A 115,343-nucleotide genomic window follows, 5' to 3' on the forward strand; every position below is an offset into this window, starting at 1 on the left:
CGAGCACGGTGTCGAAACCGGCACCGCCGTCGAGATAGTCGTTGCCGAGGCCACCGTCGAGAATGTCGTTGCCCGCGCCGCCGAGCAGCGTGTCATTGCCCTCGCCGCCGAACAGCACGTCGTTGCCGTCGCCGCCGTCGAGCGAATCGTTGCCGTCGTCGCCGTACAGCGTGTCGTTGCCGAGGCCGCCGAGGATCGTGTCGTTGCCGTCGCCGCCGAACACGGTGTCGTTGCCCGCGCCCGCATCGACATAGTCATTACCGGCCCCGGCATTGATGACGTCGTTGCCCGACCCGCCGGTGATCTTGTCGTTGCCGTTGCCACCCAGCAGCAGGTCGGACGCGTTCGTGCCGACGATCGTCTGGTTGCCGTTGCTGCTGCTGTTGCCGATAGTCATCTGCGCGTCTCCCGAGTGGCAGGCATCCGGCGAATGGAGAAGACGAGCGGCATCGGCCCCGCGCAACCGCAAGACGAACGCCATCGATCGCCGCCGCACCCGTCAAGGCGCGCCGCCGTTCGCAGAACCTGTGATGCCCTGGATCATCCCCCCGGATGAGCCCCAGCCCCGTTCCCCTCGACGCACCCGCTGGCGCGCCATTCTTCATTCACCGGGCAGTCCGGCCGACGACCGGCCGGACCCTTGCCGATAACGCCTTTTAAAGGTCCGATACGGCGCGGTATTTAGCCCCACGTCCAATTTAATTGACTGGCCGTTGACGTTAACGACAATGCAGCAATCTTTCGACGCACGCCATTAACCACCGGAACGGCGGGTTTCGCTCGCGGTCTTGCCGAAGGCGGTGCGATAGGCGCGGGCAAAATGCGCCTCGCTGGAAAACCCGAAATGGAAGGCGATTTCGCTGATCCGGCGCGAGTCGGCGGGATTGATCAGCGCCTCGCGCGCCGCCTCCAGCCGCCGCTTCCAGATATAGCGGACGACGCCGCCGGCATCCTCGAACAGCGTGTACAGGTCGGACCGCGAGATGTTGAGCCGCGCGAACAGCCATTCGGGGGTGAGGTCGCTCGACCCCAGCCGCGCATCGATCAGCCGGCGGGCATGCTGGAGCAGCGAGGTGCGCCGGTCGAGCGCCAGCGGCGCCTCCTCCGGCGCGTCGCCGACCGCGAGCAGCACCAGCTGCAGCAGGATATCGCCGAGCACCGGCGCGGCGGCGGCCGGCAGGCGCTCGAGCCGCGGCGCGACCGCGGTCAGATGCGCGGCGAGCAGCGCGCCCGCCTCCGCATCGAGCACGCGGCCGTGCAGCGCGCGCAGGTCGGTGACGCGCGGCGCCAGCATCGCGCGCGGGATCGACACGTTGATGACCTCGCGCTCGCCCTCGTCGACCATGTGGAAGGGCTGGGCGAAGTCGAGCAGCATCACCGTGCCGGGAACGCTCGCGACCTTGCGCCCGCCCGCCTCGCCGCGTGCCGTCCCGCGCAGCGCGAGCTGGATGCTGATCCCGTCATGCCGGTCGCGGGCGATCTGCGCGCCGGTCCGTTCCGAACGGCGCGGCGAGGCGACGAGTTCGATGACGTGGAGCGCGCCGAGGTAGCATGAGCGCATGTCGGCCATCACCGGTTCGGTGAGGAAGGTCGTCATCAACGTATTGCTGATTTCCGCCTGATACGCCTCGGGCCGCAATGCCGGCGGAATCGCGTCCGTGCGCATCACGCTCTTCGACACCGTCTCCGTCATCCCCACGCTCTTCGTCCCACTTGCCGCAACGGCGGACATTCACGGTGTGGGACTGGCGTAGCGATGCCCGGACGACACGACGGGCCGGCGAGCGGCGCACCGGCGCCCCTCCCCGCCCGCCCTGCGGCGGCGCGTTACGATGTCGTCCCCCAACGACATACCGAAAGCCTGAAACGCTATCCGGCAAGTGCATGAGGTAAACGCGGATTTTCGAAAGCGCCAGCGGGTGGCGGCATCATTTTGATACAGAACGGCACAATTGTGCACGCTCGGGTGGTCCGGGCGCGCCACCGGCCGTCCCCGCCGCACAGGTCGCGCGGCGGGGGCGAGTGCGCGGCGTCAGAACCCCGTCTTCAGTCCGACGAGGCCGGCCAGCCCCATGGCGGCGGTGGCGTCGTGCCCGGGCTGGCGCATCGCCATGCCGGCGAGGCGCAGCGTCGTGGCACCGCCGAGGCGGCGGCTGAACTCGACCGTATAGTCGAGCTCGCGACCTTCCGGCGTCAGGCGCAGGTTATTGCCGCCGTACAGATAGGTGTAGTCGCCCGGCCCGTTGAGCTGGACCCCCTGCGGCAGCGCCAGCGCACCGCGGCCGCTCGCCACGCGCAGCGGCTGCGCCACGCCGAGCGTCAGCAGCGTCGACTTGCCGAGCAGGCCGTCGCCGACCAGCGCCAGCGAGGCGGCGTCCGACCGCAACGTCGAGAAGCCGCTGAGCAGCCCCTGCGCCTGTGGCGACACGCGGGTCAGTGCGGTCACGTAATTGCCCTGCAGGCCGATCTTGCCAGCAAGCCGCGTGGTGAAGGCGACGCGCGCGAAGCGGCTGGTCGCGCCCGCGGCGAACAGGCCGTTGCTTGCCTGCGACCCCAGGAACCCGTCCTTCTCGCGCGTCTGCCCGGCCGAGACGTTGAGGCCGAAGCGTCCGCCCGGCGCCCCGATCACCGCATCGACGACGACGCCCTCGGTACGGCCGCGGTTGGCGAGCGGCGAGCGCAGGCGCGCCTGCTGCTGCGAGATGCCGCCGGTGAACGTCGCGACCGAGCCGCGGACGATACCGCCGGCAAAGCCCATCGACGCCCATTGCCGCCCCCACGGATTGCCGAAGCCGAGGAACGGGATGCCCATCGCCCGGTCGCTGATCGACGCGCTGCGCAGCCCGGCGTGACGCGGGGTGAAGCCCAGCGTCGTATCGGGGCTGAAGCCATAGCCGAAGGCGATGCTGGTGCGCTCGCCGACGCGCTGGCTGAGCGCGAACTGAGTGCCCAGCCGGCCGCGGTCGCCGGTCTGGTCGGTGACGGGTGCCATGCCGAAGCGCACCGACAGCCCGCCCGCGGTTTCCGCGGCGCGCGATGCGAGGTCGATCTGGCTGTTGGCCAGCGTGTCGATCAGCCGCGTGTCGGCGCTCCCCGCAATGCGCGAGCCGACCTGGCTGGCGAACACGCCGTTGAGCACGTCGTTGTACAGGTACGTCGCGCCGGCGAGGCCGCGGCCGGTGCCGAACGCACCGCCGACCTGCAACGTGCCCGACAACGCCTGCACCGGCACCACCGCGCCGCTGCGCGTGCGCACCGTCACCGCGCCGACGGGATTGAGCGCCGCCTCCATGTCCGGGAAGCCATGGCCCCAGATGTCGCTGACCTTGCCGGTGATCGTGCCGTTGGCGTTGGTGTAGCTGGCGGTGGTGACCGTCGAGACGGTCGATCCGTTGGCGAAGAAGCGGTTGTCGGCGGTGAACATCAGCCGCGCGGCGAGGTCGGCGCTGCTCGCGGTCGGGAACGCCTGGCGCAGCAGCGCGATCATGCCGGCGACCATCGGCGTCGCCTGCGACGTGCCGGTCTGGGCTTCGTAGCTGCCGACGCCCTTGCTCGATGCCGACCACATCGCGGCGCCGTCCATCGACAGACAGAAGGCCGCCGCGAGGCCGCAGGGCGCCGAGTTGAGAACGATGTTGTTCTCCTTCTTCGTCGCCGCATCCACCCAGCCTTCGCCGTTGAGCTTGGCGAGCAGCCCGGCCGAGCTGGCGTTGACCACGGTGATCCACGCGCCGCGCAATTCGGTGTAGGCGAGCGGCAGCGCGGCGACGAGGTCGGGACCGTCCAGCCCCTTGTCGCCATTCGCGATCGCGTTCGGGCCATAGTTGGAATTGGCCCAGACGATCACGCCGCCGGCATCCTGATAGGCCTTCATCGCGCCGATCGCGGTCGTCCATTCGCCCGGCGTGCTGGCCGCCGAATGGATGTTGGCCATCATCTGCGCATTCGAAAGCCCGTTGGCGTCGCGATAGGCGATCGCGTTCGCTGCGGTCACCTCATAGCCCGACGTGCTCGTCTTCACGGGCCTCCAGGGTGACGTGTCGTCGCCCTTGATCGGGATGCCGTACGAATTGCTCGACACCGACACGCCGCTGGTCCGGTATTCGTCGAACAGCTTGGCGAAGCCGTTCGCGTCGTCGGGGGTCATGCCCAGGTAGAGCGTCGCGCCATAAGCGACGCCCATCATCGTCGTGCCGTTGCGGTCGGCGCTGATCAGGCCCGACACGTGCGCACCGTGCGCGCCATTGTCGGGCTTGGCGGTCGTCGATCCTTCCAGCGCCGCGCTGGAGCTCAGCACGACGATCTTGCCCGCCGTGGTGAATTCGTTGTGGACCGGCTTGCCGTCGACCAGGTTGAAGCCGTCGTCGACCACGCCGACCTTCACGCCCGCGCCGCTCAGGCCATAGCCATAAGCGACGTAGATCTTGGTCCGGTCGAACGGATTGGTCGCACCGGTGGCGTCGCTGGTGTTGCCGGCCAGCGCCTTGCGCTCGTTGCTCTGCGCGACGCCGTTATACTCCGCCGACGTCCGGATCGCCTGCGCCGCCGCCGCATCATAGGTGCGCGACGTCGGGCTGAACACCGGGGTGGGTGTCGGCGTCGGGGTGGGCGTTGGTGTCGGTGTTGGAGTGGGCGTCGGCGTCGGCGTCGGAGTGGGCGTCGGTGTCGGTGTCGGAGTGGGCGTCGGCGTTGGCGTCGGCGTCGGCGTCGGTGTCGGTGTCGGTGTCGGTGTCGGTGTCGGTGTCGGTGTCGGCGTCGGAGCCGGCGTCGGAGTTGGCGTCGGAGTCGGAGTTGGCGTCGGCGTCACCGTGCCGGTCGGCGTTGGCGTCGAAGCGGGCGCGGGGGTGGCGTCGTCGTCGGACAGCGCATTGACCAGCAGGCCGGCCGCCGCGCCGCCGGCGAGCGCGCCGACGATCGCCAGCGGCGACAGGCCGCTCTTCACCGCCGCCGGTGCGGCCGCGGTCGCTGCCGCCTGCGCCACGGGTGCGGCGCCGCTCAGCAGCACGATCAGGCGCGCATGGTCGCCCGCGAACGCGGCGCGGCGCGAGGCTGTCGCCAGCGTCTCGAACGCAGGCCCGGTCACCGCCGCCTCGCCCGGCAGGATCGCGCGCGCTTCGATCAGCAGCGTGCGCACATGCTTGGGCCGTTCGATCATGCGATCGGCGAGCGTGCGGATCGCGTCGGTACGGGCGAGCGACGTCGCCTCGATCGTCGCGTCATCGGCGCGCGCGGCGGCACCGGCGGGCATCGTGGCGATCGCCATGGCGATCGTCGCGCAACCGCACAGGACGTGCGGCCGCGAACGGCGGCGAGTAACAGTCATGATATTCCCCAATGCGATATGCACGGCAATCCCGCATGATGATCTGCGGTGTGAAAGCCGAAGTCCCTGAAACGGAGCTATTGCACCGACGGCCGTCCTGTTTCACGCGCGCCGCTACCCAATGTGGGTCAGTGACAAGGAGTTGGAGTGACGAGCGGCAATCAACCGACGCGACTGCTGGCCCGGGCAATGGGCGACCTGCTGATGTCGTCCGCACGGGTCTGGGCGCGGGTGCATGATGGCGACGTGACCACGGTCTTCGTTTTTTGCACGATCCTCAGCGCCAATCTGGCCTACCTCGGCTATGATAGCCCGCTTGCCGCGGCGGCCGCCGCTGGCGATGATGGCGGCGCCGCGTTACGCCGGCCGATCAGCGCGCATGCGATCGCGGAATCGATGTCGCTACCTTACGAAACCGTTCGCCGTCGGGTCGTCGCGATGACCGCAACGGGCATGCTGGTGCGCGAACGCAGCGGGTTGGTCGTGCCGGCCGAGGCGCTGCGGCAACCCGCGGCGGTTGCCGCGATGCATGAGGGCCGCTGCCTGCTGGAAGCGTTGCGCGCCGTGCTGGTGTCGATCGGCTTCGACCTCGTTGCGCTCGCCGGCGGCGTTTCCCCAATGCGCACACGCCCGTTCGACGCGCTCGTGTCACGCATCGTGCTCGATGCGCAGATACGCAGCATGGAGATGGTGGCGCCGATCTTCGGTGACGTAATGCGCGCCTATATTTTCTACGGTGTCATGCGCTCCAACGTTGCCGAGACGCTGAGCGACGGCGATCTCGCGTGGCGCTATGCGCATGAGGATACGCCGCCGCCCGACGCCGCGCGCAAGCCGATCACGATCCGCGAGCTCGCCCGTGCGATCGAGATGCCATTCGAAACCGTGCGTCGGCAGGTGAAGCGACTGCTCGACGCCGGGGTACTGACGACGATCGGCAGTGCCGGCGTGATCGCGCCGCTGTCGGTCGTCGTCGGCGAACAGGCGGCACAGCAGAATGCCAAGCTGGGCGCCGAATTCTTCCGGATGCTAACCACGCTCGCCCGCGTCGGTGCGTTCCTGCCCGCCGACGCGACATCATAACGCGCGGAAGCGGAAATCGCGGAACCGCGCCTCCCCTTCACCCGCGGCGTACAGGCCGGGGCGCAGCATCAGGAAGCCGCCGCGGACATTGTGGTGATAGCCCGACACCTCCATGCCGCGGTCGAAGCGCCGCCACGTCCGGCCGCCGTCGCCCGAGGTGTGGATCGCGACGATATGCCGCGTATTGGTGATGCGGATGCGCATGCGGCGACCGTGCGGGTTGGCTGGACGGCCCCGCTCGATGCCATATTGGTGCGTGACGAAGCGATGCTCGTCGAAGCCGAGGCCGCAATAGAGTTTGTCGTCGTAGAACAGGACGAGGCCCGCGGTGCCGCCCGGCGCGATTGCGACATCGCATTCGAAGGCATAGGCCTGATCTCCCGCGATCAGCAGCAGGGGCGAGGAATCGACCGGCGCGGTGCCGCTGCCGCGCAGCACCAGAGCGCCGCGTTCGACGCGCACCCGGTCGCGCTCGGCGGGGCCGGGGCGGAAGAAATTCCACTTCGCACCCAGCGCCAGCGGTCCCGAGAAATCGTCCGACAGCGGCTGGCCGTGGACGCCGCCCTGCCCGCCCTTCGGCTTGGGCAGGGGCTTTGCCAGATCGCCGCCGGTCATGCGGAACCAGCCGTCGGCGGTCCAGCGGACGGGATCGAGCAGCACCTGCCGCCCCAGCGTCCAGAAACCGTTCTCAAAGCCATGATAGACCGACCACCAGCTGCCGTCGGGCGCGGTCACCAGGCTGGCGTGGCCGCGCGACCACCAGCGTTCGTCGGTCGAGACGGTGCGCACCACCGGGTTGCCCGGATCGTTCGCCCACGGCCCGTGCAGCGACCGCGAGCGCGCGACGATCACCATATGCCCGGTCGGCGGCCCCGCGGTGCCGCCGACCGCGGTAATCATGTAATACCAGCCGTCGCGGTGGACGATCTTGGGTCCTTCCGGACTGAACCCCTCGACGTCCCAATCGTCGGGATAGCGCCACGGGTCGTAGACGTGCTCGACCGCGCCGACGGTCGACAGACCGTCGTCGGACAGGCGGATGCGGTCGCCGCCCGACAGGAACAGCCAGCGCGACCCGTCCTCCGCCACCGCGTGGCAGGGATCGATATGCGCATGCAGCCCCAGGCTGACCGGATCGGACCAGGGGCCGTCGATGTGATCCGCCCAGATGACGTAAATGTCGTTCGGCGTCGCCTTCACGGGGATGTAGAGGAAATAGCGCCCGGCGTGCTTTTCGAGGCTCACCGCCCAGACCGCGCCGATGTTGCGGGTCAGCGCCGGCTGGCGGGGCCGCCAGTTGACGAGGTCGCGGCTGTGCCAGATTGTCAGCCCCGGATAGCTGTCGAAGCTGGAAAAGGTCATGTAATAGTCCGCGCCGTCCTGCAGGATGGCGGGATCGGGGCGGTCGCCGCCGATCAGCGGGTTGAGGAAGCGGCCGTCGCCGAGGTCGGCGATCCGCTGCCCGTCGAACCCGCGGCGCCAGCCCTTGTCGAAGGCCGCGCAGCCGCTGGACGCGGTTGCCGCGGCCGGAGCGCCCGCAGGCAGAGCCGCCATGCTCCCTCCGCCGAGCGCTGCGATTGCATCGCGCCGGCTCAATTCCGCCATATCGCCTCTCCTTTGCCGCGACTATGATACCGGTGTCAGCTCGGGACAAGCACTTTGCCCTACGGCACGCGATAGCGCAGCTCAACGCTGCCGCCGGCGGGTACGACGGGCGACCAGGTGGCGCGGCCATCGACCTGCACGAGCGCCGCCCCGATGGCCTCGATCCGCTGCGCCGGCCGTCCGATCGGCACGTCGAGCGTCACCGCCGCCGCGGTCGCATTGGTAACCCGCACCGACGCCTCGGTGGCGTTCAGCTTGCGCTGCTCGACCAGCACCTGATTGCTCGTCCCCGCCGCGATGCGGAACGTCTCGCCCTCCGCGCGGTCGTCGAACCGGCCCAATCCGAGCAGCAGCCGCTCGCCATTGCCGCGCACCGCATAGGTCGCGGTGCCGCCGGCCGGCAGCGGCAGGCCGAGCCCCGCCTCCTTGCGGTTACGCAGCACCAGGACGATCGCGGTCGGCGCCGGCGCCATCGTCTCGAGCGCGTCGACCGGGCGGCGATAGCGGCGCTCGAACGGCACCGCGGCGCGGGCGAGCAGCGCGACCTGCTTCTGCGCGCGCGGCGTCACCGTGACGCGCTCGGGCACGCGGTACAGCTTCAGGTCGCCCAGATCCTCGGGCGGGGGTGGTGGTGGCGGCGCGGCGACGGGTGCCGGGGCGGGCGGCGGCGGCACCGCGAACATCGCGCGCGATCCGGTCACGACGATGTCTTCCGCCATCTCGAACGTTTCGGACTGCAGGTCCGACGTCGTCGTGCCGAGCGGATAGCAGGATAGCGACAGCGCCCCCACCGCCCGCTCGAGCGCCGGGGTCGCGACGCGGTTGAGCCGGCCCGCCACCGCCGCCACTCCGGCCTGCGTGAACGGTTCGGGATTGCCGTTGGCCAGCGTCAGCCACGCGAACAGGTCGAGCGATCGGCCATCCGCCGCCAGCGTCGCGACATAGCTCGCCCGCCAGTCGAATCCGGAGGCGAGGTAGCTCAGCCTGACGGTGACGGTGCGCGCCACCGGGCTGACCGTCGCGACGCTGAGCACCGGTCTGTCCGAAAGCCCCGCCGGCATACGGCGAAAGGTCAGCGTTTCGGGCAGGCCGGCACAGCGCAGCGCCTCGATCCCCGCCGCGGTGCGCAGCACGACGCCCTGCGCCGGGCCGGCGACGATCGTCGCGGTCTCGACGCGCTGGCGCCCCGTCGCCCGATCGGTGCGGGTCAGCGTCACCTCGCGCCCCAGCGTGCCGTCGACCAGCGATGCCGGCGACAGCAGCCGCGCGTCGCGGTTCTTCTCGATCACGCCGCCGGGCAGGCCGTCGATCACCGCGCTGACCGGCACGATCCCCTCCGCGACGCCCTCGAAGCGCAGCACCGCAGGGCCCTTGGGCAAAGCGACGCGCCGCGTCTCGGTCACCAGCGCGAAGCCGCCCAAGGTGCGCAGGTCGATCCCGCCGCGCCCCTCCGGCGCGCGATAGACGGTGAGCGCGACCTGCGCCGGCGCGCGCGACGTCACCACCGCGTCCTGCGCCACCGCCGGGGTCGCGAGGCCGAGCAGGACCGCGAGGCGCAGCGGCGCCCGCATCAATAGCGCGTGTCGAAGGTCGCGGTGACCACCGCCTCCCCATTGGCGGGCACCGGCACCTGCCACTGCGCGGTGCCGGCGTCGGGGCGCTCGCTCTTGCGGCTTTCCTCGGTGATCCGCGTGTCGGTCCAGTCGAGCCCGGCCTGCACCAGCTCGACCGTCACCGGCCGGCCGCGCGCGTTGGTCAGGCGATAGCGCATCTGCGTGCGCCAGCGCGTATCGCCGATCCGGGTGCGCGACACGGTCGTCGGCTGCACCTTGACGTCGAAGGCGTCGCCGGTCGGCAGCGCGATCGTCGACCCTTGGGGCGTATGATCGATGCGGTTCTCGCCGGTGAATTGCGGCTGGCCGCGCGCGTCGCGGATATAGACGCGCACCGTCCCCGCGGGTAGCGCATCGCCCAGCCCCGCCGCGCCCGAATTGGCGAAGCGCAGCACGCTCTTCGCGCTACGCGGCTGGTCGGCATTGCCCAGCCATTCGTTCTCGAACCGATAGCCCGATGACGCCGTGGCGCCCTTCACGTCGAGGAAGCTCACCTGCTTGGTCTGCTTGTCGGCGATCGTCGTGCGTTCGGCGAGGGGATAGAGGTAATAATCGCCCAGCTGTTCCCGCCCGGCGGTCTCCGTACCCGCGCGCGTCCGCACGCTGCTGCCGCGGCGGCGCATCGGACGCGCATCATCGTCGTCCTCGCCGTTCGGATCGCCCGCGACCAGCAGCGTCTTTGCGTTGGTGAAGGTCGTGCCGCTGGTGTTGCGCAGCGTCACCCAGCCCTGCACGTCGATCGTCCCGCTCCTGTCGTCGAACAACGTCACATAATCGGCGCTCCAGCCGAGCCCGCGGCTGAGGTAGGACAATCGCGCCGGCCGCGTCCCCGCGCGGCTGCTCGCCAGCGTCACCGACAGCGTCGGGCGGGCGCGCAGCGATTCGGGCACGCGGTCGAACACCGCGCGCACCGGCAGCCCGTCGTCGCGCAGCACCTCGATCCTCCCGCCAATGTCGAGCACGACGCCGCCGTTGACCGCCAGCACGCGGGCGCGCTCGCGCGTCTCGGCACCGGTGGCGGGGTTGGTGCGGACCAGCGTGATGTCCTCGCCCACCGCCTTTTCCATCAGGCTCGACGGGCTGAGCAGGTCGTAGTCGAAATTCTGTTCGACGATCGCCGCATCGGGCACCGCGAGCGACACCGTTTCCGGCCGGATCTGCGCGCTGACGTCCGGGAAGCTCTGCCGCACGCGCCCGGCGGCAAGCGACAGGCTGCGCACGTCCTGCACCAGCGCGACGTCGTTGTTGTAGATGGTGACCGACACGTCGCCCTGCGCGCTGCCCGCGCCCGGCGCAGCGGCAGGCGGCGGCGTCTGCTGCGCCGCCACGGCTGCGGGCAGCGCCGCCATCGTCGCGATGATCCAGTGTAGCCGCATGCCGCCCTCTCCCGCTGTCGTAGCGGCAGCATGGGCCGGCAGCATGACGGAGGCAAGACACCGCCGGCGCAACCCCGGTGCAACCCCGGCGCAACCATTGTCGCGATCGGGACTTTAGGAAGGCGATGCGCGCCGCCACGGCACGCCGGAGACCCGCATGCCCGTTCGTCCTCTCGCCGCGCAAGGCGGCGTGCACCCGGTGCACGCGTTGCTGCTCGGCTTTCCCGTCAGCCTGTTCACCGCGGGGCTGATCGCCGACATCGCCTATCTCAACACCGCCGAGATGCAATGGTCGAACTTCGCGGCCTGGGCGATCGCCGGCGCGCTGGTCGTCGGCGGCGTGGTGCTGGCGTGGGCGGCGATCGCGGCCCTGCGTGGGCGGAACGGCTGGCTCTATCCGCTGCTGCTCGCGGTGATGTGGGTGCTGGGGCTGGTCAACGCCTTCCAGCACAGCCGCGACGCGTGGAGTTCGGTCGGGGCGCCCGGCCTGATCCTCTCGATCCTGTCGACGCTCGCCGCGCTGACGGCAGGCTGGCTCGCCTTCGCGCCGCGCACGACCGGAAGGATCATCCGATGAACCGCCTCACGCTTCCCGGCCTCGCGTTCGCCGCCACGCTCGCTAGTTGCGGCAGCCAGCCGGCCGACGTGCGCCAGACCGGCGCCGGGCCGCAACTGCCCGCGCAGAACGAGACGCTGATCCCGCCGATGAAGATCGCCAAGCCCGTCGCCTGGGGCGATGCGCGACCGACGGTGCCGGCGGGCTATACGATCACCGCCTTCGCCACCGATCTGAAGGTGCCGCGGCAGATGCTGGTGCTGCCCAACGGCGACCTGCTCGTCGCCGAGGGCAAGGGCGGGCATGCGCCGCTGCTGCGCCCCAAGGACGTCATCGCCGGCTATATCAAGGGGCTGGGCACCACCAGCGTCAAGGGCGGCGACCGGCTGACGCTGCTGCGCGACGCCGACGGCGATGGCCGGCCCGAACTGCGCAGCGTGCTGATCGACAAGCTCGACGCGCCCTACGGCCTCGCGCTGGTCGGCGGCGACCTGTACGTCGCCGAACAGGGCGCGCTCAAGCGCTTCGCCTACCAGACCGGCGCGACGCGGATCACCACGCCCGGACAGCTGGTGACGACGCTGCCCGCGCGGATCAACCATCACTGGACCAAATCGCTCGCCGCCAGCGCCGACGGCAGCAAGCTGTACGTCGGCATCGGATCGAACAGCAACGTCGGCGAACGCGGGCTGGAGGTCGAGGAGGACCGGGCCGTCGTGTGGGAGATCGATCGCGCGACCGGCGCGCACCGGACGATCGCCACCGGCATCCGCAACCCGACCGCGCTCGCGATCGAGCCGACGACTCGGGCATTGTGGAGCGTCGTCAACGAACGCGACGAGCTCGGCGCGCGGCTGGTCCCCGATTATCTGACCGCGGTGAAGGACGGCGCCTTCTACGGCTGGCCGTACAGCTATTGGGGCCGCAACGTCGATCCGCGCGTCCGCCCGCAGCGCCCCGATCTCGTCGCGCGCGCGACGGTGCCCGATTATGCTTTGGGATCACACGTCGCCGCGCTCGGCCTGTCGTTCGCGACGCAGGGCGGCATGGGCGCGTATCGCGAGGGCGCGTTCGTCGGCGAACATGGCAGTTGGAACCGGCAGGATCTCGCTGGGTACAAGGTCGCCTGGATCCCCTTCGCCAACGGCCGCCCCGCCGGCCAGCCGCAGGACGTCGTCACCGGCTTCATCGGCCCCGACGGCAAGGCACGCGGCCGCCCGGTCGGTGTGCTGTTCGATCCGCGGACGAAGGCATTGTTCGTCGCCGACGACCTGTCGAACACGGTCTGGCGCGTCAGTCCCGCCCCCGCCCCGCGTGGTTGATCGCGTTGGCGTAACGCTCGCCGCCGTACTGGTATCGGGGTTGCTACTGATGCCGGCGGCCGGCGCGCAGAGCGTGCCGACGATCGATACCGAGGATGCCAGCCTCGGCTCGGCCAAGGTCGGCACGGGGCGGTTCCACCCGACGTTCGGTATCGACATACGCAACGGCGACTTCGCGCGCGGCGGCTATGACGACGATGCGGCGAACCTCGACCGCCTGCCCGTCCATGTCCAGGTCGGCTTCGCCTGGGACCTGCGTCCGGGATCGTTATGGCTGGTCGGCACGTCGTCGAACGGCGTGCACGCGCCGGTCGCCGCCGAACGCGATTCGCCGCGCGGCTGGTACGAGAGCAACAACCTGATCGGCCTCGTCGGCAAGGTCGGCGGCGGCGCGACGATCGGCGCCGCTTATGCGATCAAGACCAGCCCCAACGGCATCTCCGCGACGACGCACGAAGCGAGCCTGACCGCAACGCTCGACGGCGACCACGGCCTCGCCGCGCTCCACCCGAGCGCGGCGGCGACGATCCGCGCCAAGGGCGACGGCGGCCTCTACACGCAGATCGGCATCGCGCCGGAGATCGCGCTGTACGACGGCGACGATGGCCCGACCCTCAGCTTCCCCGCGATCGCCGGCGTCGGCTGGGGCGGCTTCTACGATCCGGGATCGGGCAGCGCCGCTTATGGCAGCGCGGGCCTCGCCTATTCGCATCCCTTCACCGCCGGCGGCGCGCACTGGCGATTGCGCGTGGAGGGGCTTGCGGTGGTGCGCGACCGCACCTTGCGCCGGCTCGGCAGCCTCGACGCCGAAACCGGCGTGGTCGTGCCGCTGGTGACGATCGGCCTGTCGCTCGCCTATTGAAGCCTTTACCCCGTTCGTGCTGAACCTGTCGAAGCACCGTGAGACTCAAGGCCCTTCGACAGGCTCAGGGCGAACGGTAGAAAGCGGGCCCAACTCCCGAGGATTGCGATGACCCGACCCACCCGCCGCCGCTTCCTGCGCGACGCCACGCTGGGCGGCGGCGCGCTGGCATTGCCGTGGCTGCCCGCCTGGGCGCAGCCGGTGTCCGCCGGGCTCGCTACGCCGCTGCAGACGGTGTCGGGCACCGATATCGCGCTGACCGTCGCACACCGGATGATGACGATCGACGGCAAGCCCTCGCACGCGATCGGCATCAACGGCACCGTGCCGGGGCCGCTGATCCGGCTGAAACAGGGGCAGAATGTCCGCCTCGCCGTAACCAACACGCTCGACGAGGACACCTCGATCCACTGGCATGGGCTGCTGCTGCCGTTCCAGATGGACGGTGTGCCGGGGATCAGCTTTCCGGGCATCCCGGCGCGCACCACCTTCACCTACGACTTTCCGGTGATCCAGGCGGGGACCTACTGGTATCACAGTCATTCGGGGCTGCAGGAACAGATGGGGCATTACGGCCCGATCGTGATCGATCCCGAGGGCGCCGATCCGGTACAGGCCGATCGCGAGCATGTGATCGTCCTGTCCGACCACAGCCCGCTGCACCCGCACGCGATCTTCCGCCGGCTGAAGCTGCAGGGCGGCTACTTCAATTATCAAAAGCAGACGTTCGCCGGCCTGCTCGCCGGTCGCGACCAGCCGCTCAAGGAGCGGCTGATGTGGGGCGGCATGCGGATGGACCCGACCGACGTGTCCGATGTCACCGGCGCGACCTATAGCTATCTGGTCAACGGCCATGGCCCGGCGGACAATTGGACCGCGCTGTTCGCGCCCGGCGAGCGAGTGCGGCTGCGCATCGTCAACGCCTCGGCGATGACCAACTTCAACGTCCGTATCCCCGGACTGACGCTGACCGTCGTGCAGGCGGACGGGCAGAACGTGAAGCCCGTCGCGGTCGACGAGCTGCAGATCGCGGTCGCCGAAACCTATGACGTGCTGGTCGGACCCGCCACGCCGCAGGCCTATACGCTGGTCGCGGAGGCGTGGGACCGGTCGGGCATGGCGCGCGCGACGCTGGCGCCGCGGCCGGGGATGGTCGCGCCCGTCCCCGCCCTGCGCACGCGTCCGCTCGCGACGATGAAGGACATGGGGATGGGCGCGATGGCGGGGATGAGCGGGGTGGACCACGCCGCCCCCGCCGCCTGCCCGCCGGAGCATGCCGCGATGGGCCATTGCACCCCCGCCGGCGATACCGGCATGGCGGGCATGAAGCACGGCATGCGCGACTTCGCCAACGCGCCGGAGTTGCCGAAGACGCCGGTGGTGCAGACGGTCGCGCCGATGCCGGTCGATCGCACCGGCGAACCGCCGCAGGGGCTGGCCGACGCCGGCCATCGCGTGCTGGTCTATCGCGATCTCGTCGCGCTCGACCGCAACCCCGACCTGCGCGCGCCCTCGCGCCAGCTGCGCATCCACCTGACCGGCAATATGGAACGCTATATGTGGGCGTTCGACGGGGTGAAGCTGAACGCGGTCGTCGCGCCGATCCCGTTCCGTCAGGGCGAACGCGTCCGCGTGACGTTGGTCAACGACACGATGATGGCGCACCCCATCCACCTGCACGGCCATTTCTTCGAACTGGTGACGGGGCATGGCGACCATGCCCCGCGCAAGCACACGATCAACGTCGCCCCCGGCGGCACCGCGACGTTCGACCTGACCGCCGACGCGCCGGGCGACTGGGCGTTCCATTGTCACCTGCTCTACCATATGCACGCCGGCATGATGCAGGTGGTCACGGTGCGCCCCGATGGCGAAGCGGGCGCGGGCGCATGAGGCCGCTGGTCCTGATCGCGACGATCGCGACCGCCGCGCCCGCCGCGGCGCAAATGCACGACATGCGCGGCATGCACATGCCGGGCATGACGATGCCGCCACCCAAGAAGGCGCCCGCCCGACCGAAACCGGCGAAAACGGCCCCCGCGCGCAAGACGCCGCGCGCCGCGAACCCGAAACCCGCCGCGATGCCCGGCATGGACATGACGGCGCCCACCCCCGCGTCCTGCCAGCCCGAGCATGCGGCGATGGGGCATTGTTCGCCTACCCCCGCCGCCACGACAGCGGATGCACCGCCAAACATGCCGGCCGGCACCGACCAACCAGCCGGCAACGCACCGCCGCCCGCCCCGCCGACGACGCTCGCCGCCGCGCGCTTCTACGACCCCGCCACGATGGCGCGTGCGAACCGGACGATGCGCGACGAACACGGCGGCATGCGCTTCGCCCAGATCCTCTTCAACCTCGCCGAGGTACAGGTCCGCCGCGGGCGCGACGGCTATCGCTGGGACGGCGCGGGGTGGTTCGGCGGCGACATCGACCGGCTCGTCGTGAAGAGCGAGGGCGAAGGCGGCTTCGGCGACCGTATCGACGATGCCGAGGTGCAGGCGCTCTATTCGCGCGCTATCGATCCCTACTGGAACCTGCAGGCCGGCGTGCGTCAGGACCTCGGCATGGGCGCACACCGGACCTATGCCACGGTCGGCATCGAGGGGCTCGCCCCCTATTGGTTCGACGTCGAGGGCGCGCTGTTCCTGTCCGACAAGGGCGACCTGCTCGCGCGGGCGGAGGCGTGGTACGACCAGCGCATCACCCAGCGCCTGATCCTGCAACCGCGGATCGAGCTCAATCTTGCCGCGCAGGACATGCCCGCGAGCCGCGTCGGCGCCGGCCTGTCGACCGCCGAACTCGGCCTGCGCCTGCGCTACGAGATCAAACGCGAACTCGCGCCCTATGTCGGCGTGTCATGGGACGGCCGCTACGGCGCGACCGCGCGTTACGCCCGCAGCGACGGACAGGACCACGGCGGCGTCGCGCTCGCGCTCGGCTTGCGGACCTGGTTCTGATCCCTCGCGCCGCCGGCCAAGCGCCGCGCCGGCTTATTGCTCCAGCGGGTCCTTGACGAACCCCTCGAGATCCTCCGCCTCCAGATCCTCCTGCGCCTTCCCGTTATCGTTCGCACCCTCGCCATCCGGCGTTCCGGCGGCGTCGTCCGTGGGCTCGCGCGCGTCCTGCTGATCGTCGGTCATGTGGTGTCCTTCCGTTGTTCCGGCTCAACCCCTATCCACGCAGATCGGGCCCGACGTTCATTCGGCCAAAAGTCGTATGATATATCTGACGCGATGCCGCCGTTGATCGGGAGGGGAGTCTGAACCGACCCGATCGTCCTCACCCCGCCGCGTCGCGCTCCCCGACCCGCGCGGCGCAGGTGGCGAGGAAGCCCGCCGCCATGAAGCGCGCCATGCGTTCCTTGATCGCGGCGAAATCCTCCGACCGGCACAGGCCGCCCGACAGTTTGTCGATGCGCCCCGTCCGCCCCAGCGACAGCATCAGCCCGCCGGTGACGAAGTGATAGCCCCAGAACAGGTCCTCGTCGGGGCAGTCGGGCAGCGCCTGTTTGAGGATCCGGATCAGCCGCAGCACGACCGCGTCGAAATGTGTGTCCATCAGTTCGGCGCCCCATTCGGCGGTGTTGCTCATCTGTGCGCCGAGCATGCCGAAGTTGCGCCAGCCGATGTCGCCGTTGCCATAGAGGTCGAGGTCGGCATCGAGATAGGCGTGCAGCGCGCCCTCGACCGTCGGCTTGCCCGCCGCCTCACGCTCATAGGCGTCGAGCGTCGCCAACCGCCGCTCGATCGTCACCGGCGCGCGACGCGCGATGACCGCGTCGAACAGCTCCTTCTTGTCCTTGAAATAATAATGCAGCAGCGACTGGTGGACGCCGACCGCCTGCGCGACCTCCTTCAGCGTCACACCGTACAGGCCGTGGCGGGCGAACAGCGCCTCGGCAGCATCGAAGATCTGCTCCATCGTCGCCGCGCGCTGGTCGGCCTTTTTCGTGGGGCGGCGGCTGGGGCGGATCGGCGCGTCGGTCATGATGCCGCCATCCATGGCCCTAGCCATGCTCCGCCCGCAAGCGCATCTTGTCGATCTTGCCGGTCAGTGCCAGCGGCATCGCCGGCACGCGCACGATCGCGTCGGGCAGCCACCAGCTGGCGATCCGGCCGCGCAACGCGTCGAGCAATGTCTCGTCGGTGAGGCCGGCGCCCTGCCGCTCCTCGACGACGAGCACCGGGCGTTCGCCCCAGCGCGGGTGCGCGCGGCCGACGACCGCGACCAGCGCCACCTCGGGCAAGGCACCCACGATCGCCTCGATCTCGCCGGGGTTGATCCATTCGCCGCCCGATTTGATGAGGTCCTTGGCGCGGCCGGTGATGCTGAGGTTGCCGTCGGCATCGATCCGCGCGAGGTCGCCGGTGTCGAACCAGCCCTCGGCATCGGTTGCCGCCGCGTCCTGCCCGAAATAGCGTTCGACCGCGCTCGCGCCGCGGACCCACAGCCGCCCCTCGGCCCCGCGCTGGTCGGGCAGCGGCACGCCCGCCTCGTCGGTCAGGCGCAGGTCGACGCCCATAGGCGGCGTGCCCGATTTCGACGACTGGCGATCGGTAGCGTTGGCGGGGGTGACGGTGCCGACCGGCGACAATTCGGTCATGCCCCAACTGGTCTGGACGGTGACGCCGAGCCGTTGTTCGAAGCGGTCCATCAGCGCCTGCGGCACCGACGATCCGCCGAGCAGGATACGTTGCAGCGACGGCACCGCGCCGCCGGTCTTCTCGAGATGATCGACGAGGCCCAGCCACACCGTCGCGACGCCGGCGGCAACGGTGACGCCCTCGTCGTTGATGAGCCGCGCGAGGCTGGCGCCGTCCTGGTTGCGGCCGGGCAGCACCAGCTTGGCGCCCGCCGCCGGCCCGGCGAAGGCGAAGCCCCAGCCGTTGGCGTGGAACATCGGCACCGCGACCAGCACCGCATCGCGCGCGGTGATGCCGATGACGTCGGCGGGCAGCAGGTGCATCGTGTGCAGGTAGTTCGAGCGGTGCGTGTAGGTGACGCCCTTCGGCGCGCCGGTCGTGCCCGAGGTGAAGCACAGGCCCGCGGGCGCATTCTCGTCGAACCCGCCCCACGCCATGGGGGTGCCATGCTCGGCGAGCAACTCCTCCAGCCGCCACACGCGCACCCGGTCGGACACCGGCGCCGGCATCGCCGCACCGGGTTCGTCGAACAGGATGACGTGCTCGATGCTCGGGCAACGGGCGAGGAGGTCCTCGACCAGCGGCCCGAGACCGGGACTGACCGCGAGCACGCGATTGCCGGCCTGATGGATCATCGCCGCGAGATGCGCCGGCGCGAGGCGCGGGTTGAGCGTGTGGCAGACGATCCCCGTCCCCATCGCGCCATACCAGCATTCCATATGCGCCTGGCTGTTCCACGCCAGCGTCGCGAGATTGTCGCCTGCCTTCAGGCCGAGCGTGGCGAACGCACCCGACAGGCGGTTGGCGCGCTCGCGCAAGGCGGCATAGCCGATCCGTTCGCTGCCGCCGTCGCCACCGGTCACGACCTCGGTCGCGCCATGCCATTTGGCCGCATGGTCGATGAACTTGTCGAGCGTCAGCGCATAGGGCTGCATCGATCCGGGATTCATGACGGGTCTTTCGAGGATGAGCCGGGGGCCGCGCGGCCGGACGGGCGCGACCGGTGAAGGTCGCGCCCCTGGCGCATCAGAACTTGGTGCTGACGCGGATGCCGTACTGGCGCGGCGCCGCGGCGAGGCGCCGGATGCCGTTGAGCGAACCGATATAATGCTGGTCGGTCAGGTTGGTGCTAAACCCGGCGACCGACCACGTCCCGTTGTCGATCGTCAGTTGCGCGTTCACGATGTTGCGCGCCTTCAGGTAATCGCCCAGCTCCGGCGCCTGGAACAGCGTGCCCCACACCGCCGAGATGTGCGCATAGTCGAGCCGCGGCGTCAGCGTGATGCCCTCCGCCACCGGAATGGCATATTGCGCACCGGCGCTCAGCGTGAACTGCGGCGCATAGGGCTGGCGACGCCCGCCGAGGTTGATGCAGCCCGTGGCCGAGGCGGGGCCATTGACCGCATCGCACGCGCCGGTCGTGCCCTTGCGCGGATCGCGCGCGAAGAACTGGCCGAGCTCGGAATGCGAGATCGAGGTCGAGAAATCGAACAGGAAGTTGCCGAACGAACCCTGCGCCGAGGCTTCCAGACCGTACAGCTTGGTCGGCCGGGTGACGTTGAAGATCGAGGTGAAGTTGGGCGTCGCCGGATCGACGATCAGCACCTGGAACTTGCGGTAGACGTTGTAATAGCCGCCCAGCTGCGTGCGCAGATGGCCGTTCAGCAGCGTCCCCTTCCAGCCCAGCTCGTAATCGGTCACCTTCTCGGGCACGAAGCCGCGCGGCGTCACGCCGAACAGATTGGCGCCGTTGAGGCCGCCCGCCTTGGTCCCCGTCGCGACGAACGCGTACACGAAGTGATCGGGGTTGACCGTCCAGTTGAGCGCCAGCTTGCCGTCGACGTTGTTGCTCGCGTCGAAATCGTGCTGGACCAGCGTCGTCTTGAACGTCGGCAGCGCGCCGAGGAACAGCTCGATCGGATAGTTGACGTCGTTGCGCGACGTGGTGCGCGACCAGCGCCCGCCCAGCGTCACCTGCAACGCGTCGGTCAGCTTGTAGCCGATCTGGCCGAACGCCGCGGTCGCGGTGTGCGGGTTGGTGCCCTCGATGCGCAGCGAACGGACGACGCCGGTCGGTGCCAGCGAAACGTAGCCGTTGCCGACCGGGAACTCATATTTGTCGAACTGGTAGAATCCGCCGAGCAGCCAGGTGAACCGGCCCGTATCGGGGGAGATGATGTTCACCTCCTGCGACCAGATATGCTCGTTGGCGAAATCCTGGAACGTGTTGTTGGCGGTGGCGGTGCCGTCGGCGTCGATCGTCTCCTGCAGCGTGCCCTTCTGGAAGGCGCTGATCGAACGGATCATCAGCCCGCTGTCGAACGTGTAGCTGAGGTTCGCCGAGATGCGGCCGAACTCGTCCTGGCCCGACAGGAAGGTGTTGCTGCCGACGGTGAACGGATCGCTGGTGTTGAGCGTCGGCGCCGCGGCGCTGCCGAAATAGGCCGGGCTGTTGGGATAACCGCCGACGATGATCTTGTTGTAATCGCCCTTCACCAGCAGGCGCAGGTGGCTGTCCGGCTGCCACAACAGGCTGGCGCGGCCGCTGATCGAATTGAGGTTGCCGGGATTGCCGCTCCACGGCCCCGTTACGGTGAAGAAGGTGTCGCGCTTCTCGAGGTTGGTGGCGAGGCGGATCGCCAGCGTGTCGCTCAACGGCAGGTTGATCGCGCCCTGCGCCTTCACCTGATTGTAGTTGCCGTATTGCGCGGTGGCGAAGCCCTTCACGCTGTCGAACGTCGGGTTGGTTTCGGTGATGAACACCGCGCCGCCGGTCGCATTGCCGCCGGCGAACGTGCCCTGCGGGCCGCGCAGCACCTCGACCGACTGGATGTCGTAGTACGGCTCGGACTGGAAATAGCCGGGGAAGACCGGCACGCCGTCGCGATAGGTGACGACGCCGACGCCGACCGAGCTGCTGATTTCCGACTTGCCGATGCCGCGGATGTTGAAGCTGTTCGCCTGACCCGAGGTGTTGACGGTCAGCGACGGCGTCGAGAACTGCAGCTGCTCGACGGTGTTGACGCTCTTGCGGATCAGGTCCTCGCCGGTCAGCACGCTGGCCGCGACGCCGGTGCGCTGCAGGCTGGTCGAGCGGCGCTCGGCGGTGATGACGATGTCGCCGGGGGCATCGGTATCGCCGGGGATCGCATTGGGATCGGTCGCGTCGACCGGGTTCTGCGACGATTGCGGCGTCTTCTGCGCGGCGGTCGCCGGGGCTTCGGCGGGACCGACCTGGGCATAGGCCGTGGCCGAACTCATCATGGCGATCATCGACGCCGACAGCAGAAACGTGCGCATCCCTCATCCTCTTCCTGAACGTCGCGCTCTTTGGCGCGTCGGCATGCTGATTGGCATCGAACCCGGACCTCTGTCAACTTTCATTAAATCGCTAGTGAGGATTTCTTTTCGTGTTATTGTCTGATCCTGCAGCCGGGGCGAACCCGGCGCGGACGAGAGGATGCAGGCCGATACCGTGCGTCGGATCGCGTTTGGCCCGTGACAGGCCGGCGCCGACGCGATGGTCCGGCCACGGATGACGAAAGGGATGGCCATGCCGAACACCAAGCGATGGATGACACGATTCGCCGGCCTTGCCGCGGCGCTGCTCGCCACCACGGCGCAGGCGCAGGCGCAGCAGACGCGGGTGACGATCGACACCGGCGCGCTGCAGGGCGCGCGCGCCGGCGACACATTGGTGTTCAAGGGCATCCCTTATGCCGCGCCACCGGTCGGTCCGATGCGCTGGCGGCCCCCCGCCCGGCCCGCCGCCTGGACCGGCACGCGCGATGCGACACGCTACGGCACCGCCTGTCCGCAGGGCCCCGAGCACAAGGAGCCGTGGGCGCAGGTCGGCACGATGAGCGAGGATTGCCTGTTCCTCAACGTCTGGCGCCCCGCGCGCGCCGGACGCTATCCGGTGATGGTGTTCATCCACGGCGGCGGCTTCACTTATGGCGCCGCGGGCGTGCCGCTGTACGACGGCTCGAGCCTGGCGGCGCGCGGCGCGGTGATCGTCACGATCAACTATCGGCTCGGGCGACTGGGCTTCTTCGCGCATCCGGCGCTGACCCGGGAAAGCCCCGACGGGCGGCTCGGCAATTATGCGATCATGGATCAGGTCGCGGCGCTCGAATGGGTGCGGCGCAACGCCGCGGCGTTCGGCGGCGATGCGGGCAACGTCACCGTGTTCGGCGAATCGGCGGGCGCGGGCAGCGTCCAGATCCTGATGGATTCGCCGGTCGCCAAGGGCCTGTTCCACAAGGCGATCTCCGGATCGGGATCGGGCAGCAGCGCGCTGTTCCCGATCCGCGGCGGCGCGCTGAACGCAGAGGCGGTCGGCCAGCTGTGGGCAGCGAGCCTCGGCCTCAAGGACGCGACCGCCGAGCAACTCCGCGCAGTACCGCTCGCCGACGTGGTGAAGAACGGCCGCGCCTTTCCGTTCATCGACGGCAAGGTCGTCGTGCACAGCCCGGGCGAACCCTTCTACGCCCGCACGCAGATGCCGGTGCCGCTCATCATCGGCGGCAATTCGAACGAATCGAGCCTGGGCGGAATGACCGAAGCGGCGGCGAAGGCGTTGTTCGGCGCCGATTTCCAGCCGCTGCTCGACGGCTATGTCGCGATGACCGGCAAGCCCGCGCCCGCCGCGGCGGTCGATCTCGCCGAGGACGGCGGTTTCGTCCTCCCGTCGTTCGCGCTCGCCGACCAGCATGCGGCGGCGGGGCACAAGGCGTTCGTCTATTATTTCGATCAGGTGCCGGTCGATCAGCGCGCCACCGCCGCCGGGACCGACCATGGCGGCGAGATCGAATATGTCTTCGGTACCAGACCGGCCGAGCATCGCTGGGACGCACGCGACATCGCGGTGTCGAAGCTGATGGGCGATTACTGGGTACGCTTCGCGAAGACCGGTGATCCCAATGGCGGCGGCGCGCCGCGTTGGCCGCAGGTGACGACGGTGCCGACCAGCTATCTCGCGGTCGGTGCGACGACCACGGTCAAGCGGCTCGAGCCGGTCCAAGAGCGCGCCAAGGCGGCGGCGATGGCGGACGCGCGCCGGAAATGGGCGGGGACGCCGCGGCCATGACCGTCGCCCCGACCCGGCGTCAGCTGATCGCGGGTGCCGCGGGGACGCTGGCGGCCGCGCGTACGCCGGCCGCCGCTTGGCGCCGGCCCAACGGGTTCCTGTGGGGCACGGCGATCTCCGCGCACCAGAGCGAGGGCGGCAACACCAATTCGGACAGCTGGCTGCTCGAAACGAACACGCCGACCGCGTTCCGCGACCCCTCGGGCGACGCCTGCGACAGCTATCACCGCTATACCGAGGACCTCGACATCGCCGCGAGCCTAGGCCTCAACTGCTATCGCTTCGGGATCGAATGGGCGCGGATCGAGCCCGCGCCGGGCATGTTCTCGGTCGCGGCGCTCGACCATTATGTCCGCGTGCTCGAGGCGTGCCATGCGCGCGGGCTGCTGCCGATCGTCACCTTCAATCATTTCACCGTGCCCTTGTGGTTCGCGATGCGCGGCGGGTTCGAGGTCGCGGACGGCGCCGATCTGTTCGCGCGCTTCTGCGCGAAGGCGACCGAGCGGCTGGGGCCACTGATCGGCATGGCCTCGACCTTCAACGAGGCGAACATCGTGCTGCTGCGCAAGGTGCTGCCGCGCTTCGCCAGCGACGCCGCCGCGGCGAACGCGCGGGCGATGATCGCCGCGGCGGCGCGGCGTACCGATTCGCCGCGTTTCTCGTCGATGCTGTTCGGCGATCCCGACCGGATCAGCGACGTGATGCTCGACGCGCATGCCAAGGGACAAGCGGCGATCAAGGCCGGGCCGGGCGACTTCCCCGTCGGCGTAACGCTGTCGATGCAGGAAATCCAGGGCGTCGGCCCCGACAATCAGGCGGCGCAGGCGGAACGGACGATCTACGGCGGCTGGATCGAGGCGGCACGGCGCGCCGATTTCGTCGGCGTCCAGACCTATTCGCGACTGCGCATCGACGCACACGGAATGATGAAGCCGGAAGCGGGCGTCCCCCTCACCGACATGGGTTACGAAAACTATCCGCACGCGATCGGCGCGACGATCCGTTATGCCGCGAAGCATATCGGCCGCCCGATCTATCTGACCGAGACCGGCATCGGCACGAGCGACGATTCGATCCGCGCGCGCTTCATCGACGCCACCGTCACCGAGGTCGCGCGGTGCATCGCCGAGGGGATCGACGTGACGGGCTACCTCTACTGGTCGCTGCTCGACAATTTCGAATGGACGTCGGGCTATGCCAAACAGTTCGGGCTGGTCGCGGTCGACCGCACCACGTTGAAGCGCACGATCAAGCCCAGCGCGCAGGTGCTCGCCGCGCATGCCCGGGCCGGTCGGCCGTGACCGGCCCGTGTCCCAGGCGCTGCTGGCTGCGCCGCGGACTGATCGGTCTCGGCGTGGTCGTCGTACTGTCGCTCGCCGCCTTCACGGCGATCGGCGGCTGGGGCCTCGTCGCCAGCCTGCGCGGCCCCAAGGCGCCGTTCGACGCCCGCGCGCTGCCGCCGGCGCCCGATTATGCCAGAGCACGCGCCTGGCTGGCGCTGCCCGGCCGGAACGGGTTTGAGCGCTCCACCCCGCCAGGGATGGCGGCAGTCGACGAGGCGCGCGCGCCGGCGGACGTGTTCTTCGTCCACCCCACTACCTTCCAGGGCAGCCCGGTCTGGGTCGCGCCGTTCGACGCCGGCGACGCCGCCGCGCCGCTCAATCCGCCGGTGCTGCTCGATCAGGTGAGCGTCTTCAACGGCTGCTGCCGGCTGTATGCGCCACGCTACCGTCAGGCGACGCTCGCCGCGCTCAAGGAACCGCGGGCGATGGATGTCGCCTATGGGGACGTCGCCGCGGCGTTCCGTTACTATCTGGCGCACCTTAACCATGGCCGGCCGTTCATCGTTGCCTCGCACAGCCAGGGCACCGCGCACGCGATCCGGCTGCTGCAGGAGGAGATCCTTGGCCGCCCGGTGCAGCACCGGCTGGTCGCGGCCTATCTGATCGGCGGCTACGTGCCCGACACGTTCGGCGAGATCGGCCTGCCGATCTGCGCCACCGCGCGCGCGACCGGATGCGTCGTGTCGTACAACACCAGCCAAGCGGGGCGCACCGGCGCGCGGATGATTACCGAAAACCGCACCTATTGGTGGCGCGGCGCACGCACGACGCAGGGACGGTCCAACGCATTGTGCGTCAATCCGCTCGACTGGAGCCAGCGCAACGCCGCCCCGGCGCGCGCCAATCGCGGCAGCCTGCCCTTCCCCCACGCCCCGTTCGGCAGCGCCGCCGGGCCGTTGCCCGCGCTGGTGCCGCAGCTGACCGGCGCGGTCTGCCGCAACGGGCTGCTCGAGGTCGATATCCCATGGTCCGCGCCGTCGGGGTTCACGGACAAGGTCAGCCTGATCTTCGGCAGCTATCACCTCAACGATTACGGCATCTTCTACGCCGCGCTGCGTCGCAACGCGATCGATCGCACGACAGCGTGGCGCAGCGCCGGCGCGCGACACGGCGACCTGCGATGATCGCACGGACGCCACGTTTGCCATCGACCCCGAGGGATGCCTATCCTCCCCGCATGTTTCGCCTGCTCGCCGCCGCCGTGTCCGTCCTGCTTCCGGCGCATGCCGGCGCGGACGAGTTGCAGAACCGCCTCGTCGCCGGTGCCCGCGCCACCGATACGTCGGGGCATGCGTTTCGCCAGACGATCACCGCGACGGGGATCGGAGTCGGCAACAAGAGCTATGTCACCGCCTACGACCCGCGCCGCGCGGCGGCCGATCGCTGGCAGCTGGTCAGCATCGACGGCCGCACGCCGACGGCCAGGGAGCTGGAAAAGTCGCGCAAGGCGAAGCGGGATGCGGTGCCCGCCTATGCCGAACTCGCCAAATGGCTCGCCGCCCCCGCGACCCGCGCCGACGGGGCGAACGGCACCGTGACCTATCATTACGCGTCGCTGCCCGCGGGCACGGTGAAGCTCGGCTCGCACGATGCGTCGGCCGACACCGCGGCGGATGTCGTCGTCAACACGCGTGGCGGCGCGCCGTATGTCGAACGCGTCCGCTTCACCTCGACCAGGGGCTTTCGCATGATGCTCGTCGCCTCGGTCAAGAGCATGGCCTTCGTCAGCCGCTATCGCCGCCTGCCCGACGGACAGATGGCGCCCGCCGACATGGCCAGCGCGATAACGGGATCGATGATGGGCAAATCGGGCGAGCTGCGCTCGACCGTCACCTTCAGCGACTGGCAAAAGGTGCGCTGACCGGGACGCGCCTCCGCGCGAAACATTCTTCTTTCTTTGATACGCTACCATCCGGCCTATACGAGGGTGCCACCCCGATAGCGTGCCTCGTCGAGCGCCCCCTCGGCACGCGCGACGACCGTCGCCACCGCCAGATTGGCCGAGGCGCTGGGGACGGTGCGCGTCATGTCGAGCAGGCGGTCGAACGGCAGTACCAGCCCGACGACCAGCGCGGTCTGTTCGGGGCCGACGCCGACGCCCGACAGCATCGCCGCCAGCATGAACAGCGATGCCGAGGGCACCGGCGCGGTGCCGAACGCCGCCAGCGCGCCGGTGACCAGCATCAGCGCCAGCATGACCGGGGTCGGCGCGATGCCCAGCGCCTGCAGCGCGAACTGGCCGAGCAGGCCGACGTACATCGCGGTGCCGTCCTTGCCGATGCTGGCGCCGAGCGGCAGGACGGTGCCCGCCACCGGCCGCGCGACGCCCAGGTTGTCCTGCGCGACCTGCATCGCGACCGGCAACGTTGCCGACGACGAGGCGGTCGAAAAGGCGATGGCCAGCGCATCGACGATGCCCCGGAAGAACCGGCCGACCGGCAATCGCGCGACGACGCCGATCAGCGTCGCGTGGACGATGGCCATCTGCGCGATGCTGCCGATCAGCACGGCGAGCGCCAGCCAGCCGATGTGGACGAAGACCGCGACGCCGTTGGCGGCGACGGCATTGGCGATCAGCGCCAGCACCCCGAACGGCGTCGCCTCCATCACCAGCCCGACGATGCGGAACAGCACCGCCGACAGCGACTGGAGCAGCGCCGCGACGGGCCGCCCGGCCTCCCCCGACAAAATGGTGCCGATGCCGAGCAGCACCGCGACGACGATGATCGCCAGCATGTCGCCGTGCGCCAGCGCCTCGACGATATTCGCCGGGACGATGCTGAGAATTTGGTCATAGCCCGATACCGCCGGGCCCAGTGGCCTGGCGGTGGCGCCGGCCAGCCCCGCGCCCTCACCGGGGCGCAGCACCAGCCCGACGGTCATGCCGATCGCGACCGCCAGCAGCGTCGTCGTCGCGAACAGCGCGATCGTCCGCCCGCCGATCGAACCCAACCGTCGCGGATCGCCCAGCGCGGTGATGCCAGCGGCGATGGTGACGAGCACGATCGGCACGACCAGCATCTTGATCAGCCGGATGAACAGGTCGCCGACGATCGCGATCCACGGCGCCGCGCCGGGCAGCAACACCCCGATGGCGACACCGAGCGCCAACGCCACGAGCACACGTCGCCACAGCGGAATGGCGAACCAGCGGCGCAGCATCGTCATGCCGGGCGCACGCTGGTCGGGGCGAGGAAGGGCAAGGTCATCATCGCGCCATCATGACAGCCGCGAAGGCGCTGCATAGGCCCCGACCGGCCGCGCATGCATAACCGCGGCTCATGCCCCTCCCCAAAAACCCGCGGCGGGCGGCAGCAGGATGCCCGCGTCGTCACGCACGCCACCGACGCGATCCTCCGCCAGCCACAACGGCCCGTCGAGATCGACGAAATCCGCCTCACCGGCAAGGTACAGCGCCGGCGCGATGCCGAGCGACGAGGCGACCATGCAACCGACCATCAGCCCGAACCCCCGCGCGCGCGCCGCCTCGACCAGCGCCAGCGCCTCGGTCAGGCCGCCCGCCTTGTCGAGCTTGACGTTGACGTGCGTGTAGCGGCCGACCAGCCGGTCGAGATCGCCCGCGACATGGACCGATTCGTCGGCGCAGATCGGGATCGTGTAGTCCGCGGCGCGCAGACCGGCATCGGCGTCCGCGGGTATCGGCTGTTCGAGCAGATCGACGCGCAGTGCCGCCAGTTCCGCGTCCCACGCATGCAGGTCCGGCAACGTCCAGCTTTCGTTGGGATCGACGATCACCCGCGGGGTGGGTGCCGCCGCGCGCACCGCGGCGATCTGGCGCAACGGATCGTTGCGGTCCACCTTCACCTTAAGCAGCGGCACGCCGGCGACGCGTGCCGCGGCGGCGGCCATCGCCTCCGGCGTGTCGAGCCCGATGGTGATCGCGGAGGGGACCGGGCCGGGCGCCGGTCGACCGATCAGCGCCGCGACGCTCGTGCCCGCCCGCCGCGCCTCCAGATCCCACAGCGCGCAATCGAGCGCGTTGCGCGCCGCGCCGGGCGGCAGCGCCGTCGCCAGCGCCGGCCGGTCGCCGCCCTGCTCGATCAGCCCACGCACGCCATCGATCGCCGCCAGCGCAGCATCGATGGTCTCGCCATAGCGGGCGTAAGGCACCGCCTCGCCCCACCCGACCGCATCGCCTTGGCGGATCGTCACCGCCACGACATCTGCCACGGCCTTCACGCCGCGCGAGATGCGGAACGGCGTCGTCAGCGCGAAGCTGTGGTGGCCGGCGTCGAGGGTGCGAAGCATTGCAGGATCCAGTCCACGATCGGGTCGCCGCCGAAGCGGTATGGGTCGGTGCAGGGCAGGCCCAGCCGCTCGCCCGTCGCGGCGCACAGCGCGCGCGCCGCCGCGTCGTCGAGCTTGACGGTGTTGAGCGCGATACCCACCGCGCGTACCGCCGGGTTGGTCAGCCGCGCGACGCGCAGGTTCGCGTCCAGACATTCGGCGAGGTCGGGCAGCGGACAATGCGGCAGGCCGCGCATGCCGACGCGGGCGGGATCGTGGCACAGCACCAGCGCATCGGGCTGCGCGCCGTGCAACAGGCCGGTCGAGACGCCGGCGAAGGACGGGTGGAACAGCGACCCCTGCCCCTCGATCAGGTCCCAGCCGCCGTCATGCCGCGCCGGCGACAGCGTCTCGATCGCGCCCGACAGGAAATCGGCGATCACCGCATCGAGCGGCAGGCCTTCACCCGCGATCAGGATGCCGGTCTGGCCGGTAGCGCGAAAATCCGCGCTGAGGCCGCGGGCGCGCATCGCGTCGCGCAGCGCCAGCGTCGCGTACATCTTGCCGACCGAACAATCGGTGCCGACGGTCAGCAGCCGCAGCCCGGCACGGCGAAGGCCGTTGCCGACCGGCAGATCGGCGGGCGGATCGCGCACGTCGAACAGCGTCACGCCCGCCTCGGCCGCCGCGCGCGCCAGCCGCGGTTCGTCGCGCAGGCGGCTGTGCAGGCCCGACGCCACATGCAGGCCCGCGGCGATCGCGGCGAGCGCATCGCGGATCAGCGCCTCGCCCAGCACCCCGCCGGCATTGGCGATGCCGAGCACCAGCGTCCGCGCGCCCGACGCCACCGCCTGTTCGATCGTCAGCCGCGGCAGGCCGAGCGATAGCGGGCAGTCGTCGTGGCGCAATTCGCCGACGCAATCCCCGGCGCGAAAGGTGGCCAGCCCGCGCGACGTCTTGATGCCGATCTCGTCGTCCGAATGGCCGAGGTAGAGGAGATAGGGCGCAGGGATCATCGTCGCATCACCGGGTAGCATCGCATGCGCTGCCGGTAGCGCCCGACCGGCCACCGCCGCCAATAGTAGCTCGACCGCCTACCATAACCCACGCTCATGGTTGTTCGATCAGCGCCGCCAGCGTGGCGAGGAAATCGTTCATCAGTGCCGACGGCGGCCGCGCCTCGAGCGTGATCGCGACGATGTCGAACGCCAGCGAGGGGCGCAGCGGCCTGAATCGCAAGGCAGGACCGGTCATCGCCGCCGCGGTGAAGCTGTCGACGACCGCCATGCCCACCCCCGCCCGCACCAGCGCCGCCGCGACGTAGAAGGTTCGTGCGGAGGCGATCTCGGCAAGGTCGAGGTCGAGCCGCTGCGTCTCCGCCGCGAACAGATCGCCAAGCGGCCCGCTGCGCTCCAGGCTGACGAACGACCGGTCGGCGATCGTCGCCAGGTCGATCCGGCCGGGCCCCTCGTCGAGATCGCCCGCGCGGTACAGCACGCCCAGCTCGCCCTCGCCCAGCCAGCGCCGCGACAACGGCATGTCGCGCGGCACGTCGATCGCGACGACGGCGTCGGTTTCGCGTTCGTACAGCCGGCGCACGATCTCGTCGTGATGCGTGATCTGCAGGTCGAAGAAGGTGCCGGGCCGATCCGCCAGGAACCGCGCCGCCGCCTGCGGCACGAGATCCAGCCCGAGGCTGGGCAGCGTCGAGATGCGCAAGGCGCCGCCATGGCCGCGACGCAGGTTGCGTGCCGCCTGCCGCAACGACCCGATCCGCGCCTGAACGTCGGCGACCTCGCCGAACAGCGCGTGGGCATCCTCGGTCGGTACCAGCCGGTTGCGATGGCGCAGGAACAGCGCGAAGCCCAGTTGCTGTTCGGCGTGGCGCAGCGTCTTGGTGACTGCGGGTTGCGAGATGGCGAGCGCCCGCGCCGCCGCGCTCACCGTGCCGTTGACGTAGACGGCGTGGAAAATCTCGATGTGGCGCAGGTTCATCCGGGCAAGATTAGCGCGCGATCCACGATCGTGCCACGCCCGCCGTCTCAGCCCGCCGGACAGCCAGCCGGCGTCGGCCGCAGCAGCACGCGTCCAGCGGTTATACCGGTGGGACGGTCGCGCTCGAACGCCAGCCGCCCGTTGACGTACAGCGCATCGACGCCGACGCTGAGCACCGCCGGATGGACATAATCGGCGCGCGGCGCGAACCGCGCCGGGTCGATCACCGCGACATCGGCATGATAGCCGCGCCGCAGATAGCCGCGCCGGTCGAGCCGGTAGATGTCGGCGGTCAGCCCGGTCGATCGTCGGATGAACGTCGCGGTATCGATGACGCGGCGGCCGACGACATATTTGCGGTATGTCTCCGGCATCGTCGCGAACTGCCGCGGATGGCCGTCGGACCCGTCCGACCCGGTGACGACCCACGGCTGTCGCATGATCGCCTCGACATCCGGCTCTGCCATGTTGAACGAGGCGATGCTGGCACCGGCGCGATCCGCCCCCTCGGGAGCGTCGCGGGTGCCGCGCAGGATGCGGATCGCCGCCTCGACCGGATCGAGGTTCCACGCGGTCGCCATCGCGGCGAGCGTCTTGCCCGACCACGGAAAATCCGGGGAATTGAGCAGGATCGCCCCGGCACCGCCGCGCCGCTTCAGATTGTCGCGCATCGCGCCCCGGATCCTGGTCGCGAGCGCGGGATCGTCGAGGCGCGCGATCAGCGCGGCGAAGCCGCCATCGACCGCCCAGCGCGGCACCAGCGCGGCGTCCAGGCTCGTCCCCGATGCCAGCCAGGGATATTGATCCGCGGTCACGTCCTGCCCCGCGCGGCGCGCGGCGTCGATCAGCGCGATGATCTGCGGCGCCTGCCCCTGCACGTCGACGCCGAGCGCTTTGAGATGCGCGATATGGACCGGCATCCCCGCCTCGCGCCCGATGCGCAGCACTTCGCGCAGCGAGGCGAACAGGCCGATCGAATAGCTCGATTCGTCGCGCTGGTGCGTGTCGTACAGACCGCCGCGGCGTGCCGCCTCGCGCGCGACGGCGATCACCTCGTCGGTGGTGGCGAAGCTCTGCGGCGCATAGAACAGCCCGGTCGACAGGCCGGCGGCGCCCTCGCACATGCCCTTGGCGACCAGCGCCTGCATCCGCGCCAGTTCGGCGGGACTTGGCGCACGTGCGTCCTGGCCCAGCACCCGCGTCCGCACCGCGCCGAAGCCGATGAAGGGCACGACGTTGATACCGATGCCGCCCCGGGTCAGCACCGCGGCATCGGCGGCGATATCGGGCGTGCCGTAGCCGTCGACGCCGATGACGATCGTCGCGACGCCCTGCGCCAGCCACGGCGCGTTGACGCGCGCCGCGGGGTCGGGGGAGCGCAGGAAGGTTTCGGGATGGGTATGCGCGTCGATCAGCCCGGGCGTCACCATCTTGCCGCGCGCATCGACGACGCGGCCGCCGGGCACCCTCCGCGTCGGCCCGACATAGACGATCCGGTCGCCGCGCATCTCGACCTCGCCGACGAACGGCTTGTCCTCGCCGCCGGTGTAGACGGTGCCGCCGCGGATGATGACGCGGTCGCCCTGTGCCCCCGCCTCGCTGCCGAACGCAACGAGCACGCACGCCGCCGCCAGCCACCAACCGCGATATCGCCCCATGCGATGCTCCCCGCGGTTCGTCAGGGCAGCGCCTGATAGATCAGCGCACGCAGCTTGCCGTGGTCGTCGATATCGCCGGCGGGGATCAGCTGCGTCAGATAGACGATGGTGAGCCGCTCGCGCGGATCGACCCAATAGGTGCTGTGATAGGCGCCGCCCCAGCCGAATTCGCCCTCCGACCCCGGCTCGCCTGCCTTGCCGACGTCGGTGCGGATGCTGAAGCCGAGCCCGAACCCCTTGCCGGGCAGATAGGGCGCGTCGGTCAGCTGGTTGCTGACCATCAGTTCCACCGACTTGCGGCCGAGGTAGCGCCGCCCATCCAGTGTGCCGCCCTGCCGCAGCATCTCGAGGAACCGGCCGTAATCGGCCGCGGTCGACAGCAGGCCCGCGCCGCCCGAGAACGCCGCGCGCGGCCCCTCGACATATTGGCCCTGCCCCAGGAAACTGCCGTCCCGCCACGTCCCCGGATCGTCGGCGCGCACGATCGCATTCGCCTTCGCCGAATAGACGACGGCGAGGCGATCGGCCTTGTCGCGGGGCAGGTAGAAGGCCGTGTCCTTCATCCCCAGCGGCTCGATCAGCCGTTCGCGCAGGACCGCGTCCAGCGTCTTGCCGCTCACCTTCTCGACGATCGCGCCGAGGATATCGGTGCTGTAGCCATAGACGAACTGCTCGCCCGGCTGCGCCGCCATCGGCAGCGAGGCCATCCGCGCGAGCGCGAATCCGACGGGGGCATCGCGGTCGGCCCAGTACCAGCCCATGAAGCCGGCATCCCGCCATGCCTTTTCGGCCGGGCCACCGCCGTACGAGACGCCGCTGGTATGGGTCAGCAGGTCGCGGATGGTGATGCGCCGCTTGGCCGGCACCACGTCGTAGCCGCCATTGGGGCGCGGCACCGCGACGGTGGTGGACGACCATTCGGGCAGGTATTTGCCGACGGGATCGCTCAGCAACAGCTTGCCCTCCTCCATCAGCATCATCGCCGCGACGCTGGTCAGCGCCTTGGTCTGCGACGCGATGCGGAAGACGCTGTCCTGCCGCATCGGATCGTGCGCTTCCTTGTCGCGCCAGCCGACCGCGGTGGAGAACACGGTGCGGCCATCCTGCTGGACCTGCACCACCGCGCCGGCGATCCGCCCCTGATCGACATAACCCTGCAACAGCTGCCGCACCGGCGCGAGCCGCTCGGCCGAAATCCGGCCGGTCTCGCGCGCATGGCGGGCATCGGCGGCGCGTTGCGCCGGGGCGGCACCCGGCGATGCCGCCAGCAGCACGGTCGCGATCAGCCACATCGTCGTCTTCATGCCGTTTCCCCCGCCGCCGGACGCGGCGCGGCGTCACTATGCGAGCGGCCGGACGGCGACGCCAGCCCCACGATCGTTTCGATCGGGAGGCAGACGGTGGGTCTCCCTCCATCGCAGCAAACACCCCGTCACCCCGGACGTGTTCCGGGGTCCACTCCGCGGCGAGGCAAACGGCTTGAGGCGTGAGCGTACGCTTGCGGCCCGGTGGACCCCGGAACAAGTCCGGGGTGACGAAGGGATGTTGGAAGCGTTGACCGACCCAACCATCATGCCCTCCCCCGCAGCGCTTGTGTTCCAGCCAGCGGTGATCCAACCTCCCGGTCGGTCGTCGCACGACGGCGCGAACCGGGAAGGGACGATATGACTGCGCGCGGACGGCGCTGGATGGCGGGCGGGTCGGTGCTGGCGCTGACCGCGACGGGAATCGCCGCCTGGGTCGCACCGCTCGCCGCCGATCCGGTGGGGCCGAAGGACTGCACCGGCATCCTGCCGCCGCTCCCCGCGATCGATTCCCGGGCAACGCCGGCCATCACCGTCGCCGAACCGCGCTGGTCGCAGCGCGGCGGCACCGTCAACGACGCGAGTTGCCTCAGCCGCACCGCGGTCGCCGGCGTCGTCCGGCCGCGCAGCGAGGCCGATGTCGCCACCGCGCTCGCTTATGCCCGCGCGCATCGCCTGCCGGTGTCGGCGGCCGGGGTGAAGCATTCGATGGGCGGCCAGGCGTTTCGCGCCGGCGGCATCGTGCTCGACATGCGCGGCCTCGCCGCGATCCGCCTCGACGAGGCCGCGCGCACCGTCACCGTCGGCGGCGGCGCGACCTGGCATGCGATCCAGCAGGCGGTGCACCCGCGTTTCGCGGTCAAGGCGATGCAGTCGACCGACATCTTCTCGGTCGGTGGATCGATCTCGGTCAACGCACACGGCATGGACCACCGCGCCGGCGCGGTGATGGGATCGCTGCGCAGCGTCCGCGTGATGCTCGCCGACGGCCGCATCGTCACCGCATCGCGCGACGAGAATGCCGACCTCTTCCGCCACGTCGTCGGCGGCTATGGCCTGTTCGGGGTGATCGTGTCGGCGGTGCTCGATGTGGTGCCGAACGACGTCTACCGCTCCGAACGCCGGCTGATCGACTATCGCGCCTTCCCCGCGACCTTCGCGCAGATCGCCGCCGATCCCGCCGTCGGCCTCAGCTACGTCCACCTCTCCACCGCGCCTGCCACGCTGCTGCAGGAGGCGCTGGTCTACGCTTATCGCCGCTTCCCGGAGGATCAGGCGCTGGCCCGCGCGCCGCTCAGCGAAGTCGCCTCGACCAAGGTCCGCCGCCTGACCGTCAACCTCGCCAAGAAGAACGATATGTTCAAATCGCTCAAATGGTGGAGCGAGAAGCATATCGAGCACCGCATAGAGACCTGCACCGTCACGCGCGCACAGGCACAGGGGTCGGGCGAGGCGTGCCTGGTCGCGCGCAACGACCCGATGCACGATTCGGTCGCCTATCTGTTCAACGACCTGCCCGGCGAAACCGACATCCTGCACGAATATTTCGTGCCGCGGGATCGCATCGTGCCGTTCATCGACGGCATGCGCGCCATCTTCCGCACGCAGGACGCGAACGTCGTCAACGCCTCGATCCGCGCGGTCGGGGTCGAGGACAATGCGCTGTCCTACGCCCCCGCCCCCGCCTTTTCGGTCGTGCTGTACCTCAACCAGCCGACCACGGCGGACGGTACCGCGCGGATGCGGCGGCTGACCAGCGACCTCATCGATCTGACCGCGGCGCAGGGCGGGCGCTTCTTCCTCCCCTACCAGCTGCATTACACACCGGCGCAGCTCGAGCGGTCCTATCCGGAAATCGGCGCCTTCTTCGCCGCCAAGCGCGGCTGGGACCCGGACGGGCTGTTCAGCAACACCTGGTATGCCCGCTACGCCCCCGCCTTCGCGAAGCAGCCTGCCGCGATCCGCCCCTCGATCACCAGCGGCGCGCCCTCGGCATAGAGGCCGGCGACGAAGCCGCGATGGTCCGAGCGCGCCAGCGTCGCGCCGCGGCGGACCTCGACCACGGTGCCGCCCGCCGCCGCGATCGTCCGCACCGCCGCCGCCGCATCGCCGATCACCGCGACCTGTCGCCCCGCCGGCCCGACGAACGGCATCGCCAGCATCACCAGCGTCCACAGCCCCAGCACCAGCGCCGCCAGCGCCGTGCCGCGCGCGATCCTAATAATCGTAGACATGCTCGATCTCCGCGCCCGATGCGCGCGCCACCGCGATCCAGCGCGTCAGGCCGGCGACCGGCAGCGTCACGCCGTAGCGCGACCAGCCCGGCCGGTCGCCGAGCGGCATCGCGACCAGCACGTCGCGTGGGCGCAGCCGGTCGGGCGCGCGGACGGTGACGAAGATCGTGGTGTTGCCGGCGATGTCGTCGATCCCGATACCGCGGCCGGCGAGCATGCCGATCAGGTCGGTGAGCTGCGCATAGCGGGGGACGCGTACCATCGTCCGCCCGCCGCCGCTCGCGATCGCGCGGAAGCGCGGATCGACCGCGACAATCTCCGCAGGCGAGGCACGCACGACCATCAGCAGCGTCGTCTGGTCGGGCTGCAACCCGGCGAGCGCGCCGATGCCCTTCGCATAGAGCGCCTTGACCCCGTATTCGCCGGTCAGCGCAACGCGGCGCTCGGGCCGCCGGACCAGCGACCAGCCGCCGCTCGTCCGCCACAGCCCGCCGAGCGCGCCCGCGAAGTCGAACCCGTACCACGGCGTTTCGTGCATGAACGCGCCATAGCGCTGCTGGACCGCGGCGGCATAGCGATCCTCCGGGCTGTGCCAGCCACCCAGCGCTTCGCTCAGCCGGCCGACGATATTCTCCCACGCCGCCTTCACCGCCATCTCGGCGGTGAAACTGATCCCGATGATCGCGATCATCAGCTTGGCGTCCGCCGCACCGGCCCGCGCACCCGCGACGCGGTGGATCGCGCAATAGCTGCGCCAGAAGCCGGCGACGTCGGCGCCGTAATCGTAGCTGCTCGGCCGGCCGCCCGCGGCGAGATAGCGCCCCAGGCTCTCGGCCGCATAGACGATATGCCATTCGGGATAGGTCAGCCACGTCCGCGCCTCCGGCCGCCGTTCGCCGCGCGGCACGGGACTTGGCATCGCGACCGACGGCACCGGCCCGGCGCGGCAGCCGACGTCGATCCCCACCACCGGCACCACCACCAGCGTCGCGGCGATCGCGCCCAGCCCGGCGAGCAGGCGCCAGCGCCGCTTCACGCGGGCGCCCTGGCGAGCCTGTAGCCGACCCAGATCGCGAGGCCGCCGATCAGCAGGTGCGGCAGATTGGCGAAGACATGCGCGTAGAGCGACTGCCGGATCGGCCCGTAGAGAAAGATGCCGCCGTCCAGATAGCCGCTGCCCAGGAACAGCCCCATCACCCCGTCGGCGAAATAGAGCGGCCCGAACAGCCGGAAATAGGTCCGGCTCGCGCCATGGGACCACCAGGCCGCGACGCCCGCCCAGACACCCGAAAAGAAATGCAGGCTGTCGTCGTACAGGTCGAGCTTGAACAGCCCGAACAGATTGCCGTCGGCATCGTGGAAGGCGGGCACATAACCGATCGCGACGACCGCCATGAACCCGATGCAATAGAACCAGCCGAACCGCCGTACCCTGTCCATCGCGTCTCTTCCCCCGATCGATCGCCCCCGAACCTGCCAGCCGCACCGTCGCTTTTCAATCGAAAGCCCGCGCTGGGCGAACGCATGCGGTGCTGGTACACCAACGCCGGATCGGCAGCAGGGAAGACGCCATCGCATGACCCGGCCGACCGATCCCCTACCGCCCGTCCGTTCGCCGCTGGCAAAGACCGGCGGCTGCCTGCTCTCCGCCCTCCTGCTCTGGGTCGAACTCACGATCGGCATCGCCATCGCGGCGCTGGTCGCCGAACCCTTGGGGCCGCCGCTCGCCGCGCGCGGCTACGATCCCGACATCGGCACCGGCTTCCTGATCGCCTGGGGCCTCGGCGCGGCGATCGCGGTCTATCCGGTGATCTGGCTCGACCGCCTGCGCCGCCGCTGGACGCGCTGACGCATCAGGTCAGCAGGCATCCCGACAGGATCGTCGTGCCACCCAGCCCGCGGACCTGATCGCAGGCGACGCTGATGAACTGCCCCTTGGCCAGCGGTGCGAGCCGCGTGCGATAGCCTTCGGGAAATTCGACGACCATGAAGTTGAAGCGGGTGCGCCCCTCCATCGACAGCGACGGCGTCGCGCCGGGCTGGACCATCGATGCGATCGTGCCCGAGACGCGGATCGGCCCGGCATAGCGCGCCGCGGCGCCCGCCGGATCGCTGTTGAACGCCGAATCGAGCACCGCGGCCGACACGCTGCTGCCCGTCCGCGCATCGGCGCCCGCCATCGTCGCGGCGTCGGACGCCTCGTCGACCGCGCGGCGCCCGCTCGCCGTCTCCTGCCGCGTGCCAGCGTCGCTCGCCACCGCGGCCTTGCGCGTATCCGCCGCAGGGACCGATCCCTTGGGGGCGAGCAACAGATAGCCGACGATCACCACCGCGACGAGGACCAGCACGGGCAGCACCCAGCCGAGCCCGCCGCCCGATGGCGACACGACGGGCTGCGTCGCGCCCGGCCGGAACGGCTCGGCAGGCGATGCCGGCTGACGAACCGTCGCCGCCGGCTCGGCCATGCCGCCGCCACCACCCGCGACCGCCGTGCCGCAGTTCGCACAGAATTTCGCACCGTCCGCCAGTTCGGTGCCGCATTGGTTGCAGAAGGACATCGCCTCACTCTCCCGTTCGCTGCCAACGACGACGCGCGGGATACCAGGATCGTTCCCGGAGCGTACCGACCCACCCCCATCCGCCCGTCGAATTTAATTCATCGCTGTTCATTTCAAGTTAATTGAGCAATGAGTAATTAAATCCCGGCGGCCACCACGGTCGCAACGGCGATCCGCCAAGGATCGGCACGAAGGAGAACGACCATGAAGCGCATGACCCTGATCGCCGCCGCGATCGTCGCAGCGGCCGGCGTCGCCAGCCAGCCCGCCGCCGCCTACGACCTCACCACCACCGGCCGCACCCTCGCCAGCCCGCGGCTCGCCGCAGACGTGCTGAACGACATCGCCCGCTATTCGAAGGCGACCGGCGGGTGCAGCTTCATCTTCTCGGCCGACATGCGCGTCGTCCCCGACAGCGCTACACCGAACGGCGGCCATGCCGAAATCTGGACGCTCAACGCCTGCGCCGCCAGGCAGCGCTTCCGGGTCACCATGTGGCCGTCGCCGCGCGGCGGCAGCGATTATGCGGTGCAGCCGCTGACCGGCCGGATGCCGCTCCACGTCCGGTGAAGCCGAAACGGCTCCGAAACGTTTCACACCCCTAGCAACGGGAGACATCATCATGTTCACGTCGTCCAAGACCGCCGCCGCGCTCGGCGCCGCCGCATGCATCGCCCTCGCGCCCGCATCCGCCGCGCCGCTGTCCGAATGGCACGGCCGGTTCGTCTGGGAGGAATCGCTCGACCGTATCGGCGGCCCGGGGCGCGACGGCGTCGCGATCTTCGTCACCCACACGCTGACGCTCGGCCCCGCCGCGGGTTCGACCGGCTGTCGCCTCGATGCGGAGGGCTATCAGACCTCCCGCCAGTGGAAGTGCACCGCCACGCCCGAGATGGATTCGGTCGTCATCAAGCTCTACAAGTTCCGCCCGACCGATCCCGGCCGCGGCCCGTCGGGCACCCGCCTGTTCCGCATCACCCGGACGGAGGGCGGGCTGGTCACCCGGCTGGAGGGCTATGACGCGACCAGCGACATGACCCCGCGCAGCGGCCGCCTCTTCCGCCGCGTCGGCTGATCGCCCACAATGGAAACGCGTGGCTGCCCGATGGTGGCCACGCGATCCACCACCGACGCCAGCCGCCAACGAAAGCCGACGCCACCATATGGGCAGACGATCCGACCACAGCCGCGACGAACTGCGCGCGCTGATTCTCGATGCCGGCATCGCGCTGATGGCGGAAAAGGGGTTCGCCGCCTTCTCCGCGCGCGAGGTCGCCAAGCGCATCGGCTATACGATCGGGACGATCCACAACGTCTTCGGCAACGTCGACGGGCTGATGACCGCGATCAACACCGCGGCCTTCGCCGACTGGGCCGACACGCTGGAGGCAAGCCTCGCCGCCGCCGACGACGACCGGATCGCCGCGCTGGTCGCCGGCTATTTCGCCTTCGCGCGCGACAATCCGCACCGCTGGGCGGCGATCTACGACCATCGCCCGGCGTGCGAGACGCTGACCCCCGAACAGGAGGCGACCCGCGGCCGGCTGATGCGGATCGTCGCGGCGGAGGTCGCGACCGCGCTCGCCCGGCCGGTCGACGAAACGCTCGGCACCTTCGCGCGCTCGCTCGTCGCCACCGTCCATGGCCATTGCAGCTTCGCGATCACCGGGTCGTGGGCGGCGATGGGCCAGCACGATCCCGAAACGGTCGCGCTCGCCCGCGTCCGCGAAAGCCTCGCCGCCGCGCGCCCGTGACATAGACGGGCGCGACACCGACAGGAGAGCCGCATGCCGACCACGCCCGCCTTTCGCCGTTTCCACCGCCGCGCCGGCATCGATCGCTTCGCCGGCCTGCCGCCGCAGTTCGAGCGTACCGATCACGGCTGGTGGTTCCGTCGCTACGGCCATGGCCCGGCGATCGCCGTGTCCGACGACGAATATGCCGCGTTCATGCGCGCGGGGCTGACCGCGCTCGTCGTCCACGCGATCGCGCTCGTCGTCTTCGGCATCCTCGCCTGGCTGCTGCTCGTCCGGATGCTGCCGGACTGGAGCGACAACGGCCACGCGATCGTGTTCGGTATAATCCTGCCGCTGATCGCGCTCGCGCTCCACGGTTCGCTGCGCCATCACGCCGACGCGCCGACGCGCGCGCTCGCCCATCGTCCGCCGCGACTTCCTGCGCGCGACCCCGATGCGTCGATGCAGCCGAACTATTCGGACATCGTCGTGCTCACGCTGTTCATGCTGTTCATGGCGGCGATCGGCACGCGCCAGCCGCCCAGCTCGTACATCGCCTTTGCGACCATATCGGTCGTGGTCGGCGTGATCCTCGTCATCCGGCGGCTGCGCTTCGATCGCATCCTGACCGCGGTCCAGCGCGAGCGCCTGCGCGAACAGCGCCGCGACGCCCGCGCCATCGCACGCGCCGCCCCGGCGAGCCCCGGCTGGTACTGGCGCGCGCCGTTGCTGCTCGTCTTCGTCGCGCTGGAACTCGCCATGCTCGCCGCCGGCGTCCTGCTGGGCGTCGGCATCGCCCAGGCCATCGCCGGCACCACCGGATTCGGCATCTTCATGCTCGGCTTCCTCCCCGGCCTCGCGCTCGGCGGCATCGCCTTCATGCCGCTCGAGCGGCTGTGCAAACGCTGGACCGGCCATTCCGCGGTGCACGCGTTCGACTGGCTGCCGCCGAGCTGGTGACGCCGGCTTGCCTCGCGCGATGGCGTAGCCCGTCGACCAGCAAGCCGATCAGCCGCCGATCCTGCGCGACGACGACGCAGTCGGCCACGCTCGGCCTGATGCTCGGCATGCCGCGCCAAGCCTTGCGTCCGCCACGTATCCGGGCGACACCCGCGTCTTTCGAAAGGGTGTCCCATCGGCGATCGTATCCTGATCTTCTACGGCTCGTACCGATCGGATCGGCAGGGCATCGCGCTGGCCGACTGGCTGGTCCGCGCCTTCGCCGAACGCGGCGCGACGGTCGAGCTGATCGACGCGAAGGCGGTCGACCTGCCGATGCTCGACCGGATGTACAAGGAATATCCCCGCGGCGAGGCACCGCCGGCACTCGAGGCGCTCGCCGCAAAGATCAGGCGCGCCGACGCGTTCGTCTTCGTCGCAGGCGAGTACAATTGGAGCGTCCAGCCCGGGCTCAAGAACCTGACCGACCATTTCCTCGAGGAATGGTTCTGGCGGCCGGCGGCGATCGCCAGCTATTCGGCGGGCCGCTTTGCCGGCGCCCGCGCCGGGCTCGCCTGGCACGGCATCCTGTCGGAGATGGGGATGGTCGTCGTCTCCACCTCGCTCGCGGTCGGCGCGGTCGCGCACGCCTTCGACGCCGATGGCGATCCGTCCGGCGACGGCGGCGCCGCGCTCGTTCGCGCCTTCCCGCGCTTCGCCGACGACCTCGCCTGGTGGACCGACGCTGCCCGCCACCAGCGCGACCGATCCGATCCGCCCTATTGAGCCGCTACGGCGACCGTTGCGCTTGCCCAGAATCTTTGTCGAGCATCGTCCGGTGGCATAACGTCTTGAACGACGGGCGGGACCGTTATAGCTGTATTGTATGAGCAATACAGCAGGACCTATGCGGGGCATTCTTCACGTCGTGACCTTCGCGCTCGCCGCGGCGGTCCTGCCGGCGGCGGCGCAGGGACGACAGGCGTCCGATGCCGTTCGGGCCGCGCCTGCAGACAAGGCACTGGACACGAAACTGGACGCCTATCTGCAGGCGGCGACGCGTCACGAACAATTCTCGGGGACGGTCCTGCTGGCGCGCGACGGGCGACCGGTGTTCGTCCGCAGCTATGGCATGGCCAATTACGAGCTGGGCGTGCCTAACGCCACCGACACGGTATTCCGCCTCGCCTCGGTCACCAAGCAGTTCACCGCGCTGGCGATCATGCAGCTTCAGGAACAGGGCAAGCTCGCCGTCGACGACCCGGTCTGTCGCTATCTGGCGGATTGCCCGCCCGCCTGGGCATCGGTCACGATCCGCCAGTTGCTCAACCACACTTCGGGCATCGCCAATTTCTCCAGCCTGCCGCAATGGGACGAGGTGCTGTCGCGGCGCGATTATACCCCGGTCGAGCTGGTCTCGCTGTTCCGCGACCTTCCGCTGCGGTTCGCGCCGGGTACGAAGTTCGAATATTCGAACTCGGGCTACCACCTGCTCGGGCTGGTCATCGAGCGGGCATCCGGGATGGGCTGGGGCGCCTATATGCAACGCCGCATCCTCGGCCCGCTCGGCATGACGCACAGCGGCGACGACAATAGCCGCGCGCTCGTGCCGCACCGCGCGTCGGGCTATTATTCGCTCGGCACCACCTTCATCAACGCCCCGATCATCAGCCGCAGCGTCGGCTATGCCGCTGGCGGGCTGTATTCGACGGGCGGCGACCTGCTGCTGTGGGAGCGTGCGCTCGTCCCGGGCAGGCTGGTCGGCGGCCCGTCGCTCGACGCGATGTTCACCCCCGCGCGGAACGGCTATGGCTTCGGATGGCGGATCGGCGAGCGCTTCGGCCGGCGCGAGATGGATCATTCTGGCAGCGACAACGGCTTCTCGACCTATATCATCCGCTTCCCGACCGAGCGGCTGACCGCGATCGTGCTGAGCAACAGCGACCGCGCATCGGCAGGCAAGGTCGGCAATGCGATGGCGGGCCTTGCACTGGGGCAAACGGTCGCGACGCCGACCGCGCAGCTTCGCGAGATATTGTGGGATCGCATCGATCGTGGCGGAGCCGCGGCGGCGATCGACCGGTATCGCGAACTCAAGCGCGCCGGCGCCGCCATGGACTTCGGCGACGACGCGCTGGTCGGCCTGGGGTACGATCTGTACGAGGCGCACCGCTATGCCGATGCCAAGGCCATGTTCCGGTTCAACCTGACGCTCTTCCCCAAATCGGCCTATAGCCACGACGGCCTGGCGGACATCGCCGTCGCCGAAGGCGACCCGAAGCAGGCGATGACGCTGTTCCGGCAATCGCTCGCGCTCGATCCGGCCAACACCTATGCCAGCGACGCGCTCGCACGGCTCGGCGGCCCGACGCGCCGCTAGGCAGGCGCGGTCGTCCGCAGGTCGCGCTCGCTCACGGATCGTCGCGTTCGTCCAGTTCGACGATCTCGAAGTCGTAGCCGGTCCAGCCGCGTTGCCGCGCGGCCTCGGCCGCCGCGGTGCGCTTGCCGGCCGCATCCCTGAGCGAGGCGGAATGGCCCCAGAACACCTCCGTCTTGCCGTTCTGGAGGACCGCGACGATGCGCCAGAAATGGGTGAACGGCGCGTTCGTGGGACCGATCGTCTTCACATAGCCGTCGGCCATGACCGCGGTCAGGTAACGCTTCTTCCTTGCCATCGCGCGGCGATAGCGGGATCGGCGGCGGCGGTCAGCCCTTCGCCGCCACCGCGGCAAGCTCCTCGAGGTCGAGGTCGTGTTCGAGATCGTGGAGCGTCTCGTCGTCGATCCGGCCGGCGCGATGCAGGCGGACGAGCTCGGCGCGTCCCGCGGCGACGGCGGCGATGATGACGTCGAAATGGCGGGCGATCGCCATCGTGCGCTCTTCCGCGGTGCCGTCGAAGGCGTCCGCCGCCGTCGCGCGCGTCCGGTAGCGCCGCAGCAGCTGGGGGTGGATGACCGTGCCCGTGGCATCGATCGCCTCGCGCTCGACGACGGCCAGCTGCGCCTGGAACATCGCCGTCTCGGCGGCGTGGAGGTCGAGCGGCGGGCGCGCGCTGCCATCCTCGCGCGGCTTCATCCGCCCGATGACCCAGCCGAGCGAGGTGCCCTGCACCAGCACCGTGACGAGGATCACGACGAAGGCGGTGACGAGCATCAGGTCGCGCGCCGGCATCGTCTCGGGCAGCGACAGCGCGACCGCCAGCGTCACCACACCCCGCATCCCCGCCCAGCTCATCACCACCGCGGCGCGCGGGCCGAGCGGCCGGTGTCGCGTCCAGCCGATGCGATGGACGGCGCCGATCCCGGCATCGACGCCGAAGATCCACAGGAACCGCGCGACGACGACCGCCAGGACGATGAGCAGCACCGGCTGCGCCATCGTGTCGACGACGACGCCGAGCCCGCCGACGCGGTCGAGCAGGCTCCTGAGCGACAGGCCGATGAGCAGGAAGACCGCGGCTTCGAGCAGGAAGACGAGCACCTGCCAGAACGCCAGCGCCCGGATGCGCACGCTCGCGGTGAAGACGACGTGCTGATACCAGCCGCAGGTCAGGCCGGCGGTGACGACCGCGATGACGCCGGAGACGTGGAGAAGCTCGCCCGCGATATACGCGCTCCAGCACACCAATACGGTCGCCGCGATCATCACCGTATCGTCGCCGAGGCGGCGGAGCAGGACGACCCACAGGCCGCCGATCGCCGCACCCACGCCGATCCCGCCCGCGACCAGCAGGAAGAACGTGCCGGTCGCCGCCACAGGATCGAAGCTGCCCGTCAGCACCGCCGCCACCGCGAAGCGGAACAGGACCAGCCCCGCGGCATCGTTCAACAGGCTTTCGCCCTCCAGCAGCGTCGTCAGCCGGCGCGGCAGCCTGACCCGCTGCAACACGGCGCGCGCCGATACCGCATCGGGCGGCGACAGGATCGCGCCCAGCGCGACGCAGGCGCCCCAGGGCAGCTGGGGCATGAGCAATCGGGTCACGATCGCGACGACCGCGGTGGTGAAGAAGACCGCGCCGACCGCCAGCGACAGGATCCCTGCCATGTGACGCCGGAACGGCGCGATCGCAGTGAACCACGCGCCATCCATCAGCAACGGCGGCAGGAACAGGACGAGGACCAGCTCGGGATCGATCGCGATCCCCTGCACGCCCGGCACGAAGGCGACCGCGCAGCCGCCGACGATCAGCGCCGCGGCGGGCGGCAGCGACAGGCGCCGGGCGAGATAGTGGAGCCCCACCACGACCAGGAACATGCCGATGATGAGCTCGAAATTCGCCGCTGGATGCACGAAGCCGCCCCCTGTCATGCTCGCCCCGCCCGCTGTGCAAGCTGCCCCGGACGGCGTCAATGCGATCGCGGCAACGGTTGCCTGCGGGCGACCGCCGGGTTAGCCCGGACGTCAGGCGGGAGACGACCATGGAAACGATCGGGCGCGACCTGCGCGAGATGCAGCGCATTCCCCTGGAACCCGACCATGTCGCGGCGATCCAAGCGGCGGGAACGCGGCGGCATTACGCCCGCGGCGCGATGCTGGCGGAGATCGGCACGCCGGCGGATCGCTTCGTCTATGTCGAACAGGGCGAGGTCGAGGTCGTCAATCCGTTCACCGGCGAACGGCTGGTGCCATCGACGCTCGGCCCCGGCCAGTTCATGGCCGAGATCGCTTTGTTGTCAGGCGGCAGCTGGTCGATACCGATGCGCGCTGCCGGCGACACGGTCGTGACGGAGGTGCCGCGGGCCGCGATGCTGCGGCTGATGGCCGCGATCCCCGAAATGTCGGACATCGTCATCACCGTCCTCGCGGCGCGGCGGCGGCGGCAGCTGGAGGCGGGCGACGGCATGCTCGTGCTCGTCGGCGAAGACAGCGATCGTGCGATCCGGCGGGTCGCCGAATTCGCCGCGCGCAACCGGGTGCCCTATCGCTCCTATCCGATCGGCAGCCAAGAGGCCGCCGCCGTCGCCACCAGCTGCGGCACCGGCCCCGACGCGCCCGTGGTCGTGTTCGGCCGCGACCTCGTCGTCACCGATCCCACGCCGGAAAAGGTCGCGCGCCTGCTCGGCCTCGACCAGGACCTGCCCGAAGACGATGCGTTCGACGTGCTGATCGTCGGCGCCGGCCCGGCGGGCGTCGCCGCCGGCGTCTATGCGGGCGCCGAAGGCCTCACGGCGCTCGTCGTCGACGACATCGCGATCGGCGGACAGGCCGGCACCTCCAGCCGCATCGAAAACTACATGGGCTTCCCCACCGGAATTTCCGGCGCCGATCTCGTCTGGCGCGGCGAGATCCAGGCGATGAAATTCGGTACGCGGTTCGTCATGCCGCGCCGCGTCGAGATGCTGGAGCAACTCGCCGACGGCGCGTTCTGCGCGACGTTCGCCAACGGGCCGCGTATCCGCGCCACCGCAGTGGTGGTCGCGACGGGGGTTCAGTATCGCCGCCTGCCGCTCGCACGCCTTGCCGATCTCGAAGGGGCGGGCATCTATTATGCCGCGACCGAGAACGAGGCGCGCTTCTGCCACGATAGCGAGGCGGTGGTGATCGGCGGCGGCAATTCGGCGGGTCAGGCGGCGATGTTCCTCAGCCGGGTGGCGCGGCATGTGCGGCTGCTGGTCCGCGGCGACAATCTGGCGACGTCGATGTCGCACTATCTGTCGAGCCGGCTGGAGAGCGACCCGGCGGTCACCATCGAATATGGCGCGCATGTCGCCGAACTGCACGGCAGCGATGCGCTGGAAGCCGTGACGATTCGAAATGCACGGGGGGACCGGAGGATCGATACCTGTGCCATGTTCGTGATGGTCGGCGCCGCGCCGAATACCGACTGGCTCGCCGATCTCGTCGCGCTCGACGACAAGGGCTTCGTGCTTACCGGCGAAGGGGCGGGCGCGGCGTCCTCCTACGCGACGTCCCGCCCCGGCATCTTCGCGGTCGGCGACGTCCGGGCGGGATCGACCAAGCGGGTCGCCTCGTCGGTCGGCGAAGGGTCGGTGGTCATCGCCAATGTCTGGGAGCATGTGCGCGGCGAGCGTTGAACGGCTGGGGGAATGCCGCTGCCCTCATCGGCCGCGGTTCGTCTATCCGCATAGCTTTCATAAGCGCCGCCACATCCACGATCTCGATCCGCCGATGTTTCAGGGCGATCGTGCCATTCGTCTCGAGATGCTTGAGGATACGGTTGACCGTCTGCCGCGACAGCGCAATATCGCGACGCATGTGCCGGGCATCCCGCTGATCGTGCTCGCGGTCGCGATCCTCGCCTCGTGGTCGGCGATCACGCCGGGCGAAGGCATGTCGCTGACCCCGGCGATGCTGCTGTCGGTGGTGGTCGCGGTCTTGTATCTGCGACGCGAGGTTACGCACACCGGCGCGCGCGGGATCGCCGGCGGCACCTATGGTCGCATCGCAGGCGATACCGCCCACGCTATCGACGGCTCTCCTATGAGGGCGCAGCCACGATAGCGCGGACGACCCCGCCCCGTCAGAACTTCGCGCCCACCCGGATATAGGCCTGCCGGCCGTAGGGGTCGCCCAGCGTCGAGAGGTATCCGGTGTAGAGGGCCGCCGCCGGTGCCTTGTCGAACGCGTTGATCATGCCGAGCGTCAGCTCGTATTGCTTGTCCGACCCGAAGCGCAGGCCGTATTGCACGTCGAACACCGACCAGGCACCGACCTTCGCCACCGTCGGCGCACCGACCAGCTGCTGATAGTCGTCGATCACGCTCGACACGTAGCGCCAGGTTCCCGAGACGAAGTGATCGCCCAGCGACACGTCCACCGCGGCGAGGTTGCGCCAGCGCGGCGCGGCGGCGGCGGTCAGGGGCGAGGTCTGGTAGTTGTTGCGGTGGCCGACGCCGTCGTAGACGATCGTGCCGGTATCGACGTCGTAGGTCGCCAGATAGCTCAGATTGTCGCGCAGCGTGATGCGCGCCGCACCGATGTCGATCCGGTAATTGGCCGCCACGTCGATACCCGACGTGCCGGTGCCGCTCGGCGCGTTGTACGACGAGATGATGACCGATTGCGCGACGCCGTTCGCATCGCGGATGACGTTGGGGCCGTTGGGCGCGGCGTTGATGACCGCCTGCGCATTCTGCAGCTGGATCTGGTTCTTGTACTTGTAGTGCCAGTAATCGATCGACAGGCTGAGATGGTCGATCGGCAGCAGCGTCGCGCCGACGTTGAACACATCGGCCTTCTGCGGTTGCAGCGCCGGATTGCCATATTGCTGGACCGAGCGGAACGTCGTCGTGCCATCGCGCGGATCGATGATGTTGACGACGTTGTTCGAGATCAGCGTCGCCGCCGAATTGGCGATCGCCGGCGCCTGGAACGCCTTGCTCGCCGATCCGCGCAGCGACAGTTGCGGCAACACGCGCCAGTTCACCGCGATCTTGGGCGCGGTCGTCTTGAAGTTCCCGTAGTCCTCGTAGCGCGCGGCGGCGTTGAGGTTGAGGCCGTCGACGATCTCGTAATTCGCCTCGGCGAACACGCTCTTCACCTCGCGGTCGAACGCGGTGTTGCGATACGGCCCGAGGAAGCCGCCGAAGCCGCTGAGCAGCAGGTCCGAATAGGCGCTCGACTGCTTTTCCTTGCGATATTGCGCGCCGACCGCGACGTCGAGCGAATGGCCGGCGATCTGCGCCAGCGAACCGTTCACCACCGCTTCGCCGATCAGATATTCGATCTTGGTCAGCGTCGTGACGTTGCTTTGCAGGTTGAAGATCAGCGACGGATCCATCTTGGAAACGTCGGCGGTGAACGGGCTGAAGTACAAGCAATTGCCGACGCCGGGCTGGCTGCCGGCGCCCGGGCCGCTGTAGCGGATGTTGCAGTTCGGCCCGCCATAGCCGTTGAGCGCCGCCTGGAAGAGGTTCATGTCGGTGTCGCGGTCGGTCGAGGTGATGTCCGCGCCCGAATAGGTGGCGTTGGCGGTGTATTTCCAGCCGCCGCCGATATTGCCGCGCGCGCCGACGACGATCTGCCGCTGGTCGACCTTGTCCTGGATCAGGCGATAGTCGTAGCCGGGGAAGCCCTGCGACCCGATCGCGCGGCCGGTGAACGCCACGTCGACGCCGAAGGGATTGTAGGGATTGCCCGCCGGCACGATCGGCGGCCGCGCGCCGACGCGGTTCTGCGCATAGGACGGCACGCTGCGGCGGTTGGAATCCTGATGGTAGAAGCCGATCTCGGCGAACAGCGTCTGTCCGGGTGCGATCTCGTACGTCGTGTCGTTATGGGCGAGGTAGCTCTTCGCCTCGGGCCGGATCGGGTTCTGCGCCTGGAAGCTGAACTGGCACGAGCCGAGGCCGAAGCCGGGGCTGTTCGCCGACGGCACGTAGCGGCTCTGGCTCGCCGCCGAGCCGCAATTGGGATCGACGACGGTCAGCGTCCCCGCGGTCGAGCGGAAGCGGTCGTAGAGCGTCGAATAATTGTTGCCGTTGATGACGACGTCGCCGCCCGCCGCGGTGCGGGGGCGCGAATAGAAGGTGAAGGCGCCGGGGTTGGCGCCGGCACCCGACGAGGGGTTGAAGAAGTTGGTGACCGCGCGCTGGCTGTTCTGCAGCCCCGCCTGATAGCGATAGGCGAGCGACGTCACGGTGTGGAAGCGGTCGTCGCCGACGCCCCACATCGCCTGCACCGTCGCCGCCGGCGCGTCCTCGATATGGGTGTATTGCGCGGACAGCTTCAGCCCGTTGAAGCGCGTGTTGGTGATGACGTTGAACACGCCCGCCACAGCGTCCGCGCCATAGGTGGACGAGGCGCCGTCGAGAACCGTCTCGACCCGCTCGATCGCGATCTCCGGCGTCAGGCTGTTGAGGTTGACGAAGCCGTCGGCGGGCACGACGCGCCGGCCGTTGAGCAGCACCAGCGTCGCGCCGGCGCCGAGGCCGCGCAGGTTCGCCGACCGGGTGTCGCGCGAATCCGCGCCGCCGCCCTTGGCCAGATCCTGAATGCCGCCGGCGCTGCCGACGTTCTGCGGAATGAAGCGGGTGATATCGCCGAGCGAGGTGACGCCGGTCTTGGCGAGGCTTTCGGAATCGATCGTCAGGATCGGCGAGGCGCGATCCTCCTGCCGCACGTTGCGCAGGTACGATCCGGTGACGACGATATCGGGGGCGTCGGCATCGTCCTGCACGGCAGGCACCGCGGCGGGCGTCTGCGGATCGGCGGGCAGCGGCGTCGCGGCCGGTGCGACCTGCGCCGCCGCCGCGCTCGCCAGCATTATCGCCAGCGTGCCGATCGAAAGGCCGCCGAGCAGCCGGCGCGAGCCTGTGGATGCGAGCTGAATGGTCACCGGATATCCCCTCCCTGGTAGCCGTCGTGCCGGTGCCGCGAGGGATGGTGCCGCCATGCGCGTGCTGGCGGTCGTGTCGGGTGGGTCGTGCGAAGACCGCCCTTGCATCCTCTCGACGGCGCCCGGCTGCGGGCGTTCTTGTCGTGATCTGAATGAGCCGTTCGGTTCCAGAACGGAAATACAATCTTTCGATTGATCGATGCGTTTGACTGATGGTTAGGGACGCAGCACGTCGCTGGCGGTCGCCTGTTCGACGAGCTTCGCGGCATCGTCGGCGCGCAGCCAGCCATCCGCCTGCTGCTTGGCGACCACGCCACGCACCTTCGCGACGAAGCCGGCATGATCGCCGTAGCGCTCTGCCAGCGAGGGCCGCGGGTCGCCGGCGGCGATCCGTTCGGCGCGGGTCCGCGCGAACGGGATATAGCCGCCGAAGAAGCCGCAGCCGCCGCCCTTGCCCCAACCGCGCGCCTGGACGTTCCAGCCGAGATAGGTGCCGAGTGGCACCTGGAGCTGGACGGAGGGAACGCCCGACGTTTCGTTGCCGTCGGCGTTCACGCGGGGCACCCGCGACGGGATCACGCCGCGGGTGCGCGGCGGCTGGCGCGTGATCGCGCCGCTGACGTCGTGATAGGCGAAGCTCGTCCCCATGTCGTAATCGAGGAAGGCGTTGAGCTTGCCGTCCGGCGACGGCGCGCCCGGCCAGCGCGGAAAGCCCATGGCGGCGGCGTTCGCCTCGACCAGATCGCCCGATCGCAGGGTCGGATATCGGCTCGGCGGCGGCGCCTTGCCGTCGCGGACCCAGGCGATCAGCATCGCCTGCGCGGCACGCAGGCTGTCGAGCGAGGGATTGGGATTGCCGGGCAGCGCGCAGGTCGGCGACTTCGGATCGCCGGCGAGCGGGAAGCCGCCGGTCCACGACCCCCCATGGGTGACGGACGGGAAGTAGTAGCGCCGCACCCCGGCGGGAAGCGGCAGGTCGGTCTTAGCGTCGGTGCCGATCAGCCCGGGCGACATGCGCAGGCCCCAGAATTCGGCCGAGCCGAACGTCTCGATCACCTTGGGGCAAGTGTCGCTCGCGGTGCAGCGATCGAGCAGGCTGCTGACCCCACGCCCGCGCGCGACATCATCGTAGCGGCCCCACCACAGCGTGCCCTCGCTGCCCGGCTCGTAGAGCCCCGCCGCGCCGCCCGGCACCGCGAAGCGCAGGTTGAGCGGCACCTGTCGCGCGGCGATGTTCGGGTTGACGCCGTCGAACACGCGCCTGCCGCCCTCGTCGGCGTTGAAGCCGAGATTGACGAAGCTTTTCAGGAAATTGCCCGATTGCGAGGTACCGCTGGCGACGGTCCAGCGTACGCCACGTGCCGGATTGGCGGTGCCGCGGTCGTCGGGCCGGCCGCTGCGCAGATAGGCGACGAGATCGCGCGTCGCGGCGAAGCCGATGCCGAGCACCGGCGGGTCCTTCCCCTGATACACCAGCGTATAGGCGAAGGCGGGGTCGAAGCCGCCGCGGACGCACAGCTTGGTGGGATCGGGCCTGCCCGGAAACGGCGTCGTCGCGCAATCGGCGAACGCCCAGTCGCCGGGCGCGATATCCACCGGTGGGGCGGCATCGGACGTCTGGCGGAACAGCCGGGCCTTGGTCGTGTCGAGCGTCACCGGCAGCGGGCGCGCGGTCGGTTTGCCGATGCTGCCGGTGATCGGCAGCGATCGCGCACCGGCGGCCATGTCGGTGAAGCGCGCGAGCACCGGCCCGGTCAGCGCGCCGCCGTCGCGCGCACGTGCGATCGGGACGGTGGCCGACTGGACGTCGGTGCCGGGCGCAAGATCCCCCTGCCAGCCGCTGATGACGCGGACATGGCCGTCGGGATCGGCGCCGATCGGCCAGCCGCCGCGGTTCGGCACGTCGTAGAACAGCACGCCGCTCGCCTTGGCGGGATCGACCGGCCGGGCGATCGCGAAGGTCGCGGAATAGCCGACCCGTCCGCGCGCATCGCGCGGCGCGCCGTCGATATCGGTGATGATCCGGTTGTGCGCATCCGCCGGGTCGAGCGTGCCGAAGAAGCGGCCGCGCACGATCTCGTAAGCGATCGGGCCGCCGGTGGGCGCCGGCGTCACGCCGTCGATCCGGATATGATCGAGCCGCGCGACCGCGGGCGCGGCGAGCATCGCCGCAAGCGCCGAACCGGCGAGGAGGAGACGGGCGGTACGCATGACCGGACCTTTCATTCGGAATCGATGACCAGATCGAGCAATTGCGCGCCGAGCGTCTTGCCGTGCGCGTCGAGCGCGAGCGAGCGGGTGACGCCGCCGCGCAGCGCGCCCTCGATCACGAAATTGAGCGCGCCCAGCCCGGGCAGTTCGTAGCGGCGGATGCTGCGCACCGGCAGGTCGGCGAAATGCGCCGCGACGCGATCGACGGTCACCGCTCTCGCGAGCAGCGCGAAATCGGCCTCGGCGTAAGCGATGACGGCGATCTGAGAGATGTCGCCTTTGTCGCCGGTGCGGATATGCGCCACGTCGCGCAGGATCATGTCAGGCGACCTCGTAATGGACGGTGGGCGCGATGCGCGACCGGTCGATCAGCGTCGAGGCGACCGCCAGCACCTCGCGCACCGCGGTGACGACGCCGCCGCCGCCGAACGGCCCGTTGGTATAGAGCGCCTCGACCTCGGCACCGATCCGCTCCGCCGCCGCGCGGGTCGCGGCGCGACCGGCGACGCGCGCGCGCACCTCGCGCGGGTCGGCGTCGCCGCCGCGCCCGGTGCGGTCGATCGCATCCACGCCGATCAGTTCGCAGCGCAGGTCGGTGACCGGCACGCCGGTCATCCGCAGCCGTTCGCGGACGATATCGAGCGCCAGCCGGCCCCGCGCCACCGCACCGGGACCGGCGTACGAGATTTGGCCTTCGCCGGAGAAGCCGTCGCCATAGCCGATCGATACCTTGAGCGTGGCGGGCTGCGGGCCGCCGCCGCCGCCGCTGACCGCGACGCGATCGGCTCCGGTCTGTTCGAAGCGGACGGTGCGGAAATCGGCGGCGACGTCCGCCTGCAGATAGGCGCCGGGATCGAGGATCTCGTAGAGCAATTGTTCCTTGCACGTCGCCACGGTCAGGCGGCCGCCCGAGCCGGCGACCTTGCCGAAGATCGCCGAACCGTCGTCGCCGATGTCGGCGAACGGGAAGCCGAGCCGGGCGAGGTCGGGCACGTCCTTGACCCCCGGATCGGCGAAATAGCCGCCGGTGACCTGTCCTGCGCATTCGAGCAGATGGCCGACGACGGTGCCGCGCCCCAGCCGCGGCCAATCGTCCATCGCCCAGCCGAAGCTGTGGATCATCGGCCCGAGGAACAGCGCCGGATCGCCGACCCGGCCGGTGACGACCACGTCCGCACCGCCGTCGAGCGCCGCGACGATACCGCCCGCGCCGAGATAGGCGTTGGCGGAGACGATCGCCGCGCCCAGATCGCGGCTGGTGCCGGGCCGGTCGATCAGCGGGAAATCGCCGGCGCGGATCAGGTCGAGCACGTCGTCGCCGCCCACCGCGGCGATCCGCAGCCCGGCCAGGCCGCGTTCGCGGGCGATGCGGGCGACCAGCCGTGCGGCGCTCGCCGGATTGGCCGCGCCCATATTGGTGACGATGCGGACGCCGCGCGCGTGCGCCGCGGGCAAGACCATGCGCATCCGCTCTTCCAGCAACGGATCGAACCCCGCCTCCGGGTCGCCGATGCGTGCCGCCTGGGCGAGCGCGATCGTCCGTTCGGCGAGGCATTCGAAGGCGAGAAAATCGAGCCCGCCGTGCTCGACCAGTTCGAGCGCGGGTTCGATCCGGTCGCCGGAGAAACCGGCGCCCGCGCCGATGCGGATCGTGCGACCGGTCATAACGCGAAGATCCCGAACAGAAGTGCGGCGAGCGTCATCACCAGCGAGGCAGCGAACAGCCAGGGGATCGAGAAGCGCTGATGCGCGCCGAGGTCGACGCCGCTGAGCCCTGCGACGAGGAAGGTCGCGGGGGTCAGCGGGCTGACCGGGAAGCCCGTCGTCATCTGGCCGAGCAGCGCCGCCTGCCCGACCTGCACCGCCGGCACGCCGAAATGGCCCGCGACCTCGGCGATCACCGGCAGGACGCCAAAATAGAAACTGTCGGGATCGAACACCAGGCTGAGCGGCATCGCGATCAGGCCGAGCAGCACCGGGATGCGCGGGCCGATCGCATCGGGGACGTGCGCGACGGAGGCCTCGGCCAACGCCTTTATCATCCCCGACCCGGTCATGATGCCGGTGAAGGCGCCTGCGGCGAACAGGATGCCCGCCATCATCAGCGCGGCGCGCGCATGGGCGTCGATCCGCTCGCGCTGCTCCACGGCGGACGGATAGTTGATGATGAGCGCCAGTGCGGTGCCGGCCATGAAGACGACGACCGGCTCCATCAGCCCCGTCACCATCGTCGCCACCACGACCAGGGTGATCGCGACGTTGACCGGAAACAGCGTGGGCCGGCGTAGCGCCAGCGCGGCGGGATCGTCCGCGGCGAGCGGCGATGTCGCGTCGGGCGCCCCCGGTGCCTGCGCCACGCGCGCGAGGCGGCGCTCCTCGCGGATGCCGAGCCACCACGATACGACGAAGACGAAGGCGAGGCCGACGAGCTGGACACCGATCATCGGCGTGAAGATCGTCGCAACCGGAATCTTCAGCGCGGCGCCCGCGCGCAGCGTCGGCCCGGTCCACGGCAGGAAATTGACCCCCGCCGCCATCGACGCGGTACAGGCGAGGATGCGGCGGTCCATCCCCAGCCGGTCGTAGAGCGGCCGCAGCGCCGGGATGGTGACGAGGAAACAGACCGCGCCCGATCCGTCGAGATGGATCACCAGCGCGAGCAACGCGGTGCCGACCGTGATCCGCGACGGCCGCTCGCCGACCAGCCGCAGCACCGCGCCGACCAGCGGCGCGAGCAGCCCGGCATCGGTCATGATCCCGAAAAACAGGATCGCGAAGACGAACATGCCCGCGACCGGCGCGATCTTGCCGAGGCCGGCGACGATATAATCGGGGATGCCCGGCGCCACGCCCGCGGCGATCGCGCCGGCGATCGGGATCAGGATCAGCGCGGCGAGCGGCGACACCCGGTTCGACAGGATCGCGGCGAGCAGCGACACGATCGTCGCGGCGGCCATCAGCGCCAGCATTCCCACCCTCCCCCGTCGTTCGTTATCGCTCGTGGCCATGATGCCGCCGAATGATCTATCCAGCAATTCGAGTTATCTGATCGGACAATCAGCTTTCGGCATCGACCACGGCGTGGCGCATCACCGCGTCGAGAAAAGCCTGCGCCGCCGGCGACTGCGTGCGGTTCGCCAGCCGCGCGATGCCGATCGCACGCGACACCCGCGGCGGTGCCATCGGCCGCCACGCGATTTCGCCGCCGACGCCGAGCATCGGCAGCGTCGAGCGCGGCAGCAACGTGATGCCGAGCCCGGCGGAAACGAGCCCGCCGACCGTCGCGAGCTGCGCGCATTCGTATAGTGGCCGCACCAGCATATCGGTCTTCGCGAAGGCGCCGTCGGTCAGCAGCCGCACGCTGCTGCGCGGCTCCATCGCGATGAACGGCTGCGCCGCGAACAGCGCCCAGTCGGCGGGCGTACCGATGCCGTCGGCATCCTCGCGTCGGCATACCAGCACGCATTCGTCGTCCATGATCGGATCGAAGCGGAACCCCTCGCCTGCCCCGGGCGGCGTGGTGACGGCGAAGTCGATCAGCCGGTCGAGCATCTGCTGGTAGAGGGCGCCCGACAGATTGTCGCGCAGGATGATCTCGACCTGCGGATGCGTCCGGCGGAACCCGGCGATGATCGCGGGCAGGATATGCGCCGCGGCGGACGGTAGCGCGCCGACGATCACGCGCCCGCGCTGCCCTGCGAACGTCTGCTGCAATTCCTCGAAGGCGAGGTCGAAGTCGCCCGCGAGCCGCTCCACGGTCGGCAGCAGCGCCGCGCCCGCCGGGGTCAGCGCGACGTTGCGCGAATTGCGGTCGAACAGCCGGACACCGAGCTCCTCCTCGAGCAGCTTGATCGTGCGGCTGAGCGCCGGCTGCGACAGATTGGCGAGCCGCGCGGTCTCGCTGAAGCTGCTGGTGACGGCGACCTGCATGAACAGGCGCAGGCTCGACAGGCTCGGGGTGCGGCGCATGGACTTTCTCCTGCGCTGATCGATAGCGGACGCTGATCGATCGATGCAAACACTCTATTTCTATAATGGCCGCGACTGCCCGATACCGTCGCCAAACATATGGGAGAGCAAGGATGGTTCGGGCAGGCACGATGCGGCGCCACGCGCTGCTGGCGATGGGTACGGCGCTGACGACCGCGACGCCATGCTTGGCGCAGGCGACCGACCCCGATGCCCGTGCCGCGGCGATCGAGCGGCAGATGACCGATGCGGAACGCGTGACGCTGACGCACGGCATCATGGCGATTCCCTTCGGCGACACCAAAGTCCCCACCGGCGTGCTGCTCGGTGCCGGCCGGGTCGAGGGCATCCCCCGGCTCGGCGTGCCGGCGCTGACCGAAACCGATGCCAGCCTCGGCGTCGCCTATATCGGCGGGCTGCGCGGCGATGGCGCGACCGCGCTCCCCTCGGGGCTAGCGATGGGCGCGACCTGGGACCCCGCGCTGCTCCGCCGGGGCGGCGCGACGATCGCCGGCGAGGCACAGGCCAAGGGGTTCAACGTCCTGCTTGGCGGCGGCATCAACCTGGTCCGCGATCCGCGCGGCGGGCGCAATTTCGAATATCTCGGCGAGGATCCGCTGCATTCCGGGTTGCTCGGCGGTGCCGCGGTCGCGGGCATTCAGTCGCGCCACGTCCTCGCCACGGTCAAGCATTTCGCGATCAACGCGGTCGAGACCGGCCGCCAGTTCCACAATGCGATCATCGGCGATGCCGCGTTGCGGATGAGCGATCTGCTGGCGTTCGAGATCGCGATCGAACGCGGCAACCCGGGCTCGGTGATGTGTGCCTACAACCGCGTCAACGGGGCGTCCGCCTGCGGCAACGATGCGTTGCTCAACGGCGTCCTCAAGCGTGATTGGGGATACAAGGGGTTCGTCATGTCGGACTGGGGCGCGGTCCACGGCCTCGATTTCGCGCTCAAGGGGCTCGACCAGCAATCGGGGGCGCAGCTCGACGCCAGATTGTATTTCGGCAACGAACTGTCCGCCGCGGCGCGGCGCGATCCACGTTACGCCACGCGGCTGACCGAGATGAACCGGCGAATCCTGCGCGCGATGTTCGCGGTCGGGGTCGATGCGCATCCGCCGGTGGTCGCGCCGATCGACTTCGCCGCGAACGCACGCGTGGCGCAGGATGTCGCCGAACAGGGCATCGTCCTGCTGCGCAACCGCGGCGTGCTGCCGCTGGCGGCGAAGGCGCAGCGGATCGCGGTGATCGGCGGCTATGCCGACAGCGGCGTGCTGTCGGGCGGCGGATCGTCGCAGGTGCAGGGCGTCGGCGGCCCCGCAGTGGCGATTCCGACGATCGGCGGGCCGTTCGCGGCGCTGCTCGCGCAATCCTATCAGCGATCGTCGCCGCTCGCGGCGATCAAGGCGCGCGCGCCCAAGGCCGAGGTGGTATTCCGAAACGGCCGCTATATCGCCGATGCGGTGATCGCGGCGAAACAGGCCGATGTCGCGATCGTCTTCGCGACGCAGTGGATGACCGAGGGGCTCGACGCGCCCGATCTGTCGCTGCCCGAGGGGCAGGATGCGCTGATCGCCGCGGTGGCGCAGGCCAATCCGAACACGATCGTCGTGCTCGAAACCGGCAGCCAGGTGCTGATGCCGTGGCTCGACAGGACAGCGGCGGTAATCGAGGCCTGGTATCCCGGCGCGCGCGGTGGCGAGGCGATCGCCGCCATCCTGTTCGGCGACGTCAACCCGTCGGGACGGCTGCCGGTGACCTTTCCCGCGTCGGTGGACCAGTTGCCCCGCCCGAAGCTGCCGGGCAGCGAAACGCTCGAACCCGACTTCATGGGGAAGGGAACGCCGGGGCAGACGCTGGATATCGATTATGACGTCGAGGGCGCGGACGTCGGCTACCGCTGGTTCGCCCGGCGCCAGGCGGCGCCGCTGTTCCCGTTCGGCTTCGGGCTGAGCTACACCAGTTTTGCGCACGGGCCGCTGACGATCGTACCGGGACCGACCCCCGTCGCGCGGTTCACCGTGACCAACACCGGCAAGCGCGAGGGCGCCGAGGTCGGGCAGGTCTATCTGACCGGCACGCCGGCCGGCGCCACGACGCGCCTCGTCGGTTTCTCCAAGGTGCAGCTGAAACCCGGCGAGCGCCGCGTCCTGGAGATACCGATCGAGCCGCGGGTCGTGGCCACGTGGCAGGACGGCAAGTGGACCATGGCGGCCGGCACCTACACCTTTGCGACGGGCCATTCCGCCACCGATCTGGATACGACAACCAGGGTCGCCCTCCCCGCGCGGCGTTGGTGATATCCCGGACGGTCGCTTCCCCGTCCGTCGCGCGGCTCCTGACCACCGGTTGGGCAGCCGCGGACCGTGTCCGTGATCGAACCTCCGACTTTCTGTAGAACTGGACTGTCCGATTGGTCTTCAACCGATTAGCGTGACGCTCGTTAGGTCCTGAGGGGGTTGCCGTGCGGATGGTTCAGGGGATGCGCCAGTTTGGTCCGGCAGACCCGGTAACGCTCGCCGCGATCCGCCAGACCGGTGCCGCCGAGGTGGTGGCCGCGCTCCACGAGATCCCGAATGGCGCGGTCTGGCCGCGTGACGCGATCGCGGCGCGACATGCGATGATCGCGGACGCGGGGCTCGACTGGACGGTGGTCGAAAGCCTGCCCGTCGATGACGAGATCAAGCGGCGCGGCCCCGCGTGGGATGCGCGCATCGCCGCGTGGCGGGAGAGCCTGACGCATCTTGCCGCGTGCGGGATCAGGGTCGTCACCTACAATTTCATGCCGCTGCTCGACTGGACCCGAACCGAGGCCGCGGCGCGATGAGACGGATCCTGCTCGCCACGCTGACGCTCGGCACGCCGGTGGCGGCGCAGGACAGTCTGCCCCGCGTCCAGCCGGTGCAGGTCGATCCGGCGCGTCCCGACTGGGAAAACCCGGCGGTGTTCGCGCGCGGCACGCTGCCCGCGCACGCCACCGGCTTTCCGTTCGAGAACCGCGCCGCCGCGCTTGCCGGCGATCGGGCGCGATCCGCGCGCTTCCTGTCGCTCGACGGCCGCTGGAAATTCGCGCTGTCGCCCGATGCCGACAAACGGCCTGCGGGGTTCGAACAGCCCGGCTACGACGTGTCCGGGTGGAAGGACATCACGGTCCCCGCCGACTGGCAGGCGGAGGGGTTCGATCAGCCGCGCTACAACAACATCACCTATCCGTTTCCCGCCAACCGGCCGCTGATCCCGCACGCGACCAATCCGGTGGGGTCGTATCGGCGCGATATCGTCATCCCGGCGGGCTGGTCGGGCAGCGATCTCATCCTCCACATCGGCGCGGCGGGATCGGCGTACGACGTGTGGGTCAACGGACAGAAGGTCGGCTATGCCGAGGATTCGAAGCTCCCCAGCGAGTTCGACGTCACCCGCTTCCTGAAGCCCGGCCGCAACACGGTCGCGATCCAGGTCTTCCGCTGGTCCGACGGCAGCTATCTGGAGGATCAGGATTTCTGGCGCGTCTCCGGCATCGAGCGATCGGTCTATCTGATCGCCGCGCCCGCCGCGCGGGTGAGCGACGTCTATGCCAAGGCGGGGCTCGACGCGCAGTATCGCGACGGCACGCTCGACGTGGCGCTGACCACGACCGCCGCCGCCAAAGGCATGACGGTGCGTGCGACGCTGCTCGACGGGCCGCGGACGGTGCTGGCGCGCGACGTGACGGTGACCGGCGACGCGCCGCGAGTCACCGCGACCATCCCCGCGGTGAAGCCGTGGACCGCCGAGACGCCCAACCTCTACACGCTGCTGATCGAACTGCGCGATCCCGCGGGCCGCGTCGTGCAGGCGACCGCACAGCGCATCGGCTTTCGCACCGTCGCGATCCTCAATGGCGTCGTCACCGTCAACGGCCGGCCGATCACGATCCGCGGCGTCAACCGCCACGAGCACGATCCCGAGACGTTTCACGTCATCTCCGAAGCGTCGATGCGCCGCGATATCGAACTGATGAAGCGCAACAATATCAACGCGCTGCGCACCTCGCACTATCCTAACGACGAACGGCTCTACGCGCTCGCCGACGCATACGGCCTGTACGTGATGGACGAGGCGAATATCGAGAGCCACGGCTATCTCATGAACGCGCGCCAGACCGGCATCGACCGCAGCAAGGTCGAGATCGGCTACGATCCGGCATGGCGCGCGGCGCAGGTGTCGCGGGTCGCCAACATGGTGATGCGCGACCGCAACCACCCTTCGGTCATCTTCTGGTCGCTCGGCAACGAATCGGGCAACGGCCCCAATTTCGAGGCCGCGGCGGCGGAGGCGCGGCGGCTCGATCCGACGCGGCTGATCTCGTTCCTCGGCTGGTCGCAGCTCGACGATCACCGCCCCAACCCGTTCGTCGACATCTATGCGCCGATGTACGACGGGATCGGCAAGATGGTCGATTACGCCAATCACCGCGAGCTGACGCAGCCGATGATCCAGTGCGAATATGCGCATATGCAGGGCAATTCGGGCGGCAACCTGATCGATTACTGGAACACGATCTACGCGCATCCCGACCGGTTGCAGGGCGGCTTCATCTGGGACTGGGTCGACCAGTCGATGTACCGCTACACCAGGGACGGGCGGCGCTACTGGGGCGACGGCAGTTCCTACGGCCCCAATCCGGGCGGCGAGATCGAGTTCGGCGACGGGCTCAACCAGCCCGACCGGACCCCCAACCCGCAGCTGTTCGAGGTGCAGAAGGTCTATGCGCCGATCCAGTTCGAGGCCGTCGATGCGGCGGCGGGTCGGTTCGCGGTCCTCAACCGGCACGATTTCCGCGACCTGTCGGGTTTCGCCTTCAGCTGGGACGTGACCGCGGACGGGGTGAGCGTCGCACGCGGCACCGGCCCCGCGCTCGCCACCGCGGCGCGATCACGCGAGGCCTTCGCGCTGCCGCTCGCGCACATCGTGCGGCGGCCGGGAGTGGAATATTGGGTGACGATCCGCGCCACCACGCGTGACGGTTCGGTGCCGCTCGTCGCCGCCGGCGCGATCGTCGGATGGGAGCAGTTCGCGCTGACCCCACCGCCCGCCACGCTGCCGACACCGGCTGCGGGCGCGGTGGCGTTGCAGGACCAGGGCGGCACCGTGACGCTGGCTGCGAACGGCGCATCGCTGGCGATCGATCGCGCGACGGGGCAGCTCGCCGGCTATCACGTCGCCGGACGCGAAATGCTGCGCGGGGGCACCCCGCATTTCTACCGCGCGCTCACCGACAATGATATCGGCACCGGGCCGGGGCGGACGCATGGCATCTGGGACACGATGTCGCGCAGCCGCCGCATCGACGCGGTCGAGACGGAATGGCTCGCCGATGGCGGCGCGGCGGTGACGGTGCGCGCGACGATGGGGGATGGCGTGGTGCGCTTCGTCACCCGCTATCGCATGGACGCCAGCGGTGCGGTAACGGTCGACGGCGACTTTACGCCTCTGCGCCAGGACCTGCCCGATCCGCTGCGCATCGGCTTCCTCTATGCGATGCCGCAGGCGTATCGCACCGTGGAATGGTACGGCCGCGGGCCGCATGAGAGCTATCAGGATCGCAAGACCTCGGCCGCGATCGGCCTGTGGCGCGGGGCGATTGCCGACCAGAACCACGACTACATGCGCCCGCAGGAGACGGGCAACAAGGTCGACGTCCGCTGGATGGAACTGACCGGCCCGCAGGTGCCGGGACTGCGCGTCACCGGCGCGCGGCCGCTGTCGATGAACGTCCTCGCCTTTCCCTATGACGACCTCGCGCGCAGGAGCCCGGGGACGCGGCGCAGCACCGATATCGTGCCGCACGACCATGTCTCGCTGCTGGTCGATGCGGTGCAGTCGGGCGTCGGCGGCAATACGCAGTGGAACGCCTCGGGCCGGCCGCTACCGCAGTACCGTGTGCCGCTGGCACCGCGGCACTTCGCCTTCCGCCTGACGCCCTTCGCCGGCGAGGGCACGCATGTGTCGGCCGCGAAGCCGGCACAGGCGACGATCGTGCAATAGGTCAGCCGAGCGCCGCCAGCGCGGCGGTTCCGCCGACGCCTTGATGAAGCCGCCTTCCTTGCGCTTCATCGCGGTGGCGATCTCCAGATCGACGTCGCCCGACAGGCCGCCCGACCAGGTCGGAGATCGAGGAGCGCCGTGGCGCGCTCAACCGGCGTCTCCACGCCTGATCGACGCCGTCCGGCCCGATTTGCCGTGGTGGCCTGACCAGTTGGCAGGGCAAGCTCCTGACGAACCCGCCGAATGGGCGCGTCAAGGGAGAGCGGCTGCACAGGTCCCGCAACGGCACGAACGCCCCGTGCAGCCGCGGCTGTCCGCACGGCCGCTCGCGGTCGTCCTCGCCACCACGATCGCCCCCCGATGCGAAGCGCCGTGCAGAGCGTCGAGCGCGCATAGCCCTCGATCGTCATCCTGATCGCCACCGACGGCCATGCGACGCGCGTGTCGCGCTACGGCAGCGGCATCGTCCGCACCCGGCATCGCTTTGCGTGGCCGGGATCGAGCTTCGCATTCTCCGGCGAACGCTGGACGCATACCGATACGTTCGCAAGCTGGTGTCGCGGGCTCGGCCCGTCGGTGACGCTCGACCTCAACATGAACGCCGCCAGGAACAGCGAGTGCTGGGAGCCGGCATACAATCTGCCCGTCATCGGGCCCCGCCCCGACCAGCAGCCGACAGCTATCCCGATTATTCCAACCCCACCGCGCTGGTCCGGCAATTGTTCTGGAAAGGCGCTCAACACGGATGAAAAAACAGGGAGGACGTCAACACGGGATCGACGCATCCGAGCATAGCCCTCGAGCCAGTCGGGACAGGGTGTCTCGCCTCACCCAGAAACAAAGCCGCGATGCTCGACATCGCGGCGTTACAGGCATAAAGAAGATCGCCCTACCTATTTTATCAAAATCGTCAGTCGCGCGTTTCTGGAGCAAGAAGACATTCCCGGAACAACGAACACTGCCGCGCGCCAGACGGATGATAGCCGGATCGCAGGGGTCGGGTTGATCGATCGTCTACGGACGATCGTGGGTCGCCGCCACGTGCTCGTCGATGCGGACACCATAGCGCCCTTCGCCGAAGGCTACCGCTTTGGCAACGGATCGGCGCTAGCCGTCGTGAAACCGGGCACGTTGGTCGAACAGTGGCGCGCCTTACAGGCCTGCGTGCAGAGCGACGTCATCGTCATCTTCCAGGCCGCCAATACCGGCCTGACGGGTGGATCGACCCCCGATGGCGACTATGATCGGCCGGTCGTGATCATCAATACCATGCGCATTCGAGGGCTGCATCTCATCGACGGCGGTCGGCAGGTCGTGTGTCTCCCCGGAACGACGCTGGTCGACCTCGAAAGGACGCTGGCGCCGCTCGACCGCGAACCGCATTCGGTGATCGGGTCGTCGTGCATCGGCGCGTCGGTATTTGGCGGCATCTGCAACAATTCCGGTGGTTCGCTGATCCGGCGCGGCCCGGCCTACAGCGAGCTCGCCCTATACGCGCAAGTGGACGCGGCAGGGCAATTGCGGCTGATCAATCATCTGGGCATCGCGCTCGGCGACCACCCCGAGGAGATGCTCGACCGCCTCGATCGGCATGGTTTCGCCGAGGCGGAAGTCGAATGGCCGGAGGATCGGCGCGCGTCCGACGGCGATTACCAAACGCATGTCCGACGGGTCGACGCACCGACGCCGGCCCGCTTCAACGCGGACCCGTCGCGCCTCTTCGAGGCATCGGGCAGCGCGGGCCGCGTCGCGCTGTTTGCGGTACGGCTCGACACCTTCGCGAAGCCGACAGCGACGGCGACATTCTACATCGGCACCAGCGATCCCCGGCGATTGACGACGATCCGCCGCCACATCCTGACGCAGTTCACGCACCTTCCCGTCTCCGGCGAATACATGCATCGCGACGCGTTCGACGTCGCCGCGACCTACGGAAAGGACAGCTTCCTTGCGATCGAGCGGCTCGGCACCGCCAGGCTGCCCATGCTTCTGGCGTGGAAGAACCGTTTCGACCGGCTGTTGGCGCGGGTGCCGTTCGTCCGCCGCGACCCGGCAGACCGGCTGCTGCAATGGCTCGGCGCACTGCTGCCCGATCATTTGCCGCCGCGGATGGTCGCGTTTCGACGTCGGTTCGACCATCACCTCCTCCTCAAGATGGAAGGCGGCGGAATCGCGGAAGCGCGCCGCTATCTCGACGACACGCTGAACGGCGTCGAGGCCGACGTTTTCGAATGCTCACCCGAGGAGGACAGGAAGGCGTTTCTGCACCGCTTTGCAGCGGCCGGCGCGGCCGTCCGCTATCGCGCCGTGCATGCCGACACGGTCGAGGACATCGTCGCCCTCGACGTCGCCTTGCGGCGCGACGATCCGCACTGGTTCGAGCCGCTGCCCGCCGCGCTCGGCGCACCGGTCCTTCATGCCCTCTACTACGGACATTTCTTCTGCCACGTCTTCCACTGGGACTATATTCTCAAGAAGGGCAGCGACACCCATGGCGTCGAGGCGGCGATGCTGGAGAGCCTCGACCGGCGCGGCGCCGAATACCCGGCCGAGCACAACGTCGGCCATCTCTATCCTGCAAAGCCGGCGCTCGCCGATCACTACCGTGAGCTCGATCCGCGCAACGTCTTCAATCCCGGCATCGGCAAGACGGACCGGACACACCGATGGGGGCTGGACCATCTCTAGTGGCGGCCAAGCGGGGACGACCCGCCCTGCACCGTCTCACGTCGGTCGGACGATCAGCCGGCGTGCCGCGTCCAGCCGCGCGCCACGACGCGTGCGATGCGAGCCGCGGCGGTAGTCAAGCCATCGGGCTCCGGGGAGCCGATCACGAGGACGCGCTGGTGCATGTGGCCGATCACCGCCTCCACCAGAGTCGCGATGATGTCGCGCACGTCCTCCGGCGCGAAGGCGCGATCGGGCGCGGATGCCACCCGATCATGGACCTCTTCTTCGAAGATGCGCACGGTGCTGTCGTACCAGATGCCGGCAAGTTCGGGAAACCGGCTTGCCTCCTGCGCCAGCAGGCGGGTCAACGCACTGATCTCTCCATCCTCCAGCGCCTCCATCATGCCGAGCGCGCAGGCCTCCAGGATCGCCTGCAGCGGCGCACCGGCCGGCGCGCGGCGCGGCGGGCTGCGTTCCTGCCAGCTGGCGACCTGCCACTCCACGATTGCCCGGAACAGTACCGATTTCTCCGGGAAGCGGGCGTACAGCGTGTTGGGCGCCACGGCGGCGGCCTCGCTGACGCGCTTCATCGACGTCGCGCCATAGCCGTCGGCGAGGAAGAGCGCGAGCGCGGCGTCGACGATCGCGCGGGTAATCACCTGCTCCTCGGCCCGCGACGGCCGGCCGCGACGGCCTGTCGGCTTCGCAGGCACAGGCTGCCCGTCGTCGATTCGATTCATATTCCGGGTTCCGAACTTCACATCACCGTACTGGTTACCGTCAATAGCCGTTCCGGGACGAAGCGCATCGTAAAAGGACGCGGCGGTCAGACGTTCGGCGCGTCGAACCCCAGCCGGTCGGCCGAGCCCACGTCCTCCCCGCCGCGGAAGATCTTGTCGAGACGGGACTCGACGTCGGTTCGGAACTGCGGGGTCATGACGTGGCGCGGGACGGCGATCGCGATCTCGTCGGCGATGGCGGTCTTGACACGCTCGATCGCGTCGTCGCCGAGCAGCTCCGTCTGGCGCAGCTCGATGCAGAGCTGCACGAGCCCGGCGGCGGTGGCCTGGGCACGCAGGCCGACGTTCGTCAGTTCGAAGTGCAACTGCTCGCGGCTCTCGTGCGATCTGGTGATCCGTAATCCCCTTATCGCTGGCGGCGACGGCCATGCGCCGCGTCGCGGATTCGCTCGCCGCGGTATATCGTATCCCGGTCCGCCGTAAAACGAAATCCCAGCATCATGTCGCAGGCGCGCTTGCAGATGCGTTGTGATTTGGAGCATTTGTTACGCATAGGACAGATTCAAACATGGGAGACGGCGAATGACTGTGGCACATTTCGGATTTACGAAACTGGTGGTTCACGACCTCGATCGGCAGGCGGGGTTCTACGGTACCGTGTTCGGTCTCACCGAAATGGCGCGCGTGTCCGCGGCGGTGAACGAACGGGCGATCGACGAGATCATCTATCAGCCGACCGCCACCGGCGGCGCGACCTTCGTACTGTGGAAATGGCGCGACCGGGACGACGCTCCCGGTGACGGGGTCATCCTGGGCTTTCAGGTCGAAAGCGCCGACGCGACGGTTGCCGGCGCGATTGCAGCGGGCGGGACGATCGTGGAGACACCGCGCGATCAGCCCGACTATGGCGTCCGCGTCGGCTTCGTCGCGGACCCGGAAGGCAATCTGATCGAGATCGTGCAGATCACCGGCGCGTGGGCAGCCCAGCAGCCGGGCTGATCGGTCTCCCGAAAAAGGGGAGGGCGTGTCACCCTCCCCCCTTCGAATGGATCAGACCTCCGCGGGCGCGAGGAGCCAATCGAGCGCCGCGGCCGGCGTGGCGGCGCGCTCGCGGCCCAGTTCCGCCGCCCAGTAGCCGGCACCGCCGTCCGCCAGCCGCCAGGCGTGGAGGGATCGGGTGAGCAACTGGAGGTCATATTCCTCGCTGATGCCGATCGCGCCGTGGATCGCATGGGCGATCCCCGCGATCTCGGCGGCGGCCAGGCTGGCGCCGTGCTTGGCGATCGCGGCGTCGCGAGGCGCGGGCGGCAGGCCGCCGCGGACGCCGATCGCGGCGGCGAGGCGCGCGGCGACCGCCTGCTCGGCGAGGACGGCGAGCTGCTGCTGGAGTGCCTGCTGGCGGCCGATCGGCTTGCCGAACTGGACGCGGTCGTTGGCGTAGGCGACGCTCATCTCCAGCACGCGCGCGCCCGCGCCGGCGATCTGCTGTGCGCGCAGCACCGCCGCCAGCGGCCGCAAGGGCGCGCGCTCGGCCGGATCGGCCAGCGCCTCCGCCCCGACGAGCCGCGGCTCGTCGGGCGTGCCGACCAGCATCTGTGCGGCGACCGGCGGCGTCGCCGCGAACGACGCCCCCGTCGCCAGCGCAATCGGCTCATCGGACCAAGCGGTGCCCGCACGGGCGAGGAGCGCGCGCGCGACCATCGTGTCGCCGACCGGCAGCGGCACCACGTGACGGCCGAGCAGGCCGACGAGCGGCGCCGCCTCGTTCAGCGCGAGCCCGGCGCCGCCGGCCTCTTCCGGTACGAGCGCATCGAGATAGCCGCTGTCCACGATCCCCTGCCATAGCGGCCGCCAGTCGCCGCCTGCCTCGATGGCGCGCACCACGGATGGCGGGCAGAGGTCCTCCAGCAGGCGCGCGAACGGTTCGATCAGTTCCTGCATCGTCTCACCTCAGCCCCAGTCCGCGGGCGATGATGCCCCGCAGGATTTCGCGCGTGCCGCCGCGCAGCGAGTAGCTGGGGGCGGCTTGCGTCGTGTAGAGCAGCGTGCGCAGCAGCTCGCCCCCGACCGGCGCGTCGGGATGCGCGGCGAGGTCCTCGCCGACGATCACCGGCACGTCCTGCTCGAACCGGGTGCCGAGGTCCTTGACCAATGACGCTTCCACCACCGGGCTCTCGCCGTCGGCCAGCCGCGCGGTGACTGCCAGTGACATCTCGCGGAGCACCGCGAGCCGGGCGGACAGGCCGCCGAGCGCCTCGAGCGCCGCCACGTCGGTCGGCCGCTCCCGCAGCAGGTGCCGGGTCCAGGCATCGAGCAGCACAACGCTGGAGTAGATCCGCTCGGGACCGCTGCGCTCGAAGGCGAGTTCCGCGGTGACCTGCGCCCAGCCCCCGCCCTCCGTGCCGATCAGCGCGTCGTCGTCCAGCAGCACGTCGTCGAAGAACACCTCGGCGAAATGCGCGTCGCCGGTCAGGTCGGTGATCGGGCGCGTCGTGACCCCCGGCGCGCGAAGATCGACGATCACCTGCGAGAGGCCGGCGTGGCGATCCGCGCTCGTTCCCGAGGTGCGAACCAGCGCGATCATATAGTCGCAATGGAGCGCGCCGGTGGTCCAGATCTTCTGCCCGTTCAGCCGCCAGCCGCCGTCCACCCGGTCGGCGCGCGTGCGGACGCTGGCGAGGTCGGACCCGGATCCGGGCTCGCTCATGCCGATGCAGAACAGCGCCTCGCCACGGCAGATCGCGGGAATGTAGCGGCGACGCTGCGCCTCGGTGCCGAAACGCAGGATCAGCGGCGCGCTCTGCCGGTCTGCGATCCAGTGCGCAGCGACCGGCGCGCCGGCGGCCAGCAGTTCCTCGACCACCACGAACCGCGCGAACGCGCCGCGGCCGGCGCCGCCATAGTCGACCGGCATCGTCAGCCCCAGGAAGCCCGCGGCACCGAGCGCACGGCTGAACCCGGCGTCGAACCCCTGCCACGACCGCGCTCTCCGATCGGCGGGCATCGCCGCGATCGTCTCGGCGATCAGTGCCCTGAGCGGCGCCCGCAGCGCCTCGTCCTCGGCGGGTATCGCCGCAAGCGTCAACGTTTCGAACACGCTCCTTCGCCCCCTGCCAATCGAATGCAGGCGAGCCATGCGGCGGGCGCTGCACGGCAGTCTAATATTAATTCAGGCGATTACGATAGTCGATCGGTATCGGCCAGTCCGGCAAAATTGTTCGCTGGCAAAGTCGGCCGGTCGCGCGGCAGCGCCACCCCCATCTCGATCGGCACCCGCTGCGCGAGCGGTATCAGCCGAACGCCCTGCGGCATCGCCGCGGTCGCGCGCGACGGCACCAGCGCCACGCCGAGTCCGCTCCGCACGAGGCTGAGCACCGCACTGAGCTGCGTAGCCTCCTGTGCGATGCGCGGGGTGAAACCGGCGGCATGGCAAGCCATCAGCGCGATCGCGTGGAGGACGCTGATCCGGCTCTGGAGAACAAACGGTTCGCCCGCCACCGCCGCCAGCTCGATGCGGCCGAGGCCGCCGAGCGGGCTCGCAGTCGATACCGCGAGATGCAGCTCGTCGCGGTCGATCACGCGGGTGTCGACGGTGGCAGTCTCCAGCAGCGGGAGGCGCACCAATCCGACATCGAGGTCGTGCGCCTCCAGCGAGCGCGCGATCTCGACGCTGCTCGCCTCCTCCAGCACCAGCTCGACAAGCGGGTAGGCGGTGCGGAAGGCGGGGATGAGCCGCGGCAGCAGCTCAAACGTCGCCGATCCCACGAAGCCGATCCGCAGCCGGCCGCGCTCTCCCTTGGCACCCTCGCGTACCGCGGCACAGAATTGCTCGCCGCCCGCCAGCGTCGCCCGCGCGATCGGCAGCGCCGCCTCCGCCGCGGCGGTCAGCGTGACTCCGCGCGCGCCCCGCTCGAACAGGGGGGTGCCCAGCTCGGCCTCCAGCTTGCGGATCGCCACCGTCAGCGGCGGCTGCGAAATGTGCAGCCGCTCCGCGGCGCGATGGAAATTGCCGGTTTCAGCCAGTGCCACGAAGTAGCGCAACTGCCGCAGCTCCATGATAGTCTCCTGCTATCGTCACGCTTCAAATTGATATTAGCAGCTCGCGACGCGTGGCCCTAGACCGGATTTCGACAAGATGTGAAGCGGGGGCGAGGATGACACAGGGCGCAACGACACCCTTTCTGACGATCGTGCGCGACGGCCCGATCGTCGTCGCGACGCTCGACCGGCCCGAGCAGCGCAACGCGATTTCCACCGATCGGGACATCGCCGACATCGTCGACTTCTGTGCGATGGTCACCGCCGATCACTCGATCCGCGCCGTCGTGCTGACGGGTGCGGGCAAGGCGTTCTGCGCCGGCGGCAACGTCAAGGACATGGCGACGCGATCGGGCATGTTCGCGGGCAGCCCGTTCACGCTGCGCGGCGCCTACCGCACCGGAATCCAGCGGATCCCGACCGCGCTGTACGAGCTGGAAGTGCCGGTGGTCGTCGCGATCAACGGCGCGGCGATCGGCGCGGGGCTGGACCTCGCCTGCATGGGCGACGTACGGATCGCCGCCGACGGCGCAACCTTCGCCGAGAGCTTCGTTAAGCTGGGCATCGTGCCGGGCGACGGTGGCGCCTGGCTGCTGCCGCGCGTGATCGGCATGGCACGCGCGACGCTGATGACGCTGACCGGCGATGCGATCGATGCGCGGACGGCGCTCGACTATGGGCTGGTGCTCGACGTCGTGCCGCCGGAGCAATTGATGGACGCGGCGATGGCGATCGCGCGCCGCATCGCCGCGAATCCCGGCCATGCGACACGGCTGGCCAAGCGGCTGCTGCGCGAGGGGCAGGACATGAAACTCGGCCCCCTGCTGGAACTCTCCGCCGCCTATCAGGCGCTCGCCCATCACACCCGCGACCATGAGGAAGCGGTGGCGGCGATGCTCGAAAAACGCGCACCCGTGCTGGAGGATCGCTGAGATGACGGCGCCCGCATCGGGGCCGCTCGCGGGGCTCAAGGTGCTCGACCTGTCACGCGTGCTGGCGGGTCCGTGGTGCACGCAGATCCTCGGCGATCTGGGCGCCGAGGTGACGAAGATCGAACAGCCGGGCCAGGGCGACGACACCCGCCGCTGGGGTCCGCCGTTCCTCGACGACGGGTCGCGCGATTCCGCCTATTACCTTTGCGCCAACCGCAACAAGCGCTCCGCCGCGATCGACCTCGCCGACCCGCGCGGCGCGGCGCTGATCCGCCGGCTGGCGATCGACGCAGATGTGGTGGTCGAGAATTTTCGCGTCGGCGGACTCGTCAAATACGGCCTCGACCATGCGAGCCTTACAACGCTCAATCCGCGGTTGATCCATTGTTCGATCACCGGCTTCGGCCAGGACGGGCCGTATCGCGATCGCGGCGGCTACGACTTTCTGGTGCAGGGGATGAGCGGGCTGATGTCGGTCACCGGCCACCCGGACGGGGAGCCGGGGGGCGGGCCCCTGAAGGTCGGCGTGCCGATCAGCGACCTGGTCACCGGCCTCTATGCCGCCACTTCGATCCTCGCCGCACTGGCGCATCGCGACCGCACCGGCGAAGGGCAGCATATCGACATGGCGCTGCTCGACACGCAGGTATCGCTGCTCGCCAATCAGGCGAGCAACTGGCTGAACGGCGGCCAGCAGCCCCGGCGGCTGGGCAACCGCCACCCCAATGTCGTCCCTTATCAGGACTTTGCCTGCGCCGATGGCGACGTGCTGGTCGCGCTGGGCAACGACCGCCAGTTCCGCGATTTCTGCGCGCTGCTGGGCCTGCCGGAAGTCGCCGCCGACGCGCGGTTCCGCGACAATAGCGGCCGCGCCGCGCATCGCGACGCACTCGAGGCGGCATTGTGCCCGGTGATCGCGACGTGGCAGGCGGCGGACCTGATCGCGGCGATGGAGGCGGCGAAGCTGCCCGGCGGCAAGGTCAATACGATCCCCGAGATTCTCGCCGATCCGCAGATCGCCGCGCGCGGGCTGATCCAGCCCATGACGCGGTCTGACGGCACGCCGGTTCGCGTGCTCGGCTATCCCGGCCGATTTTCGCGGACGCCACCCGACTATCGGCGCGCACCGCCGCGTTCGGGCGAAGACAGCCGCGCGGTGCTGCGCGACCTGCTGGGCCTGAGCGACGAAGATATCACCACCCTGATCGGAGAAGGCGTCGTCGCGGAAACGCTGCGCGACCCGCACCCGGCGAGCGAAAGGCAATAGCATGACGACGCGGATCGGCTTTATCGGACTGGGCGCGATGGGGCTGCCCATGGCGTCCAACCTGCAGCGCAAGGGCTTCGCCGTCACCGCCTATGACATCGACCCGGCAAAGGTCGCGGCCGTCGCCGCGCTGGGGGCGACGACCGCCGCCGACGTGGCGCAGGCAGCGCGCGGGCAGGATATCGTCATCACCGTCCTGCCCGCCACCCAGCATGTGGAATCGGTCGTGCTCGGCCCCGATGGCGTGCTCGCCCATATCGATCCACAGGCGGTACTGGTCGATCTGTCGACGATCGACGCCAAGGGGACCGACCGCGTCGCCGCGCTGTGTGCGGAGCGCGGCATCGCCTTCGCCGACGCGCCGATCGGCCGGCTGGCGCTCCACGCCGAGCGTGGCGAATCACTGTTCATGGTCGGGGCGGACGACGCCACCTTCGCGCGGATCGAACCCGCGCTCAAGGCGATGGGGACGGACATCTTCCGCTGCGGCGCGCCCGGCATGGGCAGTCGGATGAAGCTCATCAACAATTTCATGCTGCTGTCGACCGCGCAGATCGTCGCCGAATCGCTCGCGCTCGGCACCAAACTCGGGCTGGATGTGCAAATCATGCACGACGTCACCGGCGCTACCACCGCGCGCAACGGCCAGTTCCACGTGCTGATGGTCAACAAGGCGTTGAAAGGCGATACCTCGCCCGGCTTCACCATCGATCTCGCCTTCAAGGATCTGACGCTGGCGATGAACGCGGCGGCGGAACAGCGCGTCGGCCTGCCGATGGGCGCCGCGGCGCATGCGGTGTTCGGCGGTGCGCGCGCGGGCGATTACGCGTCGAAGGATTATTCGGCGCTGCTCGACCTCGCCTGCGAACGCGCCGGCATTCCCACCCCCCGCATGGAAGGATGACCGCATGTCACGGCGACTGGAAGGCAAAAGGCTGATCGTCATCGGGTCGGCGACGGGATCGGTGCGGCGACGGTCAAACGGCTGGCTACCGAGGGCGCACAGGTCTGCACTGCGGACATCAACCTCGATGGCGTACGGGCAAGCGCTGCTGCCGCCGGGAACGGCGCCTTTGCCGTGCCGATGGACATCGCCGACGAAGCGTCGGTAAACGCCGGGTCGCAGAAGCGGTCGGGTGACTCGGCGGGCTGGACGGCGCGCACGTCAATGCCGCCGACCTGCGCATCATCTTCCAGGACAGCGACGCGCTGGGCGTCGACCTGGGGGTGTTCGACCGGACGATCGCGGTCAACCTGCGCGGACACCTGCTCGCCACGCGGGCGGTGCTGCCCCACCTGCTCGCGGCAGGCGCGGGTGCGATCGTCTATACCGGATCGGGCGCCAGCGACAGCGGCGAGGCGGAACGGCCGAGCTACGCCATGTCCAAGGGCTGGCTGGGCGCATTGATGCGGCACGTCGCGTCGCGTTGGGGCCGCGAGGGCATCACCGGCAACGTCGTCGCGCCGGGCTTCACGATGACGGAGGAACTGAAGGCGTCGGGACAGGTGCCGCAGCCGTTCATCGAACGGATGCTGGAGACGGCGCGCAGCCCGCGGCTGGGCGAGTCATAGGACCTCGCGGCGATGGCGGCGCTGCTGCTGTCCGAGGACGGGCGCTGAGTGAACGGACAGGTCATCCACGGCAACGGCGGCGCGCTGCTGGATTGATCGCGGCGGCGGCGGGGCGTGGACGCGTCTCCGCCGCCGTCGTCAGCCCACCTGCGCGATCTTCGCGACGCCGGCCTCATATTTGAGGTTGTGCACCGACACCGACGTTTCCACCCGCCGGACCCCCGCGAGCGGGCGGATACGGTCGGTGACGAGGTCGCTCAGCGCCTCGACGCTGGTCATCAGCGTCATCGCCAGAAGGCTGTAGCGGCCGAGCAGCACGATCACGCAACCGATCTCCGGTATGTCCGACAGCTCCTTCGCCAGCGCCGACACGCGCGGCGGATCGGCATCGATGCCGATCATGCAGAGGTTGGGCGACCCCGCCAGCCGGAAATCCGACACGACGGTGAACTGGATCAGTCCTTCGTTCTGCAACCGCTTGATGCGGGTGCGGATCGTTCCCTCGGTCACGCCGAGATCGGCGGCGATGAAGCGGTTGGACACGCGGGCGTCGCGTGACAGCTTCTCGACGATGCGGCGGTCGAGCTCGTCGAGCCGACTGTTATCGCCGTTCACAGCGGCACCACGTTGAACTCGAATTTGACGATGTCGGCGGCGATGCCGGGGTCGATCTCCGCCACCCCCTCGATACCGGCGATATGATCGAGCAGCAACGTCTTGATCTCCTCGAATCCGTGCAGTCCGACGAGCAGCTCCAACTCGTAAGCCCCACTCATGATGTTGACGCTGAGCACCTCCGGCAGCGTGGCCAGGTCGCGGCCGACGTCGCGCACCCCACGCCCCCGCACCTTCACCCCCAGTGCGATCAGCACGTTGTAATTGTGCGCGGAAAAGTCGGTGACCGCGACGACGCGCATTACCCGCGCTTCGTCGAGCCGCCGGAGCCGGGCCGACACGGTCGCCGCGGTCACCGACAATCGCTCGGCCAGTTCCTGGTTGGTGGCGCGGCCGTTGGCGCGCAGCAGCTCGATCAGCTTGGTATCGACCTCGTCGAGGGTCGGCGGCGCAAAGGCCCGGCCGCTTCTGATCTGCATGGTTCGGTCGTCCCCCACTACCGACAACGAGACGACGATGACTAACGCGACCGCTTCACGTTCGCCAGACAAATCGCGCGACAGTCAATATTTCATCATCGAAATACCGGACCAACTACGCATACCTGTATATTTTTGGCTTCGTGATTGCTAGGTTGCGTATCGACGTTTTCAGGAGGAACAGATGCTCGACCGTGTCACGCTGGCCAATACCGATCTCACCGTCAGCCGCTTGTGCTACGGCACCAACATGCTTGGCACCGCGATCGATCAGGCGGGCGCCGCCGCCATTCTTGATCGCTTCGTCGACCTGGGCGGCAACTTCATCGATACCGCGCGCTCCTACGGCGACTGGATTCCCGATGCGCCCGCGGGCGCCAGCGAACGCGCCGTCGGTACATGGCTGAAGGGCCGCAACCGCGACGAATTCGTGATCGCCACCAAGGGCGGCTTTTACGACATGCGCGTCGGCGACTATCGCAACCGCATCACCCCGGCCGATATCGAAAGTGACCTGGCGCAGAGCCTCGACCATCTCGGCGTCGATGCGATCGACCTGTACTGGCTTCACATGGACAATCCCGAGGCGCCGGTCGGCCCGATCGTCGACACGCTGATCGCGGCCAAGGCGGCGGGGCGGATCCGCTGGTTCGGCGCGTCGAACTGGACCGCGGATCGCGTGCGCGAGGCGAATGCCTATGCCCAATCCAGGGGCAGCGAAGGCTTCATCGCGATCGAGCCGTTCTGGGGTCTGGCGAAACCTAATGAGGGCAATGCGATGCAGCAGGGGTATCAGCTGTACTTCGAGGACTACGGCGCCGATCTGCGCGATGCAGGGCTCGCGATCGTGCCCTATTGCGGGCAAAGCCGCGGCTATTTCTCCAGGCTGGACGCGGGCGAGGCGACGGATGACCTGAAGGCGTTCTACGACCATCCCGCCAACGAGGGTCGGTTCGCCGCGGCAAAGCGCGTTGCTGCACGCCACGGCGTGCCAGTGGCGGACGTGGTCCTGGCCTATCTGCTCAACCAGCCGGGGCAGGTGATCCCGATCTTCGGCGCGTCGAGCCCGGCGCGCGTCGAGGAAAGCGTGCGCGCGGCGTCGCTCGACCTGTCGGCGGACGAAGTCGCCGAATTGCGCGCCGGCTGAGCGCGACGCCGCCCCGCGGAGCGCCGACGTCGGTCAGTGCTCCGCGGGACGAGCGTGGCTCAAAAGCGGCGACCCAACCCGCCGTCGTGGTAGATCGAAGCCCCGGTCACGAACCGCGATTCCTCCGACGCCAGATAGACGAATGCGTGCGCGGTATCCTCGGGCTGCCCGGACACGCCGAGCGGCGCCATCGCCGCGATCGCCGCCTCCGCCGCCGCGGCACTGTCCCACATTCCCGCGCGCGTGTAATCGTCGAACGCCTCGTGGATCAGCGGCGTCATCGTCAGGCCCGGGTGGACCGAATTGACCCGGACGCGCTGCGGACCAAACTCACTGGCCGCGCACAGGGTCAGCATCCGACCCGCCGCCTTCGAGACGTGATAGCCCAGGTTGTTGGCGTTGGGCATGTACGATGCCATCGACAGATTGTTGACGATCGCGCCGCCGCCCGCGAACCGCGTCGCACTGTCGAGCAACGCGGGCAGGCACGCTTTCATGCCGAGGAACAGCGCGTCGTGGTTCACCGCCATCGCCCGGCGCAGGTCGGCCAGCGAGGTATCGACGACGCCGCCGTGGACCGATATCCCGGCATTGTTGACGAGCACGTCGAGCGCGCCGAAGCGCGACACCGTCGCATGGACCACGCGTGCCCAGTCGCCTTCGTCGGTCACGTCATGCGGGACGAAATGAAACGCATCGGCGGCTGCGACGCCCGACAGCCGTGCGCGGATCGCCGCGACATCGTCATCGCGCAGGTCGGTCGCGACGACGCCCTTCGCACCCTCGCGCAGAAACGCTTCGCAGATCGCGACCCCGATATTCCCCATGCGCCCGGCGCCGGTGACGATCGCCACCTTTCCTTCCAGTCGTCCCATCAACGTTTCCTCTCCATGTTCCTCATCGACGCGACCGCAATCTGCGCGCGTTCCAGTATCGGTCGACCCGCATCGATCGCGGATTGCTGCGGCACCTCAATGCTGACCGGTATCGCGCCATCGATCGCCTCCAGCATGTCCGCGATCGCGAAATCGCCGGTGCCCGGCAGCCATCGCTGGATGCCGCCCTCCCACTCGATCCGGTCCGCGGGCATCGATCGCGGGCCGTCGCTGACCTGCACCATGCGGATCGCCGGATCGGCCAGTCGCGCGGCCATCCGCGGCCATTCGTCCGCCCGCGTCAGATGAAGCAAATCCAGCGTCACACCGACGTCGCTGCGCCCCAGCGCAGCGATGGTGTCGAGCGCGGACGCCAGCGAACCAACCTGGGACGGCGGATAGAATTCGATCGCCAGTCCGACGCCGTATCCAGCGGCCAGTACCGACAGTTCGGCAAGCCGATCGATCCGCCGCGCCGGATCGCGATCGTAGCACAGCACATTGGCCAGCGGCGCACCCAGCGCCGCCGCCGCCGCTAGTGCGGGCGCGAAATCGGCGACGTTCGTCCGGCCGGTCAGCGTGAAGGGATAGACCAGGTCGATCGTCACCCCGGCGTCGCGCACCGCCCGCCGCGTCGCGGCGAGCGCGCCGGCGTCATGCACCAGGTCGAACACGGGCATCGCGGGCAGGACGGGCATCGCGTGCAGAAACGGACAGATGCCCGCGCACCCGGTGCGCGCCGCGACCTCGGCAAGCTGCGCCGGGGTCGTGTCGGTCACCGTGATGTGATCGAGCGACAGGCGCCGCATCGTCGCTACGCCGCGTCCTGGCGCGCCTTGATCATGTCGAGCGCGACGTCGACGATCATGTCCTCCTGGCCCCCGACCATCTTGCGCCGGCCCAGTTCGACCAGGATCGTGCGTGTGTCGATGCCATAGGTCTCGCTCGCCTTCTCGGCATGCCGCAGGAAGCTCGAATAGACACCGGCATAGCCGAGCGCGAGCGTCTCGCGATCGACGCGGACCGGGCGGTCCTGCAGCGGGCGGACCAGATCCTCCGCCGCATCCATCAGCGCCATCACGTCGCACCCGTGGTTCCAGCCCTTGCGGTCGGCGGCGGCGACGAACACCTCGAGCGGCGCATTGCCCGCACCCGCGCCCATGCCCGCGAGACTTGCGTCGATCCGCACCGCGCCGCATTGCGCCGCGACCAGCGAATTGGCGACGCCCAGCGACAGATTGTGGTGCGCGTGCATGCCGCGCTGCGTCTCGGGCTTGAGCACGCGGTCATAGGCCTCGAACCGTGCCCGCACGCCGTCCATGTCGAGCGCGCCGCCCGAATCGGTGACATAGACGCACTGCGCGCCATAGCTCTCCATCAGCACCGCCTGCGCGGCCAGCGCGTCGGGTTCGATCATATGGCTCATCATCAGGAAGCCGGACACGTCCATGCCCAGATCGCGCGCGATGCCGATATGCTGCTTCGACACGTCCGCCTCGGTGCAGTGCGTCGCGACGCGCACCGACCGCACGCCCAGATCATAGGCGCGGCGCAATTCGTCCACCGTACCGACGCCGGGCAGGATCAGCGTGGTGAGCACTGACCGGGTCAGCACCTCCGCCACCGCCTCCAGCCATTCCCAGTCGGTGTGCGCGCCGAACCCGTAGTTGAAGCTGGCGCCGTTGAGGCCGTCGCCATGCGCAACCTCGATCGCATCGACCCCCGCCGCGTCGAGCGCGGCGGCGATGGCGCGGACATGATCGACGCCGTACATGTGGCGGATCGCATGCATGCCGTCGCGCAGCGTCACATCCTGCAGATAGAGCTTGCCGGTGTTCACGTCGAAACCGCTCATGCCGCCACCTTCGCGCGCTGGAGGATCCGCTCGGCGAGCAGTTCGCCGGTCGCCTTGGCCGCGGCGGTCATGATGTCGAGATTGCCCGAATAGCTCGGCAGATAGTCGCCCGCGCCTTCCACCTCGAGCATCACCATCGTCTTGACGCCGGTGAAGTCGCCGCGCCCGGGAATACGCAGCTTGTTGTTGTCGCCGAACCGTTCGAACTGCACCGCCTGCTTCAGCCGGTATCCCGGCACGTACGCCTGCACCTTGGCGACCATCGCCTCCACCGAGGCGCGGATGGTATCCTCGTCGGCGCCTTCCGACAGGGTGAACACCGTGTCGCGCATGATCATCGGCGGCTCGGCAGGGTTGAGGATGATGATCGCCTTGCCCTGCGCCGCGCCGCCGACCTTCTCGATCGCGCCCGCGGTCGTCCGCGTGAACTCGTCGATGTTGGCGCGCGTGCCGGGCCCGGCCGAGCGCGACGAGACCGACGCGACGATCTCGGCGTAATGCACCGTCGCGACCTGGCTGACCGCCGCGACGATCGGGATCGTCGCCTGTCCGCCGCACGTCACCATGTTGACGTTGGGCTGGTCGAGGTTGGCGTCGCCGTTGACGGTGGGGATCGTATAGGGACCGATCGCCGCCGGCGTCAGGTCGACCACCTGGATGCCGTCCGCGCGCAACGCCGCGTCGTGCACCTTGTGCGCATAGGCGCTGGTCGCATCGAAGGCGATGCCGATCTCGGCATAGCCGGGCAGCGCCTTCAGCCCCTCGATCCCCTCATGCGTGGTCGCGACGCCGCGCTCGCGCGCCATCGCCAGCCCTTCGGAGGCGGGATCGATGCCGACGACGGCGACCAGCTCCATGTTCTGCGGGTATTTCAGCATCTTCATCATCAGGTCGGTGCCGATATTGCCCGATCCGATGATCGCGGCCTTGACGCGTCCGGTCATCCTGTCCTCCTCAGACGAAGCGGGCGGTACAGCCGCCAACCCCATGTAATTGCATCTCGAATACGTCGCCGGGCTTCGCATCCTCCAGCGGCACCAGACTGCCCGACAGGATCACGTCGCCGGCGTCCAGCGTCACGCCATATTCGCCCAGCGTGTTGGCCAGCCACGCGACCGCCTCGGCCGGCGATCCCTGCACCGCGCGGCCATAACCTTCGCTGAGCGGCGCGCCGTTCTTGGTCACGGTGACGTGGAGCGCGGGCAGGTCGTGGTCGCGCGGATCGACCCGCGCCTCGCCCAGCACGAAGACGCCGCACGAGGCATTGTCGGCGACCGTATCGACGATGCCGATCTTCCAGTTGGCGATCCGGCTGTCGACGATCTCGAAACAGGGGACGATCGCTTCGGTCGCGGCGATCACCTGTTCGGCGGTGACGCCGGGGCCTTTCAGCCCGTCCTTCAGGATGAAGCCGATCTCGGCCTCGGCGCGCGGCTGGATCAGCCCTTCCTTGGCGATGTCGATCTCGCCCTCGATCCACATGCGGTCGGTCAGGAATCCGAAATCGGGCTGGTGGACGCCCAGCATGTCCTGCACCGCCTTCGAGGTCACGCCGATCTTCTTGCCGACGATCCGCTCGCCCTCCGCCTGGCGCTTCGCCAGTACGCCGAGCGAGATGGCATAGGCATCGTCGATGGTCAGTCCGGCATCGCCGCTGCTGAGCGGCGGGACGGGGCGCCGCGTCCTCAGCGCGGCATGAAGCTGCTCGACGGCCGCGGCGATGCGGCCGGTGGCGACGGGTCCGGTCATAGATAGCGTCCGTCCTGATAGATGAGCGGCGCCACTTCGCCGCCGATTTCGGCCGCGAGCACGCGGGCGATGACGATGCTGTGCGTGCCATAGGCGAGCATGGCGTCGATGACGCAGCAAAGGTGCGCCTGCGCGCCCTCCAGCGCGGGCAGGCCGTTGGCGCCATCCCGCCAGTCGCCCGTCGCGAAACGTTCGCCGCGCGGCACGCCGCCGCCGAACGCCGCGGACACCGCCTGCTGGTCGCGCGAGAGCAGGTTGACCGACAACGGCGCGGTCGGCACCAGCACCGCGTGCAGGCTGGTCGCGCGGTTGACGCAGACCAGCACCGCGGGCGGATCGACGGTCAGCGAGGTGATCGACGTCGCCGCCATGCCCACCGGGCCATCGTCGCCCCGCGCCACGACGATCGCTACCGACGCGGCGAGCCGCCGCATCGCCGCGCGGTACACCGCCGGCAGATCGTCGGGAATGACCGGATAACCGTCAGCCATGCAGGAAGGCGATCGCATGGCGGTTGAATTCGTCGGCCCGCTCGACCTGTACCCAATGCCCGACCTTGTTGAAGATCATGACGCGAACGTCGGCGCATTGCTTCAGGAAATAGTCGATTCCCGTCAGCGGCATGAAGCGTTCCTCGCTGCCCCAGAACACCAGGATCGGCATCGCCAGCTCGTCCAGCCGCGGCTGCAGGTTGTGGGTACGCATCCGCCCGATCACGTCCTTCGACTGCGTGATCGCGACGGCATAGCGTTCCGCCACCAGCGCGTCGGTCGCGTGGACGGGATCGTAGACCAGATTCTCGATCAGGCGCTTCTGGTCGGCGGCCGAGAAATCCGGGCTGCCGAAGGAAGATCGCATGTTCGCGATCCCCGGCATGGCGAAATAGACCGGCAGTTCCTCGATACAGCCCGGCGCCATCAGCACCAGCCGTTCCACGAACTCCGGATCGTCCAGCGCGATCTGGATCGCGATCCCGCCACCCAGCGAATTGCCGACCAGCGTCGCTCGTTCCACGCCATGCGCGACCAGCGCCGCCTTCAGCGTGTCGGTGAACAGCGCCAGCGTATAGTCGATGCCGTCGGGCTTGGACGACGCGCCATAGCCGATCAGGTCGGGCAGGATCACCCGGAAGCCGGCATCGGCGAACGCGCGCGCATTCTGCCGGAAATTCGACGCGCCGGACGCGCCGGGACCGCTGCCGTGGACGAACACCACGGCCGGCCCCTCGCCCAGTTCGTTGATGACGATATCGTATCCGCCCGATACCCGGTGGGTCGTCGTCCGCATCTCCATCGCGAAGCGCCTCAGACGAAGGTGAAGGCGGGCGGTTCGCCCAGCAGGGTGCCGACCACATCGCTGACGCGGTTGGCGGGATCGTTGGCGACGTGCGCGCGTGCGGCGTGCAGGTCGAGCCAGGGCTGCAGGATCGGGCTGGACATGTAGATCGCCCGCCCGCCTAGCAGCTTCACCATGTCATCGACCAGATCGGCCATGCGGCGCACGACGTTGGACGATTGATAGGCGAACAGCGCGCGGCGTTCCATCGGGATCGCCTCGCCCCGCTCGGCATAGGCGAGATGCTCCTCGAACGTGGCACGCTGCGCCAGTTCCATCTCGTCCACCTCGGCGATCGCGCGTGCGATCGCGGCGTGCAGATTGGGGTCCGCCTTCGACGCCTTGCCGGTATTGCTCGACACCCGGCTCTTCATGATGTCCATCGCCGCGCCGATCGCGGCCCTCGTGCCGCCGAACGCCGCGGTCGAGACCGACCGCACGAAGATCTGCGCCCATGGGATGCGATAGAGCGCCGCGTCGTTGGCGGCCTGCCCGGGATTGGTGCCGGCGAAGCCGTCGGACGCCTTGTGCGTGCGATATTCGGGCACGAACACGCGCTCGACCAGGATGTCGAAGCTGCCGGTCCCCTGCAGCCCGAACGTGTCCCACGTCCCCTCGATCACCTGATAATCGCCGCGCGGCAGCAGGAAGGTGCGCATGTCGGGCGGACCGCCATCGGTATCGAAGTTGATCGCGCCGAGCAGCACCCAGCCGCAATGCGTCGATCCGGTCGAAAAGCCCCAGCGGCCCGACAGGTAGAAGCCGCCCTCCACCTTCTCGACCTTGCCGACCGGCTGATAGGTGGAGGAGACGAGCATGTCGGGATTGCCGTCCCAGACCTCGGCCTGGGCGCGATCGTCGAACAGCGCGATCTCATAGGGGTGGCAGCCGACGACGCCGTACATCCAGCCGGTCGACATGCAGCCCTCGGCCAGCGCCTTCTGCACCTCGAAGAAGACGTTCGGGCTCATCTCGTAGCCGCCATAACGGCGCGGCTGAAGGATGCGGAAGAATCCCGCCGCCGTCATCTCCGCGATGGTTTCCGCCGGCACGTTGCCGCCGCGCACGCAATCGCGCGCCCGGCCGCGCAACACTGGGATCATCGCCCGCGCACGCTCGATCAACGTCTCGGCCGACGGGGCGTCCGTCCCTTCAGGCCGCAATGCGGTTACCGTGGCGCTCATCACGTTCCTCTCCGATCCCCGTCGCGATCGACGGTTGCGTAGAACTATTTGCCTTGTTCTACGCAAAACGTCAAGCTATACCTAGCTCAACGAGCGAACATGATATTTGGCCGCGATGGCCGTACGAGTTGCACAGCGACCGCCGGGCGGGCGGCAGGTGCAGGGACAATCACCCCGGCCGCAGCGGGCCGGGGACGAGGAGGATGGAATGGCAGTCAGATCGCTGGGATATGTGGTGGCCGAAACGCGCGACCTGGAACGGTGGCGCGCCTTCGCGACCGACGTGCTCGGCATGATGCCCGCCCCGTCGCCGCGCGACGACGTGCTCCTGTTCCGCATCGACGACCGGCCCTGGCGCCTGTGGGTCGGCAAGGGCGAGCGCGACGCGTTCGTCGCGCCGGGCTGGGAACTCGAATCGAAGGCGGCGTTCGACGCGACGCTCGACCGGCTCCGCGCCGCCGGCCGTCCGGTCGAGCTGGCCGGGGTCATGGAAGCGCGCGGCCGGCACGTCTACGAACTGGCGCGTTCGTCCGATCCCGCGGGCAATCCGATGGAATTGTACCACGGGCGCTTCGTCGACTACGCGCCCTTCTCCTCCCCCGCCGGGGTCAGCGGCTTCGTGACCGGCGACAACGGCGACATGGGGCTGGGCCACGTCGTCCTGACCGCGCCGAATTTCGAGGAGACGCACGCCTTCTACAAGGACGTGCTGGGTTTTGGCGATACCGACCTCGGCCGCTTCTACCTGGGCGGCGGCGGGCCGGAGGATGCGGGCGTCGGCTTCGCCTTCATGCATTGCAACGGACGCCACCACAGCCTGGCGCTGGGCCAGCTGCCGGAGAGCCCCAACGGCGCGGTGCACATGATGCTGGAGGTCGGCGAGCTGCCCGACGTCGGCCGCGCCTATGACCGGGTGCTGCGCAGCAAGGGCGCGCATGCCGTGTCCGCGACGCTCGGCCAGCACGTCAACGACAAGATGACGAGCTTCTACGTGCAGAGTCCGAGCGGGTTCGACATCGAATATGGCTGGAACGGCCTGGTCATCGATCCCGCCACCTGGGTGCCGACCACCAGCATGTCGGTGTCCGCCTGGGGCCACAAATGGGCGCACGAGCAGGATTGATGACGACTATGTTCGACAAACGCATGACCGCCGACGCGGTGGTCGCCTCGCTCTCCGACGGGATGACGATCGGCATCGGTGGCTGGGCGACGCGGCGCAAGCCGATGGCGCTGATCCGCGCGATCCTGCGGTCCGACCTCAAGGATCTGACGATCGTCTCGTACGGCGGGCCCGATGTCGGCATGCTGTGCGCGGCGGGCAAGGTGAAGAAACTGGTCTTCGCCTTCGTCAGCCTCGATCATTATCCGCTCGACCCGCATTTCCGCGCGGCACGCCAGACCGGTGCGATCGAGGTGCTGGAGCTGGACGAGGGCATGTTCCACTGGGGCCTGCGCGCCGCGGCGATGGACCTGCCGTTCCTGCCGACGCGGATCGGCATCGGCACCGATATCATCACCCAGCCCGGCTTCCGCATGGTGAAAAGCCCCTATGACGATGGCGAGGAACTGGTCGCGATGCCGGCGCTGCGGCTCGACGCCGCACTGATCCACGCGCATCGCGGCGATGCGAAGGGCAATCTGCTGACGCTCTCGCCGGACCCGTTCTTCGACGAGCTGTTCACCCGTGCGGCGCCGAAAGTCTATGCCTCGGTCGAACAGCTGGTGCCGACCGCCGATCTGGACATCGAGGCCAATGCGCGGTTCGCGCTGGTCGAACGCGCGCGGATCACCGGCGTGGTGGAGGCGCCGCTGGGCGCGCATCCGACCGGTGCCGCGCCCGATTACCAGATCGATCTGAAGGCGCTCAAGACCTATGTCGACAGCGCCGCCTCGCCCGAGGCCTGGGCGGACTATCGCGCCCGTTTCGTCGATGTGAGCGACGAGGCCTATGCCGCTGCGATCGGCGGACGCGACGCCGCCGCCGCCCTCCCCCGCCCGGTCTATTGAGGAGGCCCGCGTCATGACCGCATCATCCTATTCGCTGGCCGAGCTGGTCATCGTCGCGTGTGCCGAAGCGTGGCGCGACGATGGCGAAGTGATGGCCACCGGCATCGGCCCGCTGCCCCGGCTGGGCGCGAGCCTCGCCAAGACGAGCTTCAACCCCGCGCTGCAGGTGACCGATGGCGAGGTCTATTACGCCGACGAACCCGTCCCGCCGGGCAAGCGGGTCGGCCCGGTGGCACTGGAAGGCTATGCCAATTACGACCGCGTGTTCTCCGCGCTGTGGGGCGGGCGCCGCCACGCGATGGTCGGGCCGGTCCAGCTCGACCGTTTCGGGCAGGCGAACATCAGCGTCATCGGCGACCATGCGAAGCCCAAGGCGGCGATGCTGGGTGCGCGCGGCTTTCCGGGCAATTCGATCAGCCACCCCAACAGCTTCTTCATGCCCAGCCACAACACCCGCGCGTTCGTCGCGGGCGAGGTCGATTTCGTCTGCATGGCGGGGTACAATCCGGCGCGCTACATCGGCGGCAAGCCGCCCCGCGGCCTCGATCTGCGCCGGATCGTGTCGAACCTGGCGGTGATGGACTTCGGCGGGCCGGAGCATCAGGTCCGCGTCGTCTCGCTCCATCCTGGCGTCGGATTCGACGAGGTGCAGGACAATACCGGCTTTCCGCTGGCGCGGATCGCGGACGCGCTGCCGGTGACGCCCGCCCCCACCGCGGAGCAATGCGCCGCGATCGCCGCGCTCGATCCCAACGGCGTGCGCAGGTCGGTGTTCAAGGACGATCCCGCCGGCGACCGGAGGGCGGCATGAGCGACGATCTGGTCACGCCGCAGGCGACCGACATTCAGTATGAGACGGACCAGCCGGTCACCTATGAGGTGATCGACCGGGTCGCCTGGATCATGATGAACCGGCCGACGTTCAACAACGCGCAGAACGGCCAGATGACCTATGCGCTGGACGATGCGTTCGTCCGCGCGACCAACGACGACGACGTGCGCTGCATCGTCCTGGGCGGCAACGGCAAGCATTTCTCCGCCGGGCACGACATCGGCACGCCGGGGCGCGACCTGCACCGGCATTTCGACAACCGGCTGATGGTGCCGGGCCATGTCAACAAGCCCGCGGCCGAGCTGCTCTACACGCGCGAGAAGGAACAATATGTCGGCATGTGCCGGCGCTGGCGCGACGTGGCGAAGCCGACGATCGCGATGGTGCAGGGCGCCTGCATCGCCGGCGGGCTGATGCTGGCGTGGGTATGCGACCTGATCGTCGCGTCGGACGACGCGTTCTTCCAGGACCCGGTCAACCGCATGGGTATCCCCGGCGTCGAATATTTCGCACATGCGTTCGAACTGCCACCGCGCATCGCCAAGGAATTCCTGCTGCTCGGCGAGCGGATGAGTGCGCAGCGTGCCGAGCAGTTCGGCATGGTCAACCGGATCGTCCCCCGCGAGACCTTGCGCGATGCGGTGGCGGCGATGGCGGCGAAGCTGGTCGCGCAGCCGCGGCTCGGCAACTGGCTGACCAAGCAGGCGATCAACCACGTCGAGGACCTGCGCGGCAAGCGCACCGCCATGGACGCGCATTACCACATGCACCATTTCGCGCATGCACAGAACGATCTGGCGCAGGGCAGCTCGATCGCCGGGCTCGGCGCGAAGGAGATGGCGGAAGCCAACAAGCGCGAGGCCGGCGACCGATGACCACGGCGCTCGCCACGATCCTGACCGAGCGGCTGGGCTGCACCGCGCCGATCATCCAGACCGCGATGGGCTGGGTGGCGGAGCCGGCGCTGGTTGTGGGCAGTTGCGAGGCCGGCGCCTTCGGCTTTCTCGGTTGCGCGGTGATGACCCCCGACGAGGCGGCAGTGAAGATCCGCGCCGTGCGCGATCGGACGGACAAGCCGTTCGGAGTCAATTTCCACAGCTTCCAGCCCGGCGCCGACCGGATCGTCGACCTGATCCTCGCCCACCGCGAACAGGTTCGCGCGGTCAGTTTCGGCCGCGGTCCCAACGCGACGATGATCGGCCGCTTCAGAGACGCGGGCATCCTGTGCATCCCCACCGTCGGCGCGGTGAAGCATGCGCGCAAGATGGTCGAGCTGGGCGTCGACATGGTGACGGTGCAGGGCGGCGAAGGTGGTGGCCACACCGGATCGGTGCCGACGACGGTGCTGCTGCCGCAGGTGCTGGACGCGGTGCAGGTGCCGGTGATCGCGGCGGGCGGATTCGGCGACGGCCGCGGCCTGGCCGCCGCGCTCGCTTACGGTGCGGTCGGCATCGCGATGGGAACGCGCTTCCTGCTGACCAAGGAAAGCCCCGTCCCTGATTCGGCGAAGGCGGCGTATCTGAAGGCGGGCACCGACGATATCGTCGTGACCACTCGCCTCGACGGCATCCCGCAGCGCATGGTGCGCACGCCGCTGATGGACCGGATCGAACGATCCGGCCCGCTCGGCATGTGGCGCCGCGCGTTCGAAGCCGGCCTCGCGATGAAGAAGCAGACCGGCGCGAGCTGGGGCGAGATGATCGCATCCGCGCGCGGCATGACCGCGCACGGCGCGATGCCGCTGCGCCAGGCGTTCATGGCCGCGACCATGCCGATGCTGATCCAGCGTGCCGTCGTCCACGGCGATATCGAACAGGGCGTGATGGCCACCGGCGTCGTCGGCGGCCGGATCGGGGAGGTGCCGAGTTGCGCCGACCTCGTCGCCCGGATCATGGACGAAGCCGAGGCGCGGATCGCCGCCCTCACCCACCCTCGCATGACGGTCGCCGCCTGATGCCCATCACCCTGACCATTCGGAACCGCATCGCCGAGATCGTGTTCGATCATCCGCCGGTGAACGCCTTCGACACCGCCGGCTGGGAATCGATTCCCGCGCTGATCGACTCGGCGTCACAGAACGAGGATGTCCGCTGCGTTCTCATCCGCGCCGAGGGGCGCGGCTTCTGCGGCGGCGTCGACATCAAGGAGATGGCGGCGCACCCCGAGCGGATCGCCAAGCTGAACCGCGACAATTACCGGACGTTTAAGGCGATCCGCGACTGCGCAGTGCCGGTGGTGGCGGCGCTGCACGGCTTCGTGATCGGCGGCGGCGTCAACATCGCCGGCGCGTGCGACTGCCTGATCGCGGCGGAGGGCGCCTATTTCTCGCTGCCCGAGATCGATCGCGGCGCGATGGGCGGTGCGGCGTTCATGAGCCGGATGCTGCCGGTCCAGAAGGTGCGCGCGAACTTCTTCACCGGCGGCCGCGTACCGGTGGAGGACCTGCATCGCCACGGTTCGGTCGAGAAGATCGTGGCGTCAGAGCGGCTGGCGGAGGAGGCGCGCGCCTTCTGCGCGATCATCGCCGGCAAGAGCCGCGCCGCGCTGGTGATCGCCAAGCAGGCGCTGAACCTGATCGAACCCTGGAACCCCGCCGACATGTACCGCATCGAACAGGGCTTCACGCTGGAAATGTACGCGCACGAGGACAGCCAGACCGCGCGCGACGCCTTCGTCGCCGGCAAGCAGGCGGCGGCGTTCTGATGGACCTCGCCTACACCCCCGAACAGCAGGCGTTCCGCGCCGAGGTGCGCGCCTGGCTGGCGGCGAACGTGCCGGCCGAACCGCTCGACCATTTCGACGCCAGCCGCGAAGGCTTCGAGGCGCATCGCCGCTGGGAGGCTACGCTGAAGACCGGCGACTGGGGCATGGTGACATGGCCGAAGGAATATGGCGGCCGCGGCCTCGACCTGATCCAGTGGCTGATCTTCGAGGAGGAATATGCGCGCGCCGGTGCGCCCGGCCGCGTCGGCCAGAACGGCATTTTTCTGCTTGGGCCCACGCTGATCGAGTTCGGCACGCAGGCGCAGAAGGAACGCTTCCTGCCGCCGATGGCGAGTGGCGAGGAGATCTGGGCGCAGGCCTGGTCCGAACCGCAGGCAGGGTCCGACTTGGCCGGCGTGCGCGCGACCGCCGTCCGCGATGGTGACGCTTATGTGCTCAACGGCCACAAGATCTGGTCGAGCCGCGCCGCGTTCGCCGACATCGCGTTCGGGCTGTTCCGCGCGCCCGGCAGCGAGCGGCACAAGGGGCTGTCGCTGATCTTCTTCCCGCTCGATACGCCGGGCGTCACGGTCAATCCGATCCGCAAGATCAACGGCCATGTCGGCTTCGCGGAGATCTTCCTGGAGGACGTGCGCGTCCCCGCCTTCAACCGGCTGGGCGACGAGGGCCAGGGCTGGCACATCTGCATGGCGACCGCGGGGTTCGAACGCGGGCTGATGCTGCGCAGTCCCGCGCGCTATCAGGTGGCGGCCGCCGCGCTGGCCGATCTGTGGAAGGTGCGTGGCAACTCGGCCGATCCCGCGCTGGAGGCCGACGTCGTGCGCGCATTCATGAATGCGGAAGCCTATGCGCTGTCCATCTATCGCACCGCCAGCGCGCTGATCGCGGGCGCCAGTATCGGGCCCGAGGCGTCGACCAACAAGATCTTCTGGTCGGAGCTCGACATCCATCTCCACCGCACCGCGCTAGCGATCCTGGGCCCCGAAGCGGAGTTGCTGAGCGAGCCGGGCGCGCACGACTGGATCGACGACTACATCTTCTCGCTCGCCGGCCCGATCTATGCGGGTTCGAACGAGATCCAGCGTAACATCATCGCCGAGCGCATGCTCGGCCTTCCGCGCTGAGGACCTCCGGCATGGACTTCACCCTGACCGAAGAACAGCGGATGTTCGCCGATACCGCGCGCGCGCTGTTCGCGGACACCGTCACTCCCGATCACTGGCGCCGGATGATGGCGGCGGGCGAGACGCGTGACCCCGCGCGCTGGGCCGCGATCGTCGAATCGGGCTTTACCCAGATCCTGCTTCCCGAAGACGCGGGCGGGCTCGCACTGGCGGAGATCGACTTCGCTTTGATCGCAGAGGCCGCGGGCTATGTCGCGCTGCCCGATCCGCTGGTCGAAAGCGCAGGGATCGCCGCACCGATGCTGGCGAGCCTCGCGCCCGATCACGCCGCGCTCGCCGATCCCGCCGCCAGCATCGCGATCCAGCATCCCGCCAATCCGCTGGTCGCGGACGCCGACAGCGCCGCTGCGATCGTCCTGCACCGCGACGGCCAGGCATTCGTCGCCACCCCCGATCAGGTGCGACTGGTGCGGCGCGAGAGTATCGATCCGTTCCGCAGCGTGTTCGCGGTCGAGTGGGACGAGGCGACGCCGCTCGGGTCCGCCGACTGGGATCTGGCGCTTGATCGCGGCGCGGTGTTCGCCGCCGCGCAGGGGCTGGGCCTCGCGCAACGCGCGATCGACATGGCGGTGGCCTATGCCAAAGAGCGCCAGCAGTTCGGCAAGCCGATCGGCACCTATCAGTCGGTCAAGCACATGCTCGCGTCCGCGCAGGTCGGAATCGAGTTCGCGCGCCCCGTCGTCCATGCCGCCGCCGCGCAGATCGGCCATCGCGACGTCTTCTCGCGCGCGCGCGTCAGCCATGCCAAGATCGTCGCGCTCGAGGCGGCGGACCAGGCCGCCCGCGCCTCGATCCAGGTGCACGGTGCGATGGGCTACAGCTGGGAGGTCGACGTCCACCTGCTGCTCAAGCGCGCGCTGGCGCTGACCGGGCAATGGGGCACCCCCGCAGTCCACCGCGCCCGCATCGGCGAGCGGCTCTTCACCCGCCCGACCGGCCCCGACACGACCTTCGCCCGCGAGTATGACCATGCCTGAAGCCTATATCATCGACGCCGTCCGCTCGCCCATCGGTCGCAAGAAGGGCAGCCTGGCGCACCTCCATCCCGCCGATCTGGGTGCGCATCCGATCAAGGCGCTGGTCGATCGCACGGGCGTCGACCCGTCCGCGATCGACGATGTCGTCTGGGGATGCACCGAGACGATCGGTGCGCAGGCCGGCGACATCGGCCGGACGGTATGGCTGGTCGCGGGACTGCCCGAAGAAGTGCCCGGCGTGACGATCGATCGCCAGTGCGGATCGAGCCAGCAGGCGGTCCATTTCGCGGCGCAGGGCGTGATGAGCGGCACGCAGGACCTCGTCGTCGCCGGCGGCAGCCAGGCGATGAACCGCATCCCGATCATGGCGGCGATGATCGCGGGGCAGGCTTATGGTTTCGACAGCCCCTTCATCGGCTCGCCGGGGTGGGACGCGCGCTACGGCAACCAGGAGGTCGACCAGATCCGTTCTGCTGAGATGATCGCGGACAAATGGGGCGTCAGCCGTGCCGACATGGAGACGTTCAGCCTGGCGAGCCACCAGCGCGCGCAGGCGGCGACCGAGCAGGGCTGGTTCGCGCGCGAGATCGCGCCGCTCGAGGGCCTCGACCGCGACGAGACGATCCGCCCGACGACGTCGCTCGAAGGGCTCGCCGCGCTCAAGCCGGTGCGCGAGGGCGGACTCGTCACCGCAGGGGTCGCGAGCCAGAATTGCGACGGGTCCGCCGCGCTGCTGATCGCCAGCGCGCGCGCGGTACGCGAGCACGGCCTGACGCCCCGCGCTCGGATCCATCACCTGACGGTACGCGGCGCCGATCCGGTCTGGATGCTGACCGCGCCGATCCCCGCGACGCGTCACGCGCTGGCCAAGGCAGGAATGACGATCGACGACATCGACCTGTTCGAATGCAACGAGGCGTTTGCCTCGATCCCGCTGGCGTGGATGAAAGATTTGGGCATCCCGCACGAGAAGGTGAACGTACAGGGCGGCGCGATCGCGCTCGGGCACCCCTTGGGTGCGACCGGCGCACGGCTGATGACGACGCTGCTCGGCGCGCTCGAACGGACCGGCGGGCGCTATGGCTTGCAGACGATGTGCGAAGGCGGCGGCCAGGCCAACGTCACGATCATCGAGCGGCTGTGATGCCCGACACTTGGCACACGATCATGAGGCGGGAACACTGATGGGTATCTGCGAAGGACGCGTGGCGATCGTCACCGGCGCCGGCAACGGCCTCGGCCGCGCCTATGCGATCGGATTGGCGGCGGAGGGCGCGAAGGTCGTCGTCAACGACCTGGGGGTCGGCACGCACGGCGAGGCGGGCGGGACGAAGGGCGCCGCGGAGCGCGTCGTCGACGAGATCCGCGCGGCCGGCGGCGAAGCGGTCGCCAACACCGACGACGTCGCCGACTGGGACGCCGGCAAGCGCATGGTCGAACAGGCGCTCGACAGCTTCGGCGCGCTGCATGCGGTGGTCAACAATGCCGGCTTCGTGCGCGACCGGATGTTCTTCACCTGCTCGCCGGAGGAATGGGACGCGGTCATGCGCGTGCACCTGCGCGGCCATTTCTGTACCAGCCGCCACGCCGCCGAATACTGGCGCGCCGAGGCGAAGGCCGGTCGCCGGGTCGACGCCCGCATCGTCAACACGACGAGCGGCGCGGGGCTGCAGGGCTCGGTCGGCCAGTCCGCCTATTCGACCGCCAAGGCCGGGATCGCCGGGCTGACGTTGGTACAGGCTGCGGAGCTGGGGCGGATCGGCGTCACCGCCAACGCGCTCGCCCCCAATGCGCGGACGCGGATGACCGAGACGGGCGCGTTCGACATGGCCGCCGCCGAGGGTGCTTTCGACGTCTACGCGCCCGAAAACATGGCGCCGCTGGTCGCCTATCTGGTGTCCGCGCGATCGAACGGCGTGACCGGCCAGGTGTTCGAGCTCAAGGGCGGCACCGTGTTCCTGTCGCAGGGGTGGACCGACAGCCCCGCGCACGACAAGGGCGCGCGGCTGGAGGCGGGCGAGATGGACGCGATCGTGCGTGACCTGATCGACCGGCGCGCGCCCGCCAAGCCGGTCTACGGCGCCGCCTGATGGACCTGACGCTGACCGACGAACGGCGGGCGATCCGCGACGCTGCGCGGGATTTCCTGACGGATGCCGCATCGCCGGATCGCGTGCGGGCCGCGGTGGAGGGCGGAACGGGCTTCGACGCGGACCTGTGGCGGGGCCTCGCCATCGAAATGGGCTTTGCCGGGCTGATCGTGCCGGAGGCGCATGGCGGCGCCGGTCTGGGCGCGATCGACATGGCGCTGGTGCTGGAGGAAACGGGGCGCTGCCTCGCCCCCGTGCCGTTCTTCGAAACCGCGGTGGTCGCGGTCACGGCGGTGCTGGCGGGCGGCGATGCGGCGCAGCAGGCGCACTACCTTCCCCGCCTCGCCGCCGGCGCCCGCGTCAGCGTCGCCGGCACCGCCGACCGGCCGACGTTCCGCGCCGGCCGGCTGACCGGCAGCGCCGGCTTCGCGACCTTCGCCCATGTCGCCGAGTTGATCCTGGTGGCGACGGACGACGATCGCATCGTCGTGCTGGAGGCGGATACGCCCGGCCTGACGGTTGCGCCGCTGCCCGGCCTCGACCGGACGCGCCGCTTCGCGCGGCTGACCTTCGACTGCGCGGTCGCGGACGGCGCCGTGCTCGCCCGGCCCGGCGCGATGAGGCAGGCGATGACGATCGGTGCCGGGCTGCTGGCGGCGGAACAGACCGGCGCGGCGCAGTACAGCCTCGACGCGACGGTCGATTACGTGAAGCAGCGCGTGCAGTTCGGCCGTACGATCGGATCGTTCCAGGCGGTCAAGCACATGCTGGCGGACATGATGCTGCTGGTCGAGGCATCGCGTTCCGCCGCGCTCGCCGCCGCCGCAGCGATCGACATGAGCGACGGGGCGGTGGATGCGGAGCGTGACGCCGCCTGCCATGCCGCCCGCGCCTATGCCAGCGACGCGTTCCGGCAGGTCGCCGCCGACGCGATCCAGCTGCACGGCGGCATCGGCTTCACCTGGGAACATCACGCCCATCTCTATTTCAAACGCGCCCGCGCGAGCGCGACCTGGCTCGGCACCGCGGACGCCCATCGCGAGGCGCTCGCCCGCATCATCCTGGAGGACGCCGCATGACCGGCACCGTACCTGTTCCCCCCTACCCCACCCCGCGCGGCCTGCTGGCCGGCAAGACCGTCGTCGTCACCGCCGCCGCCGGCACCGGCATCGGCTTCGCCGTCGCCAGGCGCGCCGCCGAAGAGGGTGCGACGTTGCTCGTCAGCGATTTCCACGAACGCCGGCTCGGCGAGGCGGCGGATCGGATCGCGGCGGAGGCAGGGGTCGCGCGACCGGCGACCTTCGTCTGCGACGTGACCAAGGAAGGCGACGTGCAGGGCCTGCGCGACGCATCGCTCGCCGCGCTCGGCCGGATCGACGTACTGGTCAACAATGCCGGGCTGGGCGGGGAAACCGCGGTGGTCGACATGACCGACGACCAGTGGGACCGCGTGCTCGACGTCACGCTGACCAGCCTGTTCCGCATGACCCGCGCCTTCCTGCCCGCGATGTATGCGAACCGGTCGGGCGTGATGGTCAACAACGCCTCAGTCCTGGGCTGGCGCGCGCAGAAGGGGCAGGCGCATTATGCCGCGGCCAAGGCCGGCGTGATGGCCTTCACCCGCTGCGCCGCGGTGGAGGCCGCCGAATATGGCGTCCGCATCAACGCCGTCGCCCCCAGCCTCGCCATGCACCCCTTCCTCGCGAAGGTGACGACCCAGGAAGCGCTGGCGAAGCTGGTCGAGAAGGAAGCGTTCCGCCGCCCCGCCGAGGTCTGGGAAGTCGCCAATGTCATGATCTTCCTGGCGAGCGAATTGTCGAGCTACATGACCGGGGAAATCGTGCCGGTATCGAGCCAGCACGCATGACCGCGCCGGCGATCTTCGAGCATCCGTCCGCGTTGCGAGGCGCCGAGGGCACCGCCCTCGGCCCGACCGACTGGCTCGCGATCGAACAGACGCGCGTCGACGGCTTCGCCGAGGTCACGGGCGACCATCAGTGGATCCATGTCGACGTCGATCGCGCGAAGGACGGCCCGTTCGGCGGGACGATCGCGCACGGCTATCTGACGATGAGCCTGGTCAATTTCTTCCTGCCACAGCTGATCGAGGTGCGCGGCTTCTCGTCGGCGGTCAATGTCGGCGCCGACCGGCTGCGCTTCCTCGCGCCGGTGACCGTGGGCAGCCGCATCCGGGCGACCGGCGAGATCGTCCACGTCGAGGAAAAGGGCAGCGCGATCCAGTCCGTCGTCCGCGTCACCGTGGAGATCGAGGGCGGCGACAAACCCGCCTGCGTCGTCGACACCATCAGCCGCTATTTTCCGGAGTAAGCCCCATGCCAGATCCCGCCAGGATGGAAGCCGCCGTCCGCGCCTATGTCGCCGCCTTCGATGCCGGCAGCGCGGACGACGTCGCCGCGCTGTACGCGGCGGATGCGACCGTCGAGGACCCGATCGGCGCGCCGATCCATCACGGCCGCGCGGCGATCCGCGCCTTCTACGCCGGAGCGATGCAGACCGGGGCGAAGTTGCGGCTCGACGGCCCCGTACGGATCGCGGGGGATTATGCGGCCTTCGCCTTTTCGGTGCATCTCGAATATGACGGCGCGCGCAGACGTATCGACGTCATCGACACGTTCCGCTTTAACGCCGCGAACGAGGTGGTCGAGATGCGGGCCTTCTGGGGGCCTGCCAACATGACCGGTTTTTGAGAGGATTATCCATGCGCGAAGCAGCGATCGTTTCCACCGCCCGCACCGGCGTCGGCAAGGCCTATCGCGGGGCGTTCAACGATACCGAGGCCCCCGTCCTGTCGGCACACGTCGTCGATGCCGCGATCTCGCGCGCGGGGATCGATCCGGCGCGGGTCGACGACGTCTATCTGGGTGTCGGCAACCACTGGAACACGCAGAGCTACAATCTGGGCCGGCTGACGGTGCAGGGATCGGTGCTGCCCGATGAGACCGGCGGTTTCACGCTCGACCGCAAATGCTCGTCGGGCCTCAACGCGCTGGCGCTCGCCGCGCGCGGCATCATGTGCGACGAGATCGACGTGGCGGTCGCCGGCGGGATGGAAAGCATCTCGCTGACCATCAACAAGCATGCGCCCGCCTTTCGCAACCGCTCCGAATTCGTGAAGGCGCACGATCCCCATGCCTATATGGCGATGATCGAGACGGCCGAGATCGTCGCCGACCGCTATGGCGTCAGCCGCGAGGATCAGGACCATTTCGCCGCCCGGTCGCAGCAGCGCGCGGGCGCGGCACAGGCGGCGGGCCGGTTCGCCGACGAGATCGTGCCGATCACGGTCACGCGCGCGCTGTTCGACAAGCAGGGCAACGAGACCGGCAAGGAAGAGGTAACGGTCGGCAGCGACGAAGGCGTCCGCCCCGGCACCACCTATGAGGCGCTGGCGGCGCTGAAACCCGTGTTCAAGGACGGACTGGTCATCCAGGAGGGCCGGCATATCACCGCGGGCAATGCCAGCCAGCTGTCGGACGGCGCGTCCGCGCAGGTGGTGATGGACCTCGCCACCGCGCAGAAGGAAGGGCTGCCGGTGCTGGGCCTCTATCGCGGGTTCCAGGTCGCCGGGTGCAAGGCGGAGGAGATGGGCATCGGCCCGGTCTTCGCCATCCCCAAGCTGCTCGCCCGCGCCGGTCTGACGATCGACGATATCGGCCTGTTCGAGATCAACGAGGCCTTCGCCAGCCAGGCGCTCTATTGCCAGCGCAAGCTGGGGATCGACCCCGACAAGCTGAACGTCAACGGCGGCGGGATCGCGATCGGCCATCCGTTCGGGATGACGGGCAGCCGGCTGGTCGGCCACGCGCTGATCGAAGGCAAGCGGCGCGGGGTGAAGTACGTCGTCGTCTCGATGTGCGTGGCCGGCGGGATGGGCGCGGCCGGATTGTTCGAGGTCGCCTGATGGCCCAAGCGTACGCGCCCGAGCTGAAGGCCTTTCGCGACGAGGCGGCGACGTGGTTGCAGGCGCAACTGTCCGGTCCGTTCCGCGCGATCCGGGGGCAGACCAACCAGGTCGACAATGTCGAACAGCGCCGCGCATGGGAGGCGGCGCTGGGCGACGCCCGGTGGAGCGTGATCGGCTGGCCAGAGGCCTGGGGCGGGCGCGGCGCCAGCATCGCGCAGCAGATCGTGTTCGCGGAGGAATATGCCCGCGCCAAGGGGCCGCCGCGGGTCGGGCATCTGGGCGTCGAGCTGCTCGGCCCGACGCTGCTCGCAATGGGCAGCGAGGACCAGAAGCAGCGGTTCCTGCCCGACATCGCGGCCGGCCGCGCGATCTGGTGCCAGGGCTATTCCGAGCCGGGTGCCGGCTCCGACCTGGCCAACGTGAAGACCAAGGCACGCGCCGAGCGTGACGGCTATCGCGTCGACGGCCAGAAGGTCTGGACGTCGATGGGCACGATCGCGGACTGGATCTTCGTCGTGGCGCGAACCGAGCCGGGGAGCGTCGGCAACAAGGGGCTGTCGTTCCTGTTGATGCCGATGGATCAGCCCGGCGTCGACGCGCGGCCGATCCGCCAGATGACCGGCGAGGCGGAATTCGCGGAGGTTTTCTTCGACGATGCCGAGGCGCTGGCGATCGACCGGATCGGCGCCGAAGGCGACGGATGGCGGGTCGCGATGGCGCTGCTGGCGTTCGAGCGCGGCGTCTCGACGCTGGCGCAGCAGATGAGCTTTCGCACCGAGCTCGACGAAATCGTCGCCGCGGCGAAGGCCAATGGTGCCGCGACCGACCCGCTGATCCGGCAGCGGATCGCGCAGGCGCACGCCGGCCTGACGATCATGCGCGCCAACGCGCTGCGCATGCTGGCGAACGGCGAAGACGGCGCGCTGTCGGGCGCGGGGTTCACCTACAAGCTCTACTGGTCGCGCTGGCACGTCGCGCTCGGCGAACTGGCGATGGACGTGCTGGGGCAGGACGGCGAGATCGGCGCGAGCGAGGAGCGGTTCGACGGCCTCGCCAACATGTTCCTGATGAGCCGCGCCGACACGATCTACGCCGGCACCGACCAGATCCAGCGCAACATCATCGCCGAACGCGGGCTCGGCCTGCCGCGGGAACCGCGGGGATGACCGGCGAGGCCCCCCTTCCCCCGACGATCCCGCACGCCGCCGCCGCCGCCGCGCGCCGCTGGCCCGACGCGCCGGCGCTGATCGTCGACGACCGGCAATGGAGCTTCGCGGCGCTGTGGCAGGACGCGCGCGCCGCGGCGTCCGCCTTCATCGCCTCCGGCATCGCGGCGGGCGACCGCGTCGCGCTATGGGGTCCGAACACGCGCGAATGGATATTGGCGGCGCTGGGCGCGCAGACGATGGGCGCGACGATCGTGCCGCTCAACACGCGTTTCAAGGGAGCGGAAGCAGGCGACATCCTGCGCCGGTCGCGTGCGCGGCTGGTCTTCGCTCCGGAAACCTTCCTCCAGACCGACTATCGCGCGCTCCTCGCCGGCGAGGACCTGCCCGACCTGATCGGGATGGTGCATCCGGATACCGGCTGGGACGCGTTCGTCGCGCGCGGGCGGGGGGCGGACGATCCCGCGGTCGATGCCGCCTTCGCTACGCTGACCGGGGAGACGATCGCCGACATCATCTTCACCTCCGGCACCACCGGCGCGCCCAAGGGCGTGCTGACCGCGCACGGACAGGCGGTGCGCGTCTTCGCCGACTGGGCCGACCGCGTCGACCTGAGGACGGGCGATCGCTACCTGATCGTCAATCCGTTCTTCCACACCTTCGGCTACAAGGCCGGCTGGGCGGCGTGCCTCGCCCGCGGCGCGACCATCGTCCCCCAGCCCGTGTTCGATGCCGCCGAGAGCGCGCGGCTGATCGAGCGACACCGGATCACCTTCCTGCCCGGCCCACCGACCATCTACCAGTCGCTGTTGCAGGAGCTCGCCGGCGACCGGCCGCGCGATTTCTCCAGCCTGCGCGTCGCGGTGACCGGCGCCGCGCCGGTGGCGCCCGCCCTGGTCGAGCGGATGCGGGCGGAACTGGGCATGGGCAACATCGTCAACGGCTATGGCATGACCGAATGCGGCGCGATCGCGATGACCTGCCAGGGCGACGACGCCGAGACGGTCGCGCATACCGCCGGCTGCCCGCTGCCCGGCATCGAGGTGCGCTGCGTCGATCCAGAGGGCCGCGACCTGGCCCCCGGTGAGGCCGGCGAATTCCTGGTCCGCGGCCATGCGGTGATGCAGGGCTATCTCGACGATCCGGTCGCGACCGCAGAGGCGATCGACGGCGACGGCTGGCTCCACACCGGCGACATCGGCACGATCGATGCGCGCGGCTATCTGGCGATCACCGATCGCAAGAAGGACATGTACATCTCCGGCGGGTTCAACTGCTATCCGGCCGAGATCGAGAAGCTGCTGAGCGGGCATCCCGCGATCGAGATGGCCGCGATCGTCGGCATTCCCGACGAACGGATGGGCGAGGTCGGCAAGGCGTTCGTCGTGCTGCGCCCCGGCGCGAGCGCGGATGCCGCAGCGATCACCGCCTGGGCGCGGGCGAACATGGCGAATTATCGCGTGCCCCGGCACATCGTCTTCGCGAAGGAACTGCCGCGCAATGCCGGCGGCAAGATATTGCGCACCGCATTGCGCGACATGACCAGGGAGAATTGAGGATGGCGCTGGACCCGATGATCGAGGGCATGCTGTCGCAGCAGCCCGCATGGCCCCCCGTGCGCGGGGTTCCGCTTCAGGAACTGCGCGCGAACGTGCGCGCGACGTCCATCCAGATACCGCCGCCCGCCGTCACGCTGGCATCGGTGGCCGACCGCGCCGTCCCCAGTCCCGCTGGCGACATTCCCGTGCGGGTCTACACGCCGGAGGGCGCCGGCCCCTTTCCGGTCGTGGTCTATTTCCACGGCGGCGGCTTCATCCTCGGCGACCTCGACACGCAGGACATGATCGCGCGCGGGCTGGCCGGTGGTGCCGGTGCGCTGGTCGTATCGGTCGATTACCGCCTCGCCCCGGAACATCCCTTTCCCGCTGCGACCGACGATGGCTATGCGGTGGTGCAATGGATCGCGGCGCACGGCGCGGAGATCGGCGGCGATCCCGCGCGTATCGCGGTCGCGGGCGACAGTGCCGGCGGCGTGCTGGCCTATGCGATGGCGCTGCAGGCGCTGAACGCGGGCGGACCGCGCCTCGCCGCCGTCGTCAACTGGTACGGCCCCGCGCAGCATCCCGTCCCCGATGGCGGCAGCATGGCCGAATTCGCGGACGGCCCGATCGTCCGCGCGGACGATGCGCATTATTTCCACGAACTCTACATCACCGACCCCGCACAGGACGGGGACTACCGGGTCAGCGCCACGCGCGCGCCGGACCATCGCGGCCTGCCGCCGCACCTCATCGGCAGCGCGGAATGCGATCCGCTCCGCGACGTCACGGAAATGTATGCCCCCGTGCTGCGGGCGGCGGGCGTCGAGGTCGAGGTGAAGCGCTATCCCGGCATGGTCCACGGCTTCGTATCGTGGGTCGGCTTCCTGCCGGGCGCGCAGACCGCGATGGCGGACGCCTGCGCGTTCCTGAAGCGCGCTTTCGCGGATTAATCAGGCGTGCGGCACAGGTCGGCCCAGCACGCGCCGGCCAGTGACGCCAGCCGTTCGGGCGACAGACATACCGACGTCGTCGGCGATCCCGCCGCGGGATAGACCTGCGCGAAGCGGCGCAACGACATGTCGCACCATATCCGCAATGGCGTCGCCAGCCCGAACGGACAGACGCCGCCGACCGGATGCCCGGTCAATGCCGCGACCTCGCCCGCGTCCAGCAGCCGCGGGCGGGCACCCAGCGCGTCCTTCACCTTGCGATTGTCGAGGCGGGCGTCGCCGCAGGCGACCACCAGCACGACCTCGTCGCGGACGCGCAGCGACAGCGTCTTGGCGATCTGCGCGGGCAGGACGCCCAGCGTCGCGGCCGCTTCCGCCACCGTGGCGGTGCTCGCCGCCTGCTCGATGACGGCGATGTCGGGGGCATGATCGGCGAGGAAGCGCCGAACCGATTCGAGACTCATGGCCGCGGTGCTATGCCGCGCCTTTGACCAGTTCAAGGAACAACGGGCGCTCGCCGCCGCCATGTACCTCCAGCCGTGCGCCGCTGACATAGGCGGCGCGCGGCGAGGCGAGGAACGCCACCGCATCGGCGATATCTTCGCCGCGCCCCATCCGGCCGAGCGGCAGCGTCGCGGCGATGCGGGCCTGCACCGCCTGCGAGCCATAGGTCATCGCGGCATCCGCTGTCTCGATCAGGCCGACCACGATGGCGTTTACGCGCACCTCCGGACCCCATTCCTGCGCGAGGCTGGTCGTCAGGCTCAGCAGTCCGGCCTTCGCCGCGCCGTAGATCGCGGTATCGGGCGACGGCCGCACGCCGCTGATGCTGGCGATGTTGACGATCGACCCGCGCCGCGCGCGCAGATGGGGATAGGCCGCCTGCGCGACGTGGAGCGGCGCCAGCAGGTTGAGCTGCACGATCCGTTCGGAAAAGCGCGGGCTGGCGCTCGCCGCCTCCGCCTGCGGCGATCCGCCCGCATTGTTGACCACGAGGTCCAGCCCGCCATGCGCGACGACGATGTCCTGCACCAGCGCGGCGGCGGCGGCGGGATCGCGGATGTCGCAGGGATGAAAGCCCGCGCTCCGTCCGTCGACCGCGATGTCCGCATCGGGTGCGGTTCGGCCGCATGTCGCCACCGTCCACCCGTCGCCGAGCAGCCGGCGCACGATCGCCGCACCGATCCCGCGGGTGCCGCCGGTGACCAGCGCGATCCTGCCGGTGTTCTCGCTATCCATCCCGTCTCCCTTCGGCCGCAGCACCGCCGCCCCCATCAATGCAGGTCGAAGTGATCCTTGTCCGGCATCCGCATCGCGTTCCAGTAATCGACCAGCCGATAGGGCCAGGACATGAAGTTCCGCTTGTTCGCGTTGTTGTAATAGCTGTTGGCCTTGGGATGGCTCCAGATCATCTGCCGCATGCGGGTCGCGATCTGTTCGTTCCACGCCTCGAACGGTTCCTGCCGCGCTTCCACCGCGCGGTGGCCGGCGGCGACCGCCCAGTCGAGGCATTCGATGATATAGTTCACCTGCACTTCGGAGATCAGGTTCTGGCCGGCGGCGTGGTTGGGTGCGCTGTTGGGGCCGACGGTCATGAAGTAATTGGGATAGCCCGGCACCGTGACGCCCAGATAGGAGCGCGGATCGTCATAGCCCCATTCGTCGCGCAGCGACCGCCCGCCGCGGCCATGGATGTCGAGGTTGCCCATCATGTTGGCGACGTCGAATCCGGTCGCGCAGACGATCACGTCGACCTCATGTTCGGTCCCGTCCTCCATACGGATCGCGGTTTCGGTGATCTCGGCGATGCGGCCATTGTCCAGCGCGACATTGTCGCGCTTCAGTGCGTCGAACCAGCCGTTGTCGAGGATGATGCGTTTGGAGAAGATCGGGAAATCCGGGGTCAGCCGCTCGATCAGGTCGGGCCGGTCGGCGAATTTCGCGTGCAGGTGCGCCAGCGCATATTGGCGCATCCCCTCGTTCAGCGCCGATACCGACGGCGAATCGGCCGGCCAGTCGGGGTCCATCAGGACGTTGCCGAACAGGCCGTCGGCGGCGAACCAGTAGACGCGGAACCGGAACCATTCGCGAAAATGCGGGATATGCCGCAACGCGAACTTCATGCCGGGCGACACCTGGTCGGCGATCTCGGGATTGTAGAGCACCCAGTGGCGGGAGCGCATGAAGACGGTGAGCTGCTCGACCTGCGGCGCGATCGCCGGCACCAGCTGCGCGCCGCTCGCCCCCGTCCCGATCACCGCGACCCGCTTGCCGGTCAGGTCGAGCGACGGATCCCAGGTCGCGGTATGCAGCTTGCGCCCGTGGAACCGGTCGAGGCCCGGGATGTCGGGCCATTTCCAGCGGTTGAGCGGGCCGTGGCCGTTGATGACGGCGTTGACGCGCAGCACCTCCTCCTGGCCGTCGGCGCGGCGCACCGTGACGTCCCACATCGCCGTGTCGTCGTCATAGGCGAGCGCCGTCACCACCGAGTTGAACTGGACATGGCGCCGCACGTCGTACTTGTCGGCGACATGCAGCAGATATTGCTGCATGTCCGCGCCCACCGGATGATAGGTGGTCCATTCGGGCGTGATTTCGAACGAATAGGAATAGAAGTGGCTGGGCGTATCGACGCCGACTCCCGGATAGCGGTTCTCGTACCAGGTGCCGCCGACTTCCGGGTTCTTCTCGATCACGACATGGTCGTAGCCCGCCTCGGTCAGCTTGATCGAAGCGGCCATGCCGGTCAGCCCGGCGCCGATCACCAGCACCTTGAAGTCCGCCGGCGGTGCGGCGCGGCCGGATCGCTCGCGACGCGGCACCGGCTGCTCGAAGCCGATCTGGTCCATCAGCAGCGGCAGGAACTCGTCGTCCACCGGCTCGCCGACGCCGACGCTCATCATCCGCTGCATCAGTGCCTGTGACGGCGCATCCGTACGCGCCGCGCCGGGCGTGACGAGGACATGGTGCAGCTTTTCGCGCAGGTCCGTCTGGCACTCGACGGGAATGTCGGTTCCGGGCATGGCGAAGGGCGGGTGGATATAGTTCTGGAAAACGTCGAGCATCGCGGCGTCGTGGGTGAGGTGAACATACACCATCAGCAGCGTCTGGACGTTGGCCTCCGCCAGCGCGGCGCGCAGATCGGGCGTATCGGCCATCGGCAGGCGGCGGTCCTGCCAGTCCAGTGCGATCGACCGATCCTCGCCTGCCCCGAGCTGCGTAGCCATGTCCTGTTCCTCTCCGCCGCATTGACCGCGACAATCCCGCGCCGATACAGGATTCGGGCGCAAACGGTCAATATATGCGTCCACATTATCATTAAGCGCTACGCAAATCGTTGCCACTGACGAGGTTTCGTCATATTTCACGCAGAACAACGGCGAAATGGAGAGACGATGCGCGATCACGGCAACCTGATCGACGGCGAATGGATCGCGGGTGGCGAGCTTCGCACCAACGGCAATCCCAGCGACGCGAATGACGTGATCGGCGACTTCGCGGCGGCGGATGCCGGGCAGGTCGCCGACGCGATCGCCGCGGCCCGCCGGGCGCAGCCGGGCTGGGCGCGCAAGGCCGCGTCCGAACGCGCCGCCGTGCTGGCGACCGCCGCGGCGGAGTTGCAGACGCGTGCGCCGGAACTGGGCGAACTGCTGGCGCGCGAAGAGGGCAAGACGCGCGCCGATGCGGTCGGCGAGGTCGTCCGCGCCGCGCAGGTCCTGCACTTCTTCGCCGCCGAGGCGGTGCGCGCGATCGGCGAGAAATATCCCCCGGTTCGCCCCGGCGTCGATGTCGACGTCACGCGCGAGCCGGTCGGCGTCGTCGGCATCATCACGCCGTGGAACTTCCCGATCGCGATCGCCGCGTGGAAGATCGCGCCGGCGCTCGCTTACGGCAACGCCGTCGTGTTCAAGCCCGCCGACCTGACGCCGGCCAGCGGCTGGGCGCTGGTCGAGATCCTGCACCGCGCCGGGGTGCCGGCGGGTGTCCTCAACCTGGTGATGGGGCGGGGATCGGTGGTGGGCGACGCGATCGTCGATGGCGTCGATGCGGTCAGCTTCACCGGCTCGGTCCCCACCGGCCGCCGTATCGCCGCGCGCGCGATCGGCAACATGGCGCGGCTGCAGCTGGAGATGGGCGGCAAGAACCCGTTCGTCGTCCTCGACGATGCCGACCTCGACATCGCGGTCGCCTGCGCGGTCAACGGCGCGTTCTTCCAGACCGGGCAGCGCTGCACCGCGACCAGCCGGATCATCGTCGCCGACGGCATCCACGATGCCTTCGTCGATCGGGTGAAGGCGGAGATGGCGGCCCTGCGCATCGGCCACGCGCTAGATTCCGAGACGCAGATCGGCCCGGTGGTCGATGCGCGGCAGTTGCAGACCGACCTCGACTATATCCGCCTCGCCCGCGAGGAAGGGTGCGAGGTGATCGGCGGCGACCCGCTCGAACGCCCCACCAAGGGGCATTTCCTTTCGCCCGCCCTGCTGCTGGGCGCCGACAACACCATGCGCAGCAGCCGCGAGGAGATTTTCGGGCCGGTCGCCAGCGTGATCCGCGTGCGCGACTATGACGAAGCGCTGGCCGTCGCCAACGACACGCCGTTCGGCCTGTCGTCGGGCATCGCCACCACGTCGCTGAAACATGCCCGCGACTTCCAGCGCAACTCGGCGGCGGGGCTGGTGATGGTCAACGTGCCGACCGCGGGGCTGGACTATCATGTGCCGTTCGGCGGACGGAAGGCGTCCAGCTATGGACCGCGCGAACAGGGCAGCTACGCCCGCGAATTCTACACCACCATCAAGACCAGCTACATCCTCAGCTAAAGGCGCGAGCGACCCCATGTCCGATACCCGCAAGACCGTCTTCCTCACCGGTGCGACCGGCAACATGGGCCGCGAGGCGGTGAAGCGCATCGCCGAACGATCCGCCGACCTGCGGCTGCGCGTGCTGGTCCGCCCGGAAGAGCGCGACCATCCGGTCGTGCGCGACATCCAGCGCCGCGCGCTCGCCGAGGTCGTGTGGGGCGACCTGACCGACCCCGCGTCGATCCGGCAGGGTGTGGCCGGCGCGGACGTCGTGCTGCACGTCGGCGGGCTGGTGTCCCCCGCCTGCGATCGGATGCCGCCCGAGGTGGTGACGCGCGTCAACGTCGGCGGCGCGCGCAACATCGTCGACGCGATCAAGGCGGAGGGAACGGCTGCCACGACGCGGCTGGTCTACATCGGCACCGTCGCGCAGACCGGCAGCCGCAACGCCCCCATCCACTGGGGCCGCACCGGCGACCCGATCAAGATCAGCACCTACGACCATTATGCCGTGACCAAGACGCAAGCCGAGGCGGTGATCGCCGAAAGCGGCATCCGTCACTGGGTATCGGTGCGGCAGAGCGGGATGGCGCATTACGACCTGTGGCGTCTGTTCGACCCGATCATGTTCCATAATCCGCTGAACGGCGTGTTCGAATGGTCGACCGCCAACGACAGCGGACGCCTGATGGCGGCGGTGTGCGGCGACGCGGTGCCGGACGCCTTCTGGCGCGGCTTCTACAATATCGGCGGCGGCGCGACCTCGCGCGTCGTCAATCACGAATTCATGGCCGGCACCATGCCGACCTATCGAAAGGTGCTGCGCCCGCACTGGTTCGCCACGCGCAATTTTCATGGCCAATGGTATGCCGACAGCGACAAGCTGGAGGCGCTGGTGCCGTTCCGCGAACAGTCGATCCACGACTATCTGGCCGAGGCGCCCCGGCACATGCCCTGGATCGCCCGTGTGGTGCCGAAGCTGCTGCCCGGTGCGGTGCGCAAGCGGATCGAGGGGCTGGCGAAGGCGCCCGACGGCTCGCTCCACTGGTTCGACACCGACGACCAGCCGCATATCCGCGCCTATTTCGGGTCGCGCGCGGCATGGGAGGCGATCCCGCGCGACTGGGCGCATTTCACGCTCGACCAGCCGTCGCGGCAGCCGGTGCTGCTCGACCACGGCTATGACGAGGCGCGCGGACCGGGAGAATGGACCGCCGCCGACCTCGCCGGGGCGGCGGCATTCCGCGGCGGCGCCTGCCATGCGACGGAAAGCGGCGATCCGGACACGCCGGTGGAATGGAGCTGCGCGCATGGCCACCGGTTTGCGATGACGCCCAATCTGATGCTGGCGGGCGGGCACTGGTGCCCGACCTGCATGATCGACCCGGCGACCTATCCCGCCACCGCGGAGCGCAGCCCTTATTTCGCGCAGGTCTGGACGCAGGAACGCGAATGACCGTCACACGGGACGATGAATTTCACGATGTCGTTATCGTCGGCGCGGGGCACGGCGGCGCACAGGCGGCAATAGCGCTGCGCCAGGGTAGATTCGCCGGCACCATCCTGATGATCGGCGACGAGCCCGATCCGCCCTACGAACGCCCGCCTCTGTCGAAGGACTATCTCGCCGGCGCCCGGACCTTCGAGCGCATCCTGATCCGCCCGCCCGGTTTCTGGATCGAGCGCGACGTCGCGCTCAGGCTCGGCGAGTGTCGAGACGGTCGATCCCGTCGCGCATCGGATCACCACCGCTGCGGGCGCCCGGATCGGCTATGACCGGCTGATCTGGGCAACTGGCGGCGCGGCGCGGCGGCTCGATTGCGCAGGGCGCGATCTGGCGGGAGTCCACACCGTCCGCACCCGCGCCGACGCCGACCGGATGATGGCGGAGCTCGCGAGAGTCCGGCGCACGATCGTGATCGGTGGTGGCTATATCGGGCTGGAGGCGGCGGCGGCGCTCGCCAAGGCGGGTAAGTCGGTCATCCTGCTGGAGGCGCAGGACCGCCTGCTGGCGCGCGTCGCCGGCGCTCCGTTATCGCGCTTCTACGAGGCGGAACACCGGGCCCACGGCGTCGACATACGCCTGAACGTCGTGGTCGACTCTATCCTCGGCGCGGACGGTCGGGTCACCGGCGTCCGGCTGGCGGACGGCGCCTGCATCGCGGGCGAGATGGTGATTGTCGGGATCGGCATCGTTCCCGCGGTCGCGCCGCTGCTCGCCGCCGGGGCAGCGGGAACCAACGGCGTGCGCGTCGACGCGCAGACGCGCACCACCCTGCCGGACGTCTTCGCGATCGGCGACTGCGCGCTCCACGCCAATCGCTTCGCCGACGGTGCCGAGGTCCGGCTTGAATCGGTGCAGAACGCCAATGATCAGGCGGTGGTCGCCGCGAAAACGATCCTGGGCATTCCCGCCACCTACGACGCGGTTCCCTGGTTCTGGTCCAACCAGTACGATCTCAAGCTGCAGACGGTCGGGTTGTCGGGCGGGCACGACGCGATTGTGGTGCGCGGCGATCCGGCGAAGCGGAGTTTCACTCTCGTCTATCTGCGTGCCGGCCGTGCGATCGCGCTCGACTGCGTCAACGCGGTCCGCGACTATGTCCAGGGCCGCGGGTTGGTTGAGGCCGGCGCGACGATCGACCCGATGCTGCTCGGCGATGGCTCGATCGCCTTGAAGGGCATGATCGCAACCGCAAAGTAGGAGATGCGACGGCTCAGGGCCGCCGCGTCACCGCGTTCATCACTACGCTGCCGGTCAGGACCGGAGCGGTCGCCGACGTCGCCACTTCGATGGCGTAGCGCCCCTTCGGCACGGTCCAGCGCCGTCGCGCGCCGTCGAAATCGGCCAGCAGGCGCGGGTCGGCGGTCACTGTCACCACCCGGCTCTCGCCAGGTGCGAGCGCGGGCCGACCCCAGCCCACCAGCCGCTTCGCCTTGCCGCTGCGGCGGACATAGACCTGCGGCACGTCGACCCCGGCGCGTGTTCCGATATTGGTGACGGTGAAGGTCGCAGTCAGCCTTTCGCCGCCGGCGACGCGCAGGTCCGAATAGCGGAAGCGGGTGTAGCTGAGTCCGTGACCGAAGGCGTAGAGCGGCGCCGCGCCGGTCCGGTCGAACCAGCGATAGCCGACGTCCGATCCTTCGGGGAAGGAATAGGCGAACGGCTTCGTGTCGGAGAGCAGGCCGTACACCGCGCGCGACGCGGCATCGGCGGGAATTGCGTTGGCGCCCGGCAGGACGGGATGCGGAAGCTGCGTCGTCGCGGCGGGGAAGGTGACGGGCAGGTGGCCGGACGGGTTGACCGCCCCCGTCAGCACCCGTGCGATCGCCGCGCCGCCGCGCTGTCCCGGGAACCACGCGACCAGGATCGCGGCGACCTGGTCGCGCCACGGCATCGCCACCGCATTGCCGACCTCCAGCACCGCGACCGTCCGCGGGTTCGCCGCCGCCACCGCGGCGATCAGCGCGTCGCCGTTGCGGTCGAGCGACAGGTTCGGCTGGTCGGCGCCCTCGCCGGCCCATTTCTCGCCGAACACGATCGCGACGTCCGCCGCCTTCGCCGCAGCGGCGGCGACGGCCGGATCGCGTCCGTCGACATAGGTGACGTCCGCCCCCGGCAATGCCGCGCGCAGCGCCGACAGCGGCGACGACGCGACGTAGCTGCGCTTCGAGAAGCCCAGTCCGTCGCCCTTCTCCTCCAGCACGAACCCGCCGACCGGGCGCACCTGGCTCGACCCGCCGCCGGCGAGCACGCCGACATCGGCATGGCCGCCGATCAGTACGATCCGCCGTGCGGTCGCCACGAGCGGAAGGACGTCGCCCTCGTTGCGCAGCAGCACCATGCTCGCTTCCGCCGCCTGCTGCGAGACCAGCGCGTGCGCGTCGTAGTCGATCGTCCCGCGGGCCTCGTTCGGCCGCTTGTCTAGGCCATGGGTATAGATGGTGCGCACGATCCGCCGTGCCGCGACGTCGATCGCCGATGCCGGCACGCGCCCTTCCGCGATCGCCGCGGGCATCAGATCGGAGAACCACCTCTTGCCGTCGAGCTGCTCGCCGGACTGCTGGTCCAGTCCGGCGACGATCGCCTCGCTGGAATGCACCGCGCCCCAGTCGGACATCACGAACCCCCTGAACCCCCAGTCACGCCGCAGCACGTCGGTCAGGAGGAAGCGGTTCTCGCACGCATGGACGCCGTTCACCTTGTTGTAGGCGCACATCACCGACCCCGGATCGCCCTTCTCGATCGCGATCTGGAACGCGAGCAGGTCGCTCTCGCGCATCGCCGCCTCGTCGATTGCGACCGAATGGACGTTGCGGCCGGTTTCCAGGTCGTTGACCGCGAAATGCTTGACGGTCGAGACGATGCCGCTCGACTGCACCCCCGCGATCTGCGCCCCCGCGATCGTCCCGGCGAGCAGCGGATCCTCACCGGCATATTCGAAATTGCGCCCGGCGCGCGGATCGCGGACGAGATTCACGCCCCCCGCGAGCATGACGTTGAACCCCTTGTCGCGCGCCTCGGCGCCGATCATCGCGCCGCCGCGGCGCGACATCTCGGGATCCCAGCTCGCGGCTTGCCCCAGGGTAGAGGGCATCGCGGTCGCGACGTCCCCCTTGCGCAGGAATTCGGAGTTGGCGACGCCCATGCTGGCGTCGGTCTCGACCAGCGCGGGGATGCCCAGCCGCGGGATCCCGACCACGTAACCGGCGCCGACCGTGATCCCGGGCAACCGCTTCGCGAGCGGCACCATCGCGACGACCGGGCCGTGCAGCAGCGCGATCTTCTCCGCCTGCGTCATCTGCCGCACCGTCGCCTCGGCGCGGCGGTCCGCGTCCGATGGCGCGGGCGGATGCTGCTGCGCGGTGGCGGGACCGATCGGCGCCAGCAGCGCGATACCGAGCAGCAGACGATGACGCATGACGAACCTCGTGGGGAATGAACAGGGAAGAACGGTGAGCAGCCGGGACGTGGCGGGCCTTACCAGGTCACCGCCTTGGCCCCGGCGATGGCCGGCGCCACGTCCTCGGTCAGGATCACCCCGCGTCGCGCGGCATCGCGCGCCGCCGCGGCGAATTTCGCGTGATACGCCGCCGGCGTGCCGTACCGCGCCTTGAGCTGTTCGGGCGAGAAGCGGAACGTCAGGCCGCTGCCCCCCAGGCAGTCGCCGCGCCAGTCGTAGCGCGCGACCGGCACGTCGACCCACGGATTGCGCATGCCCCCCAGGACGTTGCCGTCGGCGTCGAAATAGCCGCGCGGTTCGGGCACCGGGGCCGTCGGGCCGGTGAAGACCGTCAGTTGCGGGAAGCGCGGCGCGGCGCGGCCACCCTTCGCCCAGCGATCCACCGCCACCAGTGCCGCACCCGAGATATACTGCTGCGGGAGGCTGTTGGCCTTCTCCACCGAACAGAAGCCGCCGCCCATGCCGAAATCGCGCTTGTTGCCCACATCGACGCGCGCCATGAACGCGCCCGTGGTATGCGAACTGCCGGCCGGATGCCAGTAGCGCAGCTTCGGACCCTCCGCATGCGAGCCCATCTTGGTCGCCGCGGTCATCGTGTCGAGGACGACCACCGGCACGTCCGGATCGGTGCGCAGCACGCCGGCCGGCGTCTCCACCCCCGCCGCCAGCTTCAACCGGGCGCCGGGCGTGAAATCCTGCAGATAGAAACCGTCGAAGACGTGCGTGATCGGCTGCACCGCGTTGATGTAGATCGCCAGCCGCTCCGCCGCGATCGTGTTGCCCGCCGCGATCACCTTGCGCACCTTCAGCCCCGCGAAGGGATCGGTCGCCGCCGGCGCATCGGCATGCTGCCGGATCGCGCGCCCGACCTGCGACAAGATGTCGAACGACAGGTCGCTCGTGGGAACCGACAACGTGCCGTAGCGCGCCGGATCCCAGCGCGCCATCGTCACCCCCATTGGGATGTCGCGGTTGCCGAAGCGGATCGTCTTGGGCGGCGAGGGGTCGTCGATCCCTTCGTGATGCAGCGACACCCCGACCCACGCATAGCCGCGGCGCAGCAGCGTTTCCGCGTTCCAGCGGAAATTGGTGTCGCGCTCGGACCCGTAATATTCCTGCATCACCTCGACGACGACGGTGCCGTTGAACTTCGCGGCGGACGGGCGGCGAACCAGGATGCGGGTGGTATAGGCCACGTCGTTCCCGGCCTCGACCCGCCAGCGCCCGTCGGGGCCGAGCGTGGTGCCGGAAACGGGCCGGAACGGATGCGCCTGACCGGACACGAAATATTCTTTCTCATCATAGCCATAGGGCGCCAGATCGACGACCGAGGCCGAATAGGGGATGCCCTTGGTGCCCGCGGTGACCGGGCCGGCGATCGTCACCCGTCCGACCGCTGCGGGCTTGTCGCCGGCAAGGAGCGGCGGGGCGACCAGCGTCGCGCAGACCAGCGCCGCGCTGGCTCGAATCAGACCGCGTACTGCCATGACCTGTCCTTTTATCGTTTCGCGGGAAGGGCGAAGGCGACGATGCTGTTGCGCCCTTCCGGCATGATCGCCTTCGACACCATCTTGGCGAGCGAAGGATCGTAGGAAGCGACCGGCAACGCGACGAACTGCCGGCCCCGCACGCTGTAGACCGCGGGCACGCCGCCGGGGATCGATGGCAGCGCCGCCTGGAACAACAGCTTGCCGGACTTGGAATCCCATGCGCGCAGATGCCGGTCCTGCGTTCCCGACAGGATCAGGCCGCCGCCGGTCGCCACGATCGTCCCGCGCGGGAACAATGTCCCCGACCCCTTCATCATCGGCAACTCGCCGAACGGCACCGTCCACAACTTGCGCCCGGCGTTCATGTCATACGCGGTCAGCGTCGCCCAGGGCGTCGCGCTCGCGGGCAGCATCGTCTTGCTGAACAGGAAATTGTAGCCGCTGGTCAGCTTGATCGGGCCGGGACGGACCGGCGTCGCCGGCACCGCTGCCCCCGCGGTCCCCGGCACCGCCGCGTCCACCTGCGACTGCGCGAACCCGAGATGCCGCAACAGCGCGCGCAACGCCGCTGGCTGAAGCGTGAACGGCGGCATCGGGCCGCGCCCGCGCGCGATCGTGTCCTGCACCTGCGCAATCGTGCGCCGCGCGGCAAGGTCGGTCAGCGCGGGGATAGCGGGCGGCTGGCCCGCCTTCGTCTCGCCATGGCACGCCGCGCAATTCTGCGCATAGACGCTCGCTCCGGTCGCGCTCGCGGCATCGGCGGCGGGCGCCTTCGGGGCGGGTTCGGCGCCGGTCGTGAACATCGACTTCGGTTTGCCCCCGGGCGGCTCCAGCCGCAGGATCGCCGGGATGTTGAACGACACCACGTAGAAGCGGCCAGTCCGCGGATCGACCGCCCCGTTGCCCCAGTTTGTGCCGCCCGAACTGCCCGGGATCTGCAACGTGCCGCGCGCGCTGGGCGGGGTGAAGATGCCCTCGTTGCGCAGCCCCGCGAGCATCCCGGTGACGCGCACACGCTCGTCGGGCGACAGATACGGGCTGAGGTCGGCGGCGGTCATGCGCTGCGGCGAGAAGGGCTCGGGTGCCGTCGGCATCGGCTGCGTCGGCGACGCCTGCTCGCCGGGCACGTCGGAGGCGGGAACCGCGCGCTCCTCGATCGGGAACACCGGTGTGCCGGTGCGCCGCTCGAACGTATAGATGAACCCGGTCTTGCCCGCGACTGCGACCGCCTCGACGCGCCGTCCGCCGCGGTTCAGCGTCAGTAGCTTGGGCGCCTGCGGCAGATCGTAATCCCACAGGTCGTGGTGTACGGTCTGGAAATGCCAGACCAGCCGCCCGGTCCGCGCGTCCAGCGCGACCAGCGAATTGGCATAGAGGTTGGAACCGGTTCGGTTGACGCCGTAGAAATTGTACTTCGCCGACGCCAGCGGGACGAACAGCATGCCGCTGTCCTCGTCCAGTGTCATCTCGCTCCAGTTGTTGACGCCGCCGATGCTGCGCCACGCGTCCTTCGGCCAGCTGTCATACCCCGGCTCACCGGGATGCGGGATCGAATGGAACGTCCACACCAGTCGCCCGGTGCGCACGTCGAAGGCGCGGATATAGCCCGGCGGCGCGTTCCATTCGTCGCCGCCCGCCGACCCCAGGATGATGAGGTTGCCGAACACCCGGCCCGGCGTCTTCGGCTCGATCCGCTTGACCGACGCAGGGTCGCGATCGAGCCCCTGTTTCAGGTCGATCGAGCCGTTGTCGCCGAACCCGGCGATCGATACGCCGCTGGCCGCATCGATCGCATACAGGCGGTCGCGCTGGTGATAGAAGACGCGGCGCTTCCCCTGCCCGTCCGCCCAGCTGCTCAGGCCGCGCATCACCACGCCCGGCGCCGCCACCGTCCACAATTCGCGGCCGGTGGCGGGATCCAGCGCGACGATGCCGCCGCTCCACGGCACGATCATCCGTCCGTCGACGACCAGCGGATTGCCCACCGTCTGCCCGTTGCCGGGCAGCGGGTAGCTCCACGCGATCTGCATCTGGGCGACGTTGCCCGCGTTGACCTGCTCGAGCGGCGAATATTGCGCCGAGGTCGCGCTACCCAGATAGTCGGCCCAATCGCTGCCATCCGATCGCGCCGCCGCGCTTTGCGGCCCGGTTCGGACCACCCACACCGGCACCGCGATCGCGAGGGTTGCCGTCGCGGCGAGCACCGCCTTCACCGACGTCGGGATCGATTGGCGGGTCATCTGGTCTCGCTACGAATACGGGGGTGGAAACGCGGGTGGCGGGCTCAGCCCCCGCCGAAGCTCCACCGTGCGGTGACGCCCACCTCGCGCGGGGCGTTGTAGGTCACCGCGCTGTACCCGCTGCGGAAACCGCCGAACGTCCACTCGGCATCGCGGAAGCGCAGCCGCTCGACGTTCAGGATGTTCTTCGCGAACAGGTTGATGTCCAGCCCCTTGGCGATGCCGCGCGCGCCCAGGAACAGATTCAACGTGCCATAAGCGTCGTAATTGTTGTTCGTCGACAGATCGCTGATCTTGCCCTGCCAGGTATAGATCCCGCGCAGATACGCCTCCGCCCCGCCGAGCGGCACGTTATATTCCGACGTCACCGTGAAGTTCCACTTCGGCGCGTCGGAAATCGCCGCGCTGCTGCGGCAATAGGCGATCGGCTTGCCCGCGGGGAATGCCGCCGGCGAGGTCGGCGTCGGCCCGTTGTCGGGAATGCCGTCGAAGTTGGTGTCGCGGCACGGCACCAGCGCATTCTTGAACTTGCCGTTGGCGTAACCGACCGTCCCCTGCGCATAGAAACGGCTGCTCGGCCGCACGAACAGATCGCCCTCGAACCCGCGCACCCGCGCATCGCCGTTGAAGGTGATATCCTGCGCCGTGACCTGGAAGCCGCCCTCGTTCACGTTGGGGATCGACCGCGCGCGCGCGATATAGCCGTCGAAGTCCTGCTGGAACACTGCGCCGTTGAAGCGCACCTTCTTGTCGAACAGCTCCGCCTTCAACCCGATCTCGTAATTGTTGGATTCCTCAGGGTTCACGTTGCGCGCGGCGATCGGGATTGCCGACGCCTGGTTCGAACCCGGACCACGCCAGCCGTGTCCGTAGGATGCGTAGACGAGCACGTCGTCGTTCAGATGCTGGACGATCTTGGCGTCGTACACCCAGGTCCGGAACTTGCGCTTCGGATTGGCCTCGGTGATCGCGGCCGGCGCAACCCT

The 115,343-nt window shown here is 69.2% G+C and carries 102 protein-coding genes and 2 pseudogenes (2 of these 104 running past the window's edge); 53 read left to right on the plus strand and 51 right to left on the minus strand.

Annotation, left to right across the window (positions count from 1 at the left end; genetic code table 11):
- The 3 genes from M9979_RS00800 to M9979_RS00810 all read right to left on the minus strand — a co-directional run.
- Positions 1-397 carry the beginning of an Ig-like domain-containing protein gene (locus M9979_RS00800; RefSeq protein WP_254287416.1) on the minus strand. 9,764 nt of this gene lie to the left of the window's left edge, so the window shows 397 of its 10,161 coding nt (coding positions 1-397); its start codon is at positions 395-397; the stop codon falls past the left edge of the window.
- Positions 398-754: 357 nt separating this feature from the next.
- Positions 755-1,693 carry a helix-turn-helix domain-containing protein gene (locus tag M9979_RS00805; protein ID WP_254287417.1) on the minus strand — a complete coding sequence of 313 codons (939 nt, stop codon included), beginning with the start codon at positions 1,691-1,693 and terminating at the stop codon, positions 755-757.
- A gap of 339 nt (positions 1,694-2,032) precedes the next feature.
- Positions 2,033-5,323 (minus strand): S8 family peptidase, encoded by a 3,291-nt coding sequence (locus M9979_RS00810; protein ID WP_254287418.1) that lies wholly within the window; start codon positions 5,321-5,323, stop codon positions 2,033-2,035.
- Between the two features lie 147 nt (positions 5,324-5,470).
- Here M9979_RS00810 and M9979_RS00815 point away from each other — a divergent pair, with 147 nt between their 5' ends.
- Entirely contained in the window at positions 5,471-6,406 is a 936-nt protein-coding gene (locus tag M9979_RS00815; protein WP_254287419.1) for an Lrp/AsnC family transcriptional regulator, read from the plus strand.
- Here the strand turns inward: M9979_RS00815 and M9979_RS00820 are convergent.
- Genes M9979_RS00820 through M9979_RS00830 form a run of 3 tightly spaced genes read right to left on the minus strand, consistent with a single transcriptional unit; the run spans position 6,401 to position 11,000 of the window.
- The gene (locus M9979_RS00820) at positions 6,401-8,011 is read right to left on the minus strand and encodes a family 43 glycosylhydrolase (protein ID WP_254287420.1); all 1,611 of its coding nucleotides are present in this window, start codon (positions 8,009-8,011) and stop codon (positions 6,401-6,403) included. The two genes, M9979_RS00815 and M9979_RS00820, sit on opposite strands and share 6 nt — an antisense overlap.
- 59 nt (positions 8,012-8,070) lie before the next feature.
- On the minus strand, positions 8,071-9,582 hold the full coding sequence (locus tag M9979_RS00825) for a DUF4139 domain-containing protein (RefSeq protein WP_254287421.1): 1,512 nt from the start codon (positions 9,580-9,582) through the stop codon (positions 8,071-8,073).
- Entirely contained in the window at positions 9,582-11,000 is a 1,419-nt protein-coding gene (locus M9979_RS00830; RefSeq protein ID WP_254287422.1) for a DUF4139 domain-containing protein, read from the minus strand. Before M9979_RS00830 ends, M9979_RS00825 begins: the two co-directional genes overlap by 1 nt.
- Positions 11,001-11,157: 157 nt before the next feature.
- Between M9979_RS00830 and M9979_RS00835 the strand changes: the two genes are divergently transcribed.
- The 5 genes from M9979_RS00835 (at position 11,158) to M9979_RS00855 (ending at position 16,700) form a co-directional block, all read left to right on the plus strand.
- Complete coding sequence (locus tag M9979_RS00835; RefSeq protein ID WP_254287423.1) at positions 11,158-11,577, plus strand: DUF2231 domain-containing protein; 420 nt, start codon at positions 11,158-11,160, stop codon at positions 11,575-11,577.
- Positions 11,574-12,878, plus strand: a complete 1,305-nt coding sequence (locus M9979_RS00840; protein ID WP_254287424.1) for a PQQ-dependent sugar dehydrogenase — start codon at positions 11,574-11,576, stop codon at positions 12,876-12,878. The genes M9979_RS00835 and M9979_RS00840 overlap by 4 nt, the downstream gene beginning before the upstream one ends.
- Positions 12,879-12,927: 49 nt before the next feature.
- The gene (locus M9979_RS00845; protein ID WP_254287425.1) at positions 12,928-13,740 is read left to right on the plus strand and encodes a hypothetical protein; all 813 of its coding nucleotides are present in this window, start codon (positions 12,928-12,930) and stop codon (positions 13,738-13,740) included.
- 108 nt (positions 13,741-13,848) lie between these two features.
- On the plus strand, positions 13,849-15,633 hold the full coding sequence (locus M9979_RS00850; RefSeq protein ID WP_254287426.1) for a copper resistance system multicopper oxidase: 1,785 nt from the start codon (positions 13,849-13,851) through the stop codon (positions 15,631-15,633).
- Positions 15,630-16,700 carry a copper resistance protein B gene (locus tag M9979_RS00855; protein ID WP_254287427.1) on the plus strand — a complete coding sequence of 357 codons (1,071 nt, stop codon included), beginning with the start codon at positions 15,630-15,632 and terminating at the stop codon, positions 16,698-16,700. The genes M9979_RS00850 and M9979_RS00855 overlap by 4 nt, the downstream gene beginning before the upstream one ends.
- A gap of 33 nt (positions 16,701-16,733) precedes the next feature.
- Here M9979_RS00855 and M9979_RS00860 read toward each other — a convergent pair whose 3' ends face one another.
- The 4 genes from M9979_RS00860 to M9979_RS00875 form a co-directional block, all read right to left on the minus strand.
- Positions 16,734-16,883, minus strand: a complete 150-nt coding sequence (locus M9979_RS00860; RefSeq protein WP_254287428.1) for a hypothetical protein — start codon at positions 16,881-16,883, stop codon at positions 16,734-16,736.
- 139 nt (positions 16,884-17,022) lie between these two features.
- Entirely contained in the window at positions 17,023-17,730 is a 708-nt protein-coding gene (locus tag M9979_RS00865) for a TetR/AcrR family transcriptional regulator (protein WP_254287429.1), read from the minus strand.
- Between the two features lie 19 nt (positions 17,731-17,749).
- Positions 17,750-19,336: an AMP-binding protein gene (locus M9979_RS00870; protein ID WP_254287430.1), complete on the minus strand. Its 1,587-nt coding sequence runs from the start codon at positions 19,334-19,336 to the stop codon at positions 17,750-17,752.
- Positions 19,337-19,412: 76 nt separating this feature from the next.
- Positions 19,413-21,686 carry a TonB-dependent receptor gene (locus M9979_RS00875; RefSeq protein WP_254287431.1) on the minus strand — a complete coding sequence of 758 codons (2,274 nt, stop codon included), beginning with the start codon at positions 21,684-21,686 and terminating at the stop codon, positions 19,413-19,415.
- A 274-nt stretch (positions 21,687-21,960) separates the two neighbouring features.
- On the opposite strand from M9979_RS00875, the gene M9979_RS00880 reads away from it, so the two are divergent.
- The 4 genes from M9979_RS00880 to M9979_RS00895 are packed head-to-tail and all read left to right on the plus strand — an operon-like array spanning position 21,961 to position 26,679.
- Positions 21,961-23,475 (plus strand): carboxylesterase/lipase family protein, encoded by a 1,515-nt coding sequence (locus M9979_RS00880; RefSeq protein WP_254287432.1) that lies wholly within the window; start codon positions 21,961-21,963, stop codon positions 23,473-23,475.
- On the plus strand, positions 23,472-24,776 hold the full coding sequence (locus M9979_RS00885) for a glycoside hydrolase family 1 protein (protein ID WP_254287433.1): 1,305 nt from the start codon (positions 23,472-23,474) through the stop codon (positions 24,774-24,776). Before M9979_RS00880 ends, M9979_RS00885 begins: the two co-directional genes overlap by 4 nt.
- Positions 24,773-25,942 carry a DUF3089 domain-containing protein gene (locus tag M9979_RS00890; RefSeq protein ID WP_254287434.1) on the plus strand — a complete coding sequence of 390 codons (1,170 nt, stop codon included), beginning with the start codon at positions 24,773-24,775 and terminating at the stop codon, positions 25,940-25,942. The genes M9979_RS00885 and M9979_RS00890 overlap by 4 nt, the downstream gene beginning before the upstream one ends.
- 53 nt (positions 25,943-25,995) lie before the next feature.
- The gene (locus M9979_RS00895) at positions 25,996-26,679 is read left to right on the plus strand and encodes a hypothetical protein (protein WP_254287435.1); all 684 of its coding nucleotides are present in this window, start codon (positions 25,996-25,998) and stop codon (positions 26,677-26,679) included.
- Between the two features lie 56 nt (positions 26,680-26,735).
- On the opposite strand, the gene M9979_RS00900 is transcribed toward M9979_RS00895, so the two are convergent.
- From M9979_RS00900 to M9979_RS00925, 6 genes are all read right to left on the minus strand, one after another.
- A complete protein-coding gene (locus M9979_RS00900) occupies positions 26,736-27,986 on the minus strand; it encodes a dicarboxylate/amino acid:cation symporter (protein ID WP_254287436.1) in 1,251 nt (416 codons plus the stop codon).
- A 111-nt stretch (positions 27,987-28,097) separates the two neighbouring features.
- Positions 28,098-29,087, minus strand: a complete 990-nt coding sequence (gene dgcA, locus M9979_RS00905; RefSeq protein ID WP_254287437.1) for an N-acetyl-D-Glu racemase DgcA — start codon at positions 29,085-29,087, stop codon at positions 28,098-28,100.
- Positions 29,045-30,082, minus strand: a complete 1,038-nt coding sequence (gene dgcN, locus M9979_RS00910; RefSeq protein WP_254287548.1) for an N-acetyltransferase DgcN — start codon at positions 30,080-30,082, stop codon at positions 29,045-29,047. Before dgcN ends, dgcA begins: the two co-directional genes overlap by 43 nt.
- Positions 30,083-30,176: 94 nt before the next feature.
- Positions 30,177-31,061: a LysR family transcriptional regulator gene (locus M9979_RS00915; protein WP_254287438.1), complete on the minus strand. Its 885-nt coding sequence runs from the start codon at positions 31,059-31,061 to the stop codon at positions 30,177-30,179.
- A gap of 47 nt (positions 31,062-31,108) precedes the next feature.
- Positions 31,109-32,719, minus strand: a complete 1,611-nt coding sequence (locus M9979_RS00920; RefSeq protein ID WP_254287439.1) for an N-acyl-D-amino-acid deacylase family protein — start codon at positions 32,717-32,719, stop codon at positions 31,109-31,111.
- Between the two features lie 20 nt (positions 32,720-32,739).
- Positions 32,740-34,023: a serine hydrolase domain-containing protein gene (locus M9979_RS00925; RefSeq protein ID WP_254287440.1), complete on the minus strand. Its 1,284-nt coding sequence runs from the start codon at positions 34,021-34,023 to the stop codon at positions 32,740-32,742.
- Positions 34,024-34,383: 360 nt separating this feature from the next.
- Between M9979_RS00925 and M9979_RS00930 the strand changes: the two genes are divergently transcribed.
- The gene (locus tag M9979_RS00930; RefSeq protein WP_254287441.1) at positions 34,384-36,021 is read left to right on the plus strand and encodes an FAD-binding oxidoreductase; all 1,638 of its coding nucleotides are present in this window, start codon (positions 34,384-34,386) and stop codon (positions 36,019-36,021) included.
- Here the strand turns inward: M9979_RS00930 and M9979_RS00935 are convergent.
- Genes M9979_RS00935 through M9979_RS00945 form a run of 3 tightly spaced genes read right to left on the minus strand, consistent with a single transcriptional unit; the run spans position 35,949 to position 37,697 of the window.
- Positions 35,949-36,257 carry a hypothetical protein gene (locus M9979_RS00935; protein ID WP_254287442.1) on the minus strand — a complete coding sequence of 103 codons (309 nt, stop codon included), beginning with the start codon at positions 36,255-36,257 and terminating at the stop codon, positions 35,949-35,951. The genes M9979_RS00930 and M9979_RS00935 overlap by 73 nt on opposite strands.
- Positions 36,241-37,293, minus strand: coding sequence for a hypothetical protein (locus M9979_RS00940; protein ID WP_254287443.1), 1,053 nt, complete (start codon positions 37,291-37,293; stop codon positions 36,241-36,243). Before M9979_RS00940 ends, M9979_RS00935 begins: the two co-directional genes overlap by 17 nt.
- The gene (locus tag M9979_RS00945; protein ID WP_254287444.1) at positions 37,290-37,697 is read right to left on the minus strand and encodes a DUF4383 domain-containing protein; all 408 of its coding nucleotides are present in this window, start codon (positions 37,695-37,697) and stop codon (positions 37,290-37,292) included. Before M9979_RS00945 ends, M9979_RS00940 begins: the two co-directional genes overlap by 4 nt.
- A gap of 136 nt (positions 37,698-37,833) precedes the next feature.
- Here M9979_RS00945 and M9979_RS00950 point away from each other — a divergent pair, with 136 nt between their 5' ends.
- Complete coding sequence (locus M9979_RS00950; protein WP_254287445.1) at positions 37,834-38,106, plus strand: hypothetical protein; 273 nt, start codon at positions 37,834-37,836, stop codon at positions 38,104-38,106.
- 4 nt (positions 38,107-38,110) lie between these two features.
- Here the strand turns inward: M9979_RS00950 and M9979_RS00955 are convergent, their stop codons facing one another.
- Entirely contained in the window at positions 38,111-38,815 is a 705-nt protein-coding gene (locus tag M9979_RS00955) for a zinc-ribbon domain-containing protein (RefSeq protein WP_254287446.1), read from the minus strand.
- A gap of 204 nt (positions 38,816-39,019) precedes the next feature.
- On the opposite strand from M9979_RS00955, the gene M9979_RS00960 reads away from it, so the two are divergent.
- The 6 genes from M9979_RS00960 (at position 39,020) to M9979_RS00985 (ending at position 43,870) form a co-directional block, all read left to right on the plus strand.
- The gene (locus tag M9979_RS00960) at positions 39,020-39,385 is read left to right on the plus strand and encodes a hypothetical protein (RefSeq protein WP_254287447.1); all 366 of its coding nucleotides are present in this window, start codon (positions 39,020-39,022) and stop codon (positions 39,383-39,385) included.
- A gap of 52 nt (positions 39,386-39,437) precedes the next feature.
- The gene (locus tag M9979_RS00965; RefSeq protein ID WP_254287448.1) at positions 39,438-39,890 is read left to right on the plus strand and encodes a DUF5991 domain-containing protein; all 453 of its coding nucleotides are present in this window, start codon (positions 39,438-39,440) and stop codon (positions 39,888-39,890) included.
- An 88-nt stretch (positions 39,891-39,978) separates the two neighbouring features.
- Complete coding sequence (locus M9979_RS00970) at positions 39,979-40,569, plus strand: TetR/AcrR family transcriptional regulator (protein ID WP_254287449.1); 591 nt, start codon at positions 39,979-39,981, stop codon at positions 40,567-40,569.
- 33 nt (positions 40,570-40,602) lie between these two features.
- Positions 40,603-41,511, plus strand: coding sequence for a hypothetical protein (locus M9979_RS00975; RefSeq protein WP_254287450.1), 909 nt, complete (start codon positions 40,603-40,605; stop codon positions 41,509-41,511).
- Between the two features lie 174 nt (positions 41,512-41,685).
- Positions 41,686-42,276, plus strand: coding sequence for an NADPH-dependent FMN reductase (locus tag M9979_RS00980; RefSeq protein ID WP_254287549.1), 591 nt, complete (start codon positions 41,686-41,688; stop codon positions 42,274-42,276).
- Between the two features lie 121 nt (positions 42,277-42,397).
- A complete protein-coding gene (locus tag M9979_RS00985) occupies positions 42,398-43,870 on the plus strand; it encodes a serine hydrolase domain-containing protein (protein ID WP_254287451.1) in 1,473 nt (490 codons plus the stop codon).
- 31 nt (positions 43,871-43,901) lie between these two features.
- Here M9979_RS00985 and M9979_RS00990 read toward each other — a convergent pair whose 3' ends face one another.
- Both M9979_RS00990 and M9979_RS00995 read right to left on the minus strand, forming a co-directional pair.
- Positions 43,902-44,165, minus strand: a complete 264-nt coding sequence (locus tag M9979_RS00990; protein ID WP_254287452.1) for a hypothetical protein — start codon at positions 44,163-44,165, stop codon at positions 43,902-43,904.
- A 31-nt stretch (positions 44,166-44,196) separates the two neighbouring features.
- Positions 44,197-45,780 carry a Na+/H+ antiporter gene (locus tag M9979_RS00995; RefSeq protein WP_254287453.1) on the minus strand — a complete coding sequence of 528 codons (1,584 nt, stop codon included), beginning with the start codon at positions 45,778-45,780 and terminating at the stop codon, positions 44,197-44,199.
- A gap of 128 nt (positions 45,781-45,908) precedes the next feature.
- Between M9979_RS00995 and M9979_RS01000 the strand changes: the two genes are divergently transcribed.
- Positions 45,909-47,525 (plus strand): FAD-dependent oxidoreductase, encoded by a 1,617-nt coding sequence (locus tag M9979_RS01000; protein WP_254287454.1) that lies wholly within the window; start codon positions 45,909-45,911, stop codon positions 47,523-47,525.
- Here the strand turns inward: M9979_RS01000 and M9979_RS17390 are convergent.
- Positions 47,485-47,706, minus strand: coding sequence for a helix-turn-helix domain-containing protein (locus M9979_RS17390; protein ID WP_422921411.1), 222 nt, complete (start codon positions 47,704-47,706; stop codon positions 47,485-47,487). The two genes, M9979_RS01000 and M9979_RS17390, sit on opposite strands and share 41 nt — an antisense overlap.
- On the opposite strand from M9979_RS17390, the gene M9979_RS17395 reads away from it, so the two are divergent.
- Positions 47,707-47,952 (plus strand): hypothetical protein, encoded by a 246-nt coding sequence (locus tag M9979_RS17395; RefSeq protein ID WP_422921412.1) that lies wholly within the window; start codon positions 47,707-47,709, stop codon positions 47,950-47,952.
- A gap of 19 nt (positions 47,953-47,971) precedes the next feature.
- Here the strand turns inward: M9979_RS17395 and M9979_RS01010 are convergent, their stop codons facing one another.
- From M9979_RS01010 to M9979_RS01035, 6 genes are all read right to left on the minus strand, one after another.
- A complete protein-coding gene (locus M9979_RS01010) occupies positions 47,972-50,788 on the minus strand; it encodes a TonB-dependent receptor domain-containing protein (protein ID WP_254287456.1) in 2,817 nt (938 codons plus the stop codon).
- Positions 50,789-51,004: 216 nt separating this feature from the next.
- Positions 51,005-52,999: an alpha/beta hydrolase domain-containing protein gene (locus M9979_RS01015; RefSeq protein ID WP_254287457.1), complete on the minus strand. Its 1,995-nt coding sequence runs from the start codon at positions 52,997-52,999 to the stop codon at positions 51,005-51,007.
- A gap of 11 nt (positions 53,000-53,010) precedes the next feature.
- Positions 53,011-53,319, minus strand: a complete 309-nt coding sequence (locus M9979_RS01020) for an AtuA-related protein (protein WP_254287458.1) — start codon at positions 53,317-53,319, stop codon at positions 53,011-53,013.
- A 1-nt stretch (position 53,320) separates the two neighbouring features.
- Positions 53,321-54,664 (minus strand): acyclic terpene utilization AtuA family protein, encoded by a 1,344-nt coding sequence (locus M9979_RS01025; protein WP_254287459.1) that lies wholly within the window; start codon positions 54,662-54,664, stop codon positions 53,321-53,323.
- The gene (locus M9979_RS01030) at positions 54,661-55,968 is read right to left on the minus strand and encodes a CitMHS family transporter (protein WP_254287460.1); all 1,308 of its coding nucleotides are present in this window, start codon (positions 55,966-55,968) and stop codon (positions 54,661-54,663) included. The genes M9979_RS01025 and M9979_RS01030 overlap by 4 nt, the downstream gene beginning before the upstream one ends.
- 88 nt (positions 55,969-56,056) lie before the next feature.
- Positions 56,057-56,968, minus strand: coding sequence for a LysR family transcriptional regulator (locus tag M9979_RS01035; RefSeq protein WP_254287461.1), 912 nt, complete (start codon positions 56,966-56,968; stop codon positions 56,057-56,059).
- Positions 56,969-57,081: 113 nt separating this feature from the next.
- On the opposite strand from M9979_RS01035, the gene M9979_RS01040 reads away from it, so the two are divergent.
- The 5 genes from M9979_RS01040 to dld all read left to right on the plus strand — a co-directional run bounded on the left by M9979_RS01040 (position 57,082) and on the right by dld (position 65,689).
- On the plus strand, positions 57,082-59,274 hold the full coding sequence (locus M9979_RS01040) for a beta-glucosidase (RefSeq protein ID WP_254287462.1): 2,193 nt from the start codon (positions 57,082-57,084) through the stop codon (positions 59,272-59,274).
- A gap of 182 nt (positions 59,275-59,456) precedes the next feature.
- Positions 59,457-59,801, plus strand: a complete 345-nt coding sequence (locus M9979_RS01045; RefSeq protein WP_254287463.1) for a mannonate dehydratase — start codon at positions 59,457-59,459, stop codon at positions 59,799-59,801.
- A complete protein-coding gene (locus M9979_RS01050) occupies positions 59,798-63,001 on the plus strand; it encodes a glycoside hydrolase family 2 TIM barrel-domain containing protein (RefSeq protein WP_254287464.1) in 3,204 nt (1,067 codons plus the stop codon). Before M9979_RS01045 ends, M9979_RS01050 begins: the two co-directional genes overlap by 4 nt.
- Before the next feature lie 441 nt (positions 63,002-63,442).
- Positions 63,443-63,796: a hypothetical protein gene (locus tag M9979_RS01055; protein WP_254287465.1), complete on the plus strand. Its 354-nt coding sequence runs from the start codon at positions 63,443-63,445 to the stop codon at positions 63,794-63,796.
- A gap of 192 nt (positions 63,797-63,988) precedes the next feature.
- Complete coding sequence (gene dld / locus M9979_RS01060) at positions 63,989-65,689, plus strand: D-lactate dehydrogenase (protein ID WP_340689037.1); 1,701 nt, start codon at positions 63,989-63,991, stop codon at positions 65,687-65,689.
- Positions 65,690-65,742: 53 nt separating this feature from the next.
- Here the strand turns inward: dld and M9979_RS01065 are convergent, their stop codons facing one another.
- Together M9979_RS01065 and M9979_RS01070 are read right to left on the minus strand one after the other, a co-directional pair.
- Positions 65,743-66,411, minus strand: a complete 669-nt coding sequence (locus M9979_RS01065; RefSeq protein WP_254287467.1) for a TetR/AcrR family transcriptional regulator — start codon at positions 66,409-66,411, stop codon at positions 65,743-65,745.
- A gap of 86 nt (positions 66,412-66,497) precedes the next feature.
- Positions 66,498-66,776: a hypothetical protein gene (locus M9979_RS01070; protein ID WP_254287468.1), complete on the minus strand. Its 279-nt coding sequence runs from the start codon at positions 66,774-66,776 to the stop codon at positions 66,498-66,500.
- A gap of 217 nt (positions 66,777-66,993) precedes the next feature.
- Here M9979_RS01070 and M9979_RS01075 point away from each other — a divergent pair, with 217 nt between their 5' ends.
- Positions 66,994-67,410 carry a VOC family protein gene (locus M9979_RS01075; RefSeq protein ID WP_254287469.1) on the plus strand — a complete coding sequence of 139 codons (417 nt, stop codon included), beginning with the start codon at positions 66,994-66,996 and terminating at the stop codon, positions 67,408-67,410.
- A 51-nt stretch (positions 67,411-67,461) separates the two neighbouring features.
- Here M9979_RS01075 and M9979_RS01080 read toward each other — a convergent pair whose 3' ends face one another.
- The 3 genes from M9979_RS01080 to M9979_RS01090 all read right to left on the minus strand — a co-directional run bounded on the left by M9979_RS01080 (position 67,462) and on the right by M9979_RS01090 (position 70,467).
- Entirely contained in the window at positions 67,462-68,352 is an 891-nt protein-coding gene (locus tag M9979_RS01080) for an acyl-CoA dehydrogenase family protein (protein WP_254287470.1), read from the minus strand.
- Between the two features lie 4 nt (positions 68,353-68,356).
- A complete protein-coding gene (locus tag M9979_RS01085) occupies positions 68,357-69,508 on the minus strand; it encodes an acyl-CoA dehydrogenase family protein (RefSeq protein ID WP_254287471.1) in 1,152 nt (383 codons plus the stop codon).
- Positions 69,509-69,588: 80 nt separating this feature from the next.
- Positions 69,589-70,467, minus strand: coding sequence for a LysR substrate-binding domain-containing protein (locus M9979_RS01090; RefSeq protein WP_254287472.1), 879 nt, complete (start codon positions 70,465-70,467; stop codon positions 69,589-69,591).
- Between the two features lie 98 nt (positions 70,468-70,565).
- Here M9979_RS01090 and M9979_RS01095 point away from each other — a divergent pair, with 98 nt between their 5' ends.
- From M9979_RS01095 to M9979_RS01115, 5 genes and pseudogenes are all read left to right on the plus strand, one after another.
- Positions 70,566-71,381: a crotonase/enoyl-CoA hydratase family protein gene (locus M9979_RS01095; RefSeq protein WP_254287473.1), complete on the plus strand. Its 816-nt coding sequence runs from the start codon at positions 70,566-70,568 to the stop codon at positions 71,379-71,381.
- A 1-nt stretch (position 71,382) separates the two neighbouring features.
- The gene (locus M9979_RS01100) at positions 71,383-72,648 is read left to right on the plus strand and encodes a CaiB/BaiF CoA transferase family protein (protein WP_254287474.1); all 1,266 of its coding nucleotides are present in this window, start codon (positions 71,383-71,385) and stop codon (positions 72,646-72,648) included.
- A gap of 1 nt (position 72,649) precedes the next feature.
- Positions 72,650-73,552 (plus strand): NAD(P)-dependent oxidoreductase, encoded by a 903-nt coding sequence (locus M9979_RS01105; RefSeq protein ID WP_254287475.1) that lies wholly within the window; start codon positions 72,650-72,652, stop codon positions 73,550-73,552.
- A gap of 81 nt (positions 73,553-73,633) precedes the next feature.
- Positions 73,634-73,711: pseudogene (locus tag M9979_RS01110) on the plus strand (hypothetical protein); the annotation flags it as partial.
- A 125-nt stretch (positions 73,712-73,836) separates the two neighbouring features.
- Positions 73,837-74,220: an SDR family NAD(P)-dependent oxidoreductase gene (locus tag M9979_RS01115; RefSeq protein WP_254287550.1), complete on the plus strand. Its 384-nt coding sequence runs from the start codon at positions 73,837-73,839 to the stop codon at positions 74,218-74,220.
- A 138-nt stretch (positions 74,221-74,358) separates the two neighbouring features.
- On the opposite strand, the gene M9979_RS17325 is transcribed toward M9979_RS01115, so the two are convergent.
- Together M9979_RS17325 and M9979_RS01125 are read right to left on the minus strand one after the other, a co-directional pair.
- Entirely contained in the window at positions 74,359-74,835 is a 477-nt protein-coding gene (locus M9979_RS17325; RefSeq protein WP_254287476.1) for an Lrp/AsnC family transcriptional regulator, read from the minus strand.
- Positions 74,832-75,314 carry an Lrp/AsnC family transcriptional regulator gene (locus M9979_RS01125; protein ID WP_254287477.1) on the minus strand — a complete coding sequence of 161 codons (483 nt, stop codon included), beginning with the start codon at positions 75,312-75,314 and terminating at the stop codon, positions 74,832-74,834. The genes M9979_RS17325 and M9979_RS01125 overlap by 4 nt, the downstream gene beginning before the upstream one ends.
- A gap of 184 nt (positions 75,315-75,498) precedes the next feature.
- On the opposite strand from M9979_RS01125, the gene M9979_RS01130 reads away from it, so the two are divergent.
- The gene (locus M9979_RS01130) at positions 75,499-76,461 is read left to right on the plus strand and encodes an aldo/keto reductase (protein WP_254287478.1); all 963 of its coding nucleotides are present in this window, start codon (positions 75,499-75,501) and stop codon (positions 76,459-76,461) included.
- Between the two features lie 59 nt (positions 76,462-76,520).
- Here the strand turns inward: M9979_RS01130 and M9979_RS01135 are convergent, their stop codons facing one another.
- From M9979_RS01135 to M9979_RS01170, 8 genes are read right to left on the minus strand one after another with little or no spacing between them, the layout of a single operon-like run.
- Positions 76,521-77,336, minus strand: a complete 816-nt coding sequence (locus M9979_RS01135) for an SDR family NAD(P)-dependent oxidoreductase (protein ID WP_254287479.1) — start codon at positions 77,334-77,336, stop codon at positions 76,521-76,523.
- Positions 77,336-78,115 carry a sugar phosphate isomerase/epimerase family protein gene (locus M9979_RS01140; protein ID WP_254287480.1) on the minus strand — a complete coding sequence of 260 codons (780 nt, stop codon included), beginning with the start codon at positions 78,113-78,115 and terminating at the stop codon, positions 77,336-77,338. Before M9979_RS01140 ends, M9979_RS01135 begins: the two co-directional genes overlap by 1 nt.
- Positions 78,116-78,150: 35 nt before the next feature.
- The gene (gene dmpG, locus M9979_RS01145; RefSeq protein ID WP_254287481.1) at positions 78,151-79,191 is read right to left on the minus strand and encodes a 4-hydroxy-2-oxovalerate aldolase; all 1,041 of its coding nucleotides are present in this window, start codon (positions 79,189-79,191) and stop codon (positions 78,151-78,153) included.
- Entirely contained in the window at positions 79,188-80,135 is a 948-nt protein-coding gene (locus M9979_RS01150) for an acetaldehyde dehydrogenase (acetylating) (RefSeq protein ID WP_254287482.1), read from the minus strand. Before M9979_RS01150 ends, dmpG begins: the two co-directional genes overlap by 4 nt.
- Positions 80,136-80,145: 10 nt before the next feature.
- Positions 80,146-80,940 carry a fumarylacetoacetate hydrolase family protein gene (locus M9979_RS01155; RefSeq protein ID WP_254287483.1) on the minus strand — a complete coding sequence of 265 codons (795 nt, stop codon included), beginning with the start codon at positions 80,938-80,940 and terminating at the stop codon, positions 80,146-80,148.
- Positions 80,937-81,431 (minus strand): flavin reductase family protein, encoded by a 495-nt coding sequence (locus M9979_RS01160; protein ID WP_254287484.1) that lies wholly within the window; start codon positions 81,429-81,431, stop codon positions 80,937-80,939. The genes M9979_RS01155 and M9979_RS01160 overlap by 4 nt, the downstream gene beginning before the upstream one ends.
- The gene (locus tag M9979_RS01165) at positions 81,424-82,227 is read right to left on the minus strand and encodes an alpha/beta fold hydrolase (RefSeq protein WP_254287485.1); all 804 of its coding nucleotides are present in this window, start codon (positions 82,225-82,227) and stop codon (positions 81,424-81,426) included. The genes M9979_RS01160 and M9979_RS01165 overlap by 8 nt, the downstream gene beginning before the upstream one ends.
- A gap of 17 nt (positions 82,228-82,244) precedes the next feature.
- Entirely contained in the window at positions 82,245-83,459 is a 1,215-nt protein-coding gene (locus M9979_RS01170) for an acyl-CoA dehydrogenase family protein (protein ID WP_254287486.1), read from the minus strand.
- Positions 83,460-83,667: 208 nt separating this feature from the next.
- Here M9979_RS01170 and M9979_RS01175 point away from each other — a divergent pair, with 208 nt between their 5' ends.
- From M9979_RS01175 to M9979_RS01260, 18 genes are read left to right on the plus strand one after another with little or no spacing between them, the layout of a single operon-like run.
- On the plus strand, positions 83,668-84,582 hold the full coding sequence (locus tag M9979_RS01175) for a VOC family protein (protein WP_254287487.1): 915 nt from the start codon (positions 83,668-83,670) through the stop codon (positions 84,580-84,582).
- Entirely contained in the window at positions 84,582-85,469 is an 888-nt protein-coding gene (locus M9979_RS01180; RefSeq protein WP_254287488.1) for a CoA transferase subunit A, read from the plus strand. Before M9979_RS01175 ends, M9979_RS01180 begins: the two co-directional genes overlap by 1 nt.
- A 13-nt stretch (positions 85,470-85,482) precedes the next feature.
- A complete protein-coding gene (locus M9979_RS01185) occupies positions 85,483-86,280 on the plus strand; it encodes a CoA-transferase subunit beta (protein WP_254287490.1) in 798 nt (265 codons plus the stop codon).
- Positions 86,277-87,176, plus strand: coding sequence for an enoyl-CoA hydratase (locus tag M9979_RS01190; protein WP_254287491.1), 900 nt, complete (start codon positions 86,277-86,279; stop codon positions 87,174-87,176). Before M9979_RS01185 ends, M9979_RS01190 begins: the two co-directional genes overlap by 4 nt.
- Positions 87,173-88,255: an NAD(P)H-dependent flavin oxidoreductase gene (locus tag M9979_RS01195; protein ID WP_254287492.1), complete on the plus strand. Its 1,083-nt coding sequence runs from the start codon at positions 87,173-87,175 to the stop codon at positions 88,253-88,255. Before M9979_RS01190 ends, M9979_RS01195 begins: the two co-directional genes overlap by 4 nt.
- Positions 88,255-89,004 carry an enoyl-CoA hydratase family protein gene (locus tag M9979_RS01200; RefSeq protein ID WP_254287493.1) on the plus strand — a complete coding sequence of 250 codons (750 nt, stop codon included), beginning with the start codon at positions 88,255-88,257 and terminating at the stop codon, positions 89,002-89,004. The genes M9979_RS01195 and M9979_RS01200 overlap by 1 nt, the downstream gene beginning before the upstream one ends.
- Positions 89,004-90,149 (plus strand): acyl-CoA dehydrogenase, encoded by a 1,146-nt coding sequence (locus tag M9979_RS01205; protein WP_254287494.1) that lies wholly within the window; start codon positions 89,004-89,006, stop codon positions 90,147-90,149. Before M9979_RS01200 ends, M9979_RS01205 begins: the two co-directional genes overlap by 1 nt.
- Before the next feature lie 11 nt (positions 90,150-90,160).
- On the plus strand, positions 90,161-91,186 hold the full coding sequence (locus M9979_RS01210; RefSeq protein ID WP_254287495.1) for an acyl-CoA dehydrogenase family protein: 1,026 nt from the start codon (positions 90,161-90,163) through the stop codon (positions 91,184-91,186).
- Positions 91,179-92,330 (plus strand): acetyl-CoA C-acetyltransferase, encoded by a 1,152-nt coding sequence (locus M9979_RS01215; RefSeq protein ID WP_254287496.1) that lies wholly within the window; start codon positions 91,179-91,181, stop codon positions 92,328-92,330. The genes M9979_RS01210 and M9979_RS01215 overlap by 8 nt, the downstream gene beginning before the upstream one ends.
- 40 nt (positions 92,331-92,370) lie before the next feature.
- Positions 92,371-93,276, plus strand: a complete 906-nt coding sequence (locus tag M9979_RS01220) for an SDR family oxidoreductase (protein ID WP_254287497.1) — start codon at positions 92,371-92,373, stop codon at positions 93,274-93,276.
- Positions 93,276-94,355 (plus strand): acyl-CoA dehydrogenase family protein, encoded by a 1,080-nt coding sequence (locus M9979_RS01225; protein WP_254287498.1) that lies wholly within the window; start codon positions 93,276-93,278, stop codon positions 94,353-94,355. The genes M9979_RS01220 and M9979_RS01225 overlap by 1 nt, the downstream gene beginning before the upstream one ends.
- Entirely contained in the window at positions 94,352-95,143 is a 792-nt protein-coding gene (locus M9979_RS01230) for an SDR family oxidoreductase (protein ID WP_254287499.1), read from the plus strand. Before M9979_RS01225 ends, M9979_RS01230 begins: the two co-directional genes overlap by 4 nt.
- Positions 95,140-95,604, plus strand: coding sequence for a MaoC family dehydratase (locus M9979_RS01235; RefSeq protein WP_254287500.1), 465 nt, complete (start codon positions 95,140-95,142; stop codon positions 95,602-95,604). Before M9979_RS01230 ends, M9979_RS01235 begins: the two co-directional genes overlap by 4 nt.
- A 23-nt stretch (positions 95,605-95,627) precedes the next feature.
- Positions 95,628-95,984 (plus strand): nuclear transport factor 2 family protein, encoded by a 357-nt coding sequence (locus tag M9979_RS01240; RefSeq protein ID WP_254287501.1) that lies wholly within the window; start codon positions 95,628-95,630, stop codon positions 95,982-95,984.
- Between the two features lie 11 nt (positions 95,985-95,995).
- Positions 95,996-97,198, plus strand: coding sequence for an acetyl-CoA C-acyltransferase (locus M9979_RS01245; protein ID WP_254287502.1), 1,203 nt, complete (start codon positions 95,996-95,998; stop codon positions 97,196-97,198).
- The gene (locus tag M9979_RS01250; protein ID WP_254287505.1) at positions 97,198-98,367 is read left to right on the plus strand and encodes an acyl-CoA dehydrogenase family protein; all 1,170 of its coding nucleotides are present in this window, start codon (positions 97,198-97,200) and stop codon (positions 98,365-98,367) included. The genes M9979_RS01245 and M9979_RS01250 overlap by 1 nt, the downstream gene beginning before the upstream one ends.
- Entirely contained in the window at positions 98,364-99,923 is a 1,560-nt protein-coding gene (locus M9979_RS01255) for a FadD3 family acyl-CoA ligase (protein ID WP_254287506.1), read from the plus strand. Before M9979_RS01250 ends, M9979_RS01255 begins: the two co-directional genes overlap by 4 nt.
- A 2-nt stretch (positions 99,924-99,925) precedes the next feature.
- Positions 99,926-100,858 (plus strand): alpha/beta hydrolase, encoded by a 933-nt coding sequence (locus M9979_RS01260; protein WP_254287507.1) that lies wholly within the window; start codon positions 99,926-99,928, stop codon positions 100,856-100,858.
- Here M9979_RS01260 and M9979_RS01265 read toward each other — a convergent pair.
- From M9979_RS01265 to M9979_RS01275, 3 genes are read right to left on the minus strand one after another with little or no spacing between them, the layout of a single operon-like run.
- A complete protein-coding gene (locus M9979_RS01265; RefSeq protein WP_254287508.1) occupies positions 100,855-101,322 on the minus strand; it encodes a YbaK/EbsC family protein in 468 nt (155 codons plus the stop codon). The two genes, M9979_RS01260 and M9979_RS01265, sit on opposite strands and share 4 nt — an antisense overlap.
- 10 nt (positions 101,323-101,332) lie before the next feature.
- Positions 101,333-102,097: an SDR family oxidoreductase gene (locus M9979_RS01270; protein ID WP_254287509.1), complete on the minus strand. Its 765-nt coding sequence runs from the start codon at positions 102,095-102,097 to the stop codon at positions 101,333-101,335.
- A 35-nt stretch (positions 102,098-102,132) separates the two neighbouring features.
- Complete coding sequence (locus M9979_RS01275; RefSeq protein WP_254287510.1) at positions 102,133-104,085, minus strand: flavin-containing monooxygenase; 1,953 nt, start codon at positions 104,083-104,085, stop codon at positions 102,133-102,135.
- A gap of 168 nt (positions 104,086-104,253) precedes the next feature.
- Here M9979_RS01275 and M9979_RS01280 point away from each other — a divergent pair, with 168 nt between their 5' ends.
- From M9979_RS01280 to M9979_RS01290, 3 genes and pseudogenes are all read left to right on the plus strand, one after another.
- Entirely contained in the window at positions 104,254-105,681 is a 1,428-nt protein-coding gene (locus M9979_RS01280) for an aldehyde dehydrogenase family protein (protein ID WP_254287511.1), read from the plus strand.
- A gap of 16 nt (positions 105,682-105,697) precedes the next feature.
- On the plus strand, positions 105,698-107,119 hold the full coding sequence (locus tag M9979_RS01285; RefSeq protein WP_254287512.1) for an NAD-dependent epimerase/dehydratase family protein: 1,422 nt from the start codon (positions 105,698-105,700) through the stop codon (positions 107,117-107,119).
- Positions 107,116-108,367 (plus strand): annotated as a pseudogene (locus tag M9979_RS01290) (NAD(P)/FAD-dependent oxidoreductase). The gene M9979_RS01285 and the pseudogene M9979_RS01290 overlap by 4 nt, the downstream one beginning before the upstream one ends.
- A 13-nt stretch (positions 108,368-108,380) precedes the next feature.
- Here M9979_RS01290 and M9979_RS01295 read toward each other — a convergent pair.
- The 4 genes in view from M9979_RS01295 to M9979_RS01310 are tightly spaced (at most 59 nt apart) and all read right to left on the minus strand, a layout consistent with a single transcriptional unit that may run on beyond the window.
- Positions 108,381-110,585, minus strand: a complete 2,205-nt coding sequence (locus tag M9979_RS01295; protein WP_254287513.1) for a beta-glucosidase family protein — start codon at positions 110,583-110,585, stop codon at positions 108,381-108,383.
- A gap of 59 nt (positions 110,586-110,644) precedes the next feature.
- Positions 110,645-112,114 (minus strand): alpha/beta hydrolase domain-containing protein, encoded by a 1,470-nt coding sequence (locus M9979_RS01300; RefSeq protein WP_254287514.1) that lies wholly within the window; start codon positions 112,112-112,114, stop codon positions 110,645-110,647.
- Between the two features lie 11 nt (positions 112,115-112,125).
- Positions 112,126-114,357, minus strand: coding sequence for an outer membrane protein assembly factor BamB family protein (locus tag M9979_RS01305; RefSeq protein WP_254287515.1), 2,232 nt, complete (start codon positions 114,355-114,357; stop codon positions 112,126-112,128).
- A gap of 44 nt (positions 114,358-114,401) precedes the next feature.
- Positions 114,402-115,343, minus strand: partial view of a TonB-dependent receptor gene (locus tag M9979_RS01310; protein ID WP_254287516.1) — the 3' end only. Its footprint extends 1,527 nt past the window's final position; 942 of the gene's 2,469 nt are visible here — the last part of the coding sequence; its start codon lies off the right edge, out of view; its stop codon occupies positions 114,402-114,404.

The sequence above is a fragment of the Sphingomonas liriopis genome (assembly GCF_024211255.1).
Taxonomy (GTDB): Bacteria; Pseudomonadota; Alphaproteobacteria; order Sphingomonadales; family Sphingomonadaceae; genus Sphingomonas; species Sphingomonas liriopis.

Coding starts and splice junctions, on each gene's coding strand:
- M9979_RS01285 (WP_254287512.1), top strand. CDS start 105,698: ATGTCCGATACCCGCAAGACCGTCTTCCTCACCGGTGCGACCGGCAAC.
- M9979_RS00925 (WP_254287440.1), bottom strand. CDS start 34,023: ATGAAGACGACGATGTGGCTGATCGCGACCGTGCTGCTGGCGGCATCG.
- M9979_RS01125 (WP_254287477.1), bottom strand. CDS start 75,314: ATGCAGATCAGAAGCGGCCGGGCCTTTGCGCCGCCGACCCTCGACGAG.
- M9979_RS01150 (WP_254287482.1), bottom strand. CDS start 80,135: ATGACCGGACGCGTCAAGGCCGCGATCATCGGATCGGGCAATATCGGC.
- M9979_RS01080 (WP_254287470.1), bottom strand. CDS start 68,352: ATGCAGGAACTGATCGAACCGTTCGCGCGCCTGCTGGAGGACCTCTGC.
- M9979_RS01100 (WP_254287474.1), top strand. CDS start 71,383: ATGACGGCGCCCGCATCGGGGCCGCTCGCGGGGCTCAAGGTGCTCGAC.
- M9979_RS00915 (WP_254287438.1), bottom strand. CDS start 31,061: ATGAACCTGCGCCACATCGAGATTTTCCACGCCGTCTACGTCAACGGC.
- M9979_RS01275 (WP_254287510.1), bottom strand. CDS start 104,085: ATGGCTACGCAGCTCGGGGCAGGCGAGGATCGGTCGATCGCACTGGAC.
- M9979_RS00900 (WP_254287436.1), bottom strand. CDS start 27,986: ATGACGATGCTGCGCCGCTGGTTCGCCATTCCGCTGTGGCGACGTGTG.
- M9979_RS00960 (WP_254287447.1), top strand. CDS start 39,020: ATGAAGCGCATGACCCTGATCGCCGCCGCGATCGTCGCAGCGGCCGGC.
- M9979_RS01215 (WP_254287496.1), top strand. CDS start 91,179: ATGCCTGAAGCCTATATCATCGACGCCGTCCGCTCGCCCATCGGTCGC.
- M9979_RS01185 (WP_254287490.1), top strand. CDS start 85,483: ATGACCGCATCATCCTATTCGCTGGCCGAGCTGGTCATCGTCGCGTGT.
- M9979_RS00820 (WP_254287420.1), bottom strand. CDS start 8,011: ATGGCGGAATTGAGCCGGCGCGATGCAATCGCAGCGCTCGGCGGAGGG.
- M9979_RS01195 (WP_254287492.1), top strand. CDS start 87,173: ATGACCACGGCGCTCGCCACGATCCTGACCGAGCGGCTGGGCTGCACC.
- M9979_RS01280 (WP_254287511.1), top strand. CDS start 104,254: ATGCGCGATCACGGCAACCTGATCGACGGCGAATGGATCGCGGGTGGC.
- M9979_RS01170 (WP_254287486.1), bottom strand. CDS start 83,459: ATGAGCGCCACGGTAACCGCATTGCGGCCTGAAGGGACGGACGCCCCG.
- M9979_RS01300 (WP_254287514.1), bottom strand. CDS start 112,114: ATGGCAGTACGCGGTCTGATTCGAGCCAGCGCGGCGCTGGTCTGCGCG.
- M9979_RS01165 (WP_254287485.1), bottom strand. CDS start 82,227: ATGCGGACGACGACCCACCGGGTATCGGGCGGATACGATATCGTCATC.
- M9979_RS01015 (WP_254287457.1), bottom strand. CDS start 52,999: ATGCGTACCGCCCGTCTCCTCCTCGCCGGTTCGGCGCTTGCGGCGATG.
- M9979_RS01235 (WP_254287500.1), top strand. CDS start 95,140: ATGACCGCGCCGGCGATCTTCGAGCATCCGTCCGCGTTGCGAGGCGCC.
- M9979_RS00930 (WP_254287441.1), top strand. CDS start 34,384: ATGACTGCGCGCGGACGGCGCTGGATGGCGGGCGGGTCGGTGCTGGCG.
- M9979_RS00845 (WP_254287425.1), top strand. CDS start 12,928: ATGCCGGCGGCCGGCGCGCAGAGCGTGCCGACGATCGATACCGAGGAT.
- M9979_RS01240 (WP_254287501.1), top strand. CDS start 95,628: ATGGAAGCCGCCGTCCGCGCCTATGTCGCCGCCTTCGATGCCGGCAGC.
- M9979_RS01210 (WP_254287495.1), top strand. CDS start 90,161: ATGGACTTCACCCTGACCGAAGAACAGCGGATGTTCGCCGATACCGCG.
- M9979_RS00880 (WP_254287432.1), top strand. CDS start 21,961: ATGACACGATTCGCCGGCCTTGCCGCGGCGCTGCTCGCCACCACGGCG.
- dgcA (WP_254287437.1), bottom strand. CDS start 29,087: ATGCTTCGCACCCTCGACGCCGGCCACCACAGCTTCGCGCTGACGACG.
- M9979_RS01305 (WP_254287515.1), bottom strand. CDS start 114,357: ATGACCCGCCAATCGATCCCGACGTCGGTGAAGGCGGTGCTCGCCGCG.
- M9979_RS00920 (WP_254287439.1), bottom strand. CDS start 32,719: ATGGGGCGATATCGCGGTTGGTGGCTGGCGGCGGCGTGCGTGCTCGTT.
- M9979_RS00805 (WP_254287417.1), bottom strand. CDS start 1,693: ATGACGGAGACGGTGTCGAAGAGCGTGATGCGCACGGACGCGATTCCG.
- M9979_RS00885 (WP_254287433.1), top strand. CDS start 23,472: ATGACCGTCGCCCCGACCCGGCGTCAGCTGATCGCGGGTGCCGCGGGG.
- M9979_RS00895 (WP_254287435.1), top strand. CDS start 25,996: ATGTTTCGCCTGCTCGCCGCCGCCGTGTCCGTCCTGCTTCCGGCGCAT.
- M9979_RS01040 (WP_254287462.1), top strand. CDS start 57,082: ATGGTTCGGGCAGGCACGATGCGGCGCCACGCGCTGCTGGCGATGGGT.
- M9979_RS00870 (WP_254287430.1), bottom strand. CDS start 19,336: ATGAATCCCGGATCGATGCAGCCCTATGCGCTGACGCTCGACAAGTTC.
- M9979_RS01020 (WP_254287458.1), bottom strand. CDS start 53,319: ATGATCCTGCGCGACGTGGCGCATATCCGCACCGGCGACAAAGGCGAC.
- M9979_RS01175 (WP_254287487.1), top strand. CDS start 83,668: ATGGCAGTCAGATCGCTGGGATATGTGGTGGCCGAAACGCGCGACCTG.
- M9979_RS01295 (WP_254287513.1), bottom strand. CDS start 110,585: ATGCGTCATCGTCTGCTGCTCGGTATCGCGCTGCTGGCGCCGATCGGT.
- M9979_RS00840 (WP_254287424.1), top strand. CDS start 11,574: ATGAACCGCCTCACGCTTCCCGGCCTCGCGTTCGCCGCCACGCTCGCT.
- M9979_RS01180 (WP_254287488.1), top strand. CDS start 84,582: ATGACGACTATGTTCGACAAACGCATGACCGCCGACGCGGTGGTCGCC.
- M9979_RS00965 (WP_254287448.1), top strand. CDS start 39,438: ATGTTCACGTCGTCCAAGACCGCCGCCGCGCTCGGCGCCGCCGCATGC.
- M9979_RS00935 (WP_254287442.1), bottom strand. CDS start 36,257: ATGTCTACGATTATTAGGATCGCGCGCGGCACGGCGCTGGCGGCGCTG.
- M9979_RS01205 (WP_254287494.1), top strand. CDS start 89,004: ATGGACCTCGCCTACACCCCCGAACAGCAGGCGTTCCGCGCCGAGGTG.
- M9979_RS01230 (WP_254287499.1), top strand. CDS start 94,352: ATGACCGGCACCGTACCTGTTCCCCCCTACCCCACCCCGCGCGGCCTG.
- M9979_RS01045 (WP_254287463.1), top strand. CDS start 59,457: ATGCGCCAGTTTGGTCCGGCAGACCCGGTAACGCTCGCCGCGATCCGC.
- M9979_RS00950 (WP_254287445.1), top strand. CDS start 37,834: ATGACCCGGCCGACCGATCCCCTACCGCCCGTCCGTTCGCCGCTGGCA.
- M9979_RS00830 (WP_254287422.1), bottom strand. CDS start 11,000: ATGCGGCTACACTGGATCATCGCGACGATGGCGGCGCTGCCCGCAGCC.
- M9979_RS00855 (WP_254287427.1), top strand. CDS start 15,630: ATGAGGCCGCTGGTCCTGATCGCGACGATCGCGACCGCCGCGCCCGCC.
- M9979_RS00945 (WP_254287444.1), bottom strand. CDS start 37,697: ATGGACAGGGTACGGCGGTTCGGCTGGTTCTATTGCATCGGGTTCATG.
- M9979_RS00835 (WP_254287423.1), top strand. CDS start 11,158: ATGCCCGTTCGTCCTCTCGCCGCGCAAGGCGGCGTGCACCCGGTGCAC.
- M9979_RS00990 (WP_254287452.1), bottom strand. CDS start 44,165: ATGGCAAGGAAGAAGCGTTACCTGACCGCGGTCATGGCCGACGGCTAT.
- dgcN (WP_254287548.1), bottom strand. CDS start 30,082: ATGATCCCTGCGCCCTATCTCCTCTACCTCGGCCATTCGGACGACGAG.
- M9979_RS01200 (WP_254287493.1), top strand. CDS start 88,255: ATGCCCATCACCCTGACCATTCGGAACCGCATCGCCGAGATCGTGTTC.
- dmpG (WP_254287481.1), bottom strand. CDS start 79,191: ATGAGCGGTTTCGACGTGAACACCGGCAAGCTCTATCTGCAGGATGTG.
- M9979_RS00970 (WP_254287449.1), top strand. CDS start 39,979: ATGGGCAGACGATCCGACCACAGCCGCGACGAACTGCGCGCGCTGATT.
- M9979_RS01050 (WP_254287464.1), top strand. CDS start 59,798: ATGAGACGGATCCTGCTCGCCACGCTGACGCTCGGCACGCCGGTGGCG.
- M9979_RS01075 (WP_254287469.1), top strand. CDS start 66,994: ATGACTGTGGCACATTTCGGATTTACGAAACTGGTGGTTCACGACCTC.
- M9979_RS01265 (WP_254287508.1), bottom strand. CDS start 101,322: ATGAGTCTCGAATCGGTTCGGCGCTTCCTCGCCGATCATGCCCCCGAC.
- M9979_RS01160 (WP_254287484.1), bottom strand. CDS start 81,431: ATGGCTGACGGTTATCCGGTCATTCCCGACGATCTGCCGGCGGTGTAC.
- M9979_RS01155 (WP_254287483.1), bottom strand. CDS start 80,940: ATGACCGGACCCGTCGCCACCGGCCGCATCGCCGCGGCCGTCGAGCAG.
- M9979_RS17390 (WP_422921411.1), bottom strand. CDS start 47,706: ATGCGTCGCGATATTGCGCTGTCGCGGCAGACGGTCAACCGTATCCTC.
- M9979_RS00825 (WP_254287421.1), bottom strand. CDS start 9,582: ATGCGGGCGCCGCTGCGCCTCGCGGTCCTGCTCGGCCTCGCGACCCCG.
- M9979_RS01090 (WP_254287472.1), bottom strand. CDS start 70,467: ATGGAGCTGCGGCAGTTGCGCTACTTCGTGGCACTGGCTGAAACCGGC.
- M9979_RS01270 (WP_254287509.1), bottom strand. CDS start 102,097: ATGGATAGCGAGAACACCGGCAGGATCGCGCTGGTCACCGGCGGCACC.
- M9979_RS00975 (WP_254287450.1), top strand. CDS start 40,603: ATGCCGACCACGCCCGCCTTTCGCCGTTTCCACCGCCGCGCCGGCATC.
- M9979_RS01130 (WP_254287478.1), top strand. CDS start 75,499: ATGCTCGACCGTGTCACGCTGGCCAATACCGATCTCACCGTCAGCCGC.
- M9979_RS00865 (WP_254287429.1), bottom strand. CDS start 17,730: ATGACCGACGCGCCGATCCGCCCCAGCCGCCGCCCCACGAAAAAGGCC.
- M9979_RS00985 (WP_254287451.1), top strand. CDS start 42,398: ATGCGGGGCATTCTTCACGTCGTGACCTTCGCGCTCGCCGCGGCGGTC.
- M9979_RS01065 (WP_254287467.1), bottom strand. CDS start 66,411: ATGAATCGAATCGACGACGGGCAGCCTGTGCCTGCGAAGCCGACAGGC.
- M9979_RS00810 (WP_254287418.1), bottom strand. CDS start 5,323: ATGACTGTTACTCGCCGCCGTTCGCGGCCGCACGTCCTGTGCGGTTGC.
- M9979_RS01220 (WP_254287497.1), top strand. CDS start 92,371: ATGGGTATCTGCGAAGGACGCGTGGCGATCGTCACCGGCGCCGGCAAC.
- M9979_RS00955 (WP_254287446.1), bottom strand. CDS start 38,815: ATGTCCTTCTGCAACCAATGCGGCACCGAACTGGCGGACGGTGCGAAA.
- M9979_RS01225 (WP_254287498.1), top strand. CDS start 93,276: ATGGACCTGACGCTGACCGACGAACGGCGGGCGATCCGCGACGCTGCG.
- M9979_RS01025 (WP_254287459.1), bottom strand. CDS start 54,664: ATGACCGGTCGCACGATCCGCATCGGCGCGGGCGCCGGTTTCTCCGGC.
- M9979_RS01135 (WP_254287479.1), bottom strand. CDS start 77,336: ATGGGACGACTGGAAGGAAAGGTGGCGATCGTCACCGGCGCCGGGCGC.
- M9979_RS00850 (WP_254287426.1), top strand. CDS start 13,849: ATGACCCGACCCACCCGCCGCCGCTTCCTGCGCGACGCCACGCTGGGC.
- M9979_RS00875 (WP_254287431.1), bottom strand. CDS start 21,686: ATGCGCACGTTTCTGCTGTCGGCGTCGATGATCGCCATGATGAGTTCG.
- M9979_RS01095 (WP_254287473.1), top strand. CDS start 70,566: ATGACACAGGGCGCAACGACACCCTTTCTGACGATCGTGCGCGACGGC.
- M9979_RS01260 (WP_254287507.1), top strand. CDS start 99,926: ATGGCGCTGGACCCGATGATCGAGGGCATGCTGTCGCAGCAGCCCGCA.
- M9979_RS01000 (WP_254287454.1), top strand. CDS start 45,909: ATGGAAACGATCGGGCGCGACCTGCGCGAGATGCAGCGCATTCCCCTG.
- M9979_RS01030 (WP_254287460.1), bottom strand. CDS start 55,968: ATGCTGGCGCTGATGGCCGCCGCGACGATCGTGTCGCTGCTCGCCGCG.
- M9979_RS01190 (WP_254287491.1), top strand. CDS start 86,277: ATGAGCGACGATCTGGTCACGCCGCAGGCGACCGACATTCAGTATGAG.
- M9979_RS01035 (WP_254287461.1), bottom strand. CDS start 56,968: ATGCGCCGCACCCCGAGCCTGTCGAGCCTGCGCCTGTTCATGCAGGTC.
- M9979_RS00860 (WP_254287428.1), bottom strand. CDS start 16,883: ATGACCGACGATCAGCAGGACGCGCGCGAGCCCACGGACGACGCCGCC.
- M9979_RS01245 (WP_254287502.1), top strand. CDS start 95,996: ATGCGCGAAGCAGCGATCGTTTCCACCGCCCGCACCGGCGTCGGCAAG.
- M9979_RS01105 (WP_254287475.1), top strand. CDS start 72,650: ATGACGACGCGGATCGGCTTTATCGGACTGGGCGCGATGGGGCTGCCC.
- M9979_RS01255 (WP_254287506.1), top strand. CDS start 98,364: ATGACCGGCGAGGCCCCCCTTCCCCCGACGATCCCGCACGCCGCCGCC.
- M9979_RS01250 (WP_254287505.1), top strand. CDS start 97,198: ATGGCCCAAGCGTACGCGCCCGAGCTGAAGGCCTTTCGCGACGAGGCG.